The 115,343-nt window shown below is 33.6% G+C and carries 97 protein-coding genes, 2 other RNA genes and 2 riboswitches (1 of these 101 running past the window's edge); of the genes, 80 read left to right on the top strand and 19 right to left on the bottom strand.

Translation table 11 applies throughout. The features are described from left to right. Positions 1-63 precede the first annotated feature (63 nt). The 5 genes from trxB to grdD all read left to right on the top strand — a co-directional run bounded on the left by trxB (position 64) and on the right by grdD (position 4,735). On the top strand, positions 64-999 hold the full coding sequence (trxB, locus tag LY60_RS04500; protein ID WP_145080573.1) for a thioredoxin-disulfide reductase: 936 nt from the start codon (positions 64-66) through the stop codon (positions 997-999). 9 nt (positions 1,000-1,008) lie between these two features. Next, on the top strand, positions 1,009-1,326 hold the full coding sequence (trxA, locus tag LY60_RS04495) for a thioredoxin TrxA (protein WP_019227782.1): 318 nt from the start codon (positions 1,009-1,011) through the stop codon (positions 1,324-1,326). A 35-nt stretch (positions 1,327-1,361) separates the two neighbouring features. Continuing rightward, positions 1,362-1,835, top strand: a complete 474-nt coding sequence (grdA, locus tag LY60_RS04490; protein WP_083851485.1) for a glycine/sarcosine/betaine reductase complex selenoprotein A — start codon at positions 1,362-1,364, stop codon at positions 1,833-1,835. A gap of 189 nt (positions 1,836-2,024) precedes the next feature. Continuing rightward, positions 2,025-3,557, top strand: a complete 1,533-nt coding sequence (grdC, locus tag LY60_RS04485; protein WP_145080570.1) for a glycine/sarcosine/betaine reductase complex component C subunit beta — start codon at positions 2,025-2,027, stop codon at positions 3,555-3,557. Between the two features lie 8 nt (positions 3,558-3,565). Further along, the gene (gene grdD, locus LY60_RS04480; protein ID WP_145080566.1) at positions 3,566-4,735 is read left to right on the top strand and encodes a glycine/sarcosine/betaine reductase complex component C subunit alpha; all 1,170 of its coding nucleotides are present in this window, start codon (positions 3,566-3,568) and stop codon (positions 4,733-4,735) included. A 75-nt stretch (positions 4,736-4,810) separates the two neighbouring features. On the opposite strand, the gene LY60_RS04475 is transcribed toward grdD, so the two are convergent. Further along, the gene (locus tag LY60_RS04475) at positions 4,811-6,169 is read right to left on the bottom strand and encodes a PFL family protein (RefSeq protein WP_145080563.1); all 1,359 of its coding nucleotides are present in this window, start codon (positions 6,167-6,169) and stop codon (positions 4,811-4,813) included. A gap of 5 nt (positions 6,170-6,174) precedes the next feature. Beyond that, on the bottom strand, positions 6,175-6,444 hold the full coding sequence (locus LY60_RS04470; RefSeq protein WP_019227776.1) for an ACT domain-containing protein: 270 nt from the start codon (positions 6,442-6,444) through the stop codon (positions 6,175-6,177). A gap of 112 nt (positions 6,445-6,556) precedes the next feature. Further along, a riboswitch (glycine riboswitch) is annotated at positions 6,557-6,645 on the bottom strand. A gap of 277 nt (positions 6,646-6,922) precedes the next feature. Between LY60_RS04470 and rpoN the strand changes: the two genes are divergently transcribed. From rpoN to ssrA (LY60_RS04400), 14 genes are all read left to right on the top strand, one after another. Then, positions 6,923-8,341, top strand: a complete 1,419-nt coding sequence (rpoN, locus tag LY60_RS04465; protein WP_145080560.1) for an RNA polymerase factor sigma-54 — start codon at positions 6,923-6,925, stop codon at positions 8,339-8,341. A gap of 356 nt (positions 8,342-8,697) precedes the next feature. Then, positions 8,698-9,723 carry a sugar-binding transcriptional regulator gene (locus LY60_RS04460; protein WP_019227774.1) on the top strand — a complete coding sequence of 342 codons (1,026 nt, stop codon included), beginning with the start codon at positions 8,698-8,700 and terminating at the stop codon, positions 9,721-9,723. A 45-nt stretch (positions 9,724-9,768) separates the two neighbouring features. Beyond that, on the top strand, positions 9,769-10,776 hold the full coding sequence (gap, locus tag LY60_RS04455; RefSeq protein ID WP_145080557.1) for a type I glyceraldehyde-3-phosphate dehydrogenase: 1,008 nt from the start codon (positions 9,769-9,771) through the stop codon (positions 10,774-10,776). A 78-nt stretch (positions 10,777-10,854) separates the two neighbouring features. Further along, positions 10,855-12,048 carry a phosphoglycerate kinase gene (locus tag LY60_RS04450; RefSeq protein WP_145080553.1) on the top strand — a complete coding sequence of 398 codons (1,194 nt, stop codon included), beginning with the start codon at positions 10,855-10,857 and terminating at the stop codon, positions 12,046-12,048. Between the two features lie 11 nt (positions 12,049-12,059). Further along, a complete protein-coding gene (gene tpiA / locus LY60_RS04445) occupies positions 12,060-12,818 on the top strand; it encodes a triose-phosphate isomerase (RefSeq protein ID WP_145080550.1) in 759 nt (252 codons plus the stop codon). 13 nt (positions 12,819-12,831) lie between these two features. Further along, a complete protein-coding gene (gene gpmI, locus LY60_RS04440) occupies positions 12,832-14,361 on the top strand; it encodes a 2,3-bisphosphoglycerate-independent phosphoglycerate mutase (RefSeq protein WP_145080547.1) in 1,530 nt (509 codons plus the stop codon). Positions 14,362-14,377: 16 nt separating this feature from the next. Beyond that, positions 14,378-15,670, top strand: a complete 1,293-nt coding sequence (gene eno / locus LY60_RS04435) for a phosphopyruvate hydratase (RefSeq protein ID WP_145080545.1) — start codon at positions 14,378-14,380, stop codon at positions 15,668-15,670. 152 nt (positions 15,671-15,822) lie between these two features. Next, positions 15,823-16,053 carry a preprotein translocase subunit SecG gene (secG, locus tag LY60_RS04430; protein WP_376752566.1) on the top strand — a complete coding sequence of 77 codons (231 nt, stop codon included), beginning with the start codon at positions 15,823-15,825 and terminating at the stop codon, positions 16,051-16,053. A gap of 205 nt (positions 16,054-16,258) precedes the next feature. Further along, positions 16,259-18,286, top strand: a complete 2,028-nt coding sequence (locus LY60_RS04425) for a sodium-translocating pyrophosphatase (protein ID WP_145080542.1) — start codon at positions 16,259-16,261, stop codon at positions 18,284-18,286. 277 nt (positions 18,287-18,563) lie between these two features. Beyond that, positions 18,564-19,334 carry an alpha/beta fold hydrolase gene (locus LY60_RS04420; RefSeq protein WP_145080540.1) on the top strand — a complete coding sequence of 257 codons (771 nt, stop codon included), beginning with the start codon at positions 18,564-18,566 and terminating at the stop codon, positions 19,332-19,334. Between the two features lie 10 nt (positions 19,335-19,344). Then, complete coding sequence (locus LY60_RS04415; protein ID WP_145080535.1) at positions 19,345-20,985, top strand: Mur ligase family protein; 1,641 nt, start codon at positions 19,345-19,347, stop codon at positions 20,983-20,985. Positions 20,986-20,995: 10 nt separating this feature from the next. Then, on the top strand, positions 20,996-22,153 hold the full coding sequence (locus tag LY60_RS04410) for a D-alanine--D-alanine ligase family protein (RefSeq protein ID WP_145080532.1): 1,158 nt from the start codon (positions 20,996-20,998) through the stop codon (positions 22,151-22,153). A gap of 23 nt (positions 22,154-22,176) precedes the next feature. Continuing rightward, the gene (rnr, locus tag LY60_RS04405; RefSeq protein WP_145080530.1) at positions 22,177-24,297 is read left to right on the top strand and encodes a ribonuclease R; all 2,121 of its coding nucleotides are present in this window, start codon (positions 22,177-22,179) and stop codon (positions 24,295-24,297) included. 112 nt (positions 24,298-24,409) lie between these two features. After that, positions 24,410-24,765: a transfer-messenger RNA gene (gene ssrA / locus LY60_RS04400) on the top strand. A gap of 200 nt (positions 24,766-24,965) precedes the next feature. Here ssrA (LY60_RS04400) and LY60_RS04395 read toward each other — a convergent pair. Beyond that, positions 24,966-25,922 (bottom strand): nucleoside hydrolase, encoded by a 957-nt coding sequence (locus LY60_RS04395; protein ID WP_145080527.1) that lies wholly within the window; start codon positions 25,920-25,922, stop codon positions 24,966-24,968. Positions 25,923-26,012: 90 nt separating this feature from the next. On the opposite strand from LY60_RS04395, the gene LY60_RS04390 reads away from it, so the two are divergent. The 11 genes from LY60_RS04390 to LY60_RS04340 all read left to right on the top strand — a co-directional run bounded on the left by LY60_RS04390 (position 26,013) and on the right by LY60_RS04340 (position 39,964). Further along, positions 26,013-26,648 carry a Crp/Fnr family transcriptional regulator gene (locus LY60_RS04390; RefSeq protein ID WP_145080524.1) on the top strand — a complete coding sequence of 212 codons (636 nt, stop codon included), beginning with the start codon at positions 26,013-26,015 and terminating at the stop codon, positions 26,646-26,648. Between the two features lie 97 nt (positions 26,649-26,745). Then, positions 26,746-28,641, top strand: a complete 1,896-nt coding sequence (locus LY60_RS04385; protein ID WP_145080521.1) for a sigma 54-interacting transcriptional regulator — start codon at positions 26,746-26,748, stop codon at positions 28,639-28,641. Between the two features lie 175 nt (positions 28,642-28,816). Further along, complete coding sequence (locus LY60_RS04380; protein WP_145080518.1) at positions 28,817-30,088, top strand: 3-isopropylmalate dehydratase large subunit; 1,272 nt, start codon at positions 28,817-28,819, stop codon at positions 30,086-30,088. Beyond that, on the top strand, positions 30,081-30,593 hold the full coding sequence (locus LY60_RS04375) for a 3-isopropylmalate dehydratase small subunit (protein ID WP_145080515.1): 513 nt from the start codon (positions 30,081-30,083) through the stop codon (positions 30,591-30,593). The genes LY60_RS04380 and LY60_RS04375 overlap by 8 nt, the downstream gene beginning before the upstream one ends. A gap of 149 nt (positions 30,594-30,742) precedes the next feature. Beyond that, complete coding sequence (locus LY60_RS04370; protein ID WP_246145365.1) at positions 30,743-32,110, top strand: sigma-54 interaction domain-containing protein; 1,368 nt, start codon at positions 30,743-30,745, stop codon at positions 32,108-32,110. 356 nt (positions 32,111-32,466) lie between these two features. Further along, on the top strand, positions 32,467-33,783 hold the full coding sequence (locus LY60_RS04365; protein WP_145080512.1) for a CitMHS family transporter: 1,317 nt from the start codon (positions 32,467-32,469) through the stop codon (positions 33,781-33,783). Between the two features lie 77 nt (positions 33,784-33,860). After that, positions 33,861-35,204 carry an acyclic terpene utilization AtuA family protein gene (locus tag LY60_RS04360; protein ID WP_145080509.1) on the top strand — a complete coding sequence of 448 codons (1,344 nt, stop codon included), beginning with the start codon at positions 33,861-33,863 and terminating at the stop codon, positions 35,202-35,204. Beyond that, positions 35,204-35,503 (top strand): AtuA-related protein, encoded by a 300-nt coding sequence (locus LY60_RS04355; RefSeq protein WP_019227756.1) that lies wholly within the window; start codon positions 35,204-35,206, stop codon positions 35,501-35,503. Before LY60_RS04360 ends, LY60_RS04355 begins: the two co-directional genes overlap by 1 nt. 183 nt (positions 35,504-35,686) lie before the next feature. Beyond that, complete coding sequence (locus LY60_RS04350; protein WP_145080507.1) at positions 35,687-38,212, top strand: ABC transporter permease; 2,526 nt, start codon at positions 35,687-35,689, stop codon at positions 38,210-38,212. Positions 38,213-38,219: 7 nt separating this feature from the next. Beyond that, positions 38,220-38,894, top strand: coding sequence for an ABC transporter ATP-binding protein (locus LY60_RS04345; protein ID WP_145080504.1), 675 nt, complete (start codon positions 38,220-38,222; stop codon positions 38,892-38,894). Further along, positions 38,894-39,964 (top strand): HlyD family secretion protein, encoded by a 1,071-nt coding sequence (locus tag LY60_RS04340; RefSeq protein ID WP_145080501.1) that lies wholly within the window; start codon positions 38,894-38,896, stop codon positions 39,962-39,964. The genes LY60_RS04345 and LY60_RS04340 overlap by 1 nt, the downstream gene beginning before the upstream one ends. Positions 39,965-40,008: 44 nt before the next feature. On the opposite strand, the gene LY60_RS04335 is transcribed toward LY60_RS04340, so the two are convergent. Next, positions 40,009-40,227, bottom strand: a complete 219-nt coding sequence (locus LY60_RS04335; protein WP_019227270.1) for a hypothetical protein — start codon at positions 40,225-40,227, stop codon at positions 40,009-40,011. Between the two features lie 195 nt (positions 40,228-40,422). On the opposite strand from LY60_RS04335, the gene LY60_RS04330 reads away from it, so the two are divergent. Then, a complete protein-coding gene (locus LY60_RS04330; RefSeq protein WP_145080498.1) occupies positions 40,423-41,301 on the top strand; it encodes a YitT family protein in 879 nt (292 codons plus the stop codon). A 127-nt stretch (positions 41,302-41,428) separates the two neighbouring features. After that, entirely contained in the window at positions 41,429-42,427 is a 999-nt protein-coding gene (locus tag LY60_RS04325; protein ID WP_145080496.1) for a LysM peptidoglycan-binding domain-containing protein, read from the top strand. 93 nt (positions 42,428-42,520) lie between these two features. On the opposite strand, the gene LY60_RS04320 is transcribed toward LY60_RS04325, so the two are convergent. Continuing rightward, entirely contained in the window at positions 42,521-43,444 is a 924-nt protein-coding gene (locus LY60_RS04320) for a LysR family transcriptional regulator (protein ID WP_145080493.1), read from the bottom strand. A 158-nt stretch (positions 43,445-43,602) separates the two neighbouring features. Here LY60_RS04320 and LY60_RS04315 point away from each other — a divergent pair, with 158 nt between their 5' ends. Genes LY60_RS04315 through LY60_RS04305 form a run of 3 tightly spaced genes read left to right on the top strand, consistent with a single transcriptional unit; the run spans position 43,603 to position 47,792 of the window. Continuing rightward, on the top strand, positions 43,603-44,646 hold the full coding sequence (locus LY60_RS04315) for a lactonase family protein (protein ID WP_145080491.1): 1,044 nt from the start codon (positions 43,603-43,605) through the stop codon (positions 44,644-44,646). A 40-nt stretch (positions 44,647-44,686) separates the two neighbouring features. Continuing rightward, positions 44,687-46,621: an aconitate hydratase gene (locus tag LY60_RS04310; RefSeq protein WP_145080489.1), complete on the top strand. Its 1,935-nt coding sequence runs from the start codon at positions 44,687-44,689 to the stop codon at positions 46,619-46,621. Positions 46,622-46,631: 10 nt separating this feature from the next. Beyond that, positions 46,632-47,792: an isocitrate/isopropylmalate family dehydrogenase gene (locus tag LY60_RS04305; RefSeq protein WP_145080487.1), complete on the top strand. Its 1,161-nt coding sequence runs from the start codon at positions 46,632-46,634 to the stop codon at positions 47,790-47,792. Positions 47,793-47,863: 71 nt separating this feature from the next. On the opposite strand, the gene LY60_RS04300 is transcribed toward LY60_RS04305, so the two are convergent. Next, a complete protein-coding gene (locus tag LY60_RS04300) occupies positions 47,864-48,334 on the bottom strand; it encodes a MarR family winged helix-turn-helix transcriptional regulator (RefSeq protein WP_145080484.1) in 471 nt (156 codons plus the stop codon). 189 nt (positions 48,335-48,523) lie between these two features. On the opposite strand from LY60_RS04300, the gene LY60_RS04295 reads away from it, so the two are divergent. Next, positions 48,524-49,054, top strand: coding sequence for a glutathione peroxidase (locus tag LY60_RS04295; protein WP_145080482.1), 531 nt, complete (start codon positions 48,524-48,526; stop codon positions 49,052-49,054). Positions 49,055-49,097: 43 nt separating this feature from the next. On the opposite strand, the gene LY60_RS04290 is transcribed toward LY60_RS04295, so the two are convergent. Further along, complete coding sequence (locus LY60_RS04290) at positions 49,098-49,454, bottom strand: Asp23/Gls24 family envelope stress response protein (protein WP_145080480.1); 357 nt, start codon at positions 49,452-49,454, stop codon at positions 49,098-49,100. Between the two features lie 302 nt (positions 49,455-49,756). Here LY60_RS04290 and rocF point away from each other — a divergent pair, with 302 nt between their 5' ends. The 4 genes from rocF (at position 49,757) to LY60_RS17975 (ending at position 54,373) form a co-directional block, all read left to right on the top strand. Beyond that, entirely contained in the window at positions 49,757-50,668 is a 912-nt protein-coding gene (gene rocF, locus LY60_RS04285) for an arginase (protein ID WP_145080477.1), read from the top strand. Between the two features lie 26 nt (positions 50,669-50,694). Beyond that, entirely contained in the window at positions 50,695-52,164 is a 1,470-nt protein-coding gene (locus LY60_RS04280) for a protein adenylyltransferase SelO (RefSeq protein ID WP_145080474.1), read from the top strand. Positions 52,165-52,324: 160 nt separating this feature from the next. Continuing rightward, the gene (locus tag LY60_RS04275) at positions 52,325-53,998 is read left to right on the top strand and encodes an MASE3 domain-containing protein (RefSeq protein WP_170226101.1); all 1,674 of its coding nucleotides are present in this window, start codon (positions 52,325-52,327) and stop codon (positions 53,996-53,998) included. A 219-nt stretch (positions 53,999-54,217) separates the two neighbouring features. Beyond that, positions 54,218-54,373: a hypothetical protein gene (locus tag LY60_RS17975; protein ID WP_170226100.1), complete on the top strand. Its 156-nt coding sequence runs from the start codon at positions 54,218-54,220 to the stop codon at positions 54,371-54,373. Positions 54,374-54,437: 64 nt separating this feature from the next. On the opposite strand, the gene LY60_RS04270 is transcribed toward LY60_RS17975, so the two are convergent. Then, entirely contained in the window at positions 54,438-55,301 is an 864-nt protein-coding gene (locus LY60_RS04270) for a LysM peptidoglycan-binding domain-containing protein (RefSeq protein ID WP_145080468.1), read from the bottom strand. Next, positions 55,299-55,418, bottom strand: a riboswitch (cyclic di-AMP (ydaO/yuaA leader). (Overlaps the previous gene by 3 nt.) Before the next feature lie 234 nt (positions 55,419-55,652). Here LY60_RS04270 and LY60_RS04265 point away from each other — a divergent pair. Continuing rightward, the gene (locus LY60_RS04265) at positions 55,653-56,708 is read left to right on the top strand and encodes a homoserine dehydrogenase (RefSeq protein WP_145080464.1); all 1,056 of its coding nucleotides are present in this window, start codon (positions 55,653-55,655) and stop codon (positions 56,706-56,708) included. Positions 56,709-56,774: 66 nt separating this feature from the next. On the opposite strand, the gene LY60_RS04260 is transcribed toward LY60_RS04265, so the two are convergent. After that, positions 56,775-57,395, bottom strand: a complete 621-nt coding sequence (locus LY60_RS04260) for a DUF6143 family protein (protein ID WP_281291814.1) — start codon at positions 57,393-57,395, stop codon at positions 56,775-56,777. 137 nt (positions 57,396-57,532) lie between these two features. Then, entirely contained in the window at positions 57,533-57,748 is a 216-nt protein-coding gene (locus LY60_RS04255) for a hypothetical protein (protein WP_083851357.1), read from the bottom strand. Between the two features lie 243 nt (positions 57,749-57,991). Here LY60_RS04255 and smpB point away from each other — a divergent pair, with 243 nt between their 5' ends. The 5 genes from smpB to LY60_RS04230 all read left to right on the top strand — a co-directional run bounded on the left by smpB (position 57,992) and on the right by LY60_RS04230 (position 63,085). After that, positions 57,992-58,441: an SsrA-binding protein SmpB gene (smpB, locus tag LY60_RS04250; protein ID WP_145080455.1), complete on the top strand. Its 450-nt coding sequence runs from the start codon at positions 57,992-57,994 to the stop codon at positions 58,439-58,441. A gap of 7 nt (positions 58,442-58,448) precedes the next feature. Further along, positions 58,449-58,803: a transfer-messenger RNA gene (gene ssrA / locus LY60_RS04245) on the top strand. Positions 58,804-59,117: 314 nt separating this feature from the next. Beyond that, a complete protein-coding gene (locus LY60_RS04240) occupies positions 59,118-60,230 on the top strand; it encodes a DNA cytosine methyltransferase (RefSeq protein WP_145080452.1) in 1,113 nt (370 codons plus the stop codon). Then, positions 60,223-61,545: a DNA cytosine methyltransferase gene (locus LY60_RS04235; protein ID WP_145080449.1), complete on the top strand. Its 1,323-nt coding sequence runs from the start codon at positions 60,223-60,225 to the stop codon at positions 61,543-61,545. Before LY60_RS04240 ends, LY60_RS04235 begins: the two co-directional genes overlap by 8 nt. Positions 61,546-61,765: 220 nt before the next feature. After that, the gene (locus LY60_RS04230; protein ID WP_145080446.1) at positions 61,766-63,085 is read left to right on the top strand and encodes an HNH endonuclease; all 1,320 of its coding nucleotides are present in this window, start codon (positions 61,766-61,768) and stop codon (positions 63,083-63,085) included. 302 nt (positions 63,086-63,387) lie between these two features. Here the strand turns inward: LY60_RS04230 and LY60_RS04225 are convergent, their stop codons facing one another. Continuing rightward, the gene (locus LY60_RS04225; protein WP_145080443.1) at positions 63,388-63,942 is read right to left on the bottom strand and encodes a hypothetical protein; all 555 of its coding nucleotides are present in this window, start codon (positions 63,940-63,942) and stop codon (positions 63,388-63,390) included. 364 nt (positions 63,943-64,306) lie between these two features. Between LY60_RS04225 and LY60_RS04220 the strand changes: the two genes are divergently transcribed. From LY60_RS04220 to LY60_RS17970, 6 genes are all read left to right on the top strand, one after another. Beyond that, complete coding sequence (locus LY60_RS04220) at positions 64,307-64,588, top strand: hypothetical protein (protein ID WP_145080440.1); 282 nt, start codon at positions 64,307-64,309, stop codon at positions 64,586-64,588. A 64-nt stretch (positions 64,589-64,652) separates the two neighbouring features. Beyond that, a complete protein-coding gene (locus LY60_RS04215) occupies positions 64,653-65,051 on the top strand; it encodes a hypothetical protein (RefSeq protein WP_145080437.1) in 399 nt (132 codons plus the stop codon). A 63-nt stretch (positions 65,052-65,114) separates the two neighbouring features. Then, positions 65,115-65,402, top strand: coding sequence for a DUF960 domain-containing protein (locus LY60_RS04210; RefSeq protein ID WP_145080434.1), 288 nt, complete (start codon positions 65,115-65,117; stop codon positions 65,400-65,402). An 88-nt stretch (positions 65,403-65,490) separates the two neighbouring features. Then, positions 65,491-65,952, top strand: a complete 462-nt coding sequence (locus LY60_RS04205; RefSeq protein WP_145080431.1) for a JAB domain-containing protein — start codon at positions 65,491-65,493, stop codon at positions 65,950-65,952. Positions 65,953-65,963: 11 nt separating this feature from the next. Next, on the top strand, positions 65,964-66,269 hold the full coding sequence (locus tag LY60_RS04200; protein WP_145080428.1) for a DUF960 family protein: 306 nt from the start codon (positions 65,964-65,966) through the stop codon (positions 66,267-66,269). Positions 66,270-66,893: 624 nt separating this feature from the next. Then, positions 66,894-67,052, top strand: coding sequence for a hypothetical protein (locus LY60_RS17970; protein ID WP_170226099.1), 159 nt, complete (start codon positions 66,894-66,896; stop codon positions 67,050-67,052). Positions 67,053-67,079: 27 nt separating this feature from the next. On the opposite strand, the gene LY60_RS04195 is transcribed toward LY60_RS17970, so the two are convergent. Further along, positions 67,080-67,526, bottom strand: a complete 447-nt coding sequence (locus tag LY60_RS04195) for a sigma factor-like helix-turn-helix DNA-binding protein (protein WP_145080425.1) — start codon at positions 67,524-67,526, stop codon at positions 67,080-67,082. Positions 67,527-67,699: 173 nt separating this feature from the next. On the opposite strand from LY60_RS04195, the gene LY60_RS04190 reads away from it, so the two are divergent. The 7 genes from LY60_RS04190 (at position 67,700) to LY60_RS04165 (ending at position 74,972) form a co-directional block, all read left to right on the top strand. Beyond that, a complete protein-coding gene (locus LY60_RS04190) occupies positions 67,700-68,158 on the top strand; it encodes a hypothetical protein (RefSeq protein WP_145080422.1) in 459 nt (152 codons plus the stop codon). A 268-nt stretch (positions 68,159-68,426) separates the two neighbouring features. After that, positions 68,427-69,128 (top strand): hypothetical protein, encoded by a 702-nt coding sequence (locus LY60_RS04185; RefSeq protein ID WP_145080420.1) that lies wholly within the window; start codon positions 68,427-68,429, stop codon positions 69,126-69,128. 33 nt (positions 69,129-69,161) lie between these two features. Then, the gene (locus tag LY60_RS04180; RefSeq protein ID WP_145080417.1) at positions 69,162-70,868 is read left to right on the top strand and encodes a DNA primase family protein; all 1,707 of its coding nucleotides are present in this window, start codon (positions 69,162-69,164) and stop codon (positions 70,866-70,868) included. A 157-nt stretch (positions 70,869-71,025) separates the two neighbouring features. Then, entirely contained in the window at positions 71,026-71,199 is a 174-nt protein-coding gene (locus LY60_RS17965) for a hypothetical protein (protein WP_170226097.1), read from the top strand. Continuing rightward, a complete protein-coding gene (locus tag LY60_RS04175; protein WP_145080414.1) occupies positions 71,192-72,772 on the top strand; it encodes a recombinase family protein in 1,581 nt (526 codons plus the stop codon). The genes LY60_RS17965 and LY60_RS04175 overlap by 8 nt, the downstream gene beginning before the upstream one ends. 193 nt (positions 72,773-72,965) lie before the next feature. Next, the gene (locus LY60_RS04170; protein ID WP_145080411.1) at positions 72,966-73,685 is read left to right on the top strand and encodes a hypothetical protein; all 720 of its coding nucleotides are present in this window, start codon (positions 72,966-72,968) and stop codon (positions 73,683-73,685) included. Between the two features lie 57 nt (positions 73,686-73,742). After that, a complete protein-coding gene (locus LY60_RS04165) occupies positions 73,743-74,972 on the top strand; it encodes a protein NO VEIN domain-containing protein (protein ID WP_145080408.1) in 1,230 nt (409 codons plus the stop codon). A gap of 177 nt (positions 74,973-75,149) precedes the next feature. On the opposite strand, the gene LY60_RS04160 is transcribed toward LY60_RS04165, so the two are convergent. After that, complete coding sequence (locus tag LY60_RS04160) at positions 75,150-75,368, bottom strand: type II toxin-antitoxin system MqsA family antitoxin (protein ID WP_342783524.1); 219 nt, start codon at positions 75,366-75,368, stop codon at positions 75,150-75,152. A gap of 104 nt (positions 75,369-75,472) precedes the next feature. Beyond that, the gene (locus LY60_RS04155) at positions 75,473-75,649 is read right to left on the bottom strand and encodes a DUF4258 domain-containing protein (RefSeq protein ID WP_246145373.1); all 177 of its coding nucleotides are present in this window, start codon (positions 75,647-75,649) and stop codon (positions 75,473-75,475) included. Between the two features lie 308 nt (positions 75,650-75,957). On the opposite strand from LY60_RS04155, the gene LY60_RS04150 reads away from it, so the two are divergent. The 4 genes from LY60_RS04150 to LY60_RS04135 are packed head-to-tail and all read left to right on the top strand — an operon-like array spanning position 75,958 to position 83,831. After that, the gene (locus tag LY60_RS04150) at positions 75,958-77,040 is read left to right on the top strand and encodes a Wadjet anti-phage system protein JetD domain-containing protein (RefSeq protein ID WP_246145363.1); all 1,083 of its coding nucleotides are present in this window, start codon (positions 75,958-75,960) and stop codon (positions 77,038-77,040) included. Beyond that, positions 77,027-78,658, top strand: a complete 1,632-nt coding sequence (locus LY60_RS04145) for a hypothetical protein (protein ID WP_145080405.1) — start codon at positions 77,027-77,029, stop codon at positions 78,656-78,658. The genes LY60_RS04150 and LY60_RS04145 overlap by 14 nt, the downstream gene beginning before the upstream one ends. Next, positions 78,648-79,355 (top strand): DUF6063 family protein, encoded by a 708-nt coding sequence (locus tag LY60_RS04140; protein ID WP_145080402.1) that lies wholly within the window; start codon positions 78,648-78,650, stop codon positions 79,353-79,355. The genes LY60_RS04145 and LY60_RS04140 overlap by 11 nt, the downstream gene beginning before the upstream one ends. Before the next feature lie 12 nt (positions 79,356-79,367). Next, on the top strand, positions 79,368-83,831 hold the full coding sequence (locus LY60_RS04135; protein WP_145080399.1) for a coiled-coil domain-containing protein: 4,464 nt from the start codon (positions 79,368-79,370) through the stop codon (positions 83,829-83,831). A 270-nt stretch (positions 83,832-84,101) separates the two neighbouring features. Here LY60_RS04135 and LY60_RS04130 read toward each other — a convergent pair whose 3' ends face one another. Next, positions 84,102-85,502 carry a L,D-transpeptidase family protein gene (locus tag LY60_RS04130; protein WP_145080396.1) on the bottom strand — a complete coding sequence of 467 codons (1,401 nt, stop codon included), beginning with the start codon at positions 85,500-85,502 and terminating at the stop codon, positions 84,102-84,104. 267 nt (positions 85,503-85,769) lie between these two features. On the opposite strand from LY60_RS04130, the gene LY60_RS04125 reads away from it, so the two are divergent. From LY60_RS04125 to LY60_RS04100, 6 genes are all read left to right on the top strand, one after another. Then, complete coding sequence (locus LY60_RS04125) at positions 85,770-86,894, top strand: aminotransferase class I/II-fold pyridoxal phosphate-dependent enzyme (RefSeq protein WP_145080393.1); 1,125 nt, start codon at positions 85,770-85,772, stop codon at positions 86,892-86,894. Between the two features lie 231 nt (positions 86,895-87,125). After that, positions 87,126-88,604, top strand: coding sequence for an aminotransferase-like domain-containing protein (locus tag LY60_RS04120; RefSeq protein ID WP_145080390.1), 1,479 nt, complete (start codon positions 87,126-87,128; stop codon positions 88,602-88,604). Between the two features lie 223 nt (positions 88,605-88,827). Beyond that, positions 88,828-90,027, top strand: coding sequence for an iron-containing alcohol dehydrogenase (locus tag LY60_RS04115; RefSeq protein ID WP_145080387.1), 1,200 nt, complete (start codon positions 88,828-88,830; stop codon positions 90,025-90,027). Positions 90,028-90,077: 50 nt separating this feature from the next. After that, on the top strand, positions 90,078-90,959 hold the full coding sequence (locus LY60_RS04110; protein WP_145080384.1) for an EFR1 family ferrodoxin: 882 nt from the start codon (positions 90,078-90,080) through the stop codon (positions 90,957-90,959). A 292-nt stretch (positions 90,960-91,251) separates the two neighbouring features. After that, positions 91,252-92,709: an aminoacyl-histidine dipeptidase gene (locus LY60_RS04105; RefSeq protein ID WP_145080381.1), complete on the top strand. Its 1,458-nt coding sequence runs from the start codon at positions 91,252-91,254 to the stop codon at positions 92,707-92,709. A 28-nt stretch (positions 92,710-92,737) separates the two neighbouring features. Beyond that, positions 92,738-94,648 (top strand): OPT family oligopeptide transporter, encoded by a 1,911-nt coding sequence (locus tag LY60_RS04100; RefSeq protein ID WP_145080378.1) that lies wholly within the window; start codon positions 92,738-92,740, stop codon positions 94,646-94,648. Positions 94,649-94,721: 73 nt separating this feature from the next. Here the strand turns inward: LY60_RS04100 and LY60_RS04095 are convergent, their stop codons facing one another. Next, positions 94,722-95,153, bottom strand: a complete 432-nt coding sequence (locus tag LY60_RS04095; RefSeq protein ID WP_145080375.1) for a DMT family transporter — start codon at positions 95,151-95,153, stop codon at positions 94,722-94,724. A 369-nt stretch (positions 95,154-95,522) separates the two neighbouring features. On the opposite strand from LY60_RS04095, the gene LY60_RS04090 reads away from it, so the two are divergent. After that, the gene (locus tag LY60_RS04090; RefSeq protein WP_145080372.1) at positions 95,523-98,468 is read left to right on the top strand and encodes a stalk domain-containing protein; all 2,946 of its coding nucleotides are present in this window, start codon (positions 95,523-95,525) and stop codon (positions 98,466-98,468) included. Between the two features lie 379 nt (positions 98,469-98,847). Here LY60_RS04090 and LY60_RS04085 read toward each other — a convergent pair whose 3' ends face one another. Next, the gene (locus LY60_RS04085) at positions 98,848-99,699 is read right to left on the bottom strand and encodes a LysR family transcriptional regulator (RefSeq protein ID WP_145080369.1); all 852 of its coding nucleotides are present in this window, start codon (positions 99,697-99,699) and stop codon (positions 98,848-98,850) included. Positions 99,700-99,836: 137 nt separating this feature from the next. On the opposite strand from LY60_RS04085, the gene LY60_RS04080 reads away from it, so the two are divergent. Further along, the gene (locus LY60_RS04080; protein WP_145080366.1) at positions 99,837-100,112 is read left to right on the top strand and encodes a MoaD-like domain-containing protein; all 276 of its coding nucleotides are present in this window, start codon (positions 99,837-99,839) and stop codon (positions 100,110-100,112) included. A gap of 104 nt (positions 100,113-100,216) precedes the next feature. On the opposite strand, the gene LY60_RS04075 is transcribed toward LY60_RS04080, so the two are convergent. Further along, positions 100,217-101,890 carry a flavin monoamine oxidase family protein gene (locus LY60_RS04075; RefSeq protein ID WP_145080364.1) on the bottom strand — a complete coding sequence of 558 codons (1,674 nt, stop codon included), beginning with the start codon at positions 101,888-101,890 and terminating at the stop codon, positions 100,217-100,219. Positions 101,891-102,125: 235 nt separating this feature from the next. On the opposite strand from LY60_RS04075, the gene polC reads away from it, so the two are divergent. Both polC and LY60_RS04065 read left to right on the top strand, forming a co-directional pair. After that, on the top strand, positions 102,126-106,469 hold the full coding sequence (gene polC / locus LY60_RS04070; protein ID WP_145080361.1) for a DNA polymerase III subunit alpha: 4,344 nt from the start codon (positions 102,126-102,128) through the stop codon (positions 106,467-106,469). Positions 106,470-106,549: 80 nt separating this feature from the next. Then, positions 106,550-107,038, top strand: a complete 489-nt coding sequence (locus tag LY60_RS04065; RefSeq protein WP_145080358.1) for a deoxycytidylate deaminase — start codon at positions 106,550-106,552, stop codon at positions 107,036-107,038. A gap of 40 nt (positions 107,039-107,078) precedes the next feature. Here the strand turns inward: LY60_RS04065 and LY60_RS04060 are convergent, their stop codons facing one another. Continuing rightward, positions 107,079-107,279 carry a cold-shock protein gene (locus LY60_RS04060; RefSeq protein WP_019227174.1) on the bottom strand — a complete coding sequence of 67 codons (201 nt, stop codon included), beginning with the start codon at positions 107,277-107,279 and terminating at the stop codon, positions 107,079-107,081. Positions 107,280-107,647: 368 nt separating this feature from the next. On the opposite strand from LY60_RS04060, the gene LY60_RS04055 reads away from it, so the two are divergent. From LY60_RS04055 to LY60_RS04025, 7 genes are all read left to right on the top strand, one after another. After that, entirely contained in the window at positions 107,648-108,724 is a 1,077-nt protein-coding gene (locus LY60_RS04055; protein ID WP_145080355.1) for a hypothetical protein, read from the top strand. A gap of 76 nt (positions 108,725-108,800) precedes the next feature. Continuing rightward, complete coding sequence (locus tag LY60_RS04050) at positions 108,801-109,478, top strand: PspA/IM30 family protein (protein ID WP_145080352.1); 678 nt, start codon at positions 108,801-108,803, stop codon at positions 109,476-109,478. 268 nt (positions 109,479-109,746) lie between these two features. Continuing rightward, on the top strand, positions 109,747-110,679 hold the full coding sequence (locus tag LY60_RS04045) for an FMN-binding protein (RefSeq protein WP_145080349.1): 933 nt from the start codon (positions 109,747-109,749) through the stop codon (positions 110,677-110,679). Between the two features lie 232 nt (positions 110,680-110,911). Further along, the gene (locus LY60_RS04040) at positions 110,912-113,014 is read left to right on the top strand and encodes an MASE3 domain-containing sensor histidine kinase (protein WP_145080346.1); all 2,103 of its coding nucleotides are present in this window, start codon (positions 110,912-110,914) and stop codon (positions 113,012-113,014) included. Positions 113,015-113,212: 198 nt separating this feature from the next. After that, a complete protein-coding gene (locus tag LY60_RS04035; RefSeq protein ID WP_145080343.1) occupies positions 113,213-114,334 on the top strand; it encodes an AI-2E family transporter in 1,122 nt (373 codons plus the stop codon). Positions 114,335-114,366: 32 nt separating this feature from the next. Then, the gene (gene sfsA, locus LY60_RS04030; RefSeq protein WP_145080340.1) at positions 114,367-115,047 is read left to right on the top strand and encodes a DNA/RNA nuclease SfsA; all 681 of its coding nucleotides are present in this window, start codon (positions 114,367-114,369) and stop codon (positions 115,045-115,047) included. Positions 115,048-115,216: 169 nt separating this feature from the next. Further along, a protein-coding gene (locus LY60_RS04025) for an acetate uptake transporter (protein WP_019227167.1) crosses the window boundary here: on the top strand, positions 115,217-115,343 show its beginning. The gene runs 434 nt beyond the window's last position; 127 of the gene's 561 nt are visible here — the first part of the coding sequence; the start codon lies at positions 115,217-115,219; the stop codon falls past the right edge of the window.

Genomic DNA, 115,343 nt, shown 5'->3' with positions numbered 1-115,343 from the left:
AATAATTATATATCATATTTTTTATTAAATATGATATCAGTGACTATAGGAAAGAGGTGTAAAATGGGCAAAGTATATGATGTTATAATAATCGGCGCAGGACCAGCTGGTTTGTCAGCAGGTGTTTATGCCGGAAGAGCCAGACTTAGTACTTTGATTATTGAAAAAGAAAAAGACGGTGGACAAATAGTTCTCACATCTGAAGTTGAAAATTACCCTGGATGCTTGGAAGGTGAATCAGGTCCTACATTGGTAGATCGTATGGCTGAACAGGCAAAGCATTTTGGAGCTGAAAAAGTATATGATGAAATAGTTGAAGTAAAACTTGAAGGCAAGGAAAAGGTGCTGGTAGGCAAAAAAGGCGAGTATACAGGCAAGACAGTTATAATAGCCGGCGGAGCCTCCTCAAAACCAATCGGCTGCCCTGGAGAAAAAACTTTCACAGGCAAGGGAGTTTCATACTGTGCCACATGTGACGGAGCTTTCTTTGAAGACTTCGAAGTGTTTGTAGTTGGCGGCGGAGATACTGCAGTTGAAGAAGCAATGTATTTGACAAAGTTTGCAAGAAAAGTATCCATCATTCACAGAAGAGATGAATTAAGAGCAGCTAAGTCAATAAGAGAAAAAGCCATGGCTAATCCTAAAATGAATTTCATATGGGATTCTGTTGTTAAGGAAATTAAAGGTGATGGTATTGTAAACTCCATGGTATTGGAAAATGTTAAAACAGGAGAGATTACAGAAGTAGTAGCCGACGAAGATGACGGAACATTTGGAATTTTCGTATTCATAGGTTATGAACCTAAGACTAAACTGTATGAAGGTATTTTAAATATCGATAAGGGTTACATAGTGACTGATGAAAATATGAAGACAAATATTGAAGGCGTTTATGCAGCCGGAGATATCAGAGTTAAAAGTCTGAGACAAGTGGTTACTGCAGCAGCAGATGGTGCCATTGCAGCTGTTCAGGCAGAAAAATATATTGAAACTTTATAGGAGGCTTTCATGTTAGTACTGGATAAAACAAATTTTGATGAAGAAGTTCTTCAAGGACAAGGATACATACTGGTTGATTTCTTCGGAGACGGTTGTGCACCATGCGAAGCTTTGATGCCGCATGTAATGGAATTGTCAGAAAAATACGGCGACAAGCTGAAATTTACAAAATTAAACACTACAAAGGCAAGAAGAGTTGCCATTGGACAAAAAGTATTGGGTTTGCCTGTCATTGCAATGTATAAGGACGGAGAAAAAGTGGAAGAACTTATTAAAGAAGATGCCACTCCTGAAAATATAGAAGCAATGATTCAAAAATATATATAAGGTCAAACATAAAAAATAACAAAGGAGGAATTAAAATGAGCTTATTGAATGGTAAGAAAGTTATTATAATAGGCGACAGGGATGGAATACCAGGACCGGCAATTGAAGAATGTGTTAAAACTGCCGGAGCTGAAGTTGTATTTTCATCAACTGAATGCTTCGTCTGAACTTCCGCAGGCGCAATGGATTTGGAAAATCAAAAAAGGGTTAAAGAATTTGCTGAAAAGTACGGTGCTGAAAATTTAGTAGTAGTGCTTGGAGCAGCTGAAGGTGAAGCAGCAGGTCTTGCTGCAGAAACTGTAACAAACGGAGACCCTACATTTGCCGGTCCATTGACAGGAGTTCAGTTAGGACTCAGTGTATTTCATGTATGTGAACCAGAAATTAAAAACGAAGTTGACGAATCAGTTTATGACGAACAAATAAGCATGATGGAAATGGTATTAGATGTTGATGACATCATCAGCGAAATGACTCCTATCAGAGAAGATTTTTGCAAATATCTGTAGTCGATTATAGTTGATTTGTTAATTTCTATTATATAGAATATTAATTTATCATGAAAATTTGCTTCGCAGAAATGCGAAGCAAATTTTAAACTTTTTACACATAATTTGAAGTATAAAGTCTAGGGTTTAAATTCCTAGTTAAACTTTATACCTTGTATTTTAAATTTAAAAAAATTGCGGAGGTAATATATGAACAGTGTAATAAGAGGTGCAAGTTACATTCTTGCGTTTGCGCCTGATATGGTAATTCATAACGGAACTACCCAGACAACAGAAAGAACAGTAAATCCCAATTCAGAATATTTAAAACAAATAAAAGACCATTTGAGAACTTTTGAACAGGTTGTAAAATACCTGCCTAACCAGACATATATAGGAAATATTCATCCCGAAGAGCTTGCAAAATATGAACAACCTTGGAATGACAAGGAAGCTGAAGGTTTTGGAAGATTCGGAAAATACGGCGAAATAATGCCTCAGGATGAGTTTATAGTACTCATGCAGATGTGCGATGTGTTTGACCTAGTTAAGCTTGAAAAAAACTTCCTGGGAACAACTAAAGAAAAACTTGCCTCACATCCATTGTTCGATGAAAGTCTCATGAGCAGAATAAGCGAAGGTGAAGAAGCTCAGGTTGTTAAAAAATATGTTGATGAAGAACATGCTGAACCTTTATACAACAACGGAGAATTAATCGGTTGTGTTAAAAGAGCCCATGATATTGACATTAACCTAAGTGCTCATGTAATGCTTGAAAATCTTGTTTCAAAAGCTTCTAACGTTTTAGCATTATTAAACCTTGTTGCAAAAAACAATATTAACAAGGAAGAAATTGACTACGTTATTGACTGTTGCGAAGAAGCATGCGGAGATATGAACCAAAGAGGCGGCGGTAATTTTGCAAAGGCTTGTGCTGAAGTGGCAGGCTTTGTAAATGCCACAGGTTCAGACACAAGAGGGTTCTGCGCAGGGCCTACTCATGCATTAATTGAAGCTGCTGCATTAGTAAAAGCAGGAGTTTATAAAAATGTTGTTGTGTCTGCAGGCGGAAGTACTGCAAAACTTGGAATGAACGGCAAGGACCATATAAAGAAGGGTCTTCCTATTCTTGAAGACGTTCTTGGAGGATTTGCTGTATTAGTAAGTGAAAATGACGGAATAAATCCTGAAATAAATCTTGATCTTATAGGAAGACATACAGTTGGAACAGGTTCTTCACCACAGGCTGTTATAACATCACTTGTTTCTTCTCTTGATAAGGCTGGAATGAAAATAACAGATGTTGATAAATATTCTGTTGAAATGCAAAATCCAGATGTTACTAAACCTGCCGGAGCAGGAGATGTTCCATTGGCAAACTACAAAATGATAGGTGCTCTTGCAGTTAAAAGGGGAGACATAGAAAAGAAGGATCTCCAGGACTTTACTGAAAAGCATGGTATGATAGGCTGGGCACCAACACAAGGACATATTCCATCAGGAGTTCCATACATCGGATTCTGCAGACAGGACATTCTTGACGGCAAAATCAAAAATGCCATGATAGTTGGAAAGGGAAGTTTGTTCCTTGGAAGAATGACAAACCTGTTTGATGGAGTATCATTTATCGTTGAAGCTAACAAAGGCAAGGAAGAAGAAAAATCCGCTGTTTCTGAGGACAAAGTAAAAGAATTGATAGCTCAGGCACTCAAAAGCTTTGCTTCAAATCTGCTGGCAGAATAGGAGGACATATGTCTGAAAAACAAGTAAATCAAATAATCGGCAAAGTGTTCAACCAGCTGGCTGATACTTTAATAAGTGGCGAATATGGACAGAAACCACGCGTTGCTGTTACTGCCATGGGAAGCGAGCACGGCGAACAAACAATATTTCAAGCTGCAGCAAAGGCTGCTAAAGGCGGTATCGATGCAACAGTCATAGGAAGCAAGACAATTGAAGGCGTAACCACTGCATTTGTTGAAAATGAAGATCAGGCTCATAAAAAAATGGAAGAGCTTCTTGACAAAGGTGAAATAGATGCATGCGTAACAATGCATTACCCATTCCCAATCGGAGTATCAACAGTGGGAAGAATTGTAACACCTGGAAAAGGAAAGGAAATGTTCATTGCAACAACAACAGGAACTTCTTCTACAGACAAGGTTGAAGGAATGGTTAAGAACGCCATTTATGGCATAATAACTGCCAAAGCATGCGGCATTAAAAATCCTACTGTTGGTATTTTGAATGTTGATGGTGCAAGACAAACTGAAATAGCTCTGACAAAATTAAAAGAACAGGGATATGACATAAATTTTGCAGCTTCTCAAAGAGCAGACGGCGGTGCTGTCATGAGAGGCAATGACCTTCTCATGGGTTCGGCTGATGTTATGGTAATGGATTCTTTAACAGGAAACCTTATGATTAAAATATTTTCTTCTTACACAGCTGGCGGAAACTATGAGTCACTAGGCTACGGATACGGTCCTGGAATCGGCGAAGGATTTGACAAGCTCATACTTATAATATCAAGAGCTTCAGGAGCCCCATTAGTTGAAGGAGCCATGAAATTTGCCGGAGAACTGGTAAAAGGAAATTTAAAAGCCATTGCAAAAGAAGAATTTGAAAAGGCACACAAAGCAAATCTTACTGAAATACTGAAGGGAACTAAATTGGTAAAAAAATCTTCTGAGGACGAAGTGAAAGCTCCAAAGAAAGAAGTTGTGACTTCCCAGATTTCAGGAATTGAAATAATGGACCTTGAAGATGCTGTAAAACTTCTTTGGAAAAACAATGTTTATGCAGAAAGCGGAATGGGCTGCACAGGACCAATAATTCTTGTAAATGAAGCAAACACTGAAACTGCAATTAAAGTTCTTCAGGACAATGAGTTCATAGCAAAAGAAAAAACCTGCTGCTAGCAGGATATAAATATGAGATCCTTCGTTACACTCAGGATGACAATAAAAAAAGCGGAATAGCCGCTTTTTTTATTGTCAGTTTTTAAAGCTATGAATTGGTGCCGGAATTCTGCCGCCTCTTGCTATAAAGTCATCACTGGAAAAACTGCTTACCTTCATTATGGGAGCCCTTCCTAAAAGTCCTCCAAATTCAGCTGTATCTCCTAATGTTTTGCCATAAACAGGAATGAGTCTAACTGCTGTTGATTTTTGGTTTATAACGCCTATAGCGCATTCATCGGCAATAATTGCTGAAATTGTGCTTGCTTTTGTGTCTCCGGGTATGGCAATCATGTCAAGACCTACAGAACAAACACAAGTCATGGCTTCAAGCTTTTCGATGTTTAATGAACCTCTGTTAACAGCTTCAATCATTCCTTCATCCTCGCTTACAGGTATAAATGCTCCGCTTAATCCACCTACATTTGAAGAAGCCATGATGCCGCCTTTTTTAACAGCATCGTTTAATAATGCCAGAGCAGCTGTGGTTCCATGGGCTCCGCAAGCTTCTATACCTATTTCTTCCAATATTCTTGCTACACTGTCACCGACTTCCGGAGTGGGTGCAAGTGATAAGTCCATTATGCCGAAAGGAATGTCAAGTCTTCTTGAAACTTCCTTTGCCACTACTTCACCTGCTCTTGTAATCTTAAATGCAGTCTTTTTGATTGTCTCGCATACGGTTGTGAAATCCTGACCTCTTACTTGTTCCAAAGCATTTTTCACTACTCCTGGACCGCTCACTCCAACGCTAAGGCATGTTTCTGATTCTCCTGTGCCGTGAAATGCTCCTGCCATGAAAGGATTGTCTTCAACAGCATTAGCAAACACAACTAATTTTGCACATCCGATGCTGTCCTTGTCTCTTGTAAGATATGCTGCTTCTTTAATAACTTCACCCATGATTCTTACTGCATCCATGTTAATGCCTGCCTTTGTGGTTGCAACGTTAACTGATGCGCATACTTTGTTTGTTACAGCAAGAGCCTGAGGAATGGAACGGATGAGTATTTCATCGCCTTTGGTAAATCCTTTGTGAACAAGGGCTGAAAAGCCTCCTAAAAAGTTTACTCCTGCCACATCAGCAGCCTTGTCTAAAATTTCGGCATACTTGATATAGTCAACATCATTGCTTGAACCTGCAATTATGGATATTGGAGTGACTGAAATTCTTTTATTTATTATGGGTATTCCGAATTCTTTTTCTGTTGCTTCAACAGTTTCAACAAAATGCTCGGATAACCTTGCAATTTTATCGTATATTTTTATTCTTGATTTTTCACCGTCTGAATCTGCACAGTCAAGAAGTGAAATGCCCATAGTAATTGTTCTTATGTCAAATTTGAGCTCATCAACCATTTTGACTGTTTCCAGTATGTTTTTAGATTTAATCATTTCGTCTATACCTCGTACATTTTGTCAAAAATATCTTCCCGTTGAATTTTGATTTCCATATTGATTTCTTTGGCTTTTTTGTCTAGTTCCTGCTGAAGTGTTGTAAAATCAGTTGTAATGCCATCAAGGTCCACAAGCATTATCATTGTGAAGTAATCTCTCATTACTGTCTGGTTGATATCCAGGATATTTGCGTTGTAGCTTGCTAGAAGTGTTGAAACATGTGCTATTATTCCAACACGGTCCTTTCCGATAATTGTCAGTATGCCTTTCATGTTATCCTCCGTTTATAATGTTAGTATGTATGCAGCCTTTAAGGAAAATGGTGTTATATAAAATACAGAGAGACTGGCGTCTCTCTGTACAACAAAAACACATATGTGTTTTCTTTACAGCTCTGTTCTTTTACCTGAGAGTTTCATTGATATCAACTTTCCCCTTCGGTGCTCTTAAAGAGTCTCTCCAGAGTTATGTCCGCTGACGGTCGACTGCCTTCTGCCAGTTTCATCCAAAATATTTTATTAGGGGTTAGTATATACCGTCTTGTATTAAAAATCAAGCATAATATTTAAATTCATAAAATTTTCTTTTTTTAACAAAATACTTTGGCATTTTCGATAGTTTTTTGATATAATAAAATAATGACAACATTTACTCGTTTTTATTGTTAATATTGATAAAGCAGTACAAAATAATATCATGTTGAAAATATAATAAATTTTGTTATAATATATGGTAGCAAGGAGTGATATTATGAAAATGGGCTTTGAATTGAATCTGTCTCAGACTCAAAAGCTTATTATGACACCTGAATTAAGACAGGCTATACAAATTTTGCAATTTAATAATGTTGAATTAATGGAGTTTATATACAAACAGCTTGAGGTTAATCCTTTTCTCGAATCAGTTGACAATAAAGTCCAGGAATCATCATCAGATGAACGTGCTGAATATGAAAAATCTGATTTTGACAAATCTGACAACAAAGATGAAATCGATTGGAAGGAAATTACAGAAAAATATGATGACCTAAGCTACAAGGCTTATGAAAAAACTGCAGATTCTGATGAAAAGCAAACATTTGAAAGCTACACTTCCAAAAAAATGTCTCTTAAGGACCATCTCATGGTTCAATTAGGAGTTTCCGTAAAAACTAATAAGGAAAAAAGAATAGGCGAATTTATTATTGAATCGCTTGACAACAAGGGATACCTTGGGTGTTCAATTCAAGATATAAGTCTTTTGCTTAATGAAGATGTGGTTGAAGTGGAAAGAGTTTTAAGACTTATACAAACTTTTGACCCTGTGGGAGTTGGAGCAAGAAATTTAAGTGAATGCCTTATGATTCAACTTAAGGAAAAGGGAATTCAAGATAAAAATGCATATATAATAGCAGAACAATATCTTGAGGAAATTGCTACCAACAAAATTCAAAAAATAGCAAAAGATCTTCGTATTACAGTTTCAAGGGTACAAAGCATTTGCGATATAATCAAGATGCTTGAGCCAAAACCATCTAGAGGATTCATAGTAGACAGCGACAACATAAGGTATATTGTTCCTGATGTGACTATTGAAAAAATAAACGGTGAATATATAATTATAGTAAACGACAACAACCTGCCTGTTCTAACTATAAGCGGCTATTATCAAAATATGATAAAAAATCTTGATGACAAAGAAGCAAACAAGTTTTTAAGCGACAAACTGAATTCATCTATGTGGCTTATAAAGAGTATAGAGCAAAGAAGGATGACACTGTACAAGGTTGTTGAATCCATACTCAAGTTCCAGAGAAAATTCTTTGACGAAGGTAAGACTGCTTTGAAGCCTTTGGTTCTCAAGGATGTTGCTGAAGACATAGGCGTGCATGAGTCAACTGTCAGCAGGGCTACAAACGGAAAATACGTGCAAACTCCTATAGGGTTGTTTGAACTTAAGTACTTTTTTGCAAGCAGCTTGAGTGAAAGTGACGGCGAAGGAATTTCATCCACCAGCGTTAAGTCTCAGATTCAAAAATTAATTAATGAAGAAAACACACAAAAGCCGTTAAGTGATCAAAAAATAGCTGAAATGCTCAGCTCTGAAGGAATCAACATATCAAGAAGGACTGTAGCAAAATACAGGGATGAAATGAGGATACCATCTTCATCAATGAGAAGAAGGTTCTAGCAATTAAGAATTAAGAGTTAAGAATGAAGAATTTAAAATCTAAATCAGTAAAGAATATTCAATGACGGTTGGATATTCTTTTTTATTTCACATAATAAACGAAGGAATTTTATCAAAAATTACTGGTTTATTTTTGCTTTTTTTGCTGTACAGCATAATGGTGCTGTGATATAATCAAAATATAAATGTGACACTATTAATAAATAGTATAACACATATCTCAAATCATGTCTGATACCAATCAAAAATAATATTCCAAAATTTAAAAATACTATTGCAATATAATATAAATATGGTAGAATAAACCTAGGGACGTAAAACGAACAACAGGGACATTAGATATCCCGGAGGGATGTATGGAAAACAATAAAATTCTGGAAATTCAAAACAAAATAGTTCCTGAAACTGTTGAATTGTTTATGAAAAGATACGAGATACTAAAGGTTATAAGTTCTATGCAACCCATTGGAAGGAGATCCCTTTCTGTGAAACTTGGCATAACTGAAAGAACCATGCGTACGGAAATAGACAAACTTAAGGAAATGAACCTCATTGACATCAAATCTGCGGGAGTTGAACTCACAAAAGATGGAATTGATGTGCTTTCGGAAATTCACGGCAGCTTTTATTACATAAAAAACTTATCAGATTTGGAATTAAAGCTTATGGAAAAGCTAAAGCTAAAGAAGGTTGCAGTTGTTTCCGGGGATGCTGAAAAAGACAGTTTTGTTTTCAACGACCTTGGAAAAAAGGCAGCTGAAATTGTTCTGGAACTCATAAAAAATGACACTGTGCTTGGTATCACCGGTGGCACAACAATGGCTTGTGTTGTGAGGCAAATGAAAAGAAAAAAAGGAATAAAAAATCTTTTAGTGTTACCTGCAAGAGGAGGGTTGAGCGAGGAGCTTGAAATTCAAGCTAATACAATTGCTGCAAATTTGGCTGAAAAAATTGATGCTCCATACAAGCTGCTGCACATACCTGACAATCTTGATGAAACAGAACTTGGCGTACTAAAGAACAATAAACTCATAAACGATGTTTTGCAGGATATAAAAAGGATTAATCTTCTTGTGTTCGGTCTTGGAAATGCAAAGGAAATGGCTGCCAGAAGAAAAGCAAACAAAGATGTTCTGGACAAAATAGTCAAGGATAATCTTACAGCAGAAGCATTCGGGTATTTCTTTGACAAAGAAGGAAATGTAAAAATGCAGACAAATTCAGTTGGAATATCACTGGACAATTTTAAGGAAATTAAAAATTCAATAGGAGTTGCTGCAGGCAAGTCTAAAGCTGAAGCAATTTATGCAATATCAAAATTCAATAATAATTTTATCCTTGTTACAGACGAAGCTGCTGCAAGAAGGATATTAGAATTATAAATTTAAATAATTATAATATATGATATAAAATTATAGGAGGATAACATGGTTAGAGTAGCAATTAATGGTTTTGGAAGAATAGGAAGATTGGCTTTGAGGCTTATGGCACAGGATGAAGAATTTCAGGTTGTTGCAATCAACACAAATTCTGATGCTGAAACACTGGCATACTTGCTGAAATATGACACAGCTCACGGAAATTTCATGACTGATAAAATTACTTACAATGGCAATGTTTTGATTGTAAACGGCAAGGAAATTGCAACATCAAGAGTAAAAGAGCCTGAAAATTGCAATTGGAAAGAGCTTGACATCGACTTGGTTATCGACTGCACAGGAAAATTCAATGAAAGAGAAAAAGCAGAAGCTCACATAAAAGCAGGAGCTAAGAAAGTTCTTCTTTCTGCACCTGCAAAAGGAGATGTGAAGACTGTTGTTTACAACGTAAACCACAATATTCTTGATGGAACAGAAACAGTAATTTCAGCAGCATCTTGCACAACAAACTGCCTGGCACCTTTGGCAAAAGTTTTAAATGATGAATTCGGAATAGTAAAAGGACTTATGACTACTGTTCATGCATATACAAATGACCAGAACATTCATGACAATTCACACAAGAGCGGTATAAAATCAAGAAGAGGCCGTGCTGCAGCCGCAAATATAGTTCCTGCATCAACTGGAGCAGCTAAGACAGTAGGTGTTGTACTTCCTGAACTGAAAGGGAAACTTGATGGAATAGCTCTTCGTGTTCCTACAATTACAGGTTCTGTAGTGGACCTTACTGTAGAACTTTCAAGAAACACAACAGTTGAAGAAATAAACGCTGCTGTTAAGAAAGCTGCAAATGAAACTCTTGCTTACACAGAAGATCCTATTGTTTCAAGCGATGTTATAGGAAGCAGCTATGCATGCATATTTGATGCTTTGTCAACACAAATCATGGAAGTTGACGGTAAGCAGATGGTTAAACTTATTGCGTGGTATGACAATGAAATGTCATTTACATCACAGTTAGTAAGAGTTGTAAAATACTGGGGTTCAATGAAATAGATTATAAGAACAATTGAGAGCAACTATTCATAAACTTTATGAGTAGTTGCTATTGCTCATGTTGTTTGGGAGGAAATTATGAATAAGAAAACATTGAAAGACATAGATGTGCAGGGCAAAAAAGTTCTTGTTAGATGCGATTTCAACGTTCCATTGGATAAGGAAGGCAATATTACTGATGATATAAGGATCACAAGTTCCATGCCAACCATAGATTATCTGTTGGAAAACAATGCAGCAGTAATTTTGATGTCGCACCTTGGAAGACCAAAAGGACAGCCTTCAAAGGAATTCTCACTGCTTCCTGTTGCAAAAAGGTTAAGCGAAATATTAGGTAAGAACGTTTTGTTTGAAGACTGCGACACTGTAGTTGATGACAGAGTAAAAGAAGATGCAAAAAAGCTTCAGCCAGGAGATGTAATGCTTCTTCAAAATACAAGATTCAGAAAAGAAGAAGAAAAGAACGCAGGTGATTTAGCTCGTGACCTGGCCTCTCTTGGAGATATGTTTGTAAATGATGCCTTTGGAACAGCTCACAGAGCACATTCATCAAATGTTGGAATATGTGGCTACCTTCCTTCGGCAGTCGGTATTTTGGTTGAACGTGAAATTGATATAATGGGTTCAGCTCTTGAAAATCCTAAAAGACCGCTTACTGCAATTTTAGGAGGAGCAAAGGTTTCAGACAAAATTGCGGTTATTGAAAATTTACTTAACATTGCAGACAATATTTTAATAGGCGGAGGAATGATGTATACATTCCTTAAGGCTGAAGGATTCAATACAGGCTCATCTCTTCTTGAGGAAGATAAGGTTGATCTTGCAAAGGAACTCATCAAAAAAGCCAAAGAAAAAAATGTGCGTTTGATCCTTCCGAAAGATACTGTTGTTGCAAAAGAATTTAAAAATGATACGGAATTTTTCCAGACTGATTCAGATAAAATACCAAATGATTTCATGGGGCTGGACATAGGCGAAAAAACAATCGCGGATTTTGAAAATATAATCAAACAATCAAGGACAATAATATGGAACGGACCTCTTGGGGTTTTTGAAATGGAAAACTTTGCAAAGGGAACAAATTCTATTGCAAAAGCAATTGCCCAAAACAAAGAAGCAGTTTCTATAATTGGCGGCGGAGACAGTGCTGCAGCAGTTGAAAAAATAGGCCTTGCTGACAAAATAACTCATATATCCACCGGCGGTGGAGCTTCACTGGAATTTCTGGAAGGAAAAATTCTGCCGGGCATTGATGCAGTTAACGACAAATAAAGGAGTATATGATGAGAAAAACTTTGATAGCAGGCAACTGGAAAATGAACAATGATGTTGAGGCAAGTTTAAAGCTTGTGGAAAGTCTTAAATCATTGTCCAAAGACTTTGATAGCAATGTAGATGTCTTAATATGTCCTGCGTTTACTTCTCTTTATTCAGTAAAAGAAGCTTTGAAGGGAACAAACATTAATATCGGTGCTCAGAACATGCACTTTGAAGACAAGGGTGCATATACTGGCGAAATATCTCCTGTGATGCTTAAAAACATGGGAATTGAATATGTTATTATAGGTCATTCTGAAAGAAGACAATATTTCAATGAAACAGATGAAACTGTAAATAAAAAGCTTAAAGCTGCATTAAAACATAACATAAGACCAATACTTTGTGTAGGCGAAACATTGGAGCAGAGAGAATGCGGCGTAGAAAAGGAAACTGTAAAAAATCAAATTACAAATGACTTTGCCGGTATAGAAAAATGTGAAGCAGAAAATATTGTTGTGGCATATGAACCAATATGGGCCATAGGAACCGGAAAGACTGCCAGCAGCGCTCAGGCCAATGAAATGGCTTCATTTATCAGAATGTGTGTAAAAGACATTTATGATTTGGAATTATCTGAAAAAATAATAATTCAGTACGGCGGAAGCGTAAATAAAGACAATGCCAGTGAAATCCTAAGCCAGTCAGATATTGACGGAGCTTTAGTAGGCGGCGCAAGTCTTAAAGCTGAATCTTTTCTAGATATAATTAATTATGCAAAATAAGGAAGGTCGTAGTATGAATAAAGTAACAGCATTGATTATCCTTGACGGATGGGGATTGGGAACAGATTATGAAGGAAATGCAATTAAAAGAGCAAAGACTCCTAATTTTGATGTATTAATGAGAAAATACCCTAATACTGTATTGTCCGCCAGCGGTTATGACGTAGGTCTTCCAAAAGGTCAAATGGGAAATTCTGAAGTAGGGCATTTAAACATCGGAGCAGGAAGAATAGTTTATCAAGACCTTACAAGGATTACAAAGTCAATTGAAGATGGTGAATTTGAAACAAATGAAGCTTTGTTAAACGCCATTGAGCACGTGAAGAAGAACAATTCAACTCTTCATTTAATAGGACTGTTGTCAGACGGAGGAGTCCACAGCCATAACAGTCATTTATACAGCCTCATTGAACTTGCCAAGAAAAATGACTTAAATGATGTAGAAATTCACTGTATTACTGATGGACGGGATGTAAGTCCAACAAGCAGCCCAAATTACATAAAGGAACTCAAGAAAAAAATCAGTACCATAGGAACAGGCCACATTGCTTCTATAATGGGCAGATACTATGCTATGGACAGAAACAAGCAGTGGGACAGAGTTGAAATTGCATACAACACGATTGTAAACGGAGATGGCGAAAGATTTGCTGATCCTTTAGAAGCAGTGAAGGATTCTTATTTAAGCGGAGTAACAGATGAGTTTATTAAACCTCTTCTTGTTGAAAAGGAAGATGGCACTATTGCTTCTATTAAAGACAATGATGCTGTAATATTCTACAATTTCAGACCAGACAGGGCAAGACAGATTACGAGAGCATTTGTTGACGAAGAGTTCAGCTATTTTGACAGAAAAAAAGTAAATGTGAAATTTGTATGCATGACTCAGTATGACAAGACCATAGAGAATGTTGAAGTGGCATATAAGCCTCATTTTGTTCAAAACACACTTGGAGAATATTTAAGTAGCCTTGGACTGAAACAGCTAAGAGCTGCAGAAACCGAAAAGTATGCACATGTGACTTATTTTTTCAACGGTGAAATAGAAGAACCATTCAAGCATGAAGTAAGAAAACTGATTCCTTCTCCTGATGTGGCAACATATGATCTGAAACCTGAAATGAGTGCCTATGAGCTTAAGGACATGATAATTGAAGAGCTTGAAAAAGATATGTACCAAGTGATGGTAATTAACTTTGCCAATCCGGACATGGTTGGACACACAGGAGACATTGAAGCAGCAATTAAGGCAGTTGAAACAGTTGACAAATGTCTTGGAGAAATAGTGAACTTTATTATCAGGACAGATGGGATTGCACTTATTTGCGCTGATCACGGCAACTGTGAGGAAATGACTGACCCGAGCACTCATGCTAAGCTTACAGCACATTCAACAAACAAGGTTCCATTCATAGTTGTTAACAACAACAGAAAGTTCAAACTGAACGAAGGAATTTTGGCAGACATAGCTCCAACAATGCTGGAACTCATGGGGTTGGAAAAGCCTGTTGAAATGACCGGGCACAGTTTAATAGAAAAATAAAAACGGAGGATATAAAATGACAATAATATCAGATGTATATGCAAGAGAAATATTGGATTCAAGAGCCAATCCTACAATAGAAGTGGAAGTTTGGACTGAATCAGGCGGATATGGAAGAGCAGGAGTACCTTCAGGAGCATCAACGGGAGCTTTTGAAGCAGTGGAATTAAGAGACGGAGATAAGTCAAGATATCTTGGAAAAGGAGTTTTGACAGCCGTAGACAATGTAAATAACATAATAGCTCCTGAACTTATAGGAAGAGATTCTGTTGATCAGTTATCAATCGACAAGCTTCTCTTAGCTCTGGACGGAACACCAAACAAAGGAAAATTGGGTGCAAATGCAATACTTGGAGTATCTATGGCTGTAGCAAAGGCTGCAGCAGACACTCTTGGACTCGAACTTTACCAGTACCTGGGAGGAGTAAACAGCAAAACTCTACCTGTTCCTATGATGAACATATTAAATGGAGGACAGCACGCTGACAACAATGTTGACATTCAGGAATTCATGGTAATGCCTGTTGGCGCATGCTGCTTCAAGGAAGCGCTGAGAATGGGAGCTGAAGTATTCCACAGCCTCAAGAGCGTTCTTAAAGGAAAGGGACTGAACACTTCAGTTGGAGACGAAGGAGGATTCGCTCCAAATCTTACATCTAATGAAGAAGCTTTGGCAACAATTGTTGAAGCAATAGAAAAAGCCGGATATGTTCCCGGAAAAGACATCATGCTTGCAATAGACGTTGCTGCAACAGATCTTTACAATCCTGAAACAAAAATATACACTCTTGAAGGCGAAGGAAGAAAGTTCACTCAGGAAGAAATGGTTGATTTCTATGTTGATCTTGTAAACAGGTATCCAATCATATCCATCGAAGACGGTATGAACGAAGAAGACTGGGAAGGTTGGAAAATCCTTACTGATAAACTTGGCGGAAGAATTCAGATCGTAGGAGACGATTTGTTTGTTACAAACACAGAAAGACTTAAGAAGGGAATCGACCTTAAGGTTGCAAACTCAATATTAATAAAATTAAATCAAATAGGAACAATAACAGAAACTCTTGATGCAATTGAAATGGCTAAAAGAGCAGGATATACAGCCGTTGTTTCACACCGTTCAGGAGAAACAGATGATGCAACAATAGCAGATCTTGTAATTGCTGTAAACGCAGGACAGATTAAAACAGGTGCTCCTTCAAGAATTGACCGTGTGGCTAAATACAATCAGCTTTTAAGACTTGAAGATATACTTGGAGACACTGCTCAGTACAAAGGTATGGAAGTTTTCTACAATATAAAAAAATAATTTATATAATACAAATTGTGGGGAAGTTCGGGCTTAGCCTAAATTCTTTCCCATAATTTTTAATTATTATTGAAAAAATGTTGATTTAAGACATTATTAATGTTATAATTCTACTGTTATTTAAGAGAAGACAGTAACAGGAGGTGTGTATAGTGGAAATAGTAGTAAGAATATTTTTGATAATAGCAAGTTTAATATTAATAGCAAGTATTTTACTGCAATCAGGTAAATCAGCAGGTTTGTCTGGAGAAATTGCCGGAGGCGCTGAATCTATCTGGGGTAGAAACAAAGGCAGAAGCTTTGAAGGAAAACTTGAAAAGGCTACAACAATTTCAGCAATTATTTTCGTTATTGCTTCATTAATTTTAGTAGCAATTCAGTAATATTTTGTAATTTTTTGGTAATAATATTTATAAATTCTACTTAGAATTTAAAATGTTGTATAACAGTGACCGGCACAAAAGTGTCGTGCACTTTTGTGTGCATAAGAAAACGATACATAATTGTGGCTTATCACTAAATAATAAGCAATATTTTTGTGTAAAATTCTTATGAAAAATTTAATTAAACTACGGAGGAAAGAAACAAATGGGTACTTTAATAATAGCCCCTATAGTTGGGGTTTTGGCTTTGCTTTTTGCTTTTTATAAAGCATCAGGCATCAATAAGGTTGATCCTGGTACAGACAGAATGAAAGAAATTTCTTCATTCATTCATGAAGGTGCAATGGCGTTCCTTGCAAGAGAATACAAATCAGTTGGACTTTTTGCTATTATTTTGTTCGTTATTCTTGGACTCGGAATCGGCTGGACAACTGCATTGGCATATGCAGTAGGATCAGGATTTTCTATATTAGCAGGATATTTCGGAATGACAGTTGCTACTAAAGCAAATGTAAGAACAGCTAATGCTGCTAGAACTTCAGGAATGAACAAGGCACTTGATGTTGCATTCTCAGGCGGTTCAGTAATGGGTATGGTTGTTGTTGGTCTTGGACTTTTAGGAACAGGCATATTCTGGCTTATATTCAAAGATGCAAGTATTATAACAGGATTCAGTCTTGGTGCTTCTTCAGTAGCATTGTTTGCACGTGTTGGCGGCGGTATCTATACTAAAGCAGCAGACGTTGGAGCAGACCTTGTTGGTAAAGTAGAAGCAGGTATACCTGAAGACGACCCAAGAAACCCAGCAGTTATAGCAGACAACGTTGGTGACAATGTTGGTGACGTTGCTGGTATGGGAGCTGACTTATTTGAATCATATGTTGGAGCAATTGTATCATCAATTACATTGGGAGTTATTGCTTACGAAGGCGGAAACGGTGTTATGTTCCCTCTTCTGATTTCAGCAGTAGGTATATTGGCTTCAATAATAGGAACATTGTTTGTAAGAGGAAAAGAAGGATCTAACCCACAAAAAGCTTTAAACATGGGTACATACATGAGCTCATTGGTAGTTGTTGTTGCAGCTTTCTTCCTGAGCCAGTCTATACTTGGAAGCTTACAGCCATTTGGATCAATCGTATTCGGTTTGGCAGTTGGTTTAATTATTGCAAAAATTACTGAAATCTACACTTCAGGTGATTATAAATATGTACAGGAAATTGCTGATCAGTCTGAAACTGGAGCAGCAACAACAATCATCAGCGGTTTGTCAGTTGGTATGAGATCAACAGGTTATCCTATAGTTGTTTTGGCTGTTGGTATAATCGGAGCTTATTTCATAGCTGGTTATTCTGCAGATGGACTTAACGCAGTTAAAGGATTGTATGGTATAGCTCTTGCAGCTGTAGGTATGCTTTCTACAACAGGTATGACAGTTGCAGTTGATGCTTACGGACCAATAGCAGATAATGCCGGCGGTATTGCTGAAATGTGTGAATTGCCTCACGAAGTAAGAGAAATCACTGATAAACTTGACTCAGTTGGAAATACTACAGCAGCAATCGGTAAAGGATTTGCAATCGGTTCAGCAGCTTTAACAGCTTTGGCACTGTTTGCTTCTTATACTCAGGCTGTTGGAATCACATCAATCAGCTTGACAGAGCCTACAGTTATAGCAGGCTTGTTCATAGGCGGTATGCTTCCATTCCTGTTCTCAGCTATTACAATGAGCGCAGTTGGTAAAGCAGCATTCTCAATGATTGAAGAAGTAAGAAGACAGTTTAAAGAAATGCCTGGTATTATGGAAGGAAAAGATAAGCCAGATTACAGAAGATGTGTTGATATTTCTACAGCAGCAGCTTTAAGAGAAATGATTGTACCAGGTCTTTTAGCAGTTGTAGTTCCATTGCTTGTTGGATTCCTTTTAGGAACTGAAGCTTTAGGCGGATTACAAGCAGGAGCACTTGTATCAGGTGTTCTTATGGCAATCATGATGTCAAATGCCGGCGGAGCTTGGGACAATGCAAAAAAATACATTGAATCAGGAACTCACGGCGGAAAAGGAAGCGCAGCTCACAAGGCAGCAGTTGTTGGAGATACAGTTGGAGACCCATTCAAAGATACTTCAGGACCTTCAATAAACATCCTTATAAAGCTTATGACAGTTGTTTCACTGGTATTCGGACCAATGCTTGCACAGTACGGCGGAATATTGATGAAATTATTCCAATAAAATAAATCAGAAATCTTAAAGGCTTCTCTCAGGAGAAGTCTTTTTTCTTGCAGTATTATGGAATAGTATGGTATAATCATTTTTGAAAATTTACATATAATGATAATAGGATATTTTATTAATAACCAAAGATGAATAATTAATTGAATGATTAAGTATAAAAATAAATTCATAACAATACCATGGAATGTTATACTTGATTAAAATGTGATAAGTTATTCTACATAAGAAAATAATTTGAAGTTTTATTATTATTTAGTAACAAAGAGAGGTTATAATGCATATTGATGTAGATGGACTTAAAATAAATTACATAATTGAAGGTACAGGAAGAGATGTGCTGCTTCTTCACGGTTGGGGCGGAAGTATTCAGACCATGATGCCAATATTTAATATATTAAAAGATAAATGCAGAGTTGTGGCATTGGATCTTCCGGGCTTTGGTGAAAGTGATGTTCCGGGGAGACCATGGAATTCATACGATTATGCAGAATGCATTAAAAAATTTATTGATAAAACCGGACTTAAGAGTATAATATTGTTTGGACATTCTCATGGGGGCAGAATTTCAATTATTTTGTCTGGAAAATACAACATGGTTAACAAGCTTATTCTTATTGACAGTGCCGGATTGATACCAAAAAGAAGCACAAAATATTATTTCAAGGTGTATTCTTTCAAATTTCTTAAAAAATTATACACAACTTTTTCATTTGGAAAATCAAAAGAAGAAAAACTTGAAAAATTTTATGAAAAATATGGATCAACAGATTATAAAGAGTCTCACGGAATCATGCGCCAGACTATGGTTAAGGTGGTAAATGACAATTTAGAGCCTTTGATTCCAAAAATCAAAAATCCCACACTGCTTATATGGGGTGAAAACGACCAGGATACTCCATTGTACATGGGCAAAATCATGGAAGAAAAAATCCCCGACAGCGGACTTGTTGTATTAAAAGGAGCTGGACATTATTCGTACATTGATTGCTATGACCAGTTTAAAGCAGTCATTAATTCTTTTTTGAAAGATGATTTCATAAGATAGGAGAGAGAAAATGCAGTCATTAATTTTATTGTTTACAGCTTGTTGGTTTTTATTGTGTGCTTTAAAACTGAAATTTTCACTACATATGGTTCAAATTGAAGGTTATGATTTATATAAGTACACTGAGTGGATGAATAGTCACAAAGACAAAATATATACAATAAAGGATAAAGCATATGCCTTGATTTCTGCAGTAAACGGGGTGTTTTTTGTCATAGCTTCCATAAAAGGCGATAACAATCTTTATTCCTATTCCATAGCAAGTTCCATTTTCACATCATTGTTTTTGTACTTGGGAAACAGGACCAAGTATGAATCTAAAAAGCCACTTGTTTTTACTTCAAGGGCAAAAAGGTTGTATGGAATTTCCATGGGTCTTGTTGCAGCTGATTTTTTAATTGTATTATTGCTTGTCAAAGTGTTTCTTAAGGATGTGACAGATTATTTTCCGCTTTGGGCAGGCATACTTTCAGTTGTTTATTATTTTTGCTCTTATTACATGGCAGGTGCAATTTACATTGCTAATCCCATAGAAAAAAATATAAATCAAAAATACTACACTGTTGCTTCAAACAAAATTAAAAATATGAAAAATGTGAAGTCCATAGGAATAACAGGAAGCTACGGGAAAACAAGCACAAAGTTTTTTTCTGCAACAATTTTGAGCGAAAAATACAAAGTTCTGAACACTCCTGAAAGCTACAACACCCCAATGGGAATAAGTAAAATTATAAACAACGATTTAGATGAAAATTTTGATATTTTTATAGCTGAGCTGGGAGCCACAAAGGTTGGAGACATTGATGAAGTTGCAAAACTCACAAACCCTGAAATAGGCATAATCACTTCCATAGGGCCATGTCATCTTGAAACATTCAAGTCCATTGACAACATTATGAGAACAAAGTATGAACTCATTGAAAATCTTCCTGATGATGGTGTTGCAATATTTAACTATGACAATGAATATGTAAAGAAACTTGCTGACAAGACGTTTAAGGAAAAAATTCTCTATGGAATTGAAAATATTGAAGACACTGACGTCTTTGCAACTGACATTAAAGTCAGCAGCAAGGGAAGCACATTTTCACTTTGTATAAACGGTCTTGGAACAATTGAATGTGAAACAAGGCTTTTAGGAGCCCACAACATACATAACATACTTGCAGGAGCAGCAATTGCAAAGGTCATGGGACTCACACTTCAAGAGATCAAAATGGGAATATCAAAAATTGAAAGCGTGGAACACAGACTTCAGCTAATAAATCCCGGAACTGGTGTAATAGTAATAGATGATGCGTTTAATTCAAATCCTGACGGAGCCAAGGCTGCTTTGGATGTGCTGGATTCGTTCAAGGACAACAGAAAGATAATAGTTACTCCAGGAATGGTGGAGCTTGGTGAAATAGAAGAAGAAGAAAACGAGAAGTTTGGTGAAAATATAGCAAAAGTATGCGACATAGCAATTCTCGTTGGAAAGAAAAGAACAACTCCTATATACAACGGATTAAAAAGAAAGACATTCAATGAAGATAATTTGTATGTGGTTAATTCTTTGGATGAAGCAAGCGAACTTATGAAGACACTGACTAAGGTCGGTGATGTTGTGTTGTTTGAAAATGATTTGCCCGACACATATAATGAAAAATAATGGAGGTATTATGAAAAAATCTATTGGAATTATAATCGGCGGAAAATCTGTTGAGCATGAAGTATCTATCATATCCGGCCTGCAGGTTTTAGACAACATTGATAAAGACATTTATGAACCTATGATAATTTACATCCAAAAGGATGGGAAGTGGTATATTGGCAAGAGCCTCCATGACATCAGCAATTACAAGGCTAAGAAATTTGAAGGTGCATATGAGGTGCTTCCAGGTTTTAAGGATGGAAAACTAGTTTTATATCCACATCCGGAACTTAAGCAGGGATTGTTTGGCAAGAAGTATGAAACCGCTGAGGTTGAAGTTGTATTTCCTGCAGTTCACGGAACAAATGTTGAAGATGGAGCCCTACACGGAATGTTTCAAATGAACAACGTTGCATGTGCATTTGGTTCTGTTTTAAGTTCATCTGTTGGAATGGATAAAGTTGTAATGAAGCAGGTGTTCCAGAGCAACAATCTTCCTGTAGTAGACTACACATGGTTCTACAGAAGCAGCTACGAAGGCGAAAAGGAAGAAATTATAGAAAGAATTGAAAAAATAGGATATCCTTTGATTGTTAAACCAGCCAACCTTGGCTCAAGCATTGGAATAAGCAAGGCTAAGAACAAGGAAGAACTTTTGGTTTCAGTTGAAGTGGCAATGGCTTATGACAGAAAGATAATTGTTGAAAAATGCATAGAAAATGTAAGAGAGATCAACTGTGCAGTAATGGGCTATGAAAATGACCTGACAGCTTCTCTTTGCGAAGAACCTGTGGGATGGAAGGAATTCCTTACATATGAAGACAAATATGTGAACAAGAAAAAGGATGCTTCAGAATCAAAGAGAAGAATTCCTGCGGATATTCCTGATGAAATTACGGAATCTATTAAAAAGTATGCTAAGGAATCCTTTAAATCAGTGGATTGCTGCGGAAACGCAAGAATAGATTTCCTTTATGATGGCAATAATATTTATGTCAATGAAATAAATACCATTCCCGGTTCCATAGCATTTTATCTGTGGGAAGGTATGGGAATTAATTTTACTGACTTAATTACTAAAATAATCGAGTTTGCTGAAGTACAAAAGGATCAAAGAAAAATTAACATTGTTTCCTATGACATTGATTTGTTGAACAAGATGGGCGGAGGCAGCAAACACAAGTAGGTTACAATACCTGGGAGAAATATATGAACATTAAAGAAAAAATATTATTATTCATGAAAGATGAAGCTTACAAACCTTTGACGATTAATGAGCTCATGCAGGCTCTTGAAATTGAGCAAAGCATGAAAAAGGAAATTCTTAAAATTTTGAATGAGCTGGAAAACGAAGGAAAAATCATATTTACAAGGACTGAAAGATACGGTATTCCTGAAAAAATGAATCTTGTTATTGGTACATTGGAAGGTCATCAGAAAGGTTATGCTTTTTTAAGACCTGACGACAAGGAAATCAATGACATATTCATATCCCCTGTGGACATGAACGGTGCCATGCACGGAGACAAGGTAATAGTGCGTCCAATGAAAATATCCGAAGAAGTGAAAAGCCCAGAAGGAAAAGTAATAAGAATAATTGAAAGGGCTAATACATTTGTTATAGGAACATTTCAAAAAAGCAAGCACTTTGGATTTGTTGTGCCTGACGATAAAAGAATCGCCACTGATATTTTCGTACCACAGGAATATATCAACAATGCAAAATCAAACAGCAAGGTAACCGTAAAAATAACAGAATGGCCTGAAAAGAGAAAGAATCCTGAAGGAAGAATTGTTGAAGTTATAGGAGATATTGAAGACACAAAGACACATATAGAAGCAGTGCTTCTTGCGAAAAAAGTAAGACAGTTTTTCCCTGAAGATGTTATTAAGGAAGCAATAAAGGTATCAGCTGAAGGAATTCACGAACAAGAGTATAAGAGAAGGAAGGATTTAAGAGAACTTCCTATCATTACAATTGACGGTGAAGATGCAAAGGATCTGGATGATGCTGTTTATGCAGAAAAAATTAATGACAATGAATATAAGTTAAGCGTTCATATAGCAGATGTAACCCATTATGTGAAAGAAGACAGAAAACTTGACAAGGAAGCTCTGAAGCGTGCAACAAGTATATACATAAGCGACAGAGTTATTCCAATGCTTCCTAAGGAACTTTCAAACGGCGTGTGCAGCTTGAATCCAAACGAAGATAAGCTGACATTGTCTGTTGATATGACAATAACTGCTGACGGCAAGGTTACTGACTATACAATATTTGAAAGCATAATAAGAAACCACTACCGCATGACATATACGGATGTTTCAAATATTCTGGAATTTCCCGATGAAAACCAGGAACTTCTTGATAAATACAAGGAAATCCTGCCAATGCTCAAAGTTATGGAAGAATTAAGCCTGCTTTTGAGACGAAAAAGGGAAGTTAGAGGAGCCATAGATTTTGAGTTCCCTGAAACAAAAATCATAACCGATGAAAAAGGAAAGGCAATTGACGTAACAAAGTACGAAAGAAGAGTATCAAATAAAATAATCGAAGAATTCATGCTTGTTTGTAATGAAACTGTTGCAGAACACTACTACTGGTTGAACATGCCTTTTGTTTACAGAATACACGAGGACCCTGAAGATGAGAAAATGTATGAGTTTTCAAAATTCATACACAACCTAGGATACACGCTCAAGGGAAACAATGACGTCCACCCAAGGGAACTTCAACAGCTTCTTTTAAAAATTAAAGGAACAAAAGAAGAAACCCTCATAAACAACATGATGCTTCGTTCTTTGAGAAAGGCAATTTATTCACCTGAAAGCTCCACACACTTTGGTCTGGCTGCTCAGTATTACTGCCATTTCACTTCACCTATCAGAAGATACCCTGACCTGCAGATACACCGCATCATAAAAGGTCAGATAAATGGCAAATTTTCAGAAGCTGCACTAAACAAGCTGGCTGAAAGAACAGTTGCTGTTGCAGAACAGTCTTCAAAGATGGAGAGAATTGCAGATGAAATCGAAAGAGACACAGACAAAATAAAAATTGCCGAATTCATGTCCGATAAAATCGGAGAAGAATATGAAGGAGTGATTTCAGGTGTAACAAGCTTCGGAATATTTGTGGAACTTGAAAACACCGTTGAAGGCCTTGTGCACATATCAAATATGGTGGATGACTACTATGTTTATGACAATGAAAAGAAGGAACTCTTCGGACAGGGAAGCAGAAAAGTGTTTAAAATAGGTGATGCAGTAAGAGTAAAACTGGTCAGTGTAAGCATTGCAAAAGCTGAAATAGATTTTGTGCTGATTTAAACATAATTGGCAAATTTAAGCATAATAATATTAAGTTAAATAAAATAAAATTTAAGTTTTGTTTAAGCAAAAATCTCTAGAATATAACTAGAGATTTTTCTTATCCCATTTAGGGGGCGTACTTGGTTTCGACGGGGGTATAGAAGGAAGATAAGCGAGTCGTTGCCGCAAAACAACGTAAAAAGTTGCAACAAAATATAAACGCAAAAGAAAACAATAATTTAGCATTCGCTGCTTAATTGCAGCTGCTTGTTCCGCTTAGCCGACCTGTAGGCTAAAACGGGGCATCATCTAAATCAGGGAACTGCTTAAGGGGGCTTCGACCTTAGGCTGAACAACCGAAGCTAGCCGAAACTTCAGCTTGACCATAAGCGGTAGACAAGGCGAAATTTAAATTATGGTCTGCACTCGGAGAAAGTCTTTTGGAAATATTTTCGGACGTGGGTTCGACACCCACCGCCTCCATACAAAAACATGAAATATTTAAACTCCTCAATTTTGAGGAGTTTTTGATTGTGGATATACAATAATGTAATGTTATCTGCTTTTATTATGTAAAGACAAAGAGCCGAAAGACTGTGAGGTTTTATCTTTGTGGTTACCTGATCCTTCTTAAGATGATTGTTTTTGTCTACTTATTGCTGGCAACTTTCAAAATGTTATAAGAATTACCTATTAGTTAATATATGTAGCAGTTTTTCTTTAAATAGATTAGTATCTATAGTTTTACAGACAATTGCATTTGGGATATTACCAGCATATCCATCTGAAATTGCTAATTTACTGCCGTCATTAATTATAACTTGACCATAAGCCGCTTCTTCCTTAGTACAAGTGTAGCAATAACATAATTTATCTTCAAGTACTATTTCCTTCCATAACACTACACCCATTGCTACAGCATCTGGTAAGTCAATTATATATTCATTATTTCTTTTTAAATTAAACTCAAGTAGTGCTTGATTACATTTTACAGAAAACTCTGCTTCTTTCATTTCACTCGAAAGCAATGATTCGATATCATTTCTATTTAATGCTGCATCTTTACAGCAAAGATCAAATCCTACAATTGTAAGAGGTATATTAGAATTAAGCAAAATACTGTATGACTCTGCATCAACATAAACATTGAATTCTGCAACAGGAGTTGTATTTCCAGGACCAAATCCAGATGTACCCATTGAATATATGTGTTTTACCTTTTTCATAGTTTCTGGTGATTTTAATATTGCAAGTGCAATGTTTGTAGCAGGTCCAAGAGCTACAATTTCAATTTCTCCTGGATTTTTTTCTACTATTTCAATTATAGCATCAACAGCGTGTTTTTTTTCTGAAATTAAAGTTGGATGAATTAAATTGCAATCACCCATACCATCTTCACCATGTACATTAACAGCAGTTACCAATTTTCTCATAAGCGGGCTAGCAGCTCCAATGTAAAGTGGTGGTTTTTGGGCATTTGTTATTTCAATTGTCATAAGTGCATTTTTAGTTGCAAGATCAAGTGGAACATTTCCGCATACTGTCGTTACTGCTTCGACCTTTATATCTTTGGATTTTAATGCCATTATCAAAGCAACTGCATCATCACTTCCAGTATCCGTATCAATGATTATTTTTCTCATGTTAAACCTCCAAGAATATTATTGACTAAATTATAATCATAAAGATATAATAAAAATAGGACAAATGACCCAAATAAAGGTAGGTTTATAATGAATTTAAAGGATATTGTATCTGCTGCACCGGAGCATATTAAAAGTGAGTTTATATATAAAAAACATGAAAAAGGCAGTTCGATTTTTTTACCCAACGAAGCAAATAATTATCTTTATATTTTAATAAATGGAAGAGCTGAGGTATATAGTCAAAACTATTCAGGTTCCTATATTTCCTTATATTTATTTGACTCATATAGCTGTTTTGGAGAAATAGAGATTTTTAATAATAAATTTAAAACCTTAGGAGTCATTGCAAAAACCAATTGTGATACAATATCCATAAATAAAAATGCGGTCATACAATGGCTTCAAGAAGATATTAATTTTACATTATATCTTATAGAACAATTTGCTGAAAAATTAATACATAGTTCCAATGCAATTTCTAAATTATCTTTATTAACAGTTAAAGAACGAGTTTTAGATAGTATTTACATTCATTACAGAATTGGGGATTTAGATCAATTAACAAAAGAAAAGTTATCAAGCGAAATATGTGTGCCAATCAGAAGCTTAAATCGTTCAATAGCCAAATGTATAGATGAAGGATTAATTGCTATGATTAACAAGAAAATTACAATTAATTCCTTAGAAAAGCTTGAGAAATATTATAATGATAACTTAGTATAATAGAGTTTATAGAACTTAAAGCAGATTTGAAAATTGCAAAAATATGACTTGTAAAAAGATATGTTTATGATTGATCAAATTAATAAAGGAGCATAATGTGAAACCAATTCTAATTGTTGCACCTCATACAAAAATTGAATATACCGCAAGAAAAGCAGCAGATAATTATGATGATGTTACGGTCAAGTTGGCATTGCTGGATTCTGCTATTGAAGTAGTTAAGGAAGCAGAAAAAAATGAGGTAGAAGTAATAATATCAAGAGGTGGTACTGCAAATCTTATTAAAAAGACTGTCCCTTCAATTCCGGTAATTGAAATAAAGGTTTCACCATATGATCTATTTAACGCCATTAATATTGCTAAAAAGTACGGAAAAAATATTTATATCATTGGATTTAAAAATGTTATAGACCATGTTCAACTCCTTGGCCCGATTTTAGACATTAATATAAATGCTTATCAAATGGAAAACGAAGAAGACGGTAAGCGATATATAAGGAATTTAGTTAGTTCAGGTGAAAAGGTTGATGCCATTTTAGGCGGAACATTAGCTGAGAATTTAGCTTTAGAATATAATATTCCTACTGTTTTTCTGGAGACAAGTACTGCAGCAATTGATACAAGTATTAATGAAGCAAAAAGAATTTTAAAAGCAACACGTAATGAAAAAGAGAAATCAGAACGATTTAAATCAATTTTGCAGTATATTAATGAAGGTGTTATTTCAATTGACAGCGATGGAAAAATTACTACATTTAATTCAGCAGCCAGAAAGATAATGAAAATTTCAGGTAAAGATTTAATAGGATTACCCATTAATGAGATAACAAGCAATACAAAACTAATTGATGTTATGGAAAAAAATAAACCTATTTTAGGGCAGATTTTACTTATGGGAAAAACTCAGGTTCTTGCCAACATACTTCCTATTGTTATAAAAGATAAAACCGTTGGAGCTGTGGCAACTTTTCAAGATATATCTAAAATACAGGAATATGAGCAAAGAATCAGGGCTAAGTTTCTGGATAAAGGTCATGTTGCAAAGTATAGTTTTTCAGATATTATAGGTAATAGCGATGCAATGGTAAAAGCTATAGAAAAAGCCAAAAAATATTGCGATAACAATGGTACCATATTAATTACAGGAGAAAGCGGTACTGGAAAGGAAATGTTCGCACAGAGCATACATAAAGAAAGTCCGAGAAAAAACGGACCATTTGTGGCTGTAAACTGTGCTGCCATACCCAAGACACTTTTAGAAAGCGAGCTTTTCGGATATGAGGAAGGTGCGTTTACAGGTGCAAGGAGAGCAGGCAAAAGTGGCCTTTTTGCTGAAGCACATGGCGGAACTATTTTTTTGGATGAAATCGGAGAAATTGACATTGAGTTGCAGCCAAGGCTGTTAAGGGTGCTGCAGGAAAGAGAAATAAGGCCTGTAGGTTCAACAAAAGTAATACCAATAGATATTCGTATTATTGCAGCTACAAATAAAAATCTTCTTGAGCAGGTGGAACAGGGGGCTTTCAGGAGTGATCTTTACTACAGATTAAATATTTTAAAACTAAAAATTCCTGCATTAAGAAATAGAAATGGCGATATTGAATTGTTGAGTAAATATTTTGTAAATAAAATCTCAGCAAAATACAATAAAGATGTAAAGTTATCAAGTAAGGCAATAAATAAATTAAAAATCTATGACTGGCCTGGAAACATAAGAGAACTTGAAAATGTTATTGAGAATCTTGTAGTGCTCTGTGATGATACAATTACAGAAGATGATTTTGAAGAATTGATGGACCAGGAACATGTTACAGAACAAAACAATTTTTTCATTGATGAAAATGCAGAAACACTAGAAGACATAAAAAAGAAATATATTTTAAAAATTTTATCTCAATGTGACAACAATCAGACTTTAGCAGCAGAAATACTGGGAATAAGCCGTACGCATTTATGGCGTCTCTTAAATAATTATCAGGATAATTCAAATTAAATTTCAACTGTTACATAATGTAATTGCCAAAATTATATTATGTAACAGTTTTTTTATTTTAGCTGCATCAAAAAACTGAAATGCAAGCAAATTCACCTTTTAAAAGTTGGCACGCATATTGCTTATTAATAAGTGTATGTTTTAATTATTATTTTAATTACATGGAGGAATATAAATGCATGCTATTGAAAAAATCTTAGCCAAAGCAGCTGGGAAGACAAAGGTAGAAACAGGTGAAGTAGTTAATTGCAAAATTGATTTTGCTGAAATCAACGATCTTTACCTGCAAACAATATACTCATTTTATGAAATGGGAGGCAAGAAAGTCTGGGACAATGAAAAAATTGCCTTTGTTTTCGATCATTACTCTCCGGCTCCAACTATACAGACAGCTCAAAATCATAAGGAGATGAGGGCTTTTGTTAAGGAACAAAATTTAAAATATCATTTTGATATAAACAAAGGTGTATGTCATCAGGTAATGCCTGAAGCAGGGGTAGTATGGCCTGGGATGATTCTTGTAGCAACTGATTCCCATACCACTACTCATGGAGCTTTTGGAGCTTTTGGAACAGGTCTTGGAGCTACGGATATGGCAACAGTTTTAATTTCAGGTGAGCTTTGGTTCAGAGTACCAGAAATAATAAACATTGAAATAAATGGAAAACTCCATAATGGTGTTTATGCCAAAGATGTTATTCTTTATATATTAGGACAGCTAAAGGCAGATGCAGCAGTTTACAAGGCCATAGAATTCTCAGGAAGCTACATTGACGAATTAGGAGTAGCTGAAAGAATGACAATCTGTAATATGGCTGTAGAAATGGGTGCTAAAACATCTTATATAAAGCCAAATGACAAGGTGTTAAAATATCTGAGTGAAAGAACTAATCATGACTTTGAAATTCACGAAACAGATGATGACTTCGAGTATTCAGAAACTCATGTTTTTGATGTAAGCAATTTATCTCCGCAGCTTGCTGTTCCACACAGTGTTGACAACGTGTACAAAATAGAAGATGTTAAGAAGATTAAGGTTGATCAGGCTTTTATCGGATCCTGCACGGGAGGAAGATTAGAAGATATAAAAGAAGCTTATAAAATTCTTAACGGTAAAAAAATACATCCGGATACAAGGCTGATTGTTATACCTGCATCAACAGAAGTTTACCAAAATGCCATAAAACATGGTTATGTTCAGTCACTTATGGAAGCAGGGGCAACATTTACTGCACCAGGCTGCGGACCTTGTTTAGGAACTCATGCAGGTCTTATTGCCGATAAAGAAGTATGTATAACTGCTACAAACCGTAACTTTCCTGGTCGAATGGGAAGTACAGGAGCACAAATATATCTTGCATCACCTGCAAGTGTAGCAGCTGCGGCACTTAAGGGTCATATTACAGACGTCAGAGAAGTAATTAAGGAGGCAGAACAAAATGCGTAAAGAAATAACTGCGAAAGCTTTTGTTTTCGGAAAAAATATTGATACAGACCAAATATATCCCGGAAGATTTGTTGAACTAGTAAATCCTGCGGATATTGCAAAGCATTGTTTAGAAGGTGCAGATCCAACTTTTGTAGAGAGAGTATCTCCAGGAGATATTGTAGTTGCTGGTACAAATTTTGGATGTGGCTCAAGCCGTGAGCATGCAGCTATTACATTGCTGCACACCGGTGTCAGCGTAGTGCTTGCTGAATCATTTGCCAGAATTTTCTTTAGAAATGCTATTAACTTAGGTATTCCGCTAATGGTGGTTCCAGGAATCAGTGAAAATGTAAGTGATGAAGATGTATTAGAAATTAACCTTGAAACCGGAATAGTTCTAAATAAAACTACAGGAGTTTCTCTGCAGGGTCAGAAAATATCAGATTATACAATGAATATTTTAGAAAACGGCGGAATTAAACCATTATTCAAAAAGAAAACAGAAAATATGTATAAAAATTGATTTGAGTTCAAGGATAAGCAGAAATTTAAGAATAGTAAATCGGACTGTGGCTCTGCCACGGTTCTTTTTATGCAGTGAACTTTATTGTAAAGGCAGTAATTGTAATAATAAAAGAATATTTTAAAAGTTGTACACCTATGTTATAATAAATGAAAAATAATAAATTACATGGTGATGATATGTTGTTAGATAGCTGGATTAAAACATTGTTTGATAATTTGTATGATGGCATTTTAATTATAGATACTGATGAAATTGTGAAATACATCAATTCTTCCTATACAAGAATTACTCGTGTTGCTTATGATGACATTGTGGGTAAGCGTCTTAGAGATGTAAGGCCCGGAGCAAGGCTTCATAATGTATTAAAAGATAAAAAACAAATTGTTGGAGCAATAAGAGAAGAATTTGGAATTCAATATTCTGTTAACATGTCTCCAATATTTGAAGATTCAGAAATTATAGGTGCTGTTTCTGTTGTAAGCAATCTTGAAGATATATATAAATTGTACCAGGATATAGATAAATATAAAACAAAAGTAAAAACACTGGAAAATAAAATTAATGCCATACAAAAGGCAAAATATAATCTAAGCAGCATAATTTCCCAAGATATAAATTCATTGCAGATTAAAAGCACAATTAAAAAAATAGCCAAAAAAGATATTACAGTCTTGATTTATGGGGAGAGCGGTACCGGAAAAGAATTGTATGCACAGGCTATACATAATGAATCAAACAGATCAGACGGACCGTTTATAGCAGTAAACTGCGCTTCTTTTCAAGGAAGTTTACTGGACAGCGAACTATTTGGATATGATGAGGGCTCATTTACAGGAGCAAAACGAGAAGGTAAAATGGGTTTGTTTGAAGCAGCTAAAAACGGAACCATATTTTTAGATGAAATTTCTGAAATGGATATGGAAGTTCAGACTAGGCTGTTAAGAACGCTGCAGGAAGGCACAATTAGACGAATAGGCAGCATAAATGAAATAAATATAAATACAAGGGTCATAGCAGCCACAAATAAAAAATTAGAGGACCTGATCAATGAAGGTAAGTTCAGGCAGGATTTATATTACAGAATATCTGTTTTTCCCATCAATATACCTCCGTTGAGAGAAAGAAGAGGAGATATACTGCCTCTTGTGAATCATTATTTAATGAGTCACAAAAATGATTTGAAAATGGACATAATTTTAAGTAAAGATACTGAATTTTTATTATACAATTATGATTGGCCGGGGAATATAAGGGAGCTTAAAAATACAATAGAGTTTGCAGTTAACATGATGGATGGAAATGAAATAAAGGTAAATCATCTCCCCACAAGAATACAGTACTCCCAAAAGGATGTTGAAGTAAAAATAGATAGATTAAGCAGTAAAATACAAGAAGTAGAAAAGCAGGAAATAAACAAGGCGTTAAAATTGTTTGGAAATGACATTGATGGAAAAAGGAATGCTGCGAAAGCTCTTGGCATATCATTGGCTACTCTTTACAATAAATTAAAATAAATTGAAAGTATTCCGTAAGGAATATTCAGGTTCAAGACGAAGTAATTTAAGGACACGAGGTCCGCCCCTACGGGTCAATAGTCTGAGTATTCCGGTAAGGAATATTTTTTTGTTTCTAGGATTTTAGAAATTACAATTATATTTCTAAAATATTAGAAATTGATAGAATTGCTTTCTATTTAACAATTATTGACAAAAGATTATCAATGTGATTTAATAAATTTCTAAAATATTAGAAACGATAAATGATGATAGTATTTAATTGTTGAATTTTCAATATAAAATTATATATTTTATTGGCATTGGTTTTGCATATATGTTTATTGTAAAAAAATAAATTATTTTTGGAGGAAAATATGTTAGCAGTTTTAGGTTTTTTATCAGTTATACTTTTACTTGTTGTCGTAATGACAAAAAAGTTATCACCGACGGTTGCACTAATTGCTGTACCCAGCATAATGGCTTTTATCGGTGGTTTTGGATTTAAAGATGTTGGAACGTTTATTACTGATGGAATAAAGACGATATCCCCAACAGGAGTCATGTTTATATTTGCAATATTATTCTTTGGAATACTTAGTGATGCAGGAACATTCGATCCAATAATACAAAAAATACTCAAATTAGTTGGAAGTGATCCGGTTAAAATTGCAGTAGGTACAGCAATTTTAGCAATGTGCGTACATCTTGACGGTTCAGGAGCAGTAACATTTATAATAACAATTCCAGCTCTTCTTCCTTTATATGACGCTGTAGGAATGAGCAGGGTTACGCTGGCAACTGTTGTAGCACTTGCTGCAGGTACAATGAACATGGTGCCCTGGGGCGGTCCTACCATAAGAGCAGCCACATCTTTAAATGCTCCAATAAATGAGCTGTTTAATCCTATGCTGGTGCCTCTTTTGGCAGGTTTGATTACTGTCCTTGTTATTGCAGTCTTTCTTGGAAAAAGAGAAAAGAAAAGAATCGGTGAAATTAACATAGCCAATGTAAACAATCTTGATTTGAACGGAATGAATAAAGAAGTAGATGAGAAAAAATTAAGTTTGAAAAGACCTAAGTTATTTATTGTAAATATAATTTTAATTGTTGCGGCTATTGCTGTAATGATATCAAATTTATTGCCGCCGCAGGTAACATTCATGTTTGCATTTTGTATAGCAATAGTAATCAATTATCCAAATGTAAAGCTACAAAGAGAATTAATTGATGCTCATGCAAAGGAAGCATTGATGATGGCAAGTGTATTATTTGCAGCCGGTGCATTTACAGGAATAATGAAAGGCTCAGAAATGATAACTGCCATGTCAGAAACCATTGTTAATCTCATACCAACTGCCATGGGCAGATTTATTCCGCTTATAGTAGGTATTGCCTCAATGCCGTTAAGTATGTTGTTTGATCCTGATTCATTTTATTTTGGAGTATTGCCTGTTCTTTCCAGTGCAGCAAATCAATTTGGCATAGATCCGTTAATGGTGGGAAGAGCATCAATAATTGGACAAATGACAACAGGTTTCCCAATAAGTCCATTGACAGCAGCAACATTCCTTTTGGCAGGATTGACAGGGGTAGACCTGGGAGATCATCAGAAGAAAACTATTCCCCTTGCATGGTTGGTTACAATTGTAATGCTTATAGTATCCATAGCCATCGGAGTAATAGCACTTTAATATTAAATTTAATACAAAAAATGCTCACAGTTTATTTCAATACTTAATGCGTTGAGCAAATTAGAAAGGATATAATAATGAAAAAGATAAGAGTAGGAAGCGGAGCCGGATATGCAGGCGATAGGCTTGAACCAGCCTTAGAGCTCATGGAAAGGGGAAATCTTGATTACATTAGTTTTGAGTGTCTGGCTGAAAGAACAATAGCAATTGCACAGCAGCAAAAGTTAATGGACCCAAAAAAAGGTTATAATGGACTTCTTGAACACAGAATGGATAAAGTGCTACCATTGGCATATAAAAATAAAATTAAAGTAATTACAAATATGGGCGCAGCCAATCCTCAGAGCGCAGTTGATGTAATCTGCAAAATGGCTGAAGAAAAAGGACTGAAAGGATTAAAGGTTGCAGGAGTTTATGGCGATGATTTCTTCAATCAGCTTAATAAATATCAGGATGCAACAGTTTGGGAGACAGGCAGGCCACTTTCTCAGCTGGACGGCGAAGTTGTTTCTGCCAACGTCTACATGGGCATAGATGGAATAGTTGAAGCTCTTGAAAATGGAGCAGACATTATTGTAACCGGAAGAGTATCAGACCCTGCATTGTTTCTGGCACCACTGGTATATGAATTCGGCTGGGATATAAATAACTATGATCTGATGGGTAAGGGTACACTGGTAGGTCATTTGCTTGAATGCGGAGGCCAGTCGGCAGGCGGATACTATGCGGAACCAGGCAAAAAAAATGTTGAAAGGCTGTGGGAGCTTGGATTTCCATTAGTTGAGGTAGACGAGAACGGTGATTTTATCATCACTAAAGTTGAAGGCTCAGGCGGAGTAGTTAACAAGGACACTTGTATAGAGCAGATGATATATGAAATTCACAATCCTAAAGAATATTTGACTCCAGACTGCATAGCTGACTTCTCAAATGTTACATTTAAAGACATAGCAAAAGATGTTGTTGAAGTTAAGGGCGCAACTGGCAGAGAAAAACCTCAAACATTGAAGGCCAGCCTGGGATACAAGGATTGCTTCATAGGCGAAGGAGAAATATCTTACGGTGGACCCGGATGCTTAGAAAGAGCAAAGCTTGCCGCAGAAATAGTTGAAAAAAGACTTGAGCTGACAAATGTAAAATACGACGAAATAAAAATAGATTTCATAGGAATAAACAGCATTTATAAAAATCAAGGAAGAGTTTATAATACTCCGGAAGAAATAAGATTGAGAATTGCTGCCAGAACTAAGTCTAAGTATGATGCAGTCCAGATAGGTAATGAGGTTGAAACATTGTATACAAACGGACCTGCAGGCGGTGGCGGAGCCACTAAGACGGTAAGTGAAATTGTATCGGTGGCTTCAATATTGATTAACAGAAATGATGTAGAAGCTAAGGTAATATACAAGGAGGTATTATAATGAAGTTATGGGAGATAGCACATTCAAGAACTGGGGATAAAGGTAATATTTCAAATGTTTCTCTTATAGCATATGATATAAAAGACTATGAATTATTGAAGGAAAAAGTCACACCGGAAGTAGTAAAACAATGGTTCAAAGAAATTGTCAAAGGTGAAGTTGTAAGATATGAACTGCCTCAGTTAGGAGCAATGAATTTCGTAATGTATGACGCTCTTGGGGGCGGTGTTACCAGATCTCTTGCTTTGGATAAACATGGAAAAAGCTTAAGTTCATACTTGCTGGATATTGATATATAAAATAAAAACGAAGTTTGTTATGCAAACTTCGTTTTTTATTTTATTTAAAGGATTATTTTGTTACTTATAGTAAAAGATTTTTGTGGCATTTAATATAAAAAATGGTATAATAGAGAATGCTTTACAACTTTTCGTAGTATTTATTGTATAAAATCTTCACTCTTAAATAAATGGAGGAATTAATTGGGAATTATTGTAAGATTCATTGTAAAGAGCATCCTTGAGAAAAAATTCAGAGCATTTATTATTGTATTTTCTATTGCAATTTCTGCTGCACTTTTTTTTGCTTGCAGCGGGTTATCCGGTACCATCACCAGCATGTATGAAAATCAAATCAAAATGCAGACAGGTGAGGCAGATATAATAATACAGCCTGATGAGGATTCGCCTTCAGGGACTTTCAAAATTAAACCTGAACCCATTGATGGTGTGTCCTATTTAACAGGAAGCATTGCGGCATCCGGCAGCTACAAATTGTCTGAAGATCAATCAGAAAAATATAACATTAAAACAGAAAATCTGATTGTACGAGGATTTAATATTGAAGAACTCGATAAGCTTAATCCTGTAAACTTCAGCCAAGTTGCAAGGAATAAGGATTTTGAAGGAAATTTTGTAATACTTAGCAAAATATTTGCAGATAAGTATGGCTTCAATGTAGGAGACCGTATTGACATAAAAATAAACGGCAGAGATAGAATCCTGACAGTATACGGAATTTCCAGACCAACGGGAGTATTTCAGCACAACCCTCAGTCAGACACAATGACAGCTGTGATGCCTATGGATACAATAGCCTCTATACGAAACGTCAGGGGAAGGGTGCAGACTGCCTTTGTTGTTCTTGAAGAAGGTGTTGATATTAAATCTGCTATTGATACTCTGGAAAAACTATATCCAAGATACAGGGTAAGCGAACCTTTTTCAGCAGAAGAACTAAGACAATATATGCAGTTTATTGTTGTGCCCATGTTCATGATGACTTCAATGGTGCTATTCATAAGTATTTTTATTATCTACTCAACATTCAAGGTAATAACTACAGAACGTCTGCCGGTTATCGGAACATTTAGAAGCATTGGTGCCACAAGAAAGATGACAGATGTTGTGCTCATTGGAGAAAGTCTTACATATGGAATTGCTGGTGGTATTGCAGGTGACATATTGGGGATTGGAGTATTGTATCTCATAGCAAAGATTATGGCTGCAGATCCCTACAACGGACAAATGAATGTTTCTATAAAATTCGGAATAGGACATTTGGCTGCATCATTTCTTCTTGCCATATGTGTAGCACTGATAAGTTCCTGGCGCCCCATAAGCAAAGCATCAAAAATACCAATAAAGGACCTTGTGCTTAACAACACTGAAATAAAATCAAAAAACAAAAAATGGAAAAAATATGCCGGAATAATCATGCTTTTGATTTCGTCATCATTGCCTCTTGTTGCTCCCAAGTCACTGGCACTGTTAATAAATGTAGTAAGTCTTCTCATTTCAACAGTTGCCGTAGTCATGTGTGTTCCTTATATAACAAGAATTTTTTTAAAGTTATTTGAAAGGTTTTACGGTAATTTTTTTGGAAATGAAGGAATTCTTGCTGTTAAAAACTTGAACGGCAACAAGAATATTTTAAATAATATTTCCCTTCTTGCCATAGGAATATCGACCCTGCTTATGATAAACACCATAAGCAGCAGTGTGGGAATAGAAGTATTAAATGCCTACAAGGACTGGAACTTTGACATAATGGTGAGCTTGTACAATTCCGACAGAAATACGGAGCAGGTTCTTAGAAGTGTTGACGGGGTATATGGAACCTACGGAGCATATGAATCATGGGATGGGGTGGATGTCAAGGATGCGAATTACACCATTCGTTACCTGCAGGGCGTTGACATAAAAAGATACAGAGACTATGTTACATTCAGGCTGCAAGGCAAATTGGATGCTGACGAAACTTTCAAGCTTTTGGATGAAGGAAGAAATATTATGGTTGCCAATATGGCAAAGGAAAAACTTGGATTAAAGGTTGGCGACAGCTTAACACTTGAAATGAAAAGCGGAGATAAAACATACAAAGTAATAGGATTTTATGACTCAATAATGAGCAATGGAAGCAATGCGGTGATTTCCCAGAAATATTATAAAATGGATATGAAGCAGCAGGAAATAAGTAATTTTTTTATTAAAACATCAAAAAATCCCGATGAAGTCCTTTCATCCATACAGGATAAATTCACAAGGCGCGGAATGTTTGGAGATACAATCGACAGCATGGAAAAGAAGAATTATGAATCTAACAATCAGTTTATGATAATACTTCAGGCTTTTTCAGTTATTGCCATGCTCATTGGAATTTTTGGAGTGTTCAATAACTATATGATCAGTTTTATGGAGAGAAAGCGCTCAATTGCCATGATGAGATCAATTGGTCTATCTAAAAGACAGACATTGAAGATGATTATGATTGAGGCTCTCACAGGAGGCTGTATTGGAGGGGTTGTAGGAATTATAGGCGGCACACTCATGCTTTTGTCAGTTCCGAATCTTATGCAATCAATTGACATTCCAATTGCAATACATTATTCAATGAACTTTTTTATAAGTGCACTGGTGGGAGGTATTATTATTGCAGTGCTGGCTTCAATCAGTCCTGCATTAAAAACATCAAAACTCAACATTATTGAAGCAATTAAATACGAGTAGGTGGATTATGGAAAATATTATCGAAGTTAAAGACTTAAATAAAACATTTTTGCTGGGAGAGCTGACAGTTGATGTTTTAAAAGGCATCAACATGAGCGTTGAAAAAGGAGAATTTATTACAATAATGGGGCCTTCAGGGTCCGGAAAGAGCACGCTTTTATATCTTTTGGGAGGCCTTGATAAGCCAACAACCGGAAAAATATTAATAAAGGGCCAGGATATTTCAGCATTGTCTGATGAGGAACAAAGCATCATGAGGCGCAGGGAAGTTGGATTTGTTTTTCAGTTTTATAATCTTGTTCCTAATTTGACAGTGGAGGACAATGTGATGCTTCCTTTGCTTCTGGATGGGAAAAAAATCAGCAAATACAGTGATAAACTTGATGAAATTCTTGATGTTGTTGAATTATCAGACAGGAAAAAACACACTCCAAGGGAATTGTCGGGAGGACAGCAGCAGCGTGTTGCAATAGCACGAGCACTTATAAATGAACCAGACATTATTCTTGCTGATGAGCCCACAGGAAATCTTGACAGCAAGACAACTGAAGAAGTAATGAATTTGTTTCAGAAAATCAATCGTGAAAAAGGAAAGACCATATTGCAGGTAAGCCATTCTTTGGAAACAGCAAAGTATGGAAATCGAATTATTAATGTAAAAGATGGAAGGGTGTGGGAATAATGACAAAAAGAAAACTAACTATAATATCAGCAGTTATGTGTTTGTTACTTATTACAACAAGCTGTGGCAAGAGTGAAAAAACATCTCAAGTGGAAGAAGTAGACATATCAGAGCAGTCAAAAATAATTGAAGCCTTTGGAATTGTAAAAGCAGAAGATTCAAAAGATGTTATTATTGAATTTCCGGCTGTTGTTATGGATGTTCAAGTTGAAGAAGGCCAGCATGTTGGTTTAAATGAACCTATAATAACTTTGGACTTAACAAAGTATCAGGCTCTGATTCAAGATAAAAAGATAGAACTCAATATTGCCAAGCTTGAAGAAAAGAGTGCTGTTACAAGTTTAAACGGACTCACACTGGATGACAAAACATCAGAGCTTGAAAAACTAAAAAATAATCTGGAGTTTGCAAAATCTCATTACCAGCAGGCTGCAGAAGAATTCAAGAACAAGGAAAATCTCTATAATGAAGGGGCAATATCTCAGGAATCATATAATCAATACAAGAAAATCACGGATGAAGCAAAAAATAAAATGAATGACATTGAATATGAACTGAAAATTGCTTCAGAATCTAATGATAGAAACATAGAACAGTACCAGGTAAGCAAGGAAACTGAAATGAACAAAGCTGACATATTGGCACAAAAAGGCACTCAAATTGAGTACGGTGTAGCAGTCATGGAGAGCAAGCTCAACAAACCATTCATAGTAGGAAATCAAGTAGTATCTGAATATGAAAACGCAGCAGTATATGACTTAAAATATGCTCCCGGAAATATTACAAGTGAAGAACAGAAAGCATTCACCATAGTCAATTTGGACAGTCTGATTGTTGAAGCCAACGTTCCCGAAGAATTTATCAAGGATGTAAAAGAAGGACAGACGGTTAAGATAGTGCCTGTTGCCGATAGGACCAAAGAATATGAAGGCAGTGTAGTATATTTGTCAGGGATGGCGTTCAGCAACAACGGTGAAACTGTGGTTCCCGTAAAAATTTCAATCAATACAAAAGATTCATTCCTGCTTCCTAACTACAATGTCGACGTGTATATTGATACACTGGATTAATGTTAGAATGAAAGGTGCTGATACCGTGTATCAGCACTTTATTTTTATTTTTTGTTTTTTAATTTGTCTTTTGAGCTTAAGAAGCTGTTTGAGTTGTATGCTCCTAATTTGTTATCATTTGAATTAGGATTATTATGCTTTATACCATAATCCATTTGATCTTGAGATTTGTTTGAGTTTGTTATGCCGTTACAAGTACCGTTGAATTTGTCCATACCGTTGCCTTCGCCGCTTTTATTGTGTCTTCCATTTCCTTTGCTCATTTTAATACCTCCTTTTAAATATTAGTGAGATAAAGTCACACACATATATTTTCCTCATTGAGATTGATTATTCCTTAAAAAGCTGTCTTAAAAATCCATATGTGTATTATTAAATTGCTTTGATTTTTTTCTAATTTTTGTTATTATATTACTAGGACGTGAACAACATATTGATTGTATTTAAGGGGAGACAAAATGCGCAATACGAATTTGAAAAAATTATTCAATGATACAATTTACTTAACTATAGGCTGCCTCATTACTGCATTCTCTGTTAATTATATTCTTAAACCAAATGGACTTATAACCAGTGGTATTACGGGTCTTGCAATTGTATTAGAAAAATACCTGTATATTAACTATTCCTATATTTATTATTTTGCAACTCTTATAATATTGCTCATAACATTTGTACTGATGGGTAAAAAAGAAATAATGAAAATTATTTTTCTTTCTGTGCTTTATCCCACTGTTCTTCTGGCAATGCAGAGCTTTGAATTTAAATTTGTGGAAAATGATCTACTGCTTGCTTCCATATATTTTTCGCTTTTTTACGGGCTTGGAGTTGGAATGATACTCAGGAAGGGTTTTTCGTTCGGCGGAACAGATACACTTGCCAGAATTCTTAACAAGAAGGCTTTTCCATCAATAAATGTAAGCTACATAATGCTTGTACTGGACGGTTTTGTAATAATCACTGCAGCTTTTGCCTTTGGAAGAAATATAGCTCTTTATTCTATCATCAGTCAATTGATTATAACAAAGGTATGCGACTATATAATGTTTGGATTTGGAACAAAGTTGTACAAGCTTGAAATAATCAGCAGCAAGTATGAAGAAATAAGTAAGTTTATAATGTTTGAACTTGGTCGGGGAGTAACTCTTATAAATGTAACAGGGTGTTATACAAATGAAGAAAAGGTTCAGATTGAATCTGTATGCTCTCCAAATCAGGCTGTAATGATACAAAAGTTAATAAAGCAAATTGATTCCATGGCATTTGTTAAAGTGCTGCCTGTTATAAATGTATGGGGAAAGGGAATACGCTTCATAGATATCAGTTCAGAAGACTAAGATCAATTCTGTTACATATTTATAATATAATATTAAATAAAATTATTTTACAAACGTTTTCTTATGTGCTACAATTATTAGTAGGAATGTTTTGGTTTTAATATTACTTAAAAATGGGAGGAAGAAAATGAAAAAAGCATTAAGTATTGTACTACTAGTTTCATTATTAATTTCTGCAATGACATTCCCTGCAGCTGCTGATGTTGATGCAACATCATGGGCTACACCGGCAACACAGGAAACGCCAACTGCAACACCAAAAGCTCCAACTGCACCGGCTCCAGCAAATACAGCTGTAACAACCAGTGTACCTTCAGGAGATGTCTATACTGTAGTCAGTGGAGATGTATTCTGGAAAATCGCTGCAAAATTCAATATGACAATTGATGAATTGGCTAAATTGAATCCACAGGTAAAAAACATCAGTTTGATTTATGTTGGAGATAAATTATTCGTCAAAGCTGGTGCTACAGTTCCTGTTGCAACTACTGCTGCAACTCCTGCACCGGCTGCAGCAACTGAGAGAAAACTTTATCATGGATTTGGTGAATCAGCCAACTACAGAATCAGAGGCGAACAAAAGGATAATTTGAACATAACTACTGCAAGTGTTATATTCGACCAGGATGGAAGAATTGTAGACTTGACTTGGGATGTTATGGAAATTACATATGCTCTGTTCCCAGGATGGGTTGATCCTGCTGCTGACCAGGCAACAAAAGATGCATTTGTGGCATCGATTGACGATGTTTGGGAAACTAAGAGAGAAGAAGGCTATGCATATGATATGACACACTTAATATCAAAAGGCGCAGCTGACAATTTAACAAAAAAAGAATGGTTTGAACAACTTGACTACTATGAGTCATTCTTCAAAGGCATGACAGTAGCTGAAGTAGTTGCATGGAACAAAAAGTACACAGACGCTAACGGAAGACCATATAAAATGGCATATACTGAAAAGTTGACAGATGCTGACAAAGCTGTTACAGCTACTTTTACAGCTGAAGAAGCAGCAATGCTTGTTGATGTTACAACCAGCGCTACAATGGCACTTGAAGATCCTCACTCTCACTTCATAACAGCTTTAGTAGAAGCTTACGAAGCAAGAGAAGAAATTAAATAGTTTAGTTTTTTAAAACATTCCTAATAGAGGTTTGTCCTATAACAAATTATAGGACAAACTTTTTATTTTATCATTTTGCATTTAAATTTCGAATCAATCGCAGTGGAACGAGGACAATGCTTCCTTTGACACCTGAATGAATGCTTTTTCCATTGACGACAAAGGATTATTTTTTGAATATATCAAGACGAAATCACGCACAATGCTGTAATCGTGCAGTTGATAATACAGTATTCCCGGTTTGTTTGAGCTTGCTAGCAAGTGTGAAAGAAAACTTATACCCATGCCAAGAGCCACGTAATTTCTTAGAGTTTCCATGTTCTGGCTTTCAATTATAACATTTGGAGAAAATCCTGCATTTTCACATAAAGCATCTGCTTTTATTCGAAGTTTCATGTTTTTTTTAAGAAGCATAAAATTTTCATGAGCCAGAGCTGAGAAATTTTCAACATAAGGCCAGTGCTTGTCAGGAGTAAGTCTTAGTTTGCTGTTGATGCCTGACTCATCCGGAATTGCTAATAGAATTTTCTCATTGAACATGTGACAGCTAGTTAAATGTCCAGATGTAATAGGAAGAGGAATAAATGCAAAATCAAGTTCGCCGTTTTCTACCATTGTTTCCAACTGATCAGATGATTCTTCAGTTATTTCTATTTTAATTCCAGGATAATTTTCTTTTAATGAAGGAATAAGCACAGGAAAAATAAATGATCCATAAAACTGTGATGAACCAACCCGGATTGTGCCATAATTTGATTCTGAAATATTTTTCATTTTCTTTTTAAGTCTTTCCGTTGCAGCCAAAATTTCATTGGCATCCTCCAGAAATATTTTTCCTGCAGAAGTCAATGACACAGTCAAGTTGTCACGATCAAACAGCTTAACACCCAGCTGGTTTTCAAGCCTGCTGATTGCCTGGCTCAGTGTTGGCTGACTTATGAAAAGTTCATCAGCAGCCTTGGAGTAACTTTTATATTTGGCTATTGTTGAAAAATATAGAAAATCTTTTAAACGCATGATTCCTCCAGGTTATAGCTAAAATTTATAGCAATATTATATAAGGATATTATACAAAAAACAATAAATAATATATAATCAATTTATCTTCAACATAAAAGATACGGTGAAAATCGTTTACTGCATGAAAAGTATTAGGAATAAAACATGAGGTAACTATGAAAAAAATTGCATACGTGGGCTGCAGGACCACAAAAGTAAGAAATGCAAGCGGAAAAGGCTTGAAGGTGTACAGTATAGATAGTGATGGAGACTGGAATGAAGTTCAGATTATCAGTGATTTAATAAATCCATCGTATCAATGCTTTGATAAAAACAGAGATTTTTTATACTCTGTTCATGGAGACATAAATGCTGTGAGCTCATTTAAAATAGAAAAGAGTACGGGTAAGTTATCTCATCTTAATACGGTTGATTCCGGAGGCAAGAATCCGGTATTCATAACTGTTGATAAAAAAAACCAATACATATATGTGGCTACTCTTCAAGGGGGTGCTGTAAGTGTATTGAAAAGAAATGCTGACGGTAGTCTTACGAACCCAATATTCAAATCTGTATTCCCAGGCAAAACAAAAGAAAATATTTCTCATCCACATCAGTGCATATGGGATAAGAGCGGGAATTATTTGATTGTTCCTGCCCAGGGAAGAAATGATGGCTTTTCTCAGGTCAATGTATTCAAATCAAATGATGACGGGTCTCTAAATATTGTTAATTGCTGCATGGCAGAAATAGGTGATGATCCGAGACATGCGGTTTTTCATGACAATAACAGATATTTATATGTGGTCAATGAAAAGAGAAATTCTGCAGCATTTTATTTGTTTGATGAAAATAATGGAAATCTAATGAATAAACAAAAAATATCCACATTACCCAAAGATTATGAAGGAGAAGGTCAGGCAAGTGCAGTTGTTATTCATCCAAACAACAAATTTCTTTATGTTTCAAACAGAATTCATGACAGCATTGCGGCATTTGAAATTGGTGAGTTTGGATATTTAAAATGCAACGGTCACACTGATTGTATGGGAAAAACGCCAAGATTCATGACATTCAGCCCTGATGGAAAACAGCTTTTGGTTGCCAATGAAGACAGCCACACAATTAAAATTTTTCATGTTGATTATAAAACAGGAAATCTTAGTTTTTCCGGAAAAACAATTGAAACTGAAAGTCCCGTATGCGTGGTATTTCTGTAGATACCATGTTGAATAATAAAAAAAGAAATGAGGATTAATTATGGGAAAAAATATGACACGAAAAATCATAGAAGACCATTACGTATCAGGAAGTTTGGTTGCAGGTGAAGAAGTTGCAATAAAAATTGATCACACTCTTACACATGACGTAACAGGAACTCCTGCATATCTTTCGTTTGAAACATTGGGAATACCAAAGGTAAAGACTGAACGTTCTGTAAGTTATATAGATCACAACATGCTGTATGCTGACAACAAAAATCCTGATGACCATATTTATCTCCAGACAGTTGCTAAAAAATATGGAATTTATTTGTCAAAGGCAGGAAACGGAATATGTCACACAGTGCATTTTGAACGTTTCAGCAGACCAGGAATAACACTTCTTGGCTCTGACAGCCACACACCAACAGGAGGAGCCGTAGGAGCACTTGCAATAGGAGCAGGAGGCCTGGATGTTGCTCTTGCCATGGCAGGAGAACCTACATACCTTAAAATGCCATTTGTAGTAAATGTAAATCTCCATGGAAAATTAAGACCTGGTGTTTCAGCAAAGGATGTTATACTTGAAATGTTAAGACGGGAAACTGTCAAGGGAGGCATAGGAAAAGTTTATGAATACACAGGAGAAGGTGTTGCCTCCATAAGCGTGCGTGACCGCTCAACCATAACAAACATGGGAGCAGAAATGGGTGCAACAACGTCTTTGTTCCCAAGTGATGAAATCGTGCATGAGTTCTTCATAAATGAACAAAGAGAACAGGACTGGATCAAGTTAGGGCCTGATGAAGATGCCGAATATGATGAAGTTATAGACATAGACCTGGACAAGATTGAGCCACTTGTTGCAATGCCGGACATGCCTGACAACGTAACAGAAGCAAGAAACTTAAAAAATATAAAAATCAACCAGGTGTTTATAGGGAGCTGTACAAATGCTTCATATACTGATTTTGCCAAGGCAGCAGTCATTGTTGACGGTAAAGTAGCTCATTCAGAAGTAAGCTTTGTAGTAGCTCCGGGAAGCAGACAAATGTATTTAATGCTTCTTAGGGACGGTATTATTGGCAAGCTTGTGGCTGCAGGAGCACGCATAATAGAATGCGGATGCGGTGCATGCTGTGGTATAGGTCAGGCTCCAAGCACTGATGGTGTATCATTGCGCACATCAAACCGAAACTTCAAAGGAAGAGGCGGGCACCTGAATGCGAAGCTTTACCTATCAAGCCCAGAAGTAGCTGCAGCATCTGCCATAACCGGTTACATTACAGATCCAAGAGATTTCTATGATGTTGAAATGCTTGAAAATATAATAGAGCCTGATGATTTTATAGTTGATGACAGGCTTATAATTCCTCCGGCTGAAGACGGAGCAGATGTTGAAGTTGTGAGAGGGCCAAACATTAGACCAATGCCTATAAATGATCCGCTTCCTGAAACACTTAACGCTAAAGTATCCGCAGTAAGAGGAGACAATATAACTACAGATGACATTACTCCGGCTAATGCTCAGTTTTCAGCGCTACGTTCAAATATTCCAGAGATAAGCAAGTTTTGCTACGGACGAATTGACCCGGGATTCCATGACAGATGCAAAACACTTGGCCAGAGCATCATTGTTGGGGGAGAAAATTATGGACAAGGTTCAAGCAGAGAGCATGCTGCCCTAGCGCCAATGTACTTGGGAGTTAAGGCAATAATAGCAAAATCAATGGCTCGAATTCATAAGAACAATCTCGTAAATTATGGCGTCCTTCCTTTGTTGTTTGAAAATCAAGAAGATTATGACAGCATTGAAATGATGGACGAACTTGAAGTTGAAAACATAGCTGAACAAATACAAACAAGAAAGGTTACAGTAAAAAACATCACAAAAAATACATCGTTTAAAACAAAAGTTGATTTGACTGACCGTGAAATAAGCATCATCATAGCCGGTGGACAGCTCAGATATGTTGCAAATAAAAACAAATAAGGAGAATAGTATGGAAAATATTATTACAGCACAGGAAAAATTTGCAGATCTAATAAAATCAGAATATGCACGAATTGAAAGAATGAAGGCAGACAGCGAGATTACCGATTTTTCAAAGTTGGAAAAAATAGTAGTAGGAATCATGCCTGGAGATGGCATAGGACCAATTATAATGAAGGAAGCAATAAAAGTTTTAAATGCACTTATTGAAAGTGAAATCAGTTCAGGAAAAGTTGAAATCCGTATGATCGAAGGAATGACTATAGAAAACAGAGCTGAAAAAATGCAAAGTCTTCCTGATGATATTTTTGAAGAAATAAAAAAGTGTCATGTCTTGTTGAAAGGTCCTATGGTTACTCCAAGAGAAGGAGATCCATGGCCAAATCTTATTAGTGCCAACACAATGCTTAGACGTGAACTTGAGCTGTTTGCTGCAGTTCGTCCTATAAAAATTCCTGAGAAAAATATTGACTGGGCATTCTTCAGAGAAAACATAGAAGGTGAATACATCTGGGGTAACAAGGGAATACAGGTTAATGAGGATCTTGCCATTGATTTCAAAGTTCAAACAAAACAAGGAAGCGAAAGAATAGCAAGAGCAGCATTTGAATATGCGCGAAAAAATGGCAAAAAAAATGTGACTGTTGTTACAAAATCAAATATTGTCAAACTGAACGATGGCAATTTTGTAAAGGCAGTAAAAAAGGTAGGGCAGGAGTATCCTGAAATAGAAGTTCAGGAAAAATTTGTTGATGCTATGTGTGCTAAAATGATGGATCCAGAATTTTGCAAAGGCTGCGAAGTGTTTGTACTTCCGAATCTTTACGGAGATATAGTGACAGACGTAGCTGCAGAACAACAGGGAGGACTTGGAACAGCTTCATCTTCAAATATAGGCAACAAATATGCTATGTTTGAAGCTATTCACGGAACAGCTCCATTTCTTATTTCACACGGGAGAGGGAATTATGCAGACCCGTGCAGCTTAATAAGAGCAGTGGGAATGCTGGTTGCTCATATTGGTTACGGTGATAGGAAAGCTCTTCTTGACAAGGCACTGGACATATGTACAATAACTGAAAGAAAACATGTTGTGACAACAGACAAAGATGGAGCAACTGCTGAAGAATTTGCAGATTATCTGCTTGAAATACTTAAACCAATGCTGTAATAATCAATAAAAGCTGCTTGCCCCGTGACAAAGGGCGGCAGCTTTTTAAAGTTAAAAAGTTCAAGGCATTTTTACACAGAGTTTTGATTGAATGAATTCATTAGTTTGTGAAGAGAATTCAGTAATTCCATGCCTGAGGAAAGTTCATCTGAGTTATTAAATAGTGAACATGCAAGTTCACTGTAAACATTTTTAGCTTTTTCTTTTAAAGAAATTCCTTCTTTGGTGAGGGATATATTTACGCTTCTTTCATCTTCAGCTGAGCGAGTCCTGGTTATAAAATTTTGGGATTCAAGTTTTTTTAATATGGGAGTAAGAGTTCCTGAGTCAAGATAAAGTTTTTTGCCTAAATCTTTTACATTTATATTGTCTTCTTCCCACAATGCCAAAAGTGTTATATAACTTGTATATGTCAATCCGAGAGGGTCCAGCAGTGGTTTATATTTCTTTATTATTTCCTTTGAACATACATATAGTGAAAAACAAAGCTGATTGTCCAATTTAAGCATTTCATAATTATCATTGTTAATATTATTATCCATAATTATTCTCCTTTACAACACAATTGAATTGTACACAATTAATTATAAAAAGTCAAATAATATCTTGACATATTAATTTAAATTGTGCACAATCTATTTATAAACATTGAGTACAATTTAATTTGACGCAATATATAAAATATATATTAAGTGGCAAAATATAATATTAATTTGAGGAGATAGAAAATTATGAAAGTATATGATTACAGTGTAAAAAAAGTTGATGGAAGTGAAGTATCTTTAAAGGAATATGAAGGTAAAGTATTGCTTATTGTTAATACTGCCACAGGATGCGGTTTTACACCTCAATATGAAGGTCTTGAAAAGCTTTATTCAAAGTTCAAAAATGATGGCTTTGAAATTTTAGATTTTCCATGCAATCAGTTTTTAAACCAGGCTCCCGGAACAAATGAAGAAATAGTTAATTTCTGCAAATTGAACTTCGGAACAGATTTTGAGACATTTGCTAAAATAGATGTTAACGGTGAAAGTGCCGATCCATTGTATAAGTTTTTAAAGGAAGAAGCGCCTGTTGATGTAGACAATGGCAAAATGGCTGATTTGCTTATTAAATTAAAAGGTATTTTTTCTACAGAAAAAAATGAAATTAAATGGAATTTTACAAAATTCCTTATAGACAGAAATGGAAATGTTGCAGCTAGATTTGCACCAACTGTTACACCTGAAGAGCTAGAAGAACATGTTGTAAAGCTTATATAAATAAATATTTTCATAAACAGTGCCGGAATATTCCGGCACTGTTTTACTGTTTATCTTTTTCAAGTATGATGTTTATTACATTTACATTAACTGCAGATACAGTTAGGTCTGTCATTGATTCTATTTCATTTTTTACAGAGGCTTGTACTTCTTTAGAAATTTCGGCAATGTTTAAGCCATATTCAACATTTATATTAATGTCCAATGTAACCGTATCATTGTTAATTTCAACCTTTATTCCTTTTTTTATTGAATTTTTGGAAAAAAGATTGCCTAAACCTTCTGATTGAGCTGAATAAACTCCTTTCACATTGCTTGTTGCTATTCCGGCCATAGTTATAACCACATCATCTGATATTTTTATTTCACCGATTTCAATGATATCATTTTGTTCTGACATATGAATTCCTCCTAATGAGTCATTTTTTTTTTATATACCCTTATTTTTTGACATTAAGCATTAAGTTTGATATATTTAAATTTTGCAATATAACATTATGTTTAAAATTTAAAGTTCAAGGTATAAGGAATAAAAAGATATTTAAAAAAGGAGGGTTAAAGAATTTCATTGAACAAGATATTTAACAATGTAATGTTGCATCAATAATTGAATATTATGAGTCAAAATCAAAATACTAACAATGAGTTTGTTAATATGCTATGTAATTATAAATAAATAATATTATGTACTTAGGAGGAAATATGAAATCATCAATAAATGCAAAATTATCATTAATAGGAGTGGCAATTGATCTTGGAGCTGGAACTCCCGGTGTTAGTCTTGGACCGTCTGCCATAAGATATGCCGGAGCCATTGACAAACTAACAGGACTTGGGTACGAAGTGAAGGACGAAGGAAACATAATGGCCAATAAACCCATCAGTCCAAAAACAGATGGAATAAAGCTAAATAATCTTGATGAAGTTGTAAGAGTTAACACAGAACTGTGCAGCAAGGTAGCAGAAGTTATGCAAGAGGGAAGATTCCCATTGGTTATGGGTGGAGACCACAGCATTGCAATAGGAACAATAGCAGGAGTATTGCAGCATAAGAAAAATCTTGGAGTAATATGGTTCGATGCTCATGGTGATATAAACACCGAAGAAACATCTCCTTCCGGAAATATACATGGAATGCCTGTGGCAGTAAGCATGGGCTATGGACATGAAAGATTAACAGGAATAGGAGGAAAAGATAATAAGCTTCAAACTGATAAATTTGTATTCATAGGAAGCAGGGATCTTGATGCCGGTGAAAGAAAGGTTCTTAAAGATCTCGGGGTAACAGTGTTTACAATGCATGAAATCGACCGCCTTGGCATGACTGAAGTCATTGAACGTGCAATTAAAATAGCAGGGGATGGAACAGACGGAATTCATGTGAGTTTTGATATGGACAGCATGGATCCAATTTATGCTCCTGGAACAGGAACAAGAGTTCCGGGAGGACTTACATATCGTGAGAGCCATTTGGCTCTGGAAATGATAGCATTGTCAGAAAAGCTTGTAAGCGCTGAATTCGTAGAGGTAAATCCGATTATCGACAACAATAACCAGACAGCAAAAGCAGCTGTGGCACTCATGGGTTCGCTTCTCGGTGAATGGCTTATATAATTTTTAAATATAATAAAGGAGACTAAATGACTGACAGAAATACATTAACAGGATGGAATTTTGACAATAGTTATGCTCGTTTGCCTGAGAAGTTTTATACTCACCAAAAACCAACACAGTCAAAATCGCCTGAATTAGTTGTTCTTAATTATCCTCTGGCCAGATCTCTGGGACTTGATTTAACAATGCTCAGAAGCAAAAGTGGAATAGAAATTTTTTCAGGTAATCTTTTGCCTGAAGGATCAACACCTATTGCTCAGGCTTATGCAGGACATCAGTTCGGATATTTTACAATGCTTGGAGACGGTCGCGCAGTTCTTTTGGGAGAACACATCACTCCAAGGTCAGAAAGGACAGATATTCAGCTCAAGGGTTCCGGTGAAACACCATACTCAAGAAACGGAGACGGCAGGGCAGCTCTTGGTCCAATGCTCAGAGAGTATATCATGAGCGAAGCAATGCATGCTCTTGGTATTGAAACTACAAGAAGTCTTGCGGTTGTAACAACAGGAGAGAAAGTTTATCGTGACTCTCCATTGGAAGGAGCAATTTTAACGCGTGTTGCATTAAGCCACATACGGGTTGGTACATTTCAATATGCTGCAAATTGGGGAACAGTTGATGATTTAAGAGCACTTGCAGATTATTCAATAAAGCGTCATTATTCTTTTGTAGAAAATGATGACAACAAATATCTTTCTTTTCTTAAAGAAGTAATTAAACGTCAGGCAATGCTAATTTCAAAATGGCAGCTTACAGGATTCATACATGGTGTTATGAACACGGACAACATGGCCATAAGCGGAGAAACCATTGATTACGGTCCCTGTGCTTTTATGGATGACTATGATCCTGAAACTGTATTCAGCTCCATTGACAGAAATGGACGATATGCGTATGGCAATCAGCCTAGAATTGCAGAATGGAACCTTTCAAGATTTGCAGAAACATTGCTGCCTCTTATTCATGAAAATAAAGAACAGTCAGTTATAATGGCAACGGATGCAGTAAAAGAATTCAGCAATATTTTCAACAGTAGCTGGTTGACAGGAATGCGGGCAAAGCTCGGAATTTTCAATGAAGAAAAAGAGGATGAAACTCTGATCAATGAACTCCTTGATATAATGTACAGATATCATGGCGATTTTACAAATACATTCAGATTGTTGACACTTGAAAGATATGAGAAAACAGCCATGTCCGGAACTAAAGACTTTTCAACCTGGCTTGAAAGATATAAGTCAAGGCTCTCAAGACAGAAGGAAATTACTGATGAATCTAATGATCTTATGAAAAACTCGAATCCTTCCGTTATACCAAGAAATCACAGGGTCGAAGAAGCACTGAATGCAGCAGTAAATAATGGAGATTACAGTGTAATGGAAAGATTAATAAATGTTCTTTCAAAACCATATGCATATACAGATGATCAATTAGAATACACAGAACTTCCAAAAGAAAAAAACAAATGTTATAAAACTTATTGCGGAACATAAAATAATATTATGTAACCCAAAAAAAGATTATTAAAGGAACGCTTGAAGCTGATACGCGTTCCTTTTTATTTTTGTTGAAAAACGTCGGAATTTGAGATAAAATATTTGTAAATATAATTTTATAATTTTAAAATATAGTAAGATTTTGAGGGCTATGGTTATGGAGACTAAAAATATATTAGAAAATTTCAAGAGATACGACAAAATAATCATTGTTTTCATTGTTTCGCTGCTTCTTTTTGGTTCAGCGGCATATTATAATACTTTTTTTGAGGAAGTTATGTCTGTGGCCACATATCTCACATGGCACAGCCTGTTTGAATTTGCAAGCATACTGGCAGCTTTTTCAATATTTCTTGTAACATATCACGTTTATGATGAATCCGGCAGTCTCCGAATGATACTGCTTGGCTGTACATTCCTTGCAATGGGATGCCTTGATACATTTCACACATTAAGCTATAAAGGAATGGCTGACTTTTTTATTTCGAACGACGGCGCAAACAGAGCCACTACGTTCTGGATTTTTTCAAGGCTTATTGGAAGTATTGGATTTCTAGAAGCAGTAACAATTCCGCTTAATGTAAAGTGCAGGTATAATAAATGGATTTTTGTAGCCCCGACAATTATTCTTGTCATTGTTTTGCTTATAATAGCAACATATTATCCACATGTATTTCCAGTCATGTATGTGGAAGGCAAAGGCCTGACTACAGCAAAAATAGTCACCGAATATTTCATAGTATTCATAATGGGAATCACATTCTTAAAAAATGCAGCTGACTACAAACATGAAAAATCCAGTCAGGAATATCTTTTTATGATATCACTTTTGGTATCAATTTTCAGTGAATTTGCTTTCATAAGCTATGGAAGCGTATATGATGCATTCAATTATCTTGGACATATTTACAAGATAGTAGCTTACTTTATTTTGTTTAAAGTAATTTATGCAGAAAATGTAAGCATCCCATATCGCGAACTGAAAAAAACCAAAAACGAGCTGAAAAGATATTCTGAAAATCTAAATTATCTTGTAAAGCAAAGAACTGAAAAGCTTGAGGAAATAAACCAGACACTGATGACTGATTTAGAGTATGCCAGAGAAATGCAGCGTTCCATGCTTCCATCACAGATGCCAAAGGACATGAAAGTTTCATTTCAAGCTGAATACCTTCCTGCCGAGCGATTAAGCGGAGACTTTTACAATGTCATTAAACTTGATGAAAATAACATTGCTGTCTATATTGGAGATGTTTCCGGACATGGTGTTTCGGCAGCTATGCTTACGGTGTTTGCCAACCAGAATATTGTATACACAAACGACGAAACTGAAAATTTGGAAATAATAACTCCCGGATTTGTACTTAAAAAAATGTACAAGTCATTTAACAAAACAAATTTCAATACAGAAGCATACCTTGTTATGCTTTATGGAGTATACAATACAAGTTCCGGATGTTTCACTTATGCTTCAGGAGGGCTTAATGAACCACCTCTTGTCATAAAGAACAACGGTGAAATTATTGAACTAAACAGCAGTGGATTTCCCATATGCAAGCTAGGTGAATACTTCATGCCGTTTTTCGAAGACAGCACAGTTAATCTTGAACCAGGGGACAAAATTTTGTTTTACACTGATGGATTGGTTGAAGCAAAGAACAACGATGGAGAAATTTACGGACAGCAGAATATAAAGGACTTTTTAAAACTTAACACAGCACTTGGGGCTGTTGATCTTAAAAACATTGTAAAACAAAACTTGTTTTCACACATAGGTAAAGAAAATAAATTAATGGATGATGCTACATTTTTAATAATGGAAGTACACTAGATCTTATATGAACACAGTATGACAGTATGTTTCTCTTACTAGAAGTCTGGTATAATATAATAATCTATCAAGGAGAGGACTATGGCAAATATAATTCTGGACCCCAAGGCCAGGGAGCATATTATGAAAAATGGCGGTACTGTAACAATTGAAAGAGTTAAAAGCGGATGCGGATGAACGTCTGCAGCCCTTCCAAGAGTACGGTTAGGTGAACCGGTAATGAAAGATGGATTTGATTTATATGATGAGGATGCGGTTAAGATATATTTATCCAAAAATCTTATGCCCAAGGAAAACTACATTCATATCAGATTCAGCAGTTTGTTTGGAATCTTTAAAAGCCTGGATGTTTTCGGATTTGAAATATTTAAGTAATAAATTGTAATGCCATTACCATAGAAGTAATGGCATTTTTGTTACAATAGTTTCATTCAGATGATTAGTATGCGTATATCATTGCTCCTGACCTGAAAGCCACTTGCTTTGAAAGTATCCACTGGTTCGTTGTTGTGTTGTCATAATAAAACATGGCTCCGTTTGTGGGGTCAGCTCCGTTTAATGCTTCCTTTGCGGCCTGTATGGCTTGTGCGTTTGCAGGGTTATTGATCCAGCCAGTTTGCACTGGTGTGAACTGGTAATATCCGCCTATATAATGGTACACCACATCTTTTATTGTGTTTGGCCATAGATTGCTTTGGACTCTGTTCATTACAACAGCGCCAACAGCAACCTGAGCTTCGTAAGGCTGTCCCTGGGCTTCTGCCATAATCAATCTTGACAAAATATCAAGGTCTTCAGCTGTATATGAGACAGTTTCAACTTTAGTCTCCGGAACTGCTTCAACTGGTTGAACTACAGCATTTGGAGTTTCTGCAACTGGAACTACTGCCGGAGCAGGATTTTGCTGGGCTGCAGGTTCTGCAGCAGTCTTTGCAAATGTCTTTGGAATGTTAAGGACTTGTCCTATGTCTATGTAATTTGTGTAAATGTTGTTTGCTCTTCTCAAGTCCGATAATTCAATATTAAATTTTTGGGAAATCAAATACAGCGTGTCACCTTTTTGAACAGAATAAATTTGGCAGGGAACGTATAGTTCTTGTCCAATGCTCAAATTATAGTTTCTAAGATTGTTGTCATCCATTAAATTTCCTACTGTTGTGTTGAAAAGACGGCTGATTTTGTAAAGTGAATCACCGCTGACAGTTTTGTAGGTTGCTGCATATGCATCGCCTGATACAGAAAACGATATGCCAATAGTAAGACTGGTGGTCAATAGAATTGATTTGATAGTATTTTTTTTCATTTTATCCTCCTTAGCCTTCCAGGTTAGTTGACGGATTAGGGTTGAGGTACCCCGCCTAATAGGCTTCACCCCGATATTATCCCCGGTACTCTTTATGAGATTCGGCAATAAAAATTGTAATGTAAATGTAACAAGTAATCAATGGTAAGTCAGTGCAGGCAAGGTCATATGAAGCATATTAAGAAATTTATTCTAAATGTTTGAATGTTTTAAGCTTATTGGCATAAGTTGACACTGAATTTTTATTCTGTTATAGTTTTTATATAAGAATTATAGAGTTTCAAACAACAGTAAAAATGAAATATCAGTTGCAATACTAAAAGATAGTTAAAAAATATCGGAGGAGTATCTATGATTAATCAGACAATTAAAGTGGCAATTCTTGGATTTGGAAATGTAGGTCAGGCGTTTGCAAAACTTTTAAATGAAAAACGAACAGAAATAATGAAAGAATACGGATGTGATGTAAAGGTTGTAGCTGTGTCTACAGGAAGCAGGGGATGCCTTGTGAACGAAAACGGAATAGATCTTGAAAAAGCTTGCAATGATATGATTAATTTTCATAAGTTTGATGAAAACAGCAAGGATTTTTCAAACCTAAACTCAATGGAAATAGCGGAGATTGTCGATTATGACGTAATCATGGAGTTAACTCCACTAAAGATTTTTTCAGGTCAGCCTGCAATTGACCATATTAAAACAGCTTTAAACCGCCAGAAACATGCAATTAGCGCAAACAAAGGACCTATTGCATGGTCATATAAATCTTTAAGGAATCTGGCTGAAAAACAAGGAGTTTTATTTTATTTTGAAACAACAGTCATGGACGGTACACCAGTATTTAATCTGGTAGATGAAACATTGAAAATGTGCAGGGTTACAGAGGTGAAGGGAATTTTAAATTCCACTACAAATTTTGTGCTTGAGGAACTTGCAAAAGGAAAGAAATACGATGATGTTATAGAAGAAGGAAAGGCAAGGGGATTTGTGGAAGCAGATCCTTCAATGGACATTGAGGGATGGGATGCAGCTGCTAAAACTGCGGCACTTTTAAATGTGCTCATGGATGCTGACATCACTCCATATGATGTTGAGCGAAAAGGAATTGAAGACATTACATATGAACAAATAATGGATGCAGAAAGAAAAGGAAATACAATTAAACTTCTTTGTTACGGAGGAATTGAAAACGGCAAAGTAGTAGGGAGAGTAAGTCCTCAGGAATTTCCAAAAGGATCACTTTTGGCAGGTATAACGGGCACATCGTCAGTAGTGACAATTACCACTGATTTAATGGGCACAATATCAATAGTTGAGCATGATCCTGAAATTGAACAGACAGCTTACGGGGTATTCAGCGATTTAATTAGGGTAATTTATAACATGAAGAACAAGAGAGAAAATTGAGTTTATTTAGTCGGGTACATAATTTCAAAATATATTATAGCAAAATCCCTGAATATATCAGGGATTTTATCTTGGTTCTTCCCACCATCCAAAAGCAATACTTGCTGAAGCAAACTGACTTGGAGTTTGAGGATTTGAAAGAAAAATTGTAAATGAACCCCCAGGAGGAAAAATAAATTTTCCCTGTTCATCATCAACCAGTGTTGTTCCAGGCTGACCTCTTCTTAAGAATGCAAGCACTCCTCCCGAAGGAATTCCTCTTGTGCTGTTTGTATACTGAAGTCTGATTTTAGGCATTGGCAGTGGTACCATTGCCGTATTGGCAGGAGTTATGTTTCTGGAATTTTCTACTAAACCTGGTGCATTGGTATTAAACCATATTTGAGCTGTATATGATGATGCTATGTCACTTACTGTCCATACTGTCACATGAAGATTTACACCTGAGTCAGGAGGATTATACAACCTAGCCCATGTATTGGTTCCTTCTCCAAAGGAAAGATAATCAGCGAAGCCTATAAAATATTTTCCTTCCAGAGATTTAGCCAGATTGATGGGAACATCAACTACATAATTCATTTTATCCGGGTAAATTAAAGTATTATTATTTTCTTGAGGTGTTTCCTGGGTGCAATATATATTTTGATTATATAAATTACCGTCGAATCTTGGTTTGTTTCTATACATATAGTTATACATATTCACTCCATCTTTCCATAAGATAATACAGTATATGAGATTAAATCAATTATGGTGATATTTGAAATTACGTAAATGAAAAAGGCACTGCAATATTTGCAATGCCATAATAAAACCATAAATTTTTAATCTTCATACTGCCATGAGCCATCTTCAGTGCAGACGTAATTTGAGCCGTCTGAACCTTTGATGACTGAGCCAACAGCGTGGCTTTGATTGTTAAAGACACAAAAATGATTAGTATCAGCCGTGCCCACAGGTCTTTTGGTCAATGATTTTACATGTCCTGGCTGAGAAATCACATTAACAAAAATATTGTTTCTCGTATTATGATTTATCACAATATCAGTCCTTTCCATATCTTTTTAGTGGCATATTTAAATAAAAATTATATGTTTCAGTAATATTATTGCATTTTTGAACAACAATATAATCATTAATTGTTTGTTTAAATGTTTAATAATAACAATTTGAAAATTTTAATTTAAAATTTACGTATATTTCAAGTGTTGTAAAATAACTGCTATTTGACAATGCAAATTTTTAATGTTATAATCATCCTACGTTAATGGTAGGTGATGAAAATGGCTGAAAACACAAAAAATGTTGCAAGCAACAGAAAAGCATATCACGAATATTTCATAGAAGACAAATATGAAGCAGGAATAGTCCTTGTTGGAACTGAAGTTAAATCAATAAGACAGGGAAAGGTTAACCTAAAAGATAGTTATGTAAACATAAAAGATGGTGAAGCTTATGTCTTGAACATGCATATAAGTCCTTATGAGCAAGGCAACATTTACAATGTTGATCCCCTGAGGCCCAGAAAACTTCTTCTGAACAAGAGGGAAATAAGGAAATTGCTGGGATTGGCAACATTGAAAGGCTATTCATTAATACCCTTAAGCTTATATCTCAAAAATGGTCTTGTAAAAATGGAACTAGCTGTAGCCAAAGGTAAGAAGAATTATGACAAACGTCAGGATCTTGCCAAAAAGGATGCAGAAAGAAGAATACAAAGACAGGACGATTAACATTTACGGGGGCGTAAATGGTTTCGACGGGGGTATAGAAGGAAGATAAGCGAGTCGTTGCCGCAAAACAACGTAAAAAGTTGCAACAAAATATAAACGCAAAAGAAAATAATAATTTAGCATTCGCAGCGTAAGCTGCTCGCTTGTTCCGCTTAGCCGGCCTGTAGGCTAAAACGGGGCATCATTTAAATCAGGGAACTGCTTAAGGGGGCTTCGACCTTAGGTGGAATAATCGAAGATAGCTGATACTATAGCCTGACGATAGGCGATAGTAAAGGCGAAACAAAAATTATCGTCTGCACTCGGAGAAAGTCTTGTGGAAATATTTTCGGACGTGGGTTCGACTCCCACCGCCTCCATCATTCAAAACCACGACAAAATTAAAGTGGTTATAAAATTAGTATGAATTAATTAAACATATGAGAGTGGTTATACCACTCTTATTTTTATGCATGTTGTATAAAAGTGACTAAATGAAATTAGTAAGGAGGTATATATTTTTGAATATGTAGAAAATGGAATAGTACTATTAGAACAATTGTTCGTAAAAAAACTAAAAAAATATTGTTTTTTATATAGTTTAATGATAATATAATTATGCTGTAAAATGTCGAAATATTAATTAAATAGTCATGTAATTATTATTGAAATAAACAAGTAATGGAGGAAGAAATAAATGGATAAACCAAAAGTATTAGATATGTTTTGTGGATGCGGAGGCTTATCACTAGGTTTTATTAACGCTGGATATGATGTTGTTTTAGGAGTGGACAATGATGAAGCAGCCTTAAAAACATATGAAATTAATCATCAAGAAGCAATACCATTAAAAGCTGACCTGTTTACTGATGAAGCAATTAACGAAATAAAAGATGTTATAGATAAAAAAATAGGAACAATAAAAAATATTGATGTTATCATAGGCGGACCACCTTGTCAAGGGTTCTCTTTAACAGGTTCTAGAGATATAAATGATTCTAGAAATAAACTTTATTTAGCTATGGTTAAAGTTATTAGATTAGTAAGGCCAAAATCATTTTTAATAGAAAATGTTCATGGAATAGCAACTTTGTATGGTGGTGTTGTTAAAGATCAAATAGTCAATACGTTTACTGATATGGGGTATAAAGTAAGTGTTACGCCAAAACCTTTATTAGCAGCAGATTATGGAGTACCTCAAATGAGAAAAAGGATGTTTTTTGTAGGTATAAGAAATGATGTATATGAAAGTAAAGGAGAGGAGTTTTCATTTCCTGTTCCAACACATTCATCGTCAAATTATATTTCATGTAGCGACGCTATAAGTGATTTGCCTAGTAGAGAATCTGAACTTGGCAGTGAAATTGATGAATATATTATGAATCCACAAACGGATTATCAAAGATTTATGAGAATTAATTGTGAAAAGTTATATAATCATGTCGCAACAAATCATACTGATATGGTAAAATCAACAATAGAATTAGTTCCAGATGGCGGAAATTATAAAGATTTACCAAAAGGCTATGGAGAGAGCAGGAAATTTAATGAAGCATGGACAAGATATGCTTCAAATAAACCATCACGAACCATTGATACAGGGCATAGAAATCACTTTCACTACAAATATAATAGAGTTCCTACAATTAGGGAAAATGCTAGGCTACAATCATTTCCTGATAGTTTTATATTTTGGGGAAATAAGACACAACAAAATAGACAAGTAGGCAATGCGGTACCACCTTTATTAGCATATAGTATAGCAGTTCAACTGAAAAAATATTTGCAATTAGGTGAGAAAAATGAATAAAAAGTTAAATACTATAGAACTTTTTGCTGGCTGTGGAGGATTACTTGATGGATTTGAACAATCAGGATATTATAGAACCTTAGCATGTGTTGAATGGAATAAGAAACCAATTGAAGTATTAATAGAAAGGCTTAAGACAAAATATAATTATCAAAATGCAGATGAAATCTCTTTGCGTTTTGATATTCAAAGAACTGATGAATTACTAAATGGTTGGAATAATGATATAGAATATGTCAATAGTGTAGGGTTAAAAAGTATAATTGACGATAAAATAGTTGATCTAATAGTTGGAGGGCCTCCGTGTCAGGCTTATTCCATTGCAGGTAGAATACAAGACAAAGACGGAATGAAGAATGATTATAGAAATTACTTGTTTGAGAGCTATTTAAAAATTGTTGATGAATTTAAACCAAAAGTAATTGTATTTGAAAATGTTGAAGGGATTCTCTCTGCTAAACCGCAAGAGTTAAAATACAATGATGAAATTAGTAATACTGATACACTTGAAAACAATGAAGACACATTTTGTTTAGCACAAAATGAAATAAATATAATTGACAAGATTAAACATGAATTTAATATTAGTGGATATGAAATAATTGATGATATTAGAAAGTATGCATTAATTGATCTTTCACAGTACTCTGTACCGCAACAAAGAAAAAGGGTCATACTTGTTGGGTTAAATAAAGATGTTTTTACTGAGAACAGGCAAAATATTTTAATTGATTTTTATCAGAGGTTGCTACCAAAATATAAAGGGAACAAAATACTTACTGTAAAGAATGCTATTTATGATCTTCCTAAGTTATTTCCTTCGAATAAAGAATATACTGTTGAAGGAAAAAAGAAGAAATATTCACATTCACCACATAAAACAGTAGTTAAAGATCATTATCCACGATATCATAATAAGCGTGATATTGAAATATTTAGAACTTTAGCGTTTGATATTGAGAGCGGTGAAAATAAATATAGCGATATAGAATCTTTAAAGAAATTATATTTCGAAAAAACAGGGAAAAAATCTAATATTCATAAGTATAATGTTTTAAAGTGGAATGAACCTAGTAATACAATTCCTGCTCATTTGAAAAAGGATGGCTTAAGACATATACACCCTGATTATAAGCAGGCTCGATCAATAACAGTAAGAGAAGCTGCACGAATTCAAACATTTGATGATGATTTTGAGTTTTCGGGATTATTATCTGCAGATTATGAAATGATTGGCAATGCAGTACCACCTAAATTTGCATTAAGGTTAGCAAATGCAATATATGATTTAATAAAGGAGCAAGAAATTATATAAATTTCTTGCTCCTTTAAATATCTGACACATAACATTTTAAATCTCATTAATTATTAAGTTGCTGTTGCTGTTTAAAGTGCACAAAAGTATATTTTTATTATTTTTTTTACGTTCATACCAGATAAATGTGTTGACATATAATTCGAATTGCTGTATAATACGTAGTATAACCGGTTAAAAAGCAAAAATATGGCGAATAGCCCAGAGAAGGAGAATTTTTATGAGCATATTTAATATTATTAATGAGAAATATGGACTTACAATAACGCATTTAGCAAATCTTTTACAAAAAACGGAGAAAACATTAAATGATGACTTAGAAAGTAATACAAAATTATCAATTGAGCTTACAGATTTGTTATTATCACCAAACAAACTTTTGAAGATAGTTGATGATGGTAAGGAGAGAATTCCTAATTTTGTTTATAAAAGATCTAGGAAAAAAATACAAGATGAAATTGTAAATAAATATAGCGAAATATTCAAAGGTGTATTTTTTCTTAAACTAGTAAAAAGTAATGAACTAGGAATAAGAAATGGTGTTCCTGGTAAAGCTGGTTCTTTTGTATTAGTTCCTAAAGAATGTATAACTATGTTTCCAGAATTATCAGAAAATGAACTAAATAGTAATGCTACTATTTCATTAATTATTAAGCCAGAAAATGAAAAAAGAAAAGTAGAATTTATTTATCATAACAGCAAAATTGTTGAAAATGATCCTAATGGCAGGGATGAATATAGACTCTACATAAGCAATAAGGTCGGAGATGAAATCCTTTTGCATCCTGATGATATAGTATTAATTGTTAAGGATAACAATCAGGATTATAATCTTTATCGTTACGGACAAGGTACTACGGAGTATAACATATTAGTTTCTATAGCGCAAAAATATAAAGCTAGTAGTAGCAGATCCATAGCAGCGATAGCACCAATTTCTGAGTTAGCGCTTAATAAAATAAATGTAGATGTATTATACGACGTTATTAGCGAAGAAGAAATAGATGATGACCATCTTGATTCTAGTTTAATAACTGAACCAAATAGTGATGATTTTAAAAAGCCATTTAATTTAGATGAGCATGCTGATTTAATTGATTACTTAATTAACATTGATCTACAAGAATTAGATCCTGATACAGTAAATCGAAAAATTAAACAGTATAAAAGAGACTATAGATTTAAAAAAATAGTTTTGGCTGCATATGACAATAAGTGTGCTATATCAGGTAAAAACATTTCATACAGCGCTTATTCAAATATACAAGCGTGCCACATAATACCTAAATCTTGTGGAGGAAGCTGTAATCCTATAAATGGCATTGCTCTTGATATGAACTATCATTATGCATTTGATTGGGGAATGTTCACAATTAATAATAACTTCACAATAGAAGTTCATGAATTACTAAGAGATAATGAAATTCTTAAAGAAATTCATGGCCAAAAAATTAAATTACCTGAAGATAAAAAGTTTTATCCTGATAAAATTGCTTTAGAATATCATAGAAAAAATATCTATGGTAAATTCTTGAAGTGATTTTAACAACCAGATTAGCTATTAAAAGGACATGAATTATCTTTTTTAGCCTGACATAGATATCTTCGTTGTCAGGCTATTTAGCATTTGTAACAAATGGCTAATGAATATAGAAACTAATTGATGTCGCAAAATGCAGATTTTGTAATATAGTAACCATTAAGGGCTGAATAATATAAGCAAAAAAGTTAGAGATTAATAATTATAGCTTTTTTGCTTATATTTCTTATAGATGATGAGACTCTATTTTGCTATTCTTGCTAAGATTAATATATTTATAAATCAGTGTAAGAACTTTTTTATTAAAGGTAATTCTTAATGGTATCCTCTATTAGTTGAACTAATTTAATTAATTTTTTTTTAATTTCAAGTTTGGTTTCTAAATCATATGAAGCCAAATCATCTGAAAGTGATTCAAAAAATTTTGAATATAGCTTATCAAAATATTCAAGCTTTTTATCATTTTTTTCTTTTTCCTTAATTCCATTGATTATCTTGATTAATGTTTTATTTTGTTTATCCCACTTTAAATCTAGCTCTTGAATTTGGCTACGTAATTCCTTTAATTGTTTCTTAGTAAGATTATATTTAGCCTGTAGTCTTTGTATCTCTTCACGAATTTCCATTGGAAACTTATCAAATTCGTAATCTATTTTACGAGGAACTTTGTATGTAACTATAGCATTGGGGTTATAATCACCTTCAAAGATAATGTATCCGTCCATTGCAATTCCTTGGTAATCTTTAGGCTTAACTTCAGTTTTTAGTTTCAAAAGTTGTTCTTGATATCTATGTGCATTTTCAACTTTTAATTTATCATAAGCATTAACTAGCCTGTACTCTTGCTTTGACACCATATACAACACCCCCTACTTTGTACATGTATATTATGTAAAGGGTTGTCTAATTCTAATTTTCTATGATTTTGAACTAAAAATGCGAATTTTTTATACAGTAACACAAAAATAATACAAGCATATAATAAATTAGCCTTACAATTAAGGTTAGAATAATATAATTAATATCAGATAAGCTGGAGTTTCCTGACTCCAGCTTTTTATTTTGACAGCCTAATTGAGGAAGTATTTCTCTGTTAGGCTATTTTGTTACAAAGCACTTTTTAGATATATATTATTTCTTTGAATCATATTAAATGATTACAATATTATATTTGAAAGGATGATGAAAATGAATATTGAAAAGGTACAAAAACAGGTTTCTATGCTACTAAATAGCAAGGGGCTTGTGGTAGATGGTGAACCATTGGCAGAATTTATTTTGGCAGACAGGTATGCTCATGAAGTATTATTTCCTCCTGAAAGCTTGCCAGATGGTGACCTATGGTTTGGAGCTGGAAGTCTAATAGAGATGGAGGATGATACAGAGATATTCTCTATTGTTGATGACAGTGACAAGATAATCGCACTAGCAAAAGTTACAGAGGATGAAGCAGAGGTTTGGATGAATGAAACAGGAGGGTGGAAACAAGTAGAAGGATGGTAACACATAAGCTACTGTAAAGTACGAAATAATGACGTGAAGCAACAAACAATGAAAGGAGCAGTATATGTATATAATAAAAACTAAAAAAGATTTGGATATAATAAGAAAGGCAAAGGTAATTAAAGATTACTTTTTGGATTTTATTGAGATTAATTTCAGTCATCAGTTTGAAATACTAAATGATGATGAAAATATTACAATCGAAGAATTTTCGTTAAATAATGATGGTGCTTTTGTACTTTTAGAGACATCTGATAATGTAAGAAGGCTTGAAGAAATCGGCTTAGATCCTAATAGTGGTTTGCTTAATACAGCACCCGAAGCTATTAGAACAATAATCATAGGTAATAAGAAATTGTATGAAGTATTAGTACTATGTAATAACCAATATGCTCTGTATATCTATGTTCCGGAGGAAATAGTAGATTGCGAAATGTTGGAGTGGATAGATAAGAATAAATAGCCCTTAACCTTGAAATAAAGAGGTTAAGGGCTATTTTTATGCCTAAAGGTAAAGGAGTTAATAATGTTTAGAAAAGATAATCATGGCATGACCATAGGAATAGGAGATGAATTGCCAGAGGAACAGCAACAATTGCTGTGGGATAACCTAGATTCATTTTTAAGCAGTAACAAAGAAGACCAAATAGATAGGTTTCAAATATACAAGATGTCAGTTATACAAGTCAATGGAAGTACAATGCAGAAGGTAATTCATATCCAGGAGTATCCTTTACTAATTGAAGAAAACACCTATGCTGTAGACAAGCCAGTTGATTCTACAGTCTTTATATATCTTGAAGATGGTCAGTAAGTTTCAAAAGAGGTAAATAAAAATATAGATAGCTGTTGGTATTTTTACAGCTATCTATATATCTAATAGTGAAAAGAGAAAAGTTAATATGAATAATAGTGATAAGCAAGCTAAAAGAGTAAATATTGTGTCAATCAAGATGGTACGAGAAGGAAGCATTCTTTATGAATCAAGAAATATTAATAGTCCTGAAATAGCAGCAGAGTTAGGAAGAAAATTTATCGAAAATTCTGATAGAGAAGAACTCATCGTATGTTGTCTTGATACAAAGAATCAACCCCTATCCATAAGTGTAGCAAGCATTGGATCTCTTAATAGTTCGATAGTACATCCAAGAGAAGTATTCAAGGTAGCAGTATTATCCAATGCGGCAAGTATTATAGTATTCCATAATCATCCATCTGGTGATACTTCTCCGTCCACAGAAGATATTAGTGTAACTAATCGGCTTAAAGAAGCTGGAAATATTATAGGCATAAAATTAATTGACCATATCATAATTGGTTCGGATGGCAGATATACAAGCTTAAAAGAGGAAGGGATAATATAGGAGGCTAAGGAATGTTTGATAACGAAAGGTTTATGACAAAAGGAATACAAGATAATATTTCATTAGAACTACAATTGTTCATGTGGAGTTGTATAGATACATTGAAGTGGAAAGAGAAGGATATAGACTATTTGCAAGTGTTTGAGCTAAGTACATGGGAAAGAAATGAAGTATTATTTCAAAATATAGAACATAGGCAAGAGGTTCCACCATATAAGAGGATTTATAAAATTCCTTCAAAAGAAGCTATTAGTGAAAAGATATTTGTAATAGATGACGGCAGTATTACTTCGATGCTTCTTGCAGAAGAATACTAAGCTTCGAATAGAAAAGAATTTAGGAGGAATACTTGGCAGAAATATTAGTATTAATAGCAAGGATAATAATGATTATAGCTGGAGGAATTAACTCAAATGAAGCTACAATTAAAGTAGCAAGAAAGATATGGTATTAACTCTAGTTTGTTGTGGAACCTTTTACCTAACAAGTGGAAGTGATACAAAAGAGCAGCTTCTTAGTAAGTTGCTTTTATTGTAATCATTATTGAAGATAATCTTTATAGGGAATATTGCAATGAAGAATAATAGAATCATAATCACTAAATAATTATATTGAAGAATTTAATTTTAATATATTTTTAAATCATTTATATGAAATACTTATATGCAATGCGTCATATGGTTGACAATAATATAAATAAAAGAAATATCGCAATAAATAATAAAAAAATGAAAAAGAAGAAGTTTTATGATGTAGAATGCTCTTTTTATTCCGACACCATAAATTATAGACTAATTGTAAACGTCGGAAAAACTTTTTACACCCTAAGGTTTTTTCATATGTTTTAATGATTTTTATAATTGGCTATTTAGATATAATTAATATATGATTAACTTAATAAATATTTAGTCATTATAAATTCAAAAATATAGGAGTGTAAAATGCACAATGATTTAATAAAAATAATAGAAGTAATATTAAAAATTATTTTTTTAATATTACAGGGAACGCCTTCGGCAGAAGCTACTCAAATGTTTGCAACAAAATATAATTTCAGTTTTGAAGATTTGTGGAAGGCTCTACCAGATAATTGGAAGTAAGGATAAATAGCAGTCATAATATGGCTGCTATTTATTTTTTTGTGCATAATATTCTTCCTTAAACTTTTTTGCATACTTGTAAAAACTATCCATGGATATGTTAGTTTTTATTAAGCTATCATCTTGATTTAAGTATTCTTCATATAATTCTTTTATAGATGTAGCTTTACTAGAGCCATACCTACTTTGTTCGTTTTTTATAATAATTTTTTTAATATATTGCAATGTATATTCATCTATTTTATAAGGTTTCCTTTTTCTATTTAAAGTAGGGGCTACAATTATTTTACTAATATGATTCATCAAATCAGCTTCTTCTATAAAATCTAATTCAAAAATTTTTTGTTTGCATTCCTGTATAATTTTATGCACTGTATTTCGACTGATATTCAAAGTGCTGCTAATTTTTCTTTGACTATAGCCGCTTATAAAATAAAGTTCAAAAATAGCTTGCTTAGTTTTTATAGTAATCATATTCTCATAATCCTTTTTCAATTATTTTATATATTATATATTGCTCATATTAAAATTACAAGATGGTATTCGCATAATTATAATGATTAGCACTGAACAATCTATTATATATCATAATACTATAATTAGTTTTGAATGGTATCAAAATATTTTAAAAAGCGAGGATAAATGAAATGGTAAAAAATAATGAAATTGAAGAAAGATTTAATAATTCAGATGAGGCTTTAGAAGATTTAATTGTCGAAATGAAATTAAAGTATGATTTATTAAAAAAATGCAATGAAATACACAAAAGATTTCATTACGTTGAAGCAATTAGTGCAGTACTCACTTACAATGATATATTTAGTGAAAAGTTTAGAAATGAAGTTGATATGATAGAATTTAGAAAAATTATAAATGAAGATTTAAACAAATTAGATGGCGAACCTGCGATAGCAATGTTCCGCGAACAAATAACTGTAGAGTGGTTTATATCGGAGAATCATATTTTGAATAAAGCAAAAGAAACTGAAGAAATCGAAATTTTTTTAAAAGATTTTATAAATCAATTTTACAAATTAACCTTATGTAAAATTCACGAATTATCAGCCAGAAATTATGAAGAAGATGAAGAAGATGAAGAAGATTAATATTATATGACTTTGTAATAATAGCTCACTTTATTACAAAGTCATTATTAGCCATATCAGCTATTGATATACTTATGTAAAATACTAATTAAAAAAGAGAGGAAAATTAAATGGCATTACGTAAAGTAAAGTTACTAAAAAAATATAAATTTGAAATTTTTACAGAATTCTATAATGAATTTTTAATGTAAAAAGTAGTTTGATAAAATATTGCTATAAAAAAAAGCGTGATTGAAAATATCTAAATTAAAACAAAAGGAGAAAGCGTATGGCTTTGAAAAAAGTTAGGAAATTTATACCAGCAGTTATTGATGAAGTGGACGAAATTACTGAATGCCCAGAATTAACTCATGAACTAAATGTGGTACTAGAGCTTGTTGAAACTGAAGATGTATCAGATGAAGTGAGCTTTAGTTTGAATAATGAAATCGGAGAAATCTCAAAAGAAGTATGTAATAATCTGTTAAATGAAAATGAAGAGAACTTAAATAATTTGATTAATCTACCAATAATAACAAACAAAGAAGTATCAGAAAATCAGTTGTGTAATAAAGAACTAATCGTATCCTATGAAGGTAACGATGTTCGTACAATCAGAAGACCAAAAATAGCAGAAGGGTTATATTATTTTAAGATAGATAATTTACGTCTTAATTATGTTGTGAAAGGAAAATATGGGCCATACAATCAACTTATAGTAGGTTATAGATTGAAAGATTATTACACTATTAATAATGGGAAAGAAGCAGAAGAACATAGAGTTACTGTTCCATACATAGTAAGTACTAATAATGCTGATTATTCAAATTTTATATCAAAGTTCAAACCAATCTTCAATGGACATACAATTAATATTAAGCAATTAGAAGGTTATGAAGGTGTTTGCAAATTATATCATTATAAAACAGCAAAAGGCGACTTTTATGAAAGAGTACAATTAATGGAGGTATTTTCTCTAGAGAATAAATAATGAAAAGCAATATATTAACAGGAAGGATAAAATATGAAATTTAAACAAAACGAGCAGAAAAATAATGAAATATATGAATACCTAAAACCATATCCTATAAATAAAATAAGGATACCTGATAGTGCAATTATAACTAAACAAATACTTGATAAATTAACAAATGATTCTTCTGAAAATTTATATATATTAGCCCTAGCTATTAATATAGTAGCAGCGCCTAATGAAAAAATTCAATTTTTTTTGTCATTAATAAATAAAACTATAAATATCTCAACAGCAGAAGCTGTTGAGATATTCAATAAAATAAATAATCAAAATATGTCTTTAGTTTCGCAAGAATTAATAAACGAGTTAAAATTCATATTAAATGTCAGCAGGGCAGAAGAACGTGGTTTTATATATGATGAGAAAAAACAAACATATTCATTTAATGCAAATGTTTGTGCTAAGCATTTAATAAAAAGATGTGATATTTATTCAATTAAAGATGGGAGATTATTTTTTTATCATAAGGGTGGATTTTATGATGAATTATCAGTAGTTAAACTAGGTAAAATTATTAGAACTGTATTGCACGAGGGGCGGTCTAATAGTTGGAAGAGCCAACATGAACAGGAAATTGTTAAAGCTCTACAGAGGGAAGCTAAATGTGTAGAAGATATGAATATGGAAAAGGATGTTATTAATTTAAAAAATGGAATATTAAATTTAGATACTTTCGAAATACTAGCACATAATCCACAATATCTATCTACTATACAATTACCTATTTCATATGATAATAAAGCTTTAGCTCCTAGGTTTATACAATTCCTAAAGGAAATAACTTGTGGTGATAATGAATTAATAGTTGTAATTCAAGAAATGATTGCTTATTTGCTATCATCTGATATGAAAGCAGAAAAAGCCTTCTTTCTACTTGGAAGTGGAGCTAACGGTAAAAGTGTTCTTACAACTATAATTACATACCTTATAGGTAAAGACAACATAAGTAGTATACCTCTTTCAGAATTTAACAAACAATTTGGACTAGAGGGAATTATAAATAAAAAAGTGAATATTGCAGCAGAAAATGAGATGGGAGGTAAATCGCTAAATACTGAGAATTTTAAGGCTATCATAAGTGGTGATAATATTGAAATAAATATAAAGTATAAGCCTTCAATAAGTTATAGACCAACATGTAAACTTGTTTTTGTAACAAATAATTTGCCTGATACTTTAGATATAACAAATGGTTTCTTTAGGAAAATAATGATTATTCCGTTTTTAAGAACTTTTAAGCCAGAAGAAAGGAATGTAAATTTAACAAATGAATTATTGGAAGAGCTTCCAGGAATATTAAATTGGGCAATAGAGGGACTAAAGAGATTGAGGGAAAATAATTTTATTTTTAGTAAATGTAAAGTAATTGAAGAATATACAAACAATTATTGTCTTGAACAAAATCCTGTTAAGGAATTTTTTATGGAACATGTTAAAGTAGCAAAAGATTGCAAGACAAAACAATCAGACTTTTATAAAAAATATATTTATTGGTTAGCGTTACAAGGTATTGATGACAAGGGAACAAAAGCAGTGCAAACATTTTGGAAAAATTTCAAGATCGTTTTAGAAAATGAGCAGATAAAAATAAATAGAAAAAAAGTTACTGGAGTTTATTATTATGATGGAATTGATATCGTAGGATTGGATGATAGAAGAAATTCATTTATAGATCAACATAATATTCAATTTTAGTGGTGTAGGGGGCTATCAAAAATAAAAATTTAATCACTTTAACATTTTTATTAAAGTGATTTACATAAAATTTTCGTTTTAATAGCCACCTCTGCCCCTAATCTTTAAAATGTAAATATAAGTATATATTATAAATAAGAAACATGGGGGAAATGTTATGAGTATATGTTCAAAAATAAGTAGAGAGAAACTTTACAATAGAAATTATGAACCAGATGAAACGATAGGACTTCATATTGGAAAGATAAATATTAATAAAGATTATAATAGTCTAGTTACACTGTTAGGTACAATATATATACAATACAAAGGAGGACAAAAGGATGGTTAGGAAGGCAGCGATATACGCAAGATATTCATCTGATAACCAAAGAGAAGAGTCAATAGAAGCCCAAGAAAGGGCGATTGAGGAATATGTAAAGAAAAATGATATACAGATAGTAAAGAGATACTATGACAGAGCAAAATCTGCTACATCTGATAGAAGACCAGGATTTCAGCAGATGATTTCAGATAGCAGCTTAGGAATATTTGATATAGTCATAGTACATAAATTGGACAGGTTTTCTAGAGATAAATATGATTCTGCTAAATATAAGAGGATATTGAAACAAAATGGAGTAAAGGTAGAAAGTGTTACTGAACATCTTGATGGCAGTCCTGAATCAGTAATACTTGAATCTGTAATAGAAGGAATGGCTGAATACTATTCTAAAAACCTAGCGAGAGAAGTAATGAAAGGTATGAAGGAAACTGCATTACAGTGTAAGCATACAGGAGGAAAGCCTCCGCTCGGATATGATTTAAACGAAGATAAGACATACAGAATAAATGAAAAGGAAGCCGAAGCGGTTAAAGTTGTATTTGAAATGTATGCAAATGGCTATACATATGTTGATATAGCAAGAAAGCTAAATAATATGGGAGCAAGAACAAAAGAAGGAAAAACATTCTCAAAAAATAGTTTGGGAAGCATTTTGCGAAATGAAAAGTATTCGGGAGTTTATATTTTCAACAGAAGTTCTGCAAAGGATGCATTTGGCAAAAGAAATACAAATAAGGATAAAGATGAAGACGAAATTATCAGAGTAGAAGGAGGTATGCCTCAAATAATAACAAAGGAGTTATATGAAACAGTACAAGCTACAATTGCTAAAAGACAAAAATCACCTGGAGCCAACAAAGCTAAAGTACAGTATTTGTTAAGTGGGTTAATCAAATGTGGTGAATGTGGGTATTCAATGAATGGTAACAGAAGGACATCAAATATTAAACCAGTCTATATGTCGTATAGGTGTGGCTGTAGGCAGCATAAGTATGATTGTAATAACAAGGAAATAAGAAAGGAATATATCGAAGAATTTGTTTTATCTGAGCTTGAAAAACACATACTTAATGAACAAGCGATACCTATAATAGCACAAAAGGTTAACCAATATATTACTGAAAAAACAAGCAATGAGAGAACAAGTGTTGAAGGGCTTAAATCTGAATTGAAAGAAGTTGAAAAGCAAATTAGTAATGGATTAACAGCAATACTTGAGGGCTACTCTAAGGATATATTGAAAACAAAATTAAGTGAATTAGAATTAAGAAAGAATGAAATTGAATCAAAAATATTAGAGATTGAGAGTGCACAGGAATATATTTTACAAGTCAATGAAGAAGATATTAAGCTTATGTTTTCTAAGATTAAATCGTTTGTACAAACCCGTAATATTCCAGAATGTAAAAAGTTCATAAGTGATTATGTGAAAGAAGTAATAGTATATAAAGACCATGTTGAAGTAACATTCAACATGGTCTTTTCTTTTTCTATGCAAGGTGCAAGTTATGAGAAAAAAATAGAAATTTCAAGAAAGGAGATTTATAAAAGTATTAATAGTTTTAAAAGAGTAGCATAATGAATAAGATGTACTTATAGATTATGTCATTAAAGAACTATTTATACTAGTCATTTTAGTTCAAAATCCAACACACAAATATGAAGTTTTAATGAATAGGTTTGTCAATAAAGGGACTATATGGTATAATTTAGAAATAAAGTTATATAAACATTTAAACGTAATAATTAATAATTATTATTAAGGAGCAATTATGATTGAAGGAGATACTTTACTTGCAAAATTTGGACAAAAGGAACATTTGGAAATGTTATCAAATGGTACATTATACTTGAATCCAATTTCTAAATACCGAAACGATACAACTTACTTTCGTGGTGATAAAAATGAAGGTGTAATACCTATTAATCCACAAACTATTAAGTTAATAGATAAAGATGGTAATAATTTATTTGATAAAATTCCAAGACCATCAAGTGTAAATAGCTCATATGAAGGAGATGACTATTTACTTATGTTTTGTTCATCTATTATTGATATTGTAATAATGAAGAAAAAAGGAAATAACATATATGAATTAAGTGATGGATATAAAAATGCAATGAGGGATTTTGGGGAATATGTTTTACTATTTTGGAAATCTGAATTCTTACAATTATTAAAAAATGCTATGAAGAATTCTACTCCTAAATTTGGGTTTTGTTATGGACCAATAATATATAGAGATTTAAGCGATTTTTCCACTGATAACTACTCAAAGGCGTATAACGCTACAGGTAGTATATTAGATCCATATTTTGTTAAAGGCGCTAATTATGCAAATCAAAATGAATGGAGATTATTAGTTGATGGTTCTGATGCTTCGTTACCTACAAGGAGTGATGGCTCCTACACCATTAATATCGGGAAAATGCAATATTCAACACTGATAGACCGAGAAACTTTATATAATAAATTGACATATGAGGAGTAAAAATTATAAAACATTTTGTTATAATACAGTATAAAAAGAAAGGTGAAGGTAGTTATAGTGGAAAAAGAATTTCAAAAACACATAGCAAGTTTTGAAGAAAGTATGCTTATGGAAGCAGAAAAAGAAAATGAAATAGAAAAACTTAGAATTCGATTTATAACAAATTATACTAAAGATGCAATTTGCAAAATGGATATAGATGATTATATAACTGGAAAGGGTAACAAAAATACTTTTTGCTATAGGATAGAATTTGAATTAAAAGACTTGGGTAATATAAAGGGTGGTTTTGCAACAAAGTTTGGAGTTTACTATGGTGTAGATGGTGAGAAAACTGAGAGTAAATATAGATATCTAGATAAATTTGGAAGCACATTAACCGAAGCTTTTGAAACATTGAAAAATGAGATTATAAATTTGATTGAAGCTGGTTCTATTAAAGATTTCGACAAAATAAATAGTAACTTAATATCGCCAATGCTCAAAGGTAAAATACTTTATTTGTACTATCCAAATGATTTTCTTAACATTTATTCCAGTAACCATTTAGACTATTTTATGAATCAATTAAATATAGGTCATACAAAGAGATTAACTGAGATTGATAAACAAAAAACTATTTTGGAATATAAAAATAATGACGATATAATGAAATCATGGAGTATAAAAAAATTCGGAAAATTCTTATATTACTTATTTGGAAGTCCAACAAATAAGAATGTCAATGGAGTAATCAATTTGGAGCAAAATAAAATGAGAGTTGAGGTTTTTACACCAATCCAAGAAGTAAATTATCAAATAATTGATTTAAAAACTAAGGCACTACCAACAAGTTCTACTACTGGAGCTAAAAAAGGAAATAGCAAAGTAGATTTTGAAGAAAAAAATAAATATAATAAAAGAATTGGTGATAGAGGAGAATTAATAGTTTTAAAAGCAGAAGAGGATAAATTAAAGAAATATAAGAAAGAGTTAGTAAAAAAAATTAAACATATTTCTATTGAAAATGATTCTGCAGGCTATGATATCTTATCATTTGATGAATATGGTAATGAAATTTATATTGAAGTTAAATCAACTACTGCAAAACCAGGAGATGCTAATTTCTACTTAACATCAAATGAATTAGAACGTGCTAAAGGTGATATGAATTATTGGATATATATTGTATTTGAAGTTAATACAGATGCTCCGAAAATATGGAAAATTAATAATCCATTTGAAAAGAATAAAGATGAAATTAAATTAATTCCGTTATCTTATAATGTAAAAATATGTGTAGAATAAATTATTGATTATGTAGTTTTGATTGTCACATACAATAAATTTATAATATTTCATGGTCATTCTAGAATGTAAAAAGAATATAATCGTGGATTTGCACTTTGCGGTCCGCCTCCATCATCAAAATCCACAATATAGTGGATTTCAATTTTGTCCTCATTTAGGAGGACTTTTTTTATGTTATGCTACTTTGTTGTCGTAATTAACAATAGCAATTTCGGTTAAAGCATTTTTAAATAAGTCTATAATTTTTTCGATTCGTTTCATTACTTCATTTTCGTAAAATACTTCTCCACATTGATCACAAACTAAAGAAGGAACATTTTTTATAATTATAATACTTCCGTCTAAATCCAAAAAGTAGTTAGTATTTTTATTTATCATATCACCTTTGCACATAAAACACTTCATATTTATTGCTCCTTTCTTTTTTTTTAGCCAGGTTCCCATTTATCTAAACTTGGAAAGTATGCAGTTGTTATCCAAAACTTATTATATCCAATTCAACAAACATCGAGTAAAAATTGATTTTTTATTGTTAATCCTAATATTAAATAACTACAATAAGGATAATCATCAGGATATTCTTCAATTATCTCGCCGCTTAAAATACAATTTTCAATGTCAGCAGTTTTTATACCCCTTTGCAAGCATCTTGTAGCAAAACACGTTGACTCCATAGTATAGAGCTTTCTTTGCATAGTTCCTTTATATTTAGTAAGACTTCTTGATCCAAGCTATCATCCTTTCTATTATTATTTAATACCTTAATCTGTAAATTCATTATATCATATTTTTTGTTTATTGTAAGAGTTTCATATTTCAAAAATACATTTGTTTTTGTTGAAATGGTACAAATTATTGTGATAATATTTTTAATTTATAGCAGTATATAATAAATATGGTATAATTAGGTAAACTAAGCACGTGATAAGTAGGAAGGAAATCGTTATGAGATTAGATAAAATTAAAATCGATATTATAAATTATGATAATAACCATAAGTCTTGATAATTTGAAGTTTATTATATCCGGAGGCAATATCGAAAAATTAAAAGAATTTACTGGATTTAAATATAATGAATTTATTGATATTGTTAATAACCTTATTGAAAATGAAATTGTTATTCCTCAAGGAAAAGATAAAAAAACTGGCAAAATGAAAAATGATAAAGTTGATAATTATTATAAGCTTCCACTTAAATACAATATTATGAAGCCAGACTGTAAAGAAATGCCTTTGGAATATATAAAAGAAATTAATTTATTATACGGAATGAATTTTGAAAAGCCAGTATTTAAGAAACCTGATTTATACGAAAAATATCGCAAATATATAAAGATTATTAGCGATTATCTTAGAGAGCACAAGGGTAAACAAAATGAATTTATTAGCATAAATGAAAGGAGCTATGAACTTTTTGGTGATGAAAAGCTATTAAAAGATCAAGATAAAGTTGCAGAAAAATTAGATATACTAAATACGATTGGTATAAGCGAAGTAGATTTACATTGTAAAAGCAATTATGAACCTTTGCTCGTAATATTAAGCAGCTCATTTTATTCTAAGCCTGCAAGAAAAATATTAATTATAGAAAACTTAGATACTTTTTGGACTTTTCAAAAAATCATATTTAAAGATAAAATAATTTCTGATATTGATATGCTTATTTACGGACATGGAAATAAAATTACCGGAGGATTTAAAACTTACGAACAGTATGAAATCACAGGTAAAGATGAAGTTTTGTATTTTGGAGATATCGATTCAGCCGGACTTCGATTTTTTCTAAAGTTAAAAAAAGAATTTCCGAATTTAAAATTTAAATTATTGGGAAAAGCCTACGAAATGTTAATGGATGCTACTATGGATAAAGATAAACTGTCAAACAGAGGTGAGTTTCAAGAGAAATTGAAAGATGAAGAATTAAACGAAATACTTGAAATGTTTCATGAAGCTAACCACAAAACTGTTATTAGAGATATGATAGAAAAACAAACTTATATTCCTCAAGAGGCTCTAAATTATGCAATTTTAAAAGAAAGGTGGACATCTTATGATGGACAATAAAAATGAAATTGTAGATAAAATCGCATCTGAAATTCCTTTGCGCATGATTAACCTTAAAAAGTATGATCCATATTTCATGTTGAAACGTTCTAACAAAAAATATCCTGATATTGATATGTGCAGTATAGTGTTAGGATTGTTGGGTTACTTGCTTTATGAAGTAGAGATTAAGCAAAAGAATATAATATATAGCGACATTCAAGATTTCTTATTGGAATACACAAAGGTCATTTTTAATAAGATATGGGAAATTGAAGAAATTAGAGAGTTTACAGATTATGTATTAAATAAAATGCAAAATGATGGTTCTCCATTTATTTATGATGTGTTAAATGTAGAAAAACAGAAAATGGAAGAACATTATGTAAGATATATAACATTCTCATATAATGAGGCTGTAGATAAAAACTGTTACAGTATAACGACAGAAGGCATTGATTTTTATTTACAGACTAAAGAATTCTCAGAAGAATCAAAAGTAACCATACATCTTTTATTGCTTAAAAAAATGATTGAGAATAATGACTACTCAAGTGCTTTAAATCAAATTATAAACGTAAATGCAGAGGTTAGAAAGCTTGTTTTAAGAAAGCGAGATATAGTTGAAGCTTTAATAACTAATGGAATCAAGGCCTTGCCCATGTACGAAAGTTATAAAGTTTCAATATTAACAAAATGTGATGAAGAGAAGGATTTGTTTCGAGCTACAGAAACCACTATAAATGGCCTACTAATACATTTAAATGAAATAGCTCCGGATACAATGACAAATCAACAAAAGCTCGCACAATTTAAATTGCAGGAAATTGGTGATGAATTAAAGGCTACTATTGAAATTCATAATTTATTAATAAACCAAACTGTTGAACTTGGAAGACAAAAAGAAGAAATTTTGTTAGGAAAAAGAGCTAACTCTTTTAAAGAAAAATTTGATTTTGAAACATATCTACAGGGTGTTTCGAGAAATGATAATGCTTTATTACTTGAACAAGCTATACTTCCGTTGCTGTCTACAAACTTCGAATTGACTTTTTCAGAAGAGAAAATCGAAGACATGGAATTGATTAAAGATAAAAAACGAATTAGTGAAGAGTACCACACAATGTATGAGGGAGATGGAGAAGATTATGTTGGATTCACTCATGTAATTGAAAAAAGAGTAATAGCTAATTACACATTGTTTCTTAATGTGCTTTTCGATTATTTAATAACAAAAGAAGAGATAACAATCAAAGATTTTGTTGATTATTTAAAAGATAAAGAATATTTAGAAATCTTATATAATCCAGACTTTCATACTTTTCTTTTTCAGTTTTATAGTTATGCGACATTTCAGGCCAGCAATAATAAATGTGTTGTATCATTAATGAGATTTCATGATTTAAATAAATATGTTCGTGAGTACCTTAATTATGCAAATGAAAAACAATTAAAATTTGAACCATTAGTAGCACAAGTTGTTAAAAACAAAAAAGAATATGCACCTTTACAGAAAACTATATTAGAGCTTTACCCAAAAGAAAATGGCGAAGAATTAATATTGATTAATGATCAAGAAGGGCAAGAATCTAATATTACTAACTATACAATAAGGAGAATGAGCTTAGATGAACAGTGAGAAAATTAAAATAGCTGCAGAAATGTTTAGTATTCTACTTAGGAAAAGACAATTGACAGAGGTAAATGATTCATTGCTTTATGGGTATTACTTAAATGATATGGAAATAAGATTAGCTTTAGAATCTATGCTTGATGGTTTGGATTTTAATCTTTTTAACTCAGGGGATGCGATATATCTTTCAGTAAAAAAGGACAATATTGCATTCGGGTATACAAATCAAAAACTTAGAAGCGTATTAAAACTTACAGACAATAAAGAGTTATATATTTGTTATTTTATTATGTATGTGCTAATGCTTACATGTTATAAAGACAGTTCCGCTAATACCTTAAAATTGTATATTATTAACACCGATTTACTTAAAGCTGTGAATGATAAATTGAAATCTATGGTTGAAGACAAAGAATATGATGAAAACAAGGAGGAGGGTTTTGCTTATATGTATACGGTATGGGATGTTCTTCCTGATATTAGTATTAAGTCCAAGGAAGAAGATATTCATGAGCAGAACAATACTTCAACTAAAATAGGTTTTATAAATAAAGTGCTTAATTTTTTTAATGATGAAGGGTTGTTAAGAAAAAATGTAGAAGAAAGAACATATTCGCCAACTTCAAGATTTAGAGTTATAGTGGAAAATTACTTTTCAGACAGAGAAAATAAAGCTGAATTAAACAGCTTAATTAATGAATAAGGAGATTGGATAATGCCAGCTATTAGAAAAATTAGAATTTGTGGAATTACTTATAATGATGGTAATAATATAGCGGATAACTTGTTGCTTGATTTTGAAGGTTTAAATTCAACTTATGAAGCTATAAACGGATTAGGTAAGTCGTTTATCTTACTTTGTGCATTACAGACAATCATTCCTAATTCATATTTGGTTGCTAAGAATCCTTTTAAAAAGGTATTTAAAGGTTCAAATGCAACTAAAGCAGCTCATGTTGTAGTTGAATGGGAGTTGGATGAAGGTTATCCATGCAAGTACCTATTGACAGGATTTTGTGCGAAGAAGAAAAACGGCGAAGATAAATATATTGAAAATCAAGAAGATGATGGTATTGATAAAAGTGCTTCAATGGACTATTTCAATTACTTGATATCATATAACTCTCCTCATGAGTATGATGCAGTACATATTCCTTTACGTAAAGAAAATGAAGCAAACGAAAAAACTATAATAAACTATGAAGGATTAAAAACTAATCTTCAAAAATACAAGAAAGAAATCGTACTTAAAAATATTAGTGTTGAAATATTTGGACCAAATGAAGCAAATGACCTAACTTCTTATAAAAAAAGCCTTGCTCAGTATAATATTATTGATACAGAATGGAGCATGCTTAGACAAATAAATACCGGAGAGGGTAATCCAATAGAAGGGTTCTTTAAAAACTACAAAACTGCAGATGCGTTTATTTTAAAGTTCATAATTCCTGAAATAATTGAAAAAAGCTATATGTGGAAACATAATAAGGATTATCAGGATAAAGAAAAGCTTGCTAATACATTGTTGGATATGAAAGATCAATTAAAAGAACTTACAACGAAGAGAAGTATTCTTGCCGAGTATGATTACATGATTAAAGTAATAACAGAACTTGTAAGTATAGAAGAACAATTAAAGGCTGTATTTAAAAATAAAAAAGATTTAGAAGAAAAATTATGTATGGTAATTAATTATTTAATTGCTCAACTTGACGAACTTGAAGAATATAAGGAGTTATATAAAACAGAATTAATAACTCTCGACCAAAATAGAAAGGATACAGAAAAGAAACAGCTGTCTGTAGTAATTAAGAAGAAATTAATAATAGTTGATGAAAAGAATGAAGAATTAAAAGAACGTACAAATGAATTAAACATTGAAATAGCAGAAAAAGAGAAAATAGAAGAATCTATAAAGTTTGCAAATGCCGGTAATGCATATATTGAATATAAAAAGGCTAAATCAGAATATAAGGAACTTGAACTTTTAAAAGAGAAAAGAGAAGAAAATGTAGCTGATTTAAAAAAACAAAGAAATCATTATGGCACTATATATAGACATCATATCAATAAACAAATATATGATATCGAAGATAAAGTAAGTGAACTTAAAAATGATAGAGACTTATTGGTTGAAAAGCAAAGTTCCCTTTATGATGAAAAAGAAGCATTGGGGAAAGAGCATTCTGATTTGAAAGCGAAAATTGATGTTTTAGGAGAAACAATTGATAAGAAGGAAAAGACAATAGAAGAATTAAAAACTAAGCTTTTAAGCTTAGGTGTAATGGACTTTTCTGAAGATTCATTTGTTAGAAGTAAAGAGCGACTTGCAAAGCTTGAAAATGAAGAGGATCATCTAAATCAAGAAGTGCAGTCTAAACTACCTATAGAGAGGACTCAACGTGAAAATGATAAGCAAAATGCTGAGGAAAGCTATAGCCGTTTAAATGATAGTTTGTCTCAAAAGGCTTCCGATCTTGAAGCATATAGTAACCAGAAAGCTAAATATTTAGAGGTAGCTGCTGATTATGATGTCCCATATGAATCAAAACTTAGTGTTGTAATAATAAAAGAAATCGACAAATTAAAGATTGAAAAGCAAAAGAAAGAAGATGAGTGTAACGCACTTTCTTCCTTGATTAAAAATCTTAATGAACAGAAGCCTTTAGGTGTTCATCAAGAGTTGCGCTATGTTTTTGATAGGATGAGTAAAATATATAGCTCTGCTCAGTTAGGAATTGATGATATTGAGGGACTTGAGTCGGATAATAAAAAGGACATCCTTGAAAAAAATATCTTGGTTCCATATTCAATAATATTATCAGATGAACATTTTGATGATTTTAGCAACAATAATGATTTAAGATTGTCTTTTGGTGATTTAGCAGTTCCAGTAATTAGTCGTTCCACAGTTAGAAGTCGAGATAAATTAAATCTTAGTTCAGTACAATTTTCTACAAAACCAGTTGATTTATTTATTGATGAAGATCTAATAAAAAGAGAAATAGAGAAAAAGAAAAAAGAATTAGAAGAAAGAAGAAATGAAGAAAATATACTGAAAACTTCTATTTCTGTATTGGATGGTCATTTGAAAATAGCTACAAGATTTGAATTTTCTTATGTTGAAGATTTCGAGAAAACTATAAATGATGAGATAGCTCAAATTAAATCTGAAATCACAAAAGTAAAAGAAAATATAAGTTTGCTTGATGAAAAAATAAAGAATTTAATTTCATTGCATCAGTCAAAGAAAGAAGATTTAGATAAATTAAGACTACAAATAATAGATGAAAGGGAAATAGTTATTGCTCTTGATAGTTTTATAAAACTTGATAATGAGTTATCTGTTGAAATACCAAAATTTGAAACTCTTGAGAAAAAAGAAGAAAAATTAAATAACATCCTAACCAAAAAGAATGAAGAGTATAAAGAGAATGACAAATCTTTAGTAAGAATGAAAGATACAATTAGAGATAAAGAAAACGAAAGTTCTAAATTAAAGGAATTATTGCAGGATGTTAATACAAACATAACAAATGTTGAAATAAATCATTTGGATTATTTAAAAGTAAAGATAGATGAAGCAAGGGAACAATATCAATCTATTCAAAAATCTATTCAGGAAAAAGACGGTGGATTAATCGACTTAGTTAAGCAAATGCAACAGAAAGAAGATGTATGTGTAAAAGCTGTTGAAGTAATGAATTATCATGGATATACTTTAGACTTTTTGGTCGATAAAGATAACTCAGCAGCTATATCGTCTACTTCATTTGAGAAACTGAAGGCTCTTGATATTGAAAAAGATGAAGCTGAAAAATTAATTGAGCCAATTAAAGGGAAAAAATATAAGCTTGAGGCTGATATTGATAATTTAAACGCCAGTATTAATGAGTTAAAGGATAAATTTAAAGAAATATGTGATTCATATTATGATGATGAGCTTTTTAACAACATTAATGATCTGGACAAATATGAAGAGAGTTTAAATATTGAATTCAGAAAGATAATGAAACAAATTGAAGAGTATAAAAAGTCTTATGCGGAGTGTACTGAAAAAATAGACGCTTTTTCTAAGAAATTAGATAGTGCTAAAACTCAAAAAGAATCATATGACATTATATTTAAAACCGATGAGTTAAGTGAAGATGTTAATGTAATTGACGGATTTGGTGGTAACATAAAAAAATATCAAAAGGATATTGATTCAATCAGCGAAAATATCATCATTACTGTTAATAAGGCAAAAGAAAAATTCAAAGATGCAAATATTAGTAATTTTACTACTGAGTTAAATGATATTAATATTCCAAAAACATTGAAAGATGTTGAGTTTCAAATTAATTCTATGATAGGGGAAGATGGTTATATTGCTATTATAGAACAAGAAAAGAGTGAAATAGAAAAAAGTATAGAAGATTTAAAAAGATTGAAAGAAGAATTTGTAGAATTATGTTCTCAAAGGTGTAATGAAGTTTTAAATGACATTAAGAAGTTTTCTACATTATCGAAAATTGAAGTTAAAGGTAATCAAAAGGAAATTATAAGATTAAATACAAATAATGTTCCTGAACCAGAATATAGAAAACAATGTTTAAGCGACTATATAGATAAACTTATAGAGGACATTGAGAGCTATGAAAAAAATGAAGATAAAGAAAAGTATCTAAAAGAAAAATTATCTCTCTCAAATCTATTTAGTAAAAGTTTTAATGAATTAAGAAGATGGGATATTGATGTGTATAAGTTCGAGGACTTAGCAGATAATAGCAGACCTCAGAAATGGAAAGAAATTGTTGGTTCAACAGGTCAAACTAATACAACTTACTTAATGATTACAATTTGTTTAATCTCATATATAAGGAAGTTGTATAATAGAAATTCTAGTGATACAAGAAAAGTAATCTTGTGTGACAATCCATTTGGTTCAAGTGGCGCAACATATTTATATCAACCATTGATGCAGCTTCTTGAAGTTAATAATATTCAATTTATATGCCCAGGATTTAATATACCTGCAAGTTTACTTGGATTATTTAAAGTAAACTATGTATTAGATCAAAAATTGTTGCCTAACAATAAATTATTGTTAGTTACTAAAACTCTTGAAGGCAGAAAGCAATCTGATAATAATGATTATCTTTTCTCAGGGGCGCAATTAAAATTAGAGGGTATATAATATATTTAAAAGTTTGAAAAAACTTTTAAAGTGTAATATTCGGAGTCGCAAAAGCACATATATGTCATTCCTGTATGTGCTTTTGGCTTTACAACTTATTAATTTATAAGAGCCTAAAATTTTTAAGGAATCTGTTTATGAAATCATGACCACCGGCTTAGCGGTGGTCATGATTATAGACGATTTTTTGTTTCTAATATAGGTTAATTAAAAAGTAATCATTATTTAAAATATTCGCAACTGTTAACTCCTCAGGATCATTCATTTCCATTATTCTTCATAACAAACAATTGGAATACCTGGTTCAATGTTTTCAAAAATTATTTTGGCTACATAAAGCGGAACATTTACACAGCCATGTGATCCGGAATGTTTATAGATTTCTTTTCCAAATTCATATCTCCATTTCGCATCATGTATACCGATATTTCCGTAAAATGGCATCCAATAATTCACATTGGTTTCATAATCCTCACCCGTGAGAATAGCATTCTCTTGTTTATAATTAAGAGCATAAGTGCCAAGGACAGTTTGATGTTCTTTATTGGGATTGCCACTTACTATATTACTTTGAACTATGAGCTTTCCGTTTTTATATAACCATAAAAGCTGTTTTGAAATATTAATTTCAACATAAGTATCTCCAATATCATTTTCATCCCTGCTGCGTGCCTTTTGAATATAAATTGGTTCTTTTTCTCTTACTTCTCCTAATATTATATTATCAATCAAGGCCTCTGTTTCAGCCCATGCATCTATTTTCCATCCATATAAACCGCCTTTTACTTCTACTGTTTTGTCTGTGGATGTTTTAAATTTTCTTGTATGCCCCATAGTATCATATTTTTTGCTTAAACTTTTTACATAATCTAAAACTTCAGTCTTATCAATATAAACTTCTAAATCTTCATTTATTTTAAACCATCTATTAGTTATGTTTTTATCCAATATTTCTTTTCTAGTTGCAAACAAATATGTAATTTTGGTATTTAAATATTTGTTAAGCATATAATAGGTTTCCATAGCTTTATCTGAGACCATTGTATATTTAGGATTTTCATAGCAATTATCTTTATCTAAATTTAGTATTCGTTCTCCTAACAATATGGAAAGTTTTATTTTTTCTTTTAATAAGTCCTTGTTTATTTTATTTCCCAAAATCTCTTTAATGATTTTATATGAACCATTTACATACAAAAAACTTGCATTTTTAGGTTTAATAATTTCATGATTTAAGCAGTTCAAATCATTTATTTTATTTTCAAATATTTCATGGTTAAATGCGTATAAATCGTTAATATAAAACCTTTGTATTTTGAACAATGATATTATCCATAAAACAGAATTTTGTATTTTATAAACATCTGATGCGCTGTTTTTATTATTGTAATATATACCTAAATATTTTACTGAAATAATTTCAGTCATTCCACTTCTTTCTATAAGCTTCAATTCATAATTATTAATATGATCTAGAAATAAATCTTTGATTTCATCATTTGATTTTAGGGATACATCAACTCCGTTTATTTGAGTATTAAATTGATAATGATTAATAAAAAATAATGAGAACAGAAAGTAAATTATTATAAAAGGTAAAATAATCAAAATATAAAGATTATATTTTTCAATATAAGATCTAGATAAAATTTTTATAGTCTTGTTTTTCATTATTCAACCCTTTCAAAAAATATTAACTAATTAATAATATGTGTAAGATTTTATAATAAAACATGTTTGAGAATTATGTAATAAAGATGTTTTTGAGTGTGAGATTTTGCCCAATTTATTCCTTGCTAATTTTGAAATAGTCACATATCAATTGGCTGGTTTTGTTTTATTTAGTTGGCTGTTTGTTCTATAAAAATTGTATGATACAATTCACAATATAGTAAGGGAAACCCCTATTATTAAGAATAATTTAATGGAGGTATAGAAATGAAAATTAATGATTTTAAACTTGAATGTTATTTTGGACGTTATGAATTTACTGCACCGTATTTGCTGACTCAATCTGATTGTGAATCCATGACAACAAAAGAATTACTTTCTATGGAACCTGGTGCTGAAGAAGAATACTTAAATCAATGGTTGGGATATACTGAAACATGGGGTGATCCAGAGTTAAGAAGATTAATTGCTACATTGTATAATGATATGACAGCAGATGATGTGTTAGTTTTTCACGGAGCTCAGGAGGCCATTTTTGGGTATATGAATGTATTGCTCAATGAAGGTGATCATATTATTGCTATGTATCCTAACTATCAGTCTGCTTTTGAAGTTGCTAATTCAATTCCAAACTGTGAATTTTCAAAGTGGTATATAAAAGATGATGGTGCAAAATGGACAGTGGATTTTGATGAGCTTGAAGCGTTAATAAGGCCAAATACTAAAGTAATTGCAGTTTGCTCACCAAATAATCCTACAGGATATACTTTTACTAATGCTGAAATAAAACAGTTATGTGAAATATGCAGGAAACATGACATTTATCTATTCTCGGACGAAGTATATAAAGGACTTGAACTGGATGGAAACAAAAGAGAGTGGATGGCTGATAATTATTACAAATGTGCTTCACTTGGTGTAATGTCTAAGGCTTACGGTCTTGCTGGACTAAGAGTAGGCTGGCTTGTATCAAAAGATCATGAGACTTTAGAAAATGTTGTTAAATTTAAACACTATATGAGTATTTGTGACTCAGCTCCATCTGAGTTTTTATCAAAAGTTGCACTTAAGCATAGCGACGAACTATTAGAAAGAAGTATCAAAATTATTAGAAATAATTTGAAATTAGCAGATGAATTCTTTGACAGATATTCAAATATATTCGAGAAGAAGCCAATAACATGTGGACCGGTTGCATATCATAAGCTCTTGATTGATATGCCTGTTAAAGATTTCTGTCAGCTTGCTGTTGACAAGAAGGGGGTATTGTTGTTGCCTTCAGATATTTATGGTATGGATGATCAATATTTTAGAATGGGATACGGACGTATGGGTGTTTCTGAAAGTTTAGCTAAATTTGAAGAATTTTTAATTGAAGAAAAATTTGTTTAACAGGGCAAGTGCAACAACCTGAAATTGCATCAATAGAAATTCCGGAAAATAACGGTGAAACTGATATAAAATCATGCTATAATAAATTATATGAAAGTAAATCGATTAACATTGCTACAGAATTTTATAATAACGGAAAAAACAACATTAGGATAATGTTACAGCAATAAAAGTATATGAAATTGCCAGGAAAAATGGTTTAGGAATATATTTAGGTGTAAAGGTGTATTGATGAAAAAAGTTATTGTGGATTGGATACCGGATAAAGGGTCTAAAGAACCTGTATACCAGCAAATAGTGGACTATATATCAAGCAAAATATCAAATGGAGATTGGGTAATTGGGTATTATTTACCATCAGAGAGAGTACTTGCTGAAAAATTTAAGGTGAATAGAAGTACAATATCTGTGGCATTAGATATTTTGAAGGGCTATGGGATAATAGAAGGAAAAGGTCGTAAGGGAACAGTTATAGCAAGTAATACCTGGTCACTAATGATTTCATCAAGTGAAGCCAATTGGGGGAGCTACGTGAAATCAGGATACTTCAAGGAGAACCTCCCTACAATTCAAGAGATCAATCACATGGAGTTTCAGAAGGGTATGGTTAGGCTTGGAACTGGCGAATTGTCTCCAAAATTATACCCATCAAAAATGATGAAGGATGTTTTTGTAAAATTATCTCAGACAGTCACATCTTTGAACTATTTGGAACCTTTAGGATTGTTGGAATTAAGAGAAATTTTATCAGAGAAGTTAAAGAATAAAGGTATTCAATGTAAACCATCCAATATTCTTATTACATCAGGATCTTTGCAAGCTCTTCAATTAATCTCAGTTAGTATACTTAAACAAGGATTAACCATATATACGGAGGCACCTTCCTATATAAAATCACTGCAGGTTTTTCAATCAGTAGGAATGCAGCTTTTGGGTATAAAAATGGATCATGAAGGTATTCAATATTGGAAAATAGCAAAGGAAAGAAAGAATATAGAAGATGCGATTTTGTATACTATTCCAACATTTCATAACCCAACTGGGATTGTCATGTCTGCGGACAGAAGGAGAGAATTATTTAAGTTTTGTATAGATAACAGGATTCCGGTCATTGAAGATGATGCTTATGGAGATATTTGGTTAGAAAATGAACCTCCTAAACCATTAAAAAGCATGGATGAACATGGAATGATTATTTATTTGGGAACAATATCTAAAGTTTTAGCACCCGGACTTAGAATTGGATGGTTAGTTGGATCTGAATCAATAGTCAATCGTTTAGGTGATGTTAAGATGCAGACAGATTATGGAGCAAGTTCTGTGTCTCAATGGATATTAAAAGAGGTCTTATCCAATACAAACTATGATCAATATTTGAAAGAAACTAAAATTGCATTAAAAAATAGAAGAGATTTAATGATATCAGCCCTTGATAAGTACTTTAAAGAATTAGCAGTATGGGAAACTCCAAAGGGAGGATTCTATATCTGGCTTGTATTGAAACGAGAGATTTCGATGGAAAAATTATTTCAGGCAGCTATAAAAGAAGGAATACTTTTAAATATAGGCAGCAGCTATGATTTTAATAAAAACAATGCACTTAGGCTGTCATACTCATATATAGATGAAAAAGATATTATAGATAATATAAAAAAGTTATCCATTTTGGTTAGAAATTTAACAAAAAATAGTCTTTTCGAAGTAAAATAATAAATCGGTACAATCCACCTCCATACAAAGTTATGGATATAAAAGGTTCCTAAAATTAAGGAGCTTTTTATGTTTTTTGTAGGCAAAATATTCGAAGATTACCGGCAACTTAACATGGTTAAAATGGAAATAAAAGGGTATAAAAGCTGTGTAAAAATAAACAATTTAATTTTACATGATAGTAAATTTTATAAATATAGTCAATACCAGGGAGGTGTAATTGATGTATAAACTTTATTGTAGAATCTATCAATATGTGTTTAAGATGGTTTTCTATTTGTTGCCTTGGCGTAAACCCGAGATTATTGAAGGAGTAGATAGTGTAAATTATTTGCCAAAACTTATAAAAGACATAGATATCGATAAAGTAATTGTTATAACTGGTAAAATAATTTCATCAATTGGTTTAATGGATGGGGTTCTTGAAGGGCTGAAAAATGAAGGAGTGGATTTTGTCATATATAATAATACTTCTCAAAATCCAACAATAGACAATGTTGAAGAAGCTTTGGAAATGTATAAATCAAACAATTGTAAAGGTATTGTAGCTTTTGGCGGAGGTTCTCCAATAGATTGTGCAAAAGCAGTAGGTGCAAGACTTGCATGCCCAAACAAGAGCATTTTACAGATGAGAGGGGATTTAAAGGTTGGGAAAGAGATTCCTCCTCTGTTTGCTGTACCAACAACTGCCGGAACAGGAAGTGAAGCCACAATTGTTGCAGTAATAACAAACAGCAGCACTCATGAAAAATTAGTAATTGGCGATATGGTGCTTACTCCTCATTATGCTGTTCTTGATCCATCCCTCACAGTAGGACTTCCTCCGGATATTACAGCAGCTACAGGAATGGATGCTTTAACTCATGCTATCGAAGCTTATATAGGAAGAAGCAATACAAAGGAAACATCTGAATTAAGCAGAATGGCAGTAAAGTTAATTTTTGAAAATATTTATGAGGTGTATCGTAACGGCGCAAATGTTGAAGCCAGAGGAAGTATGTTAAAAGCTTCAAATTATGCAGGTATGGCTTTTACGCGTGCCTATGTCGGATATGTCCATGCAATTGCTCATACACTTGGAGGTTTTTATGGAACACCACATGGTCTAGCCAATGCTGTTATTTTGCCTTACGTGCTTGAATACTATGGAGAGGAGGCATATAAACCTCTTGCTGAACTTACAGATGTAGTTTTATTAGGAAATTCGACGGATAATTTAGAACAAAAATCATATAACTTTATAAAAGCAATCAAGAAGCTTAATAAAGATATGAATATTCCTGATAAAATAAGCGGTATTAACGACAGTGATATACCATTGATGGTAGAAAGGGCATATAAAGAGGCTAATCCAAATTATCCGGTTCCTAAAATATTGTCAAAGAAAGATTTGTTCAGTATTTATGAGATGATAAAAGACTAGATATTGGCGAGAATAAATAGAATTCTAATAAAATAGGAGATGAGATTATAGTGAAATGCTTAATTGCTTATCATTCAGTAACAAATTCGACTTTTTCTGTAGCAAAAAACATTGCAGAAGGATTAAAAGAGTCAGGAATTGATACAACCTTGCATAATTTGAATGATGATATTTTTCCTGATCTTGAGGGATTCGATATTTTTGGAATTGGAACTCCTGTTTACTATTTTCAAATTCCAATTAATGTCATAGAATTTATTGAAAAATTGCCTGATTTAAGTAAAATCAGGACATTTGCTTTTCTACTAAATGGATCTTATGCCTGGAATGCAGGAGACATGCTTAAACAAAATTTAGTTGCCCGTGGATCAAAAATTGAAGGATGGTTCTATAGTCTGGGTGCAGATTATTATCTGGGATACAATAGATTGGGTTGCTTTCCTTCATACAGCCATCCTACAATGGATGATTTAAACAGAGCTAAACAGTTTGGTATGGATATGGGGAAAGATTCAAGCGATACAAAGTGGCCTGAAATTTCAAAAAAGCCGCCTCTAATGTACAAATTTGAACAGATTGTGCTCAGCCCAACTATGATAAAAAACTATTACCAAAATTCGTTTAAGTTAAATAAACAAAAATGCATAAAATGTAATACTTGCGTCAAGGGCTGTCCGGTTAATAATATAAGCAGTGATGATGAAGGCTTTCCAAAATGGAATAAAAAATGTATATTTTGTCTGAATTGTGAAGCCACTTGCCCAAAAGGGGCTATTTCTTCTGCATCATCATCGATGCTTTCCGCACCTGTCATCAAGTCTAATGTGAAGCATATTCTTAAAGATCCATCCTTGGAAAAAGTAAAGGTCAGGATGGTCAATGGTAAATTGGAAATATGTGAAAATATAAACCAAAAGGAAACTAATAATTAGTTGCGAATGAGCAGTAAGAATCATCAGACTTTTGTAAGGGAAAAATTGCAGTTTAAGTTTTGTAAATGGAAATTTAATTAAAACTCCTCAAAATTGAGGAGTTTTTTATGTGGACATAAGAAACTATGGCATTCAAATTTCACATACTCATAAAGGTTTTATTTAATGAGATCAGAATCATAGTTGGAATTTATATTTGAAAATTCCTATTAATATGGTTAGTAAATAGATTTATGGTAAATATATATATGATTTGATTTTGAAACAACAATAGTTAGAAAGGATAATATGAATGATAGAAGTACTTAAGGATTTACAACCTGTTGATGTATTTAAATATTTTGAAAAGCTTTCACAAATCCCGAGAGGTTCAGGAAATGAAAAAGAAGTCAGCGATTACTTAGTTTCATTTGCTAAGGATAATAATCTGGAATATGTTCAAGACTCTGCATTAAATGTTGTTATCAGAAAGAAGGCATCACAAGGATATGAAAACAGTCCTATAGTTGTTTTGCAGGGACATATGGATATGGTAAATGAAAAAAATTCAGATGTAGAACATGATTTTACAAAGGATCCACTTAAGTTGAGAATAGTAGAGGATAGAGTATATGCTACCGGAACAACTTTAGGAGCTGATAATGGAATTGCAGTAGCAATGGGGTTAGCAATCCTTGCTTCTAATGAATACCAGCATCCAGCAATAGAATTACTTGTAACCACTTCTGAAGAAACAGGAATGGATGGAGCTATGGCGCTAGATCCTAAAAATATAAAGGGCAGGACTCTTATTAATATTGATTCTGAAGAAGAGGGTACATTATTAGTGAGTTGTGCCGGCGGTGTTACTGCTAAAGCGTCAATTCCTGTTAAGTTTGAATCAGTAAATGAAAACCTTGTGGCTTATTCAATTAAGATTATAGGCCTTAAGGGTGGTCACTCCGGAATGGAAATAGACAAGGAAAGAGGAAACTCCAATAAATTAATGGGTAGAGTACTTATGAGTATATTATCTGAAATAGATATTAGGCTTAGTTCATTAAACGGCGGGTCAAAACATAATGCAATTCCACGTGAGACTGATGCAGTTATTTTAGTAAAAGCTGAAGATAGTGTAATAGTCGAGAAGAAAATATCAGAGTGTGAAGAAATATTTAAAAATGAATTGAGAACTCCAGATCCAGATATAAGAATAAAATTTGAAGTTTTACAAAATTCTCCTACACAAATGTTTTCAAAAGAATCAACTAAAAATGTAGTTAACTATTTATACTTAATTATTAACGGTGTTACTTCAATGAGCATGGATATTAAAGGATTAGCGGAAAGTTCCTTAAATCTAGGAGTTATTACAACCTATGAAGACGGGGTAGAATTCATAAGCTCAATCAGAAGTTCTGTCAGGAGTATAAAAAATGAATTATATAACAGATTATCAGTAACCGCTGAAATTAACGGCGGTAGTGTAATCAGCGAATCCAGTTATCCTGAATGGGCATATAATCCAGATTCAAAAATAAGAACAGTCTTTGAAAATGTATATGAAAAAATGTACGGTAAAAAGCCTCACATTTCTGCTATACATGCCGGTCTTGAATGCGGGCTGTTTGCAGAAAAATTTGGCGAATTAGATGCAATTTCCTTTGGACCAAATCTATATGATGTTCATACTCCAAATGAAAATATGAGCATTTCTTCAGTTCGAAGAACGTGGGAATATTTGTTGGAAGTATTAAAAAATATAAAATAAACTCAAAACGAAATAACGGAGGTATTTAATGGATAAAAAATTGTCTAAAGATGCATATGGAAATGTGCCCGGCAAAGATTATGTGCCTTATATATCCAGCGGTTCCAAAATAGGTGGGAATGGTGCAGTTTTAATAATAGGGATAATCTTAGCTGTATTATTTGCAGCATCTACTGCATATTCCGGTATGAAATCGGGTCTTACAGTTGCTGCTGGCATACCGGGTTCTATTATAGGCTCAGCTTTTATATCAGCATTTTCTAAAAAGAAGGGGCTCCTTGGGAAAAATTTAATACAAGGTATGGCTAGCGGCGGAGAATCCGTTGCCAGCGGTATAATATTTGTATTGCCGGCAGTTCTTTTAATAGGTTCAAATGTTTCTTTTTTAGAAGGTTTTGTAGTTGGAACAGGTGGAGTTTTATTTGGCATTGGAATAGCTTCCATTGTTCATAAATACTTGATCGTAGAAGAGCATGGAAAATTAATGTACCCTGAGTCAATGGCCATTTCAGAAACACTTGTTGCTTCTGAAGGCGCAGGAGAGTCAATAAAGTTCATGGGAATAGGATTTGGAATAGGTGGTATTATAACTGCTGTAACCAGTTCATTTTTAAATGTGGCTAACAATGTAATAAGCTATGTGAATGAATCTTTTTATAAATGGAAATTTCAGATTGAAGTTAACCCTCTGTTACTAGGAATTGGATTCATAGTTGGATTAGATGTTTCTTTAACTATGTTTGCCGGTTCAATACTTGCTAACTTTGGCATTTTACCTTTAATAGGCTATTTTACTGCTCTTGGTCAAAGCAATGCATTTGTATGGAATGATCCAGGTACTGCCATTAATGCCATGAACGTTTCAAATATATCCGGCAGCTATGTAAAATATATTGGTGCAGGTATGATGCTTTCCGGTGGTTTAATAGGTGCTATAAGGCTGATACCAACTATTATTTCTTCCATAAAAGAAACTCTTAGTGCAAAATCTACAAACAATGGTGACAGTTCATCTGTTGGAACACTAATATTATTAGGTGGTATTATAATTGGATTTTTAGCAGGATTCTTAATTTCTGACGGGAATATTTTAATGGCAATAGTTGCTTCAATTTTATCTTTATTTTTATCATTGCTATTTGTCATTGTTTCCGGCCGCTTAACAGGTACTATTGGAACTTCAAACCTTCCTGTTTCAGGTATGACCATAGCTTCTTTAGTGCTTGTGACGTTGTTATTTGTGGCACTGGGATGGGTAAGTCCTGAAAACAACAAGTCTTTACTTTTATTTGGTACGTTTATAGTCACTGCAATAGCTATTGCAGGTGGATACTGTCAATCACAAAAAGTGTCTTTTATATTAGGCGGAGATAAAAATGAAATGCAAAAGTACTTTGTAATTGCATCAATAGTTGGTGTTGCAGTAGTTATCGGCACTATTTTGTTGTTGTCAAGCCAACTTTCATTGACTGGTGATGATGTGACCTTTGCTCTGCCTCAGGCTAACTTAATGGCAACTTTAACTGCCGGTATTATATCTGGCGAGCTGCCTTGGGTTATGATAATTGTAGGCACTGTTATGGGAATTGTATTGTTTTTATTAAATCTTCCTATAATGACAATTGCCATAGGATTCTATCTGCCAATATCAACTACTTCCATAATTTTAATAGGTGCTTTTGTCCGCTTATTAATAGAAAGAACTTCAAAATCTGAAAAAGAAAAAGATGTTAAGGTTTCAAATGGCATAAGTTTATCTTCCGGGCTTGTTGCAGGTGGTTCCATAATAGGTCTTGTTGGGATAATACTTCAAGTTTCTGGTGTTATAAAAGGAATAGCACCAAGCGGCTTCGCTGAAACAAACGGCATGGCATTTTTATTATTAGCAGCCCTTGTAATCACAACAATAATTCCAATAATAAAAAGCAAAGCAAGTTAATTAATATAAGCGACAAAAATTAAAACTCTTCAAATGAGGAGTTTTTATTTTTGTCGCATTAAGAAATTTTTTCTTAAAGTTTATTAAATACAACAATGCCTGCGATCATTAAAACTACACCAATTAATTTGCTCCATTCAAAACACATCTTTTCAATACCGAACAATCCAAAACTTTCGATTAAACAAGAAATAACAAGTTGAGCCAATAAAATTAACATTGTTGCATTAGCAGGTCCCAAACTCGATATGCTTTTAATGACAGTGAATGTAATAAATGCTCCGATGACACCGCCAAATAGATATAATTTGTTGCTTACATTAAACACCGAAAGCAAATTTTCGCGGCCGGCGAAGAACCATATACTTAAACTTGCAGCAAAGGCTGTTAAATGCACCCAACTGTTTGTAGCCCACATATTTGATGAATCCATTACACGAGTATTAAAAACACCTTGAACACTCATTAATAATCCTGCCAGCAAAGCAATTAAAATACCAACCATACTAATCTCCTTAAAAAATGATATTGTTTAGTATTCCACAAAAATTTAGTTTAAACAAAAACAAATTCTTTCTCTACATTACTTTAGCAATATCGAAAATAGTCAAATAATAATTTTAATATTATACAAGATTCAGCAATATTATATTGTGTTGTTATTATAAAATGATTTAATCAATTTATAAATATTTTAAAAGCAATAACCAAATGAAATTATTTGTACGTTTTTCATTTGTGAGCTAACAGCGTCACCGGCTGTTTATTTTTGTTTTATCAAGTTATTAACGGAAAGGAGGTTTAAGACTAGAAGTATTCATTGTAACAGACTATAATTTCAAAAAATTTAGTAATAAAATTGGGGGTATAAAAAATGAATCATCCAAGAAAATCGTGGTTTAAGATTTTTGCTATTACACTTTTTTTAGTAATTTTTGCGTATTCATCAATTGCGGAAGCAGTCGATTCATCTGATGTAAATCAAACACCTTTTTACTTTCCATTAACCAATATGTATCATGAAATAACAAATGAGTCAGAATTTTACACATACATGCTAAATACTTCATATGGCAGTATAAACGTTGATGGTAATATAACTGAAGTTTCTGATAAGGAAACATTTATGTCTGAATTTATAGTCCCTGCCAGCGGACATCCTGCCGGAACTATTTATACATGGTTGATGAATGATGCAGAAAACCTTTACATAACTTTTGATGTGACTCCTGACAATACAATGGATGGCAATGAAGATTATGTTAAAGCCTATATAAAAACTAATGATGGTGTCAAAGTGTTTAAAGTTTCTCTTTTAGATACTGTTTGGGGTGCTCCGGCCTTTATAACTACTGAACGGGCTAATTATGATCACAAGGTATACGAACTGAAGATTCCATTAAGCGAGATTGAATTGGCTAATGATCAAATCAACATTCAAATTGCTTTTTCTGCTTATGGAACAATGGCTGCACCTATTCCTGTAAGTTTTAAAGAACCTAAATTGTATTATTCAGGCGGTATACCTACTGGCATTGCTACAGGTCATTTTAATAATGACAATTTTCTTGATATAGTTGCTGTCAATTCCAATGAGAGCAATTTATCTGTATTGCCAAGTAACGGTGATGGTACTTTTGCAGCTCGCGTTGTCTCACCTGCCGTCTATGCGCCGACTTCTGTTATTGCATGTAATTTGAATGGAGATAATTTAGATGATCTTATCATCAGTAGCAGTCAAGGAACATACGCATTTGTGGCTGTTGGAAACTGTAAGTTTTCAGAATGGATTACCTGCGGCTCAGGATATAATTCTTCAGTGGGAGATTTTGATAATGACGGCGATACTGATGTTGCAACTACCGACTGGAACCAAAGCAAAATATTTATTTATTTAAACAACGGAGTTGCAGGTTTCACTGAAACGCAGGTAATATACGCACCTGGACATCCAGAAGAAATCATTGCAGAAGACTTTAATAATGATGGAAAACAGGATTTGGCTGTGGTTTTTGGTGATCGCTTCGTAGTTAGTTCTATGCAGATTCGTTTTGGTGACGGTACCGGACTCTATCCTGATAGTCCATCAAAGACAATATCAGATATCGGTGAAATTATAAGCGGGGGTAAGCGTTATTCAGCTGGCGGTGCAACAGCTGCAGATTTCAACAAAGATGGAAATATTGATATTGCATTATTGTATTTTAATGATATAGTAGAGCACTCTGAAATCGAATATACATCAGTCTTGCTTGGAGATGGCACAGGTGATTTTTCAACAACAGAAGATTGGGATAAATTTCTTCTAAATCGAGGACCAGTTGATTCTGTCGCAGGCGATTTCAATAAAGATGGTTGTTTGGATTTAGCTGCAAGCAACAGGTATAGCAATAATATTTCAGTTCTTGCTAATAGCTGGAACTCATCATTTTTGCCTAAACAGGATTTCAACATTGGTAAGCAGCCACTTTGTCTCACTACTGGCGATTTTAATGATGATAGCATGTTAGACATTGCCATGACAAATTGTGATGATGGAAATGTTATAGTTCTTATCAATAATTCAGGCGCATCCAATATAACTGATACTTATACAGTCATATTTGATAAAAACGGCGGAGATACTGAAGCTAATCCAGCAACAAAAAATGTAAAAGAACCTGCTACATGCGTAGACATTCTGCCAAATGAACCTACCAGGACTGATTATACTTTTTCTGGATGGTGGACCGGTAACGGTATTGCTGATGACGGAATAGGAGTGGATGGCGGAGAAGGATGGGGAACAGTATTTTTAGCTAATACAGCAGTCCATGACGATATAACCGTTTATGCAAAATGGGTAAAAAAACCATCAGATTCAACTATATCACCTACATCTGCTATCTTTGACAAATACAGCAGTTCAGAAAATTATAAGGATATTGTAGTAACCATAACTTCACAAAGTACAACCATAAGTGCTATTAAAAACGGCGCTATTGTTCTTTCAGAAGGAACAGATTATTCTGTCAATGAAAGCAAAGTAACCATTAATAAATCGTACCTGGAACTGCAGGCAAACGGATACATGACTTTAACATTTGACTTTAGCGAAGGAACGGACCAAGACATGGTTATAACAATTAATGACAGCACTCCTTCCTCCAGTGGAGGAGGCAGTCATTATAGACCATTAGGTGTTACTTGGTCTAAAATACCTGAAGGGACTCCCGGAAAACCATTTTCACATAAATTCTCAGCAACAGGAGGGAGCAGTCCATACAAATTTAATGTAACTAAAGGTTCACTGCCTAAAGGACTGAGCTTAGAGAAGGACGGTACATTTAGCGGCACACCAATACTGCCGGGGAATTTCACATTCACGATTACTGTTACTGATAATAAAGGCAGAACCTCCAGCCGGGAATTTACAAACATTGTCAAATTAGGCCCAAAACAGAAGATTATTACTCTCACTATAGACAGCACCCAGGCTACTATTGACGGTCAGCCATACGTGCTGGATGCAGCACCTTATATTGATACAAACACAAATCGTACCCATATTGGTATACGTTTTGTAAGCGAGGCTTTAGGTGCTAACGTTGAATGGCTAAACGCATCACGTCAGGTTAATATAAAAGATAAAGATAAAGAACTGGTACTTACTATTGGAGAAAAAGAAGCTAAAGTTAATGGTCAGAGAGTTACACTCGACAGTAAATCAATCATACAGCCACCTGGCAGGACGTTTGTTCCTTTACGCTTTGTCAGCGAGACATTGGGAGCAACAGTTGACTATGATGAAATAAATAAGATAATAACCATTATAAGGTAGCCTATTTTAGAAAATAAAAAATCAACAAAAAATTAAGTAGCGCCTGAATATCTTGTACTAGATACCAGGCGCTACTTATTTTCTTGGATACCCATTCAATACCTCTCGGTAAAGATTCAACATTCAATTTACTTAATTGCTACCCTACCAATATCTTTACTCTTGTAAGGTTTAGCCGCTTTATATAATCTAACTGTTAACGGGCTAGACCACGATTTAACCATTACAACTGGTAATTGTATTGACTCTGTTAGAATTATAGTAACCGATGTTGTATGCTATATATACCCGATGATTTTGGGTTTAAACATAAAATAAAAAAATTTTTAAAATATTTTTGTTATATACGATTCCAGGATAAAAATCTAAATTTTAGCGACTAGCTATCTGTCAAATGTTTAATGAAAAGCTGAACTTGCGGAAGTTCATAATATGAATTTTTATATAGGACGTATGTGTTTCTTTCTAAAGGTGTTCCATCTTTAAAGCATAGTTTTTCAGTATGCCCTTCAAATTCATCTAAACAAATTTGAGGAAGTATGCACCATCCTATACCGTTTCGTACCATTTGCATGCAGCATATTAAATTATCAAGACAAATTTTTGAAGTATTGCCTGGAAGATTATTTTCCTCGAGCCATTTATGAAGCTCCAGACTCAATCCTGCATCAGTGCTTCGGTTAATATATGGATATGAATCAAGCGGTTTGTCTTTATTTTCTTCGTTGCACACCACTAGCATGGGTTCTTTAAACAATAGATTTTTTCCTTCATCCCATTTAAAATCTCCCCGGACAATGGCAATTGGAATTTCATCATTCATCAACATTTTGTATAAGTTTTTGCTTTGATCAGTTGTTATATTTATATTTACCATAGGATATAGCTGAGTATATGCTTTTAAGACCCCTGGCAATCTGTAATGAGAAAAATTCACTGAACATCCCAAGTTTAACGTTCCGCCTATGAAACCTTTGTTAATATTTACATGATTTTTCATTTCAACAGTAGTTTTATAAATAGTTTTTATGTAGGATATAATAGTTTCGCCAATGGGCGTAAATATAACACCTTTTTTTGAACGAACAAGCAAATTGCAATTTAACTCAGCTTCCATCCTTATTAGTCTTTTTGTCAAAGCAGGCTGAGATAAGAATAGCTTATGTGCTACTTTAGTAATATTTTTAGTTTCATATAATTCAAGAAGAATTTCATAATCTTTTTCATCCATTTAATAATCTCCTAACAATAACTTTTAGTTATGAATACTGATGAAATTATACTATTTTACTTTCGATTAATCAATAAATAAAGCATCCTGCTTTACACAGCAAGAAAGCATGTGTATAATTAATTTTAATTAAATTATTGAAAGGACGTGGTAAGATAAAAACTCTATCTGTTAAATTTGGTGGAATAAACCGTAATGAGTTTATAGATTACTTTCTCAAAATTGGAGGTACTTTGGAAGATGATGAAAAAATCAAAGGACCATTTTGGGAAGCAACAGTTGGACCTCATACAATGTCTGAATATAAAGCCTTAAAAATTCAGAATGTTTTAGTATCAATTGCAGTAGAAGAGGATAAGTTTGATGGTTTTATTGCTGCCTTTCAGCTGAACTTTCTTAGATGTGGTGGTTAGTAATTTAAAAATAATTTTTTAAAAAAGGACGTTACTTTTGTATAAAAAACTAACGTCCTTTAATATTTAATGAAATTTGAATTAAATGCAACATTATTGATGGTTTAAACTGTAATGGTTTGCATTGCAATTTGATTGGCAACAAATTTACCTGAATATAATGCTCCCTGTATCCACCCGGGTTTTACGGAAACATGGTCTCCTGCAAAAAATACCCTGTTGTCATATTCAGGCAGCAGCATATTGTATAGAAAATTCACTTTCTGACCGGGATACGCCACTGCAAAAGCTCCTCTGAACCAAGGTTCTGCGTTCCAGTGAACCGTTCTGTAACTTTGTATTAACGTATTTAAATATCCATCCGGAAGACCATGAACCTTTTCAACATCCTTGCGTATTGTTTCAAGTTTTCTGTAAATATTAAGACCGCCGATTCTTGTTGCGTCCTGGCCTAAGTTATATGAGGCTATTAAAACTCCTGGAGAATCAGCAGAACACAATCCTTCACTGAGACACCTTATGTGGTCAGGAGGGTAGACAACAGATTGAATGGCTAGATCTGTAAAAGATATTCCGCCATTAATGTTGCCATAGGGCGAATTTTCTTCCCAAAATCTTTTCCTGCATAAAAAAGCTGTCTTATGAGCATCAATGTAATTAAGTTCTCTGATTGCCTGCATTTTCAATTCGCTGAAAAATGGTGAAAGTTCAAATGTTCTCAATACAGAAAAAGGAACCGCACATACTACAAAATCATATGTATCCATTAATTTTACATTGTTTGGATCATCATAAATTATATTTACTTTGTTGTCAGACGATTTCATAATTCCATTTACAACATACCCTAATTTTATGGAGACTTTTCCTAAAATACCAGTGTCATATTGAAATTCAGGAGGATTAGGGTTGTTGAGAGAATCGAAGAATGCCAAGGGTAGATTTACCATACCCCCTTTTATTCTGTAAGTATTGAGAAAATCAAAAGAATATATGCTGCTCATTGTTTCATCGTGGCTTGTGTTTAAAAGAGCTGCTGTGAAGGGTTCAACTGCTGATATTAAGTTTATGGCACTTTGACTTAATCCCAATTGTTCATAAACCTGTCTGTTGCTTAGCTTTGTGATTCTTGAATATTCTTCAGAGTACTGAGGTTGAATTTTTAGTATTTCTGTTCGCATTTCTGGAGTGAGACTGTCCAGCATTGTTTCTGCAGCATAATCACTTAATTCATTCCATGGTGTATTTTTTTCACTTTCAGTCAAATTGTAATAAGGATATATATTATCAGTAATGCTTTGACCTGAAAAATCACGTCTTACCCTTACATTGTCTACAAAGATAAAGTTGTTTGATCGGGGAGAAGACAATGATTCAGTTTCCAAATTGAACAAATTTATATAATGCCAGGTTGTTTCATGAGATACAGGAATTCTCATGGCACCTAATTCCACATAAAAATCCTTGGAGTCATTATAATAAGAAGTATAAATTCTTCCGCCTATCCTGTTAGATTCTGCATCAAATATAGTAATATTTGCACCAAGCTTTCTCAGTTCATATGCAGCTGCCAGTCCTGACAGCCCAGCGCCAATTATCCCAATTTTTAAATTTTCAAGAGTCATTGGCTTTGCATATTGATAAATTTCATGGGGAGGTCTTAAAAGGTTTAAAATATTTTGAAAGTCTTCAGATCTGCCAGAACGGTTTAAGGAATTTAGAAACAACTGGTGTCGCTGTTCATCAGTTGGATTAAAAAAATAATCTTGAACGGACATAAAAATTTCCCCCTTAAAACAAAATAAATTTCAACAAATTTCATATATTATATATATTGCATAAAAAAAGTTTAATGCCATTAAATTCAGTTTGGATAAAAGTAAAGCGGGATAAAATCAACAAAAATTATATACATCAATTTGATAATTGAAAATATGAGACGTTTTTTCTATGTACAAATCATTAATCTATGTTATATAATATAAAATATTGAACTTTTAAGAAGGTTGTATAATGAAAAAAATTAAAGAAATATTTGGTGATTATGAAGCTGTGGGCAACTTGAACTTTGCTCTGGTTGAAGGAGTTGTTCTCAGCAAAAAAACAAAATCCCTCGAATTAAAAATCAAATCCGATAAATATATTGAAGTAAAAGAATTGGAATCACTCAATGACTTTATTAAAAGAAGATTTGCACTTAGCGATTCTAAAATAATTGTAAGTTATTCTGATGAAACAAACAAAAAGCCCATTGAAGATGAGCTTAAAAATATTGTTTTCATGATATCGGACAAGTTTCCTGCATTAAAGGCGGTTCTTAAAGACAGTGAGTATGAAATAGCTGAAAATACTATTGTTTTTAAATTTAAATCGGCTGTGTCTGAAATATTGAAAGCCAAAGGTTACGATAAAAAAATTCATGAAGCTGTAAAAAAACTATACGGCACTCCATATCATATTAATTTTGTAGACAAGGTAAGTCAGGAGGAATTCATAAGGCAGCAGGAAGATGTTCTTGCAAAGGAAATGTATGAACTTCAGAGGGAAGCTCAATTTGCTCCCACGGTATCAGCTCCTGCACAGTCTAAAAAGATTCCTGAATTTAAACAGGAAGCAAAAGCTGAGACTTCAGGGAAAAAGACAAATCCGCAGCTCATACTTGGAAGAAATATAAACCTCAAAGATCCTATTGTAAAAATTATCGATATTACTCCTGATGAAGGAAGAGTTGCCATAGAAGGAGAAATTTCAAATCTTGAAGCAAAGGAACTTAGAAGCGGAAAAATACTTGTTTCTTTTGATGTGTATGATGGCTCAAGTTCCATGACGTGCAAGATGTTCTTGAAGCCCGGAGAAGATGCTGAAGTTGTGCCGAGGCTCAAAAAAGCTAAAGGAGTAAAAATTTACGGCAATTCAGGATTCAGTAAATTTTCAGGAGAAATTGAGCTCATTGCAAATACAATTGTTGAAACTGAAGGTATCAAAAAAGTCAAGAGAATGGATAATTCTGAACAGAAAAGGGTTGAACTTCACCTGCATACACAGATGAGCCAGATGGATGCCATGACAAATGCTGCTGATCTCATAAAAAGAGCAATGGAATGGGGGATGAAGTCCATGGCCATAACAGACCATGGTGTTGTTCAGGCATTTCCAGAAGCTCATAAGCTCCTTGGAAGAGATAATCCTGACATGAAAATAATATATGGGGTGGAGGCTTATCTTGCTCCTGATAAAAAGCCGTCCGTTACTAATTGCAAGGGGCAATCAATCGACACTGTATACTGTGTGCTTGACCTTGAAACTACAGGATTTTCTCCTGTTACAGAAAAAATAACTGAAATAGGTATCATGAAAATACAAGGCGGAAAGGTAGTAGATGAATTCAGCTGTTTTGTAAATCCACAAAAGCCTATTCCTGCAAGGGTTGTTGAGGTTACAAACATAACAGATGACATGGTAAGTGACGCAGAAACTATTGATAAGGTATTTCCAAAAATGCTTGACTTTATTGAGGGAAGCGTGCTTGTAGCCCATAACGCAGAATTTGATATTGGATTTCTAAAACATAATGCCAAGGAACTTGGATACGCTTTCGATTTTACTTATTTAGATACATTATCTTTGGCGCATGAACTGTTTCCAGATTACAAAACATACAAGCTTGGAAGGATTGCAAAAAATCTTGGAATAAAGGTTGATGTAGCTCACAGGGCACTTGACGATGTGGAGACAACAGTGAAGGTTTTTAATGTGATGCTTGAAATGCTTGTTAAAAGAGGAGCAGAATCACTGGATGACATAGACAAATATGCTTCTGATGAACAGTCAAGAAATGAATCTTACAAAAAGCTTAAAACTTATCATGCAATAATATTGGCCAAAAATTATACTGGCCTGAAAAACTTATACAAGCTTGTGTCTTATTCGCATTTGGATTATTTTTACAAGAAACCTCGAATATTGAAAAGCATGTTTGAAAAACACTCAGAAGGTTTGATAATAGGCAGTGCATGCAGCGAAGGAGAGCTGTATCAGGCCATATTATTAGGAAAACCAGAACAAGAAATAGAAAAGATAGCTAAATTTTATGATTATCTTGAAATACAGCCAATAGGGAACAATGACTACCTCATAAGGACTGAACAGGTACCTGACAAAGATTATTTGAGAAACATAAACAGAAAAATAGTTGCTTTAGGAGAAAAGTTCAATAAGCCTGTTGTTGCCACGGGAGATGTTCACTTCATGGACCCTGAAGATGAAATATACAGGCGTATACTTGAAGCAGGACAGGGATTCAAGGATGCTGATTACCAGGCTCCACTGTTTTTAAAAACAACAGAGGAAATGTTAAAGGAATTTTATTACCTCGGAGAAGAAAAATCATATGAAGTTGTTGTAAAGAACACAAACATAGTTGCAGATATGTGTGAGAATATAAGCCCTATTTCATCAGAGAAATGTCCTCCTCACATTGAAGGCTGCGAACAGACCATAAAGGACATAGCTTTTGGAAAGGCTCATGAGCTTTATGGAGATCCGCTGCCTGAAATAGTTCAGCAAAGACTTGACAAGGAACTTGATTCAATCATAAAAAACGGATTTTCCGTTATGTATATAATTGCGCAGAAACTTGTATGGAAATCCAATGAGGATGGATACTTGGTTGGCTCAAGGGGGTCTGTTGGCTCATCGGTTGTTGCATATATGACGGGTATTACAGAAGTAAATGCCCTTCCGCCTCATTACAGATGCCCGAAGTGCAAGCATTCAGATTTCACTGATTTAGGAATTAAAATTGGTTTTGACCTACCGGACAAAAAATGCCCTGTTTGTGGAGAAATGCTTTCAAAAGACGGCATCGACATTCCGTTTGAAACATTCCTTGGCTTCAATGGGGACAAGGAGCCTGATATAGACTTGAATTTTTCAGGTGAGTATCAGGCAAAAGCCCACAAATATACGGAGGTCATATTCGGAAAGGGAACAACATTCAAAGCAGGAACAATTGGAACAATTGCAGACAAAACTGCCTTTGGATATGTAAAGAAATATTTTGAGGAAAAAAATAAATCAGTGAGTAAGGCAGAAATCATTAGAATATCCAAGGGATGTACCGGTATTAAGAGAACAAGCGGACAGCATCCGGGAGGCATAATAGTTGTACCAAAGGGACGTGAAATATTTGAGTTTTGTCCTGTGCAACATCCGGCCGATGACCCTGATTCAGATATTATAACAACTCATTTTGATTATCACTCTATAGACCAGAACCTTCTTAAGCTTGACATACTTGGCCATGATGATCCTACGGTAATAAGGATGCTGCAGGATATAACAGGAGTTGACCCTAAAACCATACCAATGGATGACAAAGATACAATGTCATTGTTTTCATCAACTCAAGCCTTGAAAGTTACGCCTCAGCAAATTAATTCAAAGGTTGGAACTTTCGGAGTACCGGAGTTCGGCACAAGGTTCGTACGAGGTATGCTTCTTGACACAATGCCTAAGACATTCATGGATTTAATATGTATATCAGGTCTGTCACACGGTACAGACGTGTGGCTTGGAAATGCCAAGGATCTCATAGATTCCGGAACCGTCACGACCATAAGTGAGGCAGTTTGTACAAGAGATGATATAATGGTCTACCTTATCAAAAAAGGACTGCCGCCTAATGCAGCTTTTAAAATAATGGAAACCGTGCGTAAAGGTAAAGCTCTTAAGGAACCCAAATGGCCTGAATATGAATCGCTAATGAGAGAACATGAAGTTCCTGAATGGTACATTGATTCATGCAAGAAAATTAAATACATGTTCCCTAAGGCACACGCAGCGGCATATGTAATGATGGCCTTCAGAATCGCCTGGTTCAAGGTGCACATACCTGAGGCCTATTATGCAGCTTATTTTTCCATAAGGGCTAAAGCTTTTGATGCAGAGTTCATGATAAACGGCAAAGAGGTTGTTAAAGAAAAATTAAAGGAAATTGATGCTCTTGGCAATGATGCATCTAATAAAGATAAGGACATGTATGATGATTTGGAGTTGGTCCTGGAAATGTATGAGAGAGGATACAAATTTCTACCAATTGATTTATACAAATCTCATGCAACTCAATTTCAGCTTGAAGAAGGAGGCATAAGACCTCCGCTAAACAGCATATCTGGTATGGGAACAGTTGCAGCAGAAGGAATTTACAATGCTGCTCACAAAGAAGAGTTAAAGTCAATTGATGATTTAAGGAAAAGTGCAAAAATAGGAAATGCTGCCATAGAACTTCTTAAAAAGTTTGGCTGTCTTAAAGGACTTCCTGAAAGCGATCAGTTAAGCTTTTTGGATGTAATATAAAATAAATGTAGCGCAGGCAGTAACTGCGCTATATTTATACAATAATGAAATAATATTATCAAATAAAAAGGAAGAAAAAAATGACTAAAAGAAATGATTATATAAGCTGGGATGATTATTTTATGGGTTTAGCCCTTCTTTCATCAAAAAGAAGCAAGGATCCTTCATCACAGGTTGGAGCGTGCATAGTTGACAGCAGATCAAACAGAATTTTAAGCGTAGGATACAACGGGCTGCCAAGATTTTGTTCTGATGACGAATATCCCTGGACTCGGGAAGGGGACTCAATGGAAACAAAATATTTTTATGTAGTCCATGCTGAACTGAATGCAATACTAAACTGCAGAGGTGCAAATCTGGAAGAGAGCAGGCTATACACAACATTGTTCCCGTGCAATGAATGTGCCAAGGCCATTATACAGTCAGGGATGAAACAAATTGTTTATTTAAGTGACAAATACTCAGATACAGACATAGTAAAAGCTTCAAAGAGGATGCTCACCAGTGCAGGCGTAGAATTTTATAGATTTGAAACAGACATTGACTGTTTAAATTTAAACTTTAAATAAAAAAATCAGGAATTAAATTCCTGATTTTTATTTGCATTTATTATGCTCTAGTAACGTTAGCAGCTTGTTCGCCTTTGTCACCTTTAACGATGTCAAAGTTAACTTTCTGACCTTCTTCTAAAGTCTTGAATCCGTCACCTTTGATAGCTGAAAAATGAACAAATACATCTTTTCCGCTTTCTTCAGTTATAAATCCAAATCCTTTTTCTGCGTTAAACCATTTTACTGTACCTTTATTCATGAGGTACCTCCTAATTTTTATTATACTCCATTGTAAATTTAAAAAATTCACATATTTTCACAAATTATATACAATGCTATATATAATCTCTAAAAACATGTGAAATCTATAATTACATCTGTAATACTCATTTAATATAACATTAATATTTTTGTTTGTCAATAGTTCAAAAATATTTTACTCAAAATATATCAAAAATATTTTACTCAAAATATTTAATAAGTAAAAGCTGTTTCAGTTACAGATTTTCTTGTTATTCATAATTATGAATAATAGGAAAATACTTGTAATCATCTATATTTATAGTATAATTTAAATAGAGTTATATTATAATTAATAGATAGGTATGTTCTTGAGGAGGTAATTTTTTGGGTAGAAGTGGTGGTTCTGGCGGAAGAAGCGGAGGAGGCTCCTTTGGAGGAAGCAGGTCCAGCGGAGGCCGAAGCGGCGGAGGTTTTGGAAGCATTGGAAGAAGCGGAGGGTCATTTGGAGGCGGTTCATTCGGCGGACGAAGCGGAGGTTCTTTTGGAGGACACAGCGGAGGATCATTCGGCGGAGGTTTTGGCGGCAGCCCCTTTGGAAGGCCGGGAGGCGGAGGTTACAGAGGTCCTGTGTTTATCCCTACGGGCGGAGGTGGATTTAGAAACAGAAATAGCGGCCCGGGAGGCTGCGGGTGTCTTACTCTCATAATTGTTTTGTTGATTATTATTATATTTATTGCAATGATTAACGGACTAAGTTCTTTTGACAGCGGCTCAATGGAAAGCTCCGGCATTACAACATCCACTGTAGAAAGGGAAGCCCTTCCTAAAGGTTCGGTAAATGAAACTGATTATTATACTGATGAGCTTGGATGGATAAGCAATGAAACAAAGCTTGTGAGAGGACTAAAATATTTTTATGAAAAAACGGGAGTTCAGCCATATTTATACATAACCGATACAGTAGGCGGTTCCCATTATCCATCAGAAAGTGAACTTGACGCGTATGCACGCAATTTGTATGATGAGCTGTTTACAGATGAAGCACATATACTTTTGGTTTTCTTCGAATATGAAAATGAAGGCTATATGGACAGATATGTTTGCGGCACACAGGCCAAGACTGTAATAGACTCAGAAGCTGCGGATATATTGCTTGATTACTTGGATAGGAACTATTATGACAATGATTTGACTGATGAGGAATTTTTCAGCAATTCTTTCAGCGAGGCTGCTGACAGAATCATGACGGTCACAAGGTCTCCATGGATTAGCGTAATGACTGTGTTTGGAATAATTGTTTTGGTTTTGATACTTTTTGTATGGTGGAAAAACTATAAGAAACAAAAAAATCTGGAAGCCAAACAGACGGAGGACATTTTAAATACACCTATTCATAAATTTGAAGAAGATGAGGCTGAAAATTTAGCCAGAAAATATGATGATAATGATTTTAATCAATAAGCAAAAGACGAATGTAATTAACTACGAAGCATAATGTCTAAAAGACATTGCTATATGATTTCAAGGAGGTAACAAAATGTCAATTTTAGAAAGATTCACAGATATTATCAAAGCAAACATCAATGAAGTATTGGACAAGATGGAGGATCCGTCAAAAATGATTGACCAGTATCTGCATGATGCCATAGAGGATTTGGCAGAAGTCAAAAAAAGCACTGCTTCTGTTATTGCAGAAGAAACAAGGTCAAAACGTCTGGCCGATGAAAATCAGGCTGAAGTTGCCAAATATGCGGAATATGCAAAAAAAGCACTGATGGCAGGCAATGAAGGAGATGCAAGGACCTTTTTGGCTAAAAAACAGGAACTTGAAAACCTTGGGGCTGGCCTTATGACAGCATATGCAACAGCACATGAAAATGCAATAAAAATGAGACAAATGCACGACAAGCTTGCTTCAGACATTGAAAGCCTCAAGGCAAGACGTGAAATGATAAAATCAAAAGTAAAAGTTGCAAAAACTCAGGAAACTTTAAATCAATATACTTCAGCTACAGACAGACTTCAAGATGCAGAAAATGCTTTTCTTCGCATGGAAGACAAGGCAAACAAGATGCTTGATGAAGCAACAGCAATGGCAGAGCTTAACACTAAGCCAATAGATGAAGCAAAAGCCTTAGAAGAAAAATACGCATCCATGGGCAATGCATCTGTTGACGAAGAACTGAACAAATTAAAAGGTGAATTAGGACTGTAATATAAGAAAAGCTCCTTATGAAAATAAGGAGCTTTTTTATATACGAGGAAGGTTCTCTGTAAATCATTTTAAAGAAAGAATGTGGCAGATTTTACAAGTGTTTTAGTTTAAGAAAATCATTTTTTTGTCACACATAAACTTTACATAATCAAAGAAGTATAGTATAATCAAAAATCAGTGGGTAATATTTTAACATCATAAACGTCCACTATATTGCTCTTTTCAATGGATTTTGACTAGAGTGATTATATTTTTAAGGAGGAAGGAAATGAAAAAAGGATTAATTATTGTGTTGGTTTTTGTGCTGTCTTTTGGTTTTTTACAAGTAGCTACGAATTTAACTTCACAGGGAGAAACACTAACAGCAACAGCTAAAGGTTTTGGCGGTGACGTAACAGTTACATTGATAGTAGATGGTGATGATATAGTTTCAGTTACAGCAGTTGGTGCAAGCGAAACTCAGGGAATAGGCTCTAACGCTATTGATCAGCTGCCTGCATTAATAGCTGATGCTGATTCTGCAGATGTAGATGGAGTATCAGGTGCTACAATAACAAGCAATGCTATTAAAACAGCTGTAAGGGCTGCATTAGGAATTGAAAGCGCTGAAGAACCTGCAGCCCCTGCTGAACCCGCAAAAGAAACTTCTGCAAAACCTGCAGAACCAGCTCCTGAAGGAGCACTTACTGCAACAGCAAAAGGTTTTGGCGGTGATGTTACAGTTACAGTAGTAGTTGAAGGTGATGACATAGTTTCTGTTACAGCAGTTGGCGCAGACGAAACACCTGGTATAGGTTCAAATGCACTTGAACAGTTGCCTGGAAAAATCGCTGAAGCTGATTCAACAGATGTTGATGGAGTTTCAGGAGCAACTTATACAAGTGATGCAATAAAAAAAGCTGTTGAAGAAGCATTGGCAAGCAAGGGAGCAGCAGCACCTGCAGCTGAAGGAGCTCTTACAGGAACAGCTAAGGGCTTTGGCGGAGACGTTACAGTTACTGTAACAGTTGACGGAGATGACATACTGACTGTTGAAGCAGTTGGCGCAGATGAAACTCCGGGTATTGGTTCAAATGCAATTGAACAGTTACCTGCAAAAATAGTTGAAGCAGATTCAACAGAAGTTGAAGTGATATCAGGAGCAACATATACAAGCAAGGCAATAATAGAAGCAGTAAACGCTGCTTTAGCTGCACAATAATATTAACGATAATTCGAATGCTCTTAAATTTAAGAGCATTTTTTATTGCTATTTATTTATGAATTATATTCATCCGATATTTAAAAGTCGAAATTTGTAAAAAAATATGAAGTTAGGAATTTTAAAAGTGGGTATATCATAATAGGTGTGACTTTTGAAATAACATATGATTTATAAAATGTATGTTATAACAATATAGGCATCATATATTTAAAGAATATAGGGGGATACAATGAAAACAACAGAATCATCAGTTAGATCTGATATTGGCAGCACAGATTTGAAAACGTTGTTTGTAAAAGACAGCACGGATATTTTTCAACACTTTTTATTTATTATGATTCTTATAGGATTAGTAATGCTTCGGAATGTAAATTACTATGTGTTTCACAGCCTTGCGGAAACATTCAGCTGTTTTATAGCCATGGGAATATTGATAGTTTCAATTCATACAAACAGAATATCAAAAAACAGTTTTTTTATGTTTCTGGGCATTGGTTATGTATTTATTCTTATTATGGATTTGTTTCATACATATTCATACGGTGATTTGATGATGTTATCAAATGATGTGTATGACATGGATACGAAGTTCTGGATTGTTTCAAGGGGTATTGAGCTGGTAACTCTGCTCATTTCATTTGTTTTTTTATTTAAAAAGGATGTACGGACAAATAATTATGTAATATTCATTGTGTATTTTGTTTTTGCAGGGTTTATTATTTATGACATAGTCTATCTTCAATTATTTATTCCAGTTATGAGAACTCCTGAAGACGGAATAACTAATGCTAAAATATATGCAGAATATATTATAGCTTTTGGTTTTTTCATATGCTGCCTCATTGTGTTTCTGGCAAGAAAAAATATGGACCGCAGTTTATTTGTTATGATTGAAGCTGCTTTAGTATGCAAAGTTATTTCCGAACTGTTTTTTACTTTGTATGGAGATGTTACAGACATATATAATATGCTTGGACATATATTCAAGGTTGGTTCTTATTATTTCACTTACATGGGCATAATAGTGAACGGATTGGAAAGACCCTTTGAAATGATTAATATCAATTTAAACATGGCTGATGCTGCTGTAATAGAAAAAGAAAAGCAAAAAAAGTGTATGGAAGACATAATAATGCATAACGACCAGTGCTATGAATGGATAATTGAAAATTCAGGAAACGGAATTGTGATACTAAGAGATAATAAAATAATCTATGCAAACATTACAGCTGCAAAAATATTAGGAGCAAGCAGTTTAACTGATATCCTAGGAATTGATCAAAAAGAGTTTTTAAAGAACAACTATGAAGACGATATTATTAAAGTGTATGATTTTAATAATGAATTTGGGTTTAAAGAAATCGAAATTACAAATTTGAAAAATGAATGTGTTGATATAGAATTCTCATCAGAAAATATTTCATACAGGGGTAAGCCTGCCAGGCTTGTAATATTAAAGGATCTTGGCCTTAAAAACGAAATAGAGCTTCTTAAAAATGATTTGATAGAAAATGAAGAACAACTGTTAAAATCAAACGAACACAACAAAATCATAACAGAATTTTTTTCAAATATATCTCATGAACTTAAAACACCTATTAATGTTATATTGAGCGCAGTACAGCTTCTAATGATAAAATGTGTTGATGACAGCAGTGATTACAACGAAAAATCTGCTAAGCTATTAAATGTTATAAAGCAAAATGGGTACAGGCTTATAAGACTTGTAAACAATTTGCTTGATATGTCAAAATTTGATTCCGGATTTTTGAAGCTTAATCTTTGCAATGAAAACATAGTCAGCATTGTGGAAGATATAACACTTTCAGTAGCAGATTATATAAAATCAAAGGGTGTCAGCATTATATTCGATACAGATGTGGAAGAATTACTTATGGCTGTTGACTGTGACAAAATTGAAAGGATAATATTAAACCTTCTTTCAAATGCTGTAAAATTTACAAACAACGGAGATGACATATTTGTCTTTGTTATAGATGAAGAAGAAACTGTAAAAATTTCTGTCAAGGATACAGGAGTGGGAATTCCTGAGGATAAGCTTAAAGTAATATTTGACAGGTTTGGACAGGTTGAAAAAACTTTAATTAGAAATAAAGAAGGAACAGGAATCGGATTGTCTCTTGTAAAAAACCTCGTAGAAATTCATGGAGGAAGCATATCTGTAAATAGCAAGGTAGGGGAAGGAAGCGAGTTTATTGTAGAGCTGCCTGTAACACTAATAGATGAAAAGGAAGAAGATATGTGCAGCCCATACTACAGCAGTGGAAAGGTTGACAACATTCTTGTTGAATTTTCAGATATATATCAATGAATAAGTGAAGATTTATGACAATAATAATGGTATGTTGGGGTTAGTTCTAAATGAACAAGCCCTTTTTATTCAACGTGTTTCTATAGAGGAACATGAACATTACATGTATTTGTTGACAATCAAAAATCTTTATTGGATAATGTAATTACTGAAACTGGATAACTACCAATATTACCAGTAGCATAGAAAGGATTACATATGATTGATTATTCTAAAAACAATTATAAAACAATATTAAAAATTATAATTACAGCAGCATTGATGCTTCTGGCAGTTATTAATTATCACGAAGCAGTTGATTTATTAATAAAAATTTACGGAATTGTTTATCCGCTTCTGCTTGGGGCTGTTATGGCTTTTGTGCTTAACATTTTAGTTGTTAAATATGAAAAACTATATTTTCCTGGAAGCAAAAACAAGCTTGTTGTTAGTTCTCGCAGATTTGTGTGCATTTTGTTGGCAATAATGACAATAATTCTTGTTGTTTTCTTTGCTCTTAGAATTGTTATACCACAGCTTGTAAAGTTCATCACATTGCTGGTGGAAAAATTTCCGGGAGTTTATGAAAGTGTTGTTAAATGGATTGTTGAAAATTCACATGAAATTCCTGCGCTTCAGCAAAAAATAAAAGAGCTTGACATGGATGGCTATGCTGTACTGAATAAAGTGCTTGGTCTTTTGGGAAACTGGACATTTGGGACTGTGACATTCATAGGTTCAGCATTTGGAGCTGTGGTGGAATTTATACTTGCAGTTACATTTTCAATTTATATACTTGCTGATAAGGAAGACTTAAAAAATAAATTTAAAAAACTTTTTAAAGCATATATCAGCAAAGAAAAAAGAACAAGAATTTATGATGTGCTAAACACTGCAAATGAATCATTTTCAAGCTATATAGTTGGTCAATGCAAGGAAGCTGTTATATTGGGTACTCTTTGCACTGCAGGAATGATAATACTTGGTTTTCCGTATTCAACCATCATAGGTCCTGTAATGGGTTTAACGGCGCTTATACCTATGATAGGAGCCTACATAGGAGCAGCTCTTGGATTTTTACTTATTGTAGCTGTGAATCCTCTGAAGGCTTTGCTGTTTATTGTATTCATTGTTGTTCTGCAGCAGTTGGAAGGAAATTTAATTTATCCAAAAGTTGTTGGAAATAGCATAGGGCTTCCTGGCATCTGGGTGTTTGCTGCAGTAATTGTAGGAGGAGGCTTTATGGGCATTGCAGGAATTATTTTCGGTGTTCCGGTTGCAGCCACAGCATACAAGATTATGAGCAAATCAGTGAATGAGAGAATCAAAAAAGCAAAATAACCATACTCAGCATAAGCGAAGGGACATCATAAATGAAATATGAAAATATAAGAAGGGCTAAATTTATAAGCAGGCCAAACAGGTTTATAGCTAATATTGAAATAGACGGTAAGACTGAAATTTGTCATGTTAAAAATACAGGCCGATGCAAGGAACTTTTAACACATAATGCCCATATTTTTGTGCAGGAATTTGACAGCAAAATACGAAAAACAAAATATGATCTTATATCTGTTTACAAGGGAAAACGCCTCATTAACATGGACAGTCAGGTTCCGAACAAGGTGTTTGGGGAATGGGTAAAAAATAGCAGCATTTTTGAAAATATAAAACTAATAAAAACTGAACAGAAATACAAAAATTCCAGATTTGATTTTTATCTGGAAGCTGATGATAAAAAAATATTCGTTGAAGTGAAGGGAGTAACACTGGAGGAAGATGGAATAGTAATGTTTCCGGATGCTCCCACTGAAAGGGGGCTTAAGCACTTGAACGAGTTGTCACTATGCATAGATGAAGGATATGAAGCTTATGTTTTTTTCATTGTGCAAATGAACGATGTAAAATATTTTACCTCAAATGTTAAAACACACAAGGAATTTGCTGAAGCTCTCATTAAAGCAAGACAAAAAGGTGTTAACATAATTGCTCTTGATTGTGATGTAAAAGAAGACAGCATAACTGCAATGAACTTTGTTGAAATAAAACTTTAATTTTGAAATTAATATGAATCCCTAGGACAAAATTTACCAATAATTGTTTTTCTCCAACTAGTTGCAAAAAATGTTATATAAGTGAATATTTATTTCTTGCATTAATTTATCCGGTATGTTAACATACTAACGATTTTAAAATAATTAATGAAAATTTATTGGAGGAAACATGAACAAAGAGAATCAAATGGCAATTGCCAACCCGTCTCCATTAGGCCTTTTAGGATTTGGATTGACAACTGTGCTTCTCAATCTTCACAATGCAGATATTATTCCGCTTTCAGTAGTAATAGTAG

This window comes from Sedimentibacter saalensis, assembly GCF_007830175.1.
GTDB lineage: Bacteria > Bacillota > Clostridia > Tissierellales > Sedimentibacteraceae > Sedimentibacter > Sedimentibacter saalensis.
The sequence above is the reverse complement of the archived record's forward strand: the minus strand, read 5'-3'. Positions and strand labels throughout refer to the sequence as shown.

What these genes read in the sequence shown, in the direction of transcription:
- LY60_RS04390 (WP_145080524.1), top strand. Translation starts at nt 26,013, where the DNA reads ATGAATTTAAAGGATATTGTATCTGCTGCACCGGAGCATATTAAAAGT.
- LY60_RS04370 (WP_246145365.1), top strand. Translation starts at nt 30,743, where the DNA reads ATGAAAAATAATAAATTACATGGTGATGATATGTTGTTAGATAGCTGG.
- LY60_RS04475 (WP_145080563.1), bottom strand. Translation starts at nt 6,169, where the DNA reads ATGATTAAATCTAAAAACATACTGGAAACAGTCAAAATGGTTGATGAG.
- LY60_RS04160 (WP_342783524.1), bottom strand. Translation starts at nt 75,368, where the DNA reads ATGTGCAAAGGTGATATGATAAATAAAAATACTAACTACTTTTTGGAT.
- LY60_RS04295 (WP_145080482.1), top strand. Translation starts at nt 48,524, where the DNA reads ATGAAAGTATATGATTACAGTGTAAAAAAAGTTGATGGAAGTGAAGTA.
- LY60_RS04315 (WP_145080491.1), top strand. Translation starts at nt 43,603, where the DNA reads ATGAAAAAAATTGCATACGTGGGCTGCAGGACCACAAAAGTAAGAAAT.
- LY60_RS04115 (WP_145080387.1), top strand. Translation starts at nt 88,828, where the DNA reads ATGTATAAACTTTATTGTAGAATCTATCAATATGTGTTTAAGATGGTT.
- LY60_RS04425 (WP_145080542.1), top strand. Translation starts at nt 16,259, where the DNA reads ATGGGTACTTTAATAATAGCCCCTATAGTTGGGGTTTTGGCTTTGCTT.
- grdC (WP_145080570.1), top strand. Translation starts at nt 2,025, where the DNA reads ATGAACAGTGTAATAAGAGGTGCAAGTTACATTCTTGCGTTTGCGCCT.
- LY60_RS04185 (WP_145080420.1), top strand. Translation starts at nt 68,427, where the DNA reads ATGGCTTTGAAAAAAGTTAGGAAATTTATACCAGCAGTTATTGATGAA.
- LY60_RS04220 (WP_145080440.1), top strand. Translation starts at nt 64,307, where the DNA reads ATGCTACTAAATAGCAAGGGGCTTGTGGTAGATGGTGAACCATTGGCA.
- LY60_RS04395 (WP_145080527.1), bottom strand. Translation starts at nt 25,922, where the DNA reads ATGAGAAAAATAATCATTGATACGGATACTGGAAGTGATGATGCAGTT.
- LY60_RS04130 (WP_145080396.1), bottom strand. Translation starts at nt 85,502, where the DNA reads ATGAAAAACAAGACTATAAAAATTTTATCTAGATCTTATATTGAAAAA.
- LY60_RS04345 (WP_145080504.1), top strand. Translation starts at nt 38,220, where the DNA reads ATGGAAAATATTATCGAAGTTAAAGACTTAAATAAAACATTTTTGCTG.
- grdD (WP_145080566.1), top strand. Translation starts at nt 3,566, where the DNA reads ATGTCTGAAAAACAAGTAAATCAAATAATCGGCAAAGTGTTCAACCAG.
- LY60_RS04265 (WP_145080464.1), top strand. Translation starts at nt 55,653, where the DNA reads ATGATTAATCAGACAATTAAAGTGGCAATTCTTGGATTTGGAAATGTA.
- LY60_RS04200 (WP_145080428.1), top strand. Translation starts at nt 65,964, where the DNA reads ATGTTTGATAACGAAAGGTTTATGACAAAAGGAATACAAGATAATATT.
- LY60_RS04105 (WP_145080381.1), top strand. Translation starts at nt 91,252, where the DNA reads ATGATAGAAGTACTTAAGGATTTACAACCTGTTGATGTATTTAAATAT.
- LY60_RS04460 (WP_019227774.1), top strand. Translation starts at nt 8,698, where the DNA reads ATGGAAAACAATAAAATTCTGGAAATTCAAAACAAAATAGTTCCTGAA.
- trxA (WP_019227782.1), top strand. Translation starts at nt 1,009, where the DNA reads ATGTTAGTACTGGATAAAACAAATTTTGATGAAGAAGTTCTTCAAGGA.
- rpoN (WP_145080560.1), top strand. Translation starts at nt 6,923, where the DNA reads ATGAAAATGGGCTTTGAATTGAATCTGTCTCAGACTCAAAAGCTTATT.
- LY60_RS04050 (WP_145080352.1), top strand. Translation starts at nt 108,801, where the DNA reads ATGTCAATTTTAGAAAGATTCACAGATATTATCAAAGCAAACATCAAT.
- LY60_RS04195 (WP_145080425.1), bottom strand. Translation starts at nt 67,526, where the DNA reads ATGATTACTATAAAAACTAAGCAAGCTATTTTTGAACTTTATTTTATA.
- LY60_RS04300 (WP_145080484.1), bottom strand. Translation starts at nt 48,334, where the DNA reads ATGGATAATAATATTAACAATGATAATTATGAAATGCTTAAATTGGAC.
- tpiA (WP_145080550.1), top strand. Translation starts at nt 12,060, where the DNA reads ATGAGAAAAACTTTGATAGCAGGCAACTGGAAAATGAACAATGATGTT.
- LY60_RS04180 (WP_145080417.1), top strand. Translation starts at nt 69,162, where the DNA reads ATGAAATTTAAACAAAACGAGCAGAAAAATAATGAAATATATGAATAC.
- LY60_RS04310 (WP_145080489.1), top strand. Translation starts at nt 44,687, where the DNA reads ATGGGAAAAAATATGACACGAAAAATCATAGAAGACCATTACGTATCA.
- LY60_RS04325 (WP_145080496.1), top strand. Translation starts at nt 41,429, where the DNA reads ATGAAAAAAGCATTAAGTATTGTACTACTAGTTTCATTATTAATTTCT.
- rnr (WP_145080530.1), top strand. Translation starts at nt 22,177, where the DNA reads ATGAACATTAAAGAAAAAATATTATTATTCATGAAAGATGAAGCTTAC.
- LY60_RS04275 (WP_170226101.1), top strand. Translation starts at nt 52,325, where the DNA reads ATGGAGACTAAAAATATATTAGAAAATTTCAAGAGATACGACAAAATA.
- LY60_RS04150 (WP_246145363.1), top strand. Translation starts at nt 75,958, where the DNA reads ATGATAATAACCATAAGTCTTGATAATTTGAAGTTTATTATATCCGGA.
- LY60_RS04415 (WP_145080535.1), top strand. Translation starts at nt 19,345, where the DNA reads ATGCAGTCATTAATTTTATTGTTTACAGCTTGTTGGTTTTTATTGTGT.
- LY60_RS04060 (WP_019227174.1), bottom strand. Translation starts at nt 107,279, where the DNA reads ATGAATAAAGGTACAGTAAAATGGTTTAACGCAGAAAAAGGATTTGGA.
- LY60_RS04340 (WP_145080501.1), top strand. Translation starts at nt 38,894, where the DNA reads ATGACAAAAAGAAAACTAACTATAATATCAGCAGTTATGTGTTTGTTA.
- LY60_RS04420 (WP_145080540.1), top strand. Translation starts at nt 18,564, where the DNA reads ATGCATATTGATGTAGATGGACTTAAAATAAATTACATAATTGAAGGT.
- LY60_RS04230 (WP_145080446.1), top strand. Translation starts at nt 61,766, where the DNA reads ATGAGCATATTTAATATTATTAATGAGAAATATGGACTTACAATAACG.
- LY60_RS04235 (WP_145080449.1), top strand. Translation starts at nt 60,223, where the DNA reads ATGAATAAAAAGTTAAATACTATAGAACTTTTTGCTGGCTGTGGAGGA.
- LY60_RS04470 (WP_019227776.1), bottom strand. Translation starts at nt 6,444, where the DNA reads ATGAAAGGCATACTGACAATTATCGGAAAGGACCGTGTTGGAATAATA.
- LY60_RS04090 (WP_145080372.1), top strand. Translation starts at nt 95,523, where the DNA reads ATGAATCATCCAAGAAAATCGTGGTTTAAGATTTTTGCTATTACACTT.
- sfsA (WP_145080340.1), top strand. Translation starts at nt 114,367, where the DNA reads ATGAAATATGAAAATATAAGAAGGGCTAAATTTATAAGCAGGCCAAAC.
- LY60_RS04095 (WP_145080375.1), bottom strand. Translation starts at nt 95,153, where the DNA reads ATGGTTGGTATTTTAATTGCTTTGCTGGCAGGATTATTAATGAGTGTT.
- eno (WP_145080545.1), top strand. Translation starts at nt 14,378, where the DNA reads ATGACAATAATATCAGATGTATATGCAAGAGAAATATTGGATTCAAGA.
- LY60_RS04140 (WP_145080402.1), top strand. Translation starts at nt 78,648, where the DNA reads ATGAACAGTGAGAAAATTAAAATAGCTGCAGAAATGTTTAGTATTCTA.
- LY60_RS04145 (WP_145080405.1), top strand. Translation starts at nt 77,027, where the DNA reads ATGATGGACAATAAAAATGAAATTGTAGATAAAATCGCATCTGAAATT.
- LY60_RS04360 (WP_145080509.1), top strand. Translation starts at nt 33,861, where the DNA reads ATGAAAAAGATAAGAGTAGGAAGCGGAGCCGGATATGCAGGCGATAGG.
- LY60_RS04040 (WP_145080346.1), top strand. Translation starts at nt 110,912, where the DNA reads ATGAAAACAACAGAATCATCAGTTAGATCTGATATTGGCAGCACAGAT.
- LY60_RS04135 (WP_145080399.1), top strand. Translation starts at nt 79,368, where the DNA reads ATGCCAGCTATTAGAAAAATTAGAATTTGTGGAATTACTTATAATGAT.
- LY60_RS04205 (WP_145080431.1), top strand. Translation starts at nt 65,491, where the DNA reads ATGAATAATAGTGATAAGCAAGCTAAAAGAGTAAATATTGTGTCAATC.
- LY60_RS04045 (WP_145080349.1), top strand. Translation starts at nt 109,747, where the DNA reads ATGAAAAAAGGATTAATTATTGTGTTGGTTTTTGTGCTGTCTTTTGGT.
- LY60_RS04410 (WP_145080532.1), top strand. Translation starts at nt 20,996, where the DNA reads ATGAAAAAATCTATTGGAATTATAATCGGCGGAAAATCTGTTGAGCAT.
- LY60_RS04270 (WP_145080468.1), bottom strand. Translation starts at nt 55,301, where the DNA reads ATGAAAAAAAATACTATCAAATCAATTCTATTGACCACCAGTCTTACT.
- LY60_RS04155 (WP_246145373.1), bottom strand. Translation starts at nt 75,649, where the DNA reads ATGGAGTCAACGTGTTTTGCTACAAGATGCTTGCAAAGGGGTATAAAA.
- LY60_RS04100 (WP_145080378.1), top strand. Translation starts at nt 92,738, where the DNA reads ATGGATAAAAAATTGTCTAAAGATGCATATGGAAATGTGCCCGGCAAA.
- rocF (WP_145080477.1), top strand. Translation starts at nt 49,757, where the DNA reads ATGAAATCATCAATAAATGCAAAATTATCATTAATAGGAGTGGCAATT.
- LY60_RS04240 (WP_145080452.1), top strand. Translation starts at nt 59,118, where the DNA reads ATGGATAAACCAAAAGTATTAGATATGTTTTGTGGATGCGGAGGCTTA.
- LY60_RS04260 (WP_281291814.1), bottom strand. Translation starts at nt 57,395, where the DNA reads ATGTATAGAAACAAACCAAGATTCGACGGTAATTTATATAATCAAAAT.
- LY60_RS04120 (WP_145080390.1), top strand. Translation starts at nt 87,126, where the DNA reads ATGAAAAAAGTTATTGTGGATTGGATACCGGATAAAGGGTCTAAAGAA.
- LY60_RS04225 (WP_145080443.1), bottom strand. Translation starts at nt 63,942, where the DNA reads ATGGTGTCAAAGCAAGAGTACAGGCTAGTTAATGCTTATGATAAATTA.
- polC (WP_145080361.1), top strand. Translation starts at nt 102,126, where the DNA reads ATGAAAAAAATTAAAGAAATATTTGGTGATTATGAAGCTGTGGGCAAC.
- LY60_RS04085 (WP_145080369.1), bottom strand. Translation starts at nt 99,699, where the DNA reads ATGGATGAAAAAGATTATGAAATTCTTCTTGAATTATATGAAACTAAA.
- LY60_RS04330 (WP_145080498.1), top strand. Translation starts at nt 40,423, where the DNA reads ATGCGCAATACGAATTTGAAAAAATTATTCAATGATACAATTTACTTA.
- LY60_RS17965 (WP_170226097.1), top strand. Translation starts at nt 71,026, where the DNA reads ATGAGTATATGTTCAAAAATAAGTAGAGAGAAACTTTACAATAGAAAT.
- LY60_RS04450 (WP_145080553.1), top strand. Translation starts at nt 10,855, where the DNA reads ATGAATAAGAAAACATTGAAAGACATAGATGTGCAGGGCAAAAAAGTT.
- trxB (WP_145080573.1), top strand. Translation starts at nt 64, where the DNA reads ATGGGCAAAGTATATGATGTTATAATAATCGGCGCAGGACCAGCTGGT.
- LY60_RS04065 (WP_145080358.1), top strand. Translation starts at nt 106,550, where the DNA reads ATGACTAAAAGAAATGATTATATAAGCTGGGATGATTATTTTATGGGT.
- LY60_RS17975 (WP_170226100.1), top strand. Translation starts at nt 54,218, where the DNA reads ATGAAAGATGGATTTGATTTATATGATGAGGATGCGGTTAAGATATAT.
- LY60_RS04035 (WP_145080343.1), top strand. Translation starts at nt 113,213, where the DNA reads ATGATTGATTATTCTAAAAACAATTATAAAACAATATTAAAAATTATA.
- LY60_RS04280 (WP_145080474.1), top strand. Translation starts at nt 50,695, where the DNA reads ATGACTGACAGAAATACATTAACAGGATGGAATTTTGACAATAGTTAT.
- LY60_RS04170 (WP_145080411.1), top strand. Translation starts at nt 72,966, where the DNA reads ATGATTGAAGGAGATACTTTACTTGCAAAATTTGGACAAAAGGAACAT.
- LY60_RS04215 (WP_145080437.1), top strand. Translation starts at nt 64,653, where the DNA reads ATGTATATAATAAAAACTAAAAAAGATTTGGATATAATAAGAAAGGCA.
- LY60_RS04335 (WP_019227270.1), bottom strand. Translation starts at nt 40,227, where the DNA reads ATGAGCAAAGGAAATGGAAGACACAATAAAAGCGGCGAAGGCAACGGT.
- gpmI (WP_145080547.1), top strand. Translation starts at nt 12,832, where the DNA reads ATGAATAAAGTAACAGCATTGATTATCCTTGACGGATGGGGATTGGGA.
- LY60_RS04210 (WP_145080434.1), top strand. Translation starts at nt 65,115, where the DNA reads ATGTTTAGAAAAGATAATCATGGCATGACCATAGGAATAGGAGATGAA.
- LY60_RS04175 (WP_145080414.1), top strand. Translation starts at nt 71,192, where the DNA reads ATGGTTAGGAAGGCAGCGATATACGCAAGATATTCATCTGATAACCAA.
- LY60_RS17970 (WP_170226099.1), top strand. Translation starts at nt 66,894, where the DNA reads ATGCACAATGATTTAATAAAAATAATAGAAGTAATATTAAAAATTATT.
- gap (WP_145080557.1), top strand. Translation starts at nt 9,769, where the DNA reads ATGGTTAGAGTAGCAATTAATGGTTTTGGAAGAATAGGAAGATTGGCT.
- LY60_RS04320 (WP_145080493.1), bottom strand. Translation starts at nt 43,444, where the DNA reads ATGCGTTTAAAAGATTTTCTATATTTTTCAACAATAGCCAAATATAAA.
- LY60_RS04190 (WP_145080422.1), top strand. Translation starts at nt 67,700, where the DNA reads ATGGTAAAAAATAATGAAATTGAAGAAAGATTTAATAATTCAGATGAG.
- smpB (WP_145080455.1), top strand. Translation starts at nt 57,992, where the DNA reads ATGGCTGAAAACACAAAAAATGTTGCAAGCAACAGAAAAGCATATCAC.
- LY60_RS04355 (WP_019227756.1), top strand. Translation starts at nt 35,204, where the DNA reads ATGAAGTTATGGGAGATAGCACATTCAAGAACTGGGGATAAAGGTAAT.
- LY60_RS04305 (WP_145080487.1), top strand. Translation starts at nt 46,632, where the DNA reads ATGGAAAATATTATTACAGCACAGGAAAAATTTGCAGATCTAATAAAA.
- LY60_RS04075 (WP_145080364.1), bottom strand. Translation starts at nt 101,890, where the DNA reads ATGTCCGTTCAAGATTATTTTTTTAATCCAACTGATGAACAGCGACAC.
- LY60_RS04125 (WP_145080393.1), top strand. Translation starts at nt 85,770, where the DNA reads ATGAAAATTAATGATTTTAAACTTGAATGTTATTTTGGACGTTATGAA.
- LY60_RS04380 (WP_145080518.1), top strand. Translation starts at nt 28,817, where the DNA reads ATGCATGCTATTGAAAAAATCTTAGCCAAAGCAGCTGGGAAGACAAAG.
- LY60_RS04365 (WP_145080512.1), top strand. Translation starts at nt 32,467, where the DNA reads ATGTTAGCAGTTTTAGGTTTTTTATCAGTTATACTTTTACTTGTTGTC.
- LY60_RS04290 (WP_145080480.1), bottom strand. Translation starts at nt 49,454, where the DNA reads ATGTCAGAACAAAATGATATCATTGAAATCGGTGAAATAAAAATATCA.
- LY60_RS04375 (WP_145080515.1), top strand. Translation starts at nt 30,081, where the DNA reads ATGCGTAAAGAAATAACTGCGAAAGCTTTTGTTTTCGGAAAAAATATT.